The sequence below is a fragment of the Lacibacter sp. genome (assembly GCF_057361365.1).
In genome coordinates, this window is sequence record NZ_JBMQSG010000003.1 from 1 (window position 1) to 115343 (window position 115343).

At 39.8% G+C, this 115343-nt stretch carries 102 protein-coding genes and 1 tRNA gene (1 of these 103 running past the window's edge); 50 read left to right on the forward strand and 53 right to left on the reverse strand.

Going from position 1 to position 115343, the window contains the following annotated elements; all coding sequences use genetic code 11:
* Together ACO1QW_RS01175 and fusA are read right to left on the reverse strand one after the other, a co-directional pair.
* On the reverse strand, positions 1-1481 hold a 1481-nt coding region (locus ACO1QW_RS01175), incomplete at its 3' end, for a hypothetical protein (protein WP_486254923.1).
* A gap of 745 nt (positions 1482-2226) precedes the next feature.
* Positions 2227-4371: an elongation factor G gene (gene fusA / locus ACO1QW_RS01180; RefSeq protein ID WP_486254925.1), complete on the reverse strand. Its 2145-nt coding sequence runs from the start codon at positions 4369-4371 to the stop codon at positions 2227-2229.
* A 489-nt stretch (positions 4372-4860) separates the two neighbouring features.
* On the opposite strand from fusA, the gene ACO1QW_RS01185 reads away from it, so the two are divergent.
* Positions 4861-6213 carry a hypothetical protein gene (locus ACO1QW_RS01185; protein ID WP_486254927.1) on the forward strand — a complete coding sequence of 451 codons (1353 nt, stop codon included), beginning with the start codon at positions 4861-4863 and terminating at the stop codon, positions 6211-6213.
* Between the two features lie 157 nt (positions 6214-6370).
* Here ACO1QW_RS01185 and rpsG read toward each other — a convergent pair whose 3' ends face one another.
* Together rpsG and rpsL are read right to left on the reverse strand one after the other, a co-directional pair.
* A complete protein-coding gene (rpsG, locus tag ACO1QW_RS01190) occupies positions 6371-6838 on the reverse strand; it encodes a 30S ribosomal protein S7 (RefSeq protein ID WP_486254929.1) in 468 nt (155 codons plus the stop codon).
* A 36-nt stretch (positions 6839-6874) separates the two neighbouring features.
* Positions 6875-7255, reverse strand: a complete 381-nt coding sequence (gene rpsL, locus ACO1QW_RS01195) for a 30S ribosomal protein S12 (protein ID WP_129131820.1) — start codon at positions 7253-7255, stop codon at positions 6875-6877.
* A 276-nt stretch (positions 7256-7531) separates the two neighbouring features.
* Between rpsL and ACO1QW_RS01200 the strand changes: the two genes are divergently transcribed.
* Both ACO1QW_RS01200 and ACO1QW_RS01205 read left to right on the forward strand, forming a co-directional pair.
* On the forward strand, positions 7532-12352 hold the full coding sequence (locus tag ACO1QW_RS01200; RefSeq protein WP_486254931.1) for a PKD domain-containing protein: 4821 nt from the start codon (positions 7532-7534) through the stop codon (positions 12350-12352).
* 100 nt (positions 12353-12452) lie between these two features.
* The gene (locus ACO1QW_RS01205) at positions 12453-13775 is read left to right on the forward strand and encodes a sulfatase-like hydrolase/transferase (RefSeq protein ID WP_486254933.1); all 1323 of its coding nucleotides are present in this window, start codon (positions 12453-12455) and stop codon (positions 13773-13775) included.
* 183 nt (positions 13776-13958) lie between these two features.
* Here ACO1QW_RS01205 and ACO1QW_RS01210 read toward each other — a convergent pair whose 3' ends face one another.
* A complete protein-coding gene (locus ACO1QW_RS01210; RefSeq protein WP_486254934.1) occupies positions 13959-15023 on the reverse strand; it encodes a branched-chain amino acid aminotransferase in 1065 nt (354 codons plus the stop codon).
* A gap of 14 nt (positions 15024-15037) precedes the next feature.
* Between ACO1QW_RS01210 and ACO1QW_RS01215 the strand changes: the two genes are divergently transcribed.
* From ACO1QW_RS01215 to ACO1QW_RS01235, 5 genes are read left to right on the forward strand one after another with little or no spacing between them, the layout of a single operon-like run.
* Complete coding sequence (locus ACO1QW_RS01215; RefSeq protein ID WP_486254935.1) at positions 15038-15625, forward strand: hypothetical protein; 588 nt, start codon at positions 15038-15040, stop codon at positions 15623-15625.
* A 7-nt stretch (positions 15626-15632) separates the two neighbouring features.
* Entirely contained in the window at positions 15633-16211 is a 579-nt protein-coding gene (rdgB, locus tag ACO1QW_RS01220) for an RdgB/HAM1 family non-canonical purine NTP pyrophosphatase (RefSeq protein WP_486254936.1), read from the forward strand.
* A gap of 12 nt (positions 16212-16223) precedes the next feature.
* Complete coding sequence (locus tag ACO1QW_RS01225) at positions 16224-16757, forward strand: RNA polymerase sigma factor (RefSeq protein ID WP_486254938.1); 534 nt, start codon at positions 16224-16226, stop codon at positions 16755-16757.
* Between the two features lie 36 nt (positions 16758-16793).
* A complete protein-coding gene (locus ACO1QW_RS01230) occupies positions 16794-17780 on the forward strand; it encodes a hypothetical protein (protein ID WP_486254940.1) in 987 nt (328 codons plus the stop codon).
* Between the two features lie 15 nt (positions 17781-17795).
* Positions 17796-18224: an acyl-CoA thioesterase gene (locus ACO1QW_RS01235; protein ID WP_486254942.1), complete on the forward strand. Its 429-nt coding sequence runs from the start codon at positions 17796-17798 to the stop codon at positions 18222-18224.
* Between the two features lie 93 nt (positions 18225-18317).
* Here the strand turns inward: ACO1QW_RS01235 and ACO1QW_RS01240 are convergent, their stop codons facing one another.
* From ACO1QW_RS01240 to ACO1QW_RS01255, 4 genes are all read right to left on the reverse strand, one after another.
* The gene (locus tag ACO1QW_RS01240) at positions 18318-19145 is read right to left on the reverse strand and encodes a tetratricopeptide repeat protein (RefSeq protein ID WP_486254944.1); all 828 of its coding nucleotides are present in this window, start codon (positions 19143-19145) and stop codon (positions 18318-18320) included.
* Between the two features lie 48 nt (positions 19146-19193).
* Positions 19194-19925 (reverse strand): shikimate dehydrogenase family protein, encoded by a 732-nt coding sequence (locus ACO1QW_RS01245; RefSeq protein WP_486254945.1) that lies wholly within the window; start codon positions 19923-19925, stop codon positions 19194-19196.
* Positions 19925-20695, reverse strand: a complete 771-nt coding sequence (locus ACO1QW_RS01250; RefSeq protein WP_486254947.1) for a phosphosulfolactate synthase — start codon at positions 20693-20695, stop codon at positions 19925-19927. Before ACO1QW_RS01250 ends, ACO1QW_RS01245 begins: the two co-directional genes overlap by 1 nt.
* Positions 20696-20790: 95 nt before the next feature.
* Complete coding sequence (locus tag ACO1QW_RS01255; protein ID WP_486254948.1) at positions 20791-22212, reverse strand: tetratricopeptide repeat protein; 1422 nt, start codon at positions 22210-22212, stop codon at positions 20791-20793.
* A 153-nt stretch (positions 22213-22365) separates the two neighbouring features.
* Here ACO1QW_RS01255 and ACO1QW_RS01260 point away from each other — a divergent pair, with 153 nt between their 5' ends.
* Positions 22366-22716 (forward strand): hypothetical protein, encoded by a 351-nt coding sequence (locus ACO1QW_RS01260; RefSeq protein WP_486254950.1) that lies wholly within the window; start codon positions 22366-22368, stop codon positions 22714-22716.
* A 48-nt stretch (positions 22717-22764) separates the two neighbouring features.
* On the opposite strand, the gene ACO1QW_RS01265 is transcribed toward ACO1QW_RS01260, so the two are convergent.
* A complete protein-coding gene (locus ACO1QW_RS01265) occupies positions 22765-23430 on the reverse strand; it encodes a hypothetical protein (RefSeq protein ID WP_486254951.1) in 666 nt (221 codons plus the stop codon).
* 113 nt (positions 23431-23543) lie between these two features.
* The gene (yidC, locus tag ACO1QW_RS01270) at positions 23544-25394 is read right to left on the reverse strand and encodes a membrane protein insertase YidC (RefSeq protein WP_486254953.1); all 1851 of its coding nucleotides are present in this window, start codon (positions 25392-25394) and stop codon (positions 23544-23546) included.
* A 214-nt stretch (positions 25395-25608) separates the two neighbouring features.
* Between yidC and ACO1QW_RS01275 the strand changes: the two genes are divergently transcribed.
* Positions 25609-26805: a DUF4407 domain-containing protein gene (locus ACO1QW_RS01275; protein ID WP_486254955.1), complete on the forward strand. Its 1197-nt coding sequence runs from the start codon at positions 25609-25611 to the stop codon at positions 26803-26805.
* 90 nt (positions 26806-26895) lie between these two features.
* On the opposite strand, the gene pyrG is transcribed toward ACO1QW_RS01275, so the two are convergent.
* From pyrG to purL, 3 genes are all read right to left on the reverse strand, one after another.
* The gene (pyrG, locus tag ACO1QW_RS01280; protein ID WP_486254957.1) at positions 26896-28545 is read right to left on the reverse strand and encodes a CTP synthase; all 1650 of its coding nucleotides are present in this window, start codon (positions 28543-28545) and stop codon (positions 26896-26898) included.
* Positions 28546-28693: 148 nt separating this feature from the next.
* Positions 28694-29488 carry a pyrroline-5-carboxylate reductase gene (proC, locus tag ACO1QW_RS01285; protein ID WP_486254958.1) on the reverse strand — a complete coding sequence of 265 codons (795 nt, stop codon included), beginning with the start codon at positions 29486-29488 and terminating at the stop codon, positions 28694-28696.
* A gap of 113 nt (positions 29489-29601) precedes the next feature.
* Positions 29602-31836: a phosphoribosylformylglycinamidine synthase subunit PurL gene (purL, locus tag ACO1QW_RS01290; RefSeq protein WP_486254959.1), complete on the reverse strand. Its 2235-nt coding sequence runs from the start codon at positions 31834-31836 to the stop codon at positions 29602-29604.
* An 85-nt stretch (positions 31837-31921) separates the two neighbouring features.
* On the opposite strand from purL, the gene ACO1QW_RS01295 reads away from it, so the two are divergent.
* From ACO1QW_RS01295 to ACO1QW_RS01310, 4 genes are all read left to right on the forward strand, one after another.
* The gene (locus ACO1QW_RS01295) at positions 31922-33169 is read left to right on the forward strand and encodes a hypothetical protein (RefSeq protein ID WP_486254961.1); all 1248 of its coding nucleotides are present in this window, start codon (positions 31922-31924) and stop codon (positions 33167-33169) included.
* Between the two features lie 150 nt (positions 33170-33319).
* A complete protein-coding gene (locus ACO1QW_RS01300) occupies positions 33320-34333 on the forward strand; it encodes a glutamine synthetase beta-grasp domain-containing protein (RefSeq protein WP_486254963.1) in 1014 nt (337 codons plus the stop codon).
* Between the two features lie 156 nt (positions 34334-34489).
* A complete protein-coding gene (locus ACO1QW_RS01305) occupies positions 34490-36679 on the forward strand; it encodes a glutamine synthetase III family protein (RefSeq protein WP_486254964.1) in 2190 nt (729 codons plus the stop codon).
* Between the two features lie 115 nt (positions 36680-36794).
* Positions 36795-38471, forward strand: coding sequence for a tetratricopeptide repeat protein (locus ACO1QW_RS01310; RefSeq protein ID WP_486254966.1), 1677 nt, complete (start codon positions 36795-36797; stop codon positions 38469-38471).
* Positions 38472-38535: 64 nt separating this feature from the next.
* On the opposite strand, the gene accC is transcribed toward ACO1QW_RS01310, so the two are convergent.
* The 3 genes from accC to efp all read right to left on the reverse strand — a co-directional run bounded on the left by accC (position 38536) and on the right by efp (position 41221).
* Entirely contained in the window at positions 38536-39873 is a 1338-nt protein-coding gene (gene accC / locus ACO1QW_RS01315) for an acetyl-CoA carboxylase biotin carboxylase subunit (protein ID WP_486254968.1), read from the reverse strand.
* A gap of 106 nt (positions 39874-39979) precedes the next feature.
* A complete protein-coding gene (gene accB / locus ACO1QW_RS01320; protein ID WP_486254970.1) occupies positions 39980-40474 on the reverse strand; it encodes an acetyl-CoA carboxylase biotin carboxyl carrier protein in 495 nt (164 codons plus the stop codon).
* A gap of 180 nt (positions 40475-40654) precedes the next feature.
* Positions 40655-41221, reverse strand: coding sequence for an elongation factor P (gene efp, locus ACO1QW_RS01325; RefSeq protein WP_486254972.1), 567 nt, complete (start codon positions 41219-41221; stop codon positions 40655-40657).
* Between the two features lie 95 nt (positions 41222-41316).
* On the opposite strand from efp, the gene ACO1QW_RS01330 reads away from it, so the two are divergent.
* Complete coding sequence (locus ACO1QW_RS01330; RefSeq protein ID WP_486254974.1) at positions 41317-41820, forward strand: hypothetical protein; 504 nt, start codon at positions 41317-41319, stop codon at positions 41818-41820.
* 67 nt (positions 41821-41887) lie between these two features.
* Here ACO1QW_RS01330 and ACO1QW_RS01335 read toward each other — a convergent pair whose 3' ends face one another.
* The 3 genes from ACO1QW_RS01335 to ACO1QW_RS01345 form a co-directional block, all read right to left on the reverse strand.
* On the reverse strand, positions 41888-43867 hold the full coding sequence (locus tag ACO1QW_RS01335; protein WP_486254976.1) for a M56 family metallopeptidase: 1980 nt from the start codon (positions 43865-43867) through the stop codon (positions 41888-41890).
* A gap of 60 nt (positions 43868-43927) precedes the next feature.
* Complete coding sequence (locus tag ACO1QW_RS01340) at positions 43928-44287, reverse strand: BlaI/MecI/CopY family transcriptional regulator (RefSeq protein WP_486254977.1); 360 nt, start codon at positions 44285-44287, stop codon at positions 43928-43930.
* Between the two features lie 132 nt (positions 44288-44419).
* Positions 44420-44935 carry an SRPBCC family protein gene (locus tag ACO1QW_RS01345; protein WP_486254979.1) on the reverse strand — a complete coding sequence of 172 codons (516 nt, stop codon included), beginning with the start codon at positions 44933-44935 and terminating at the stop codon, positions 44420-44422.
* Positions 44936-45061: 126 nt separating this feature from the next.
* Here ACO1QW_RS01345 and mdh point away from each other — a divergent pair, with 126 nt between their 5' ends.
* Together mdh and ACO1QW_RS01355 are read left to right on the forward strand one after the other, a co-directional pair.
* On the forward strand, positions 45062-45991 hold the full coding sequence (gene mdh, locus ACO1QW_RS01350; protein WP_486254981.1) for a malate dehydrogenase: 930 nt from the start codon (positions 45062-45064) through the stop codon (positions 45989-45991).
* Positions 45992-46237: 246 nt separating this feature from the next.
* On the forward strand, positions 46238-46810 hold the full coding sequence (locus ACO1QW_RS01355) for a hypothetical protein (RefSeq protein ID WP_486254982.1): 573 nt from the start codon (positions 46238-46240) through the stop codon (positions 46808-46810).
* Here the strand turns inward: ACO1QW_RS01355 and ACO1QW_RS01360 are convergent, their stop codons facing one another.
* The 4 genes from ACO1QW_RS01360 to ACO1QW_RS01375 all read right to left on the reverse strand — a co-directional run bounded on the left by ACO1QW_RS01360 (position 46811) and on the right by ACO1QW_RS01375 (position 51485).
* The gene (locus ACO1QW_RS01360) at positions 46811-47809 is read right to left on the reverse strand and encodes a glycosyltransferase family 9 protein (protein ID WP_486254984.1); all 999 of its coding nucleotides are present in this window, start codon (positions 47807-47809) and stop codon (positions 46811-46813) included. It lies immediately after the preceding gene.
* A gap of 79 nt (positions 47810-47888) precedes the next feature.
* Positions 47889-49148 carry an MFS transporter gene (locus tag ACO1QW_RS01365; protein ID WP_486254985.1) on the reverse strand — a complete coding sequence of 420 codons (1260 nt, stop codon included), beginning with the start codon at positions 49146-49148 and terminating at the stop codon, positions 47889-47891.
* A 16-nt stretch (positions 49149-49164) separates the two neighbouring features.
* The gene (locus tag ACO1QW_RS01370) at positions 49165-50139 is read right to left on the reverse strand and encodes a DedA family protein (RefSeq protein ID WP_486254987.1); all 975 of its coding nucleotides are present in this window, start codon (positions 50137-50139) and stop codon (positions 49165-49167) included.
* A gap of 44 nt (positions 50140-50183) precedes the next feature.
* Positions 50184-51485 carry a dicarboxylate/amino acid:cation symporter gene (locus tag ACO1QW_RS01375; RefSeq protein WP_486254989.1) on the reverse strand — a complete coding sequence of 434 codons (1302 nt, stop codon included), beginning with the start codon at positions 51483-51485 and terminating at the stop codon, positions 50184-50186.
* Between the two features lie 150 nt (positions 51486-51635).
* On the opposite strand from ACO1QW_RS01375, the gene ACO1QW_RS01380 reads away from it, so the two are divergent.
* Positions 51636-53171, forward strand: coding sequence for an amino acid permease (locus ACO1QW_RS01380; RefSeq protein ID WP_486254991.1), 1536 nt, complete (start codon positions 51636-51638; stop codon positions 53169-53171).
* A gap of 237 nt (positions 53172-53408) precedes the next feature.
* Complete coding sequence (locus ACO1QW_RS01385; RefSeq protein ID WP_486254993.1) at positions 53409-54131, forward strand: YebC/PmpR family DNA-binding transcriptional regulator; 723 nt, start codon at positions 53409-53411, stop codon at positions 54129-54131.
* A 99-nt stretch (positions 54132-54230) separates the two neighbouring features.
* On the opposite strand, the gene ACO1QW_RS01390 is transcribed toward ACO1QW_RS01385, so the two are convergent.
* Together ACO1QW_RS01390 and ACO1QW_RS01395 are read right to left on the reverse strand one after the other, a co-directional pair.
* The gene (locus ACO1QW_RS01390; protein ID WP_486254995.1) at positions 54231-54740 is read right to left on the reverse strand and encodes a pyridoxamine 5'-phosphate oxidase family protein; all 510 of its coding nucleotides are present in this window, start codon (positions 54738-54740) and stop codon (positions 54231-54233) included.
* A gap of 96 nt (positions 54741-54836) precedes the next feature.
* The gene (locus ACO1QW_RS01395; RefSeq protein ID WP_486254997.1) at positions 54837-56273 is read right to left on the reverse strand and encodes a Gfo/Idh/MocA family protein; all 1437 of its coding nucleotides are present in this window, start codon (positions 56271-56273) and stop codon (positions 54837-54839) included.
* A gap of 198 nt (positions 56274-56471) precedes the next feature.
* Between ACO1QW_RS01395 and ACO1QW_RS01400 the strand changes: the two genes are divergently transcribed.
* A complete protein-coding gene (locus ACO1QW_RS01400; protein WP_486254999.1) occupies positions 56472-56876 on the forward strand; it encodes a thiol-disulfide oxidoreductase DCC family protein in 405 nt (134 codons plus the stop codon).
* A gap of 80 nt (positions 56877-56956) precedes the next feature.
* Here the strand turns inward: ACO1QW_RS01400 and ACO1QW_RS01405 are convergent, their stop codons facing one another.
* Together ACO1QW_RS01405 and ACO1QW_RS01410 are read right to left on the reverse strand one after the other, a co-directional pair.
* On the reverse strand, positions 56957-57601 hold the full coding sequence (locus tag ACO1QW_RS01405) for a DUF4242 domain-containing protein (RefSeq protein ID WP_486255001.1): 645 nt from the start codon (positions 57599-57601) through the stop codon (positions 56957-56959).
* Positions 57602-57662: 61 nt separating this feature from the next.
* Positions 57663-58226, reverse strand: coding sequence for a hypothetical protein (locus ACO1QW_RS01410; protein ID WP_486255003.1), 564 nt, complete (start codon positions 58224-58226; stop codon positions 57663-57665).
* Between the two features lie 318 nt (positions 58227-58544).
* Between ACO1QW_RS01410 and ACO1QW_RS01415 the strand changes: the two genes are divergently transcribed.
* Positions 58545-61595 carry a ligand-binding sensor domain-containing protein gene (locus ACO1QW_RS01415; RefSeq protein ID WP_486255005.1) on the forward strand — a complete coding sequence of 1017 codons (3051 nt, stop codon included), beginning with the start codon at positions 58545-58547 and terminating at the stop codon, positions 61593-61595.
* 8 nt (positions 61596-61603) lie between these two features.
* Positions 61604-62365: a LytR/AlgR family response regulator transcription factor gene (locus ACO1QW_RS01420; RefSeq protein WP_486255007.1), complete on the forward strand. Its 762-nt coding sequence runs from the start codon at positions 61604-61606 to the stop codon at positions 62363-62365.
* Between the two features lie 237 nt (positions 62366-62602).
* Here ACO1QW_RS01420 and ACO1QW_RS01425 read toward each other — a convergent pair whose 3' ends face one another.
* From ACO1QW_RS01425 to ACO1QW_RS01435, 3 genes are all read right to left on the reverse strand, one after another.
* Positions 62603-64675: a MopE-related protein gene (locus ACO1QW_RS01425; RefSeq protein WP_486255008.1), complete on the reverse strand. Its 2073-nt coding sequence runs from the start codon at positions 64673-64675 to the stop codon at positions 62603-62605.
* Positions 64676-64797: 122 nt separating this feature from the next.
* The gene (locus ACO1QW_RS01430; protein ID WP_486255009.1) at positions 64798-67116 is read right to left on the reverse strand and encodes a MopE-related protein; all 2319 of its coding nucleotides are present in this window, start codon (positions 67114-67116) and stop codon (positions 64798-64800) included.
* Positions 67117-67228: 112 nt separating this feature from the next.
* Positions 67229-67645: a hypothetical protein gene (locus ACO1QW_RS01435; RefSeq protein ID WP_486255010.1), complete on the reverse strand. Its 417-nt coding sequence runs from the start codon at positions 67643-67645 to the stop codon at positions 67229-67231.
* A gap of 249 nt (positions 67646-67894) precedes the next feature.
* Here ACO1QW_RS01435 and ACO1QW_RS01440 point away from each other — a divergent pair, with 249 nt between their 5' ends.
* Both ACO1QW_RS01440 and ACO1QW_RS01445 read left to right on the forward strand, forming a co-directional pair.
* Positions 67895-70999, forward strand: coding sequence for a sensor histidine kinase (locus ACO1QW_RS01440; RefSeq protein WP_486255012.1), 3105 nt, complete (start codon positions 67895-67897; stop codon positions 70997-70999).
* Positions 70990-71754 carry a LytR/AlgR family response regulator transcription factor gene (locus tag ACO1QW_RS01445; RefSeq protein WP_486255013.1) on the forward strand — a complete coding sequence of 255 codons (765 nt, stop codon included), beginning with the start codon at positions 70990-70992 and terminating at the stop codon, positions 71752-71754. The genes ACO1QW_RS01440 and ACO1QW_RS01445 overlap by 10 nt, the downstream gene beginning before the upstream one ends.
* Here the strand turns inward: ACO1QW_RS01445 and ACO1QW_RS01450 are convergent.
* From ACO1QW_RS01450 to ACO1QW_RS01460, 3 genes are all read right to left on the reverse strand, one after another.
* Entirely contained in the window at positions 71751-72551 is an 801-nt protein-coding gene (locus ACO1QW_RS01450) for a PhzF family phenazine biosynthesis protein (protein ID WP_486255015.1), read from the reverse strand. The two genes, ACO1QW_RS01445 and ACO1QW_RS01450, sit on opposite strands and share 4 nt — an antisense overlap.
* Positions 72552-72631: 80 nt before the next feature.
* Entirely contained in the window at positions 72632-73234 is a 603-nt protein-coding gene (locus ACO1QW_RS01455; protein ID WP_486255017.1) for a trimeric intracellular cation channel family protein, read from the reverse strand.
* Between the two features lie 106 nt (positions 73235-73340).
* A complete protein-coding gene (locus tag ACO1QW_RS01460; protein ID WP_486255019.1) occupies positions 73341-75719 on the reverse strand; it encodes an alpha-ketoacid dehydrogenase subunit alpha/beta in 2379 nt (792 codons plus the stop codon).
* Between the two features lie 217 nt (positions 75720-75936).
* On the opposite strand from ACO1QW_RS01460, the gene ACO1QW_RS01465 reads away from it, so the two are divergent.
* From ACO1QW_RS01465 to ACO1QW_RS01475, 3 genes are all read left to right on the forward strand, one after another.
* Positions 75937-76416: a DUF1573 domain-containing protein gene (locus ACO1QW_RS01465; protein WP_486255021.1), complete on the forward strand. Its 480-nt coding sequence runs from the start codon at positions 75937-75939 to the stop codon at positions 76414-76416.
* A gap of 18 nt (positions 76417-76434) precedes the next feature.
* Complete coding sequence (locus tag ACO1QW_RS01470; protein ID WP_486255023.1) at positions 76435-76815, forward strand: DUF1573 domain-containing protein; 381 nt, start codon at positions 76435-76437, stop codon at positions 76813-76815.
* A 97-nt stretch (positions 76816-76912) separates the two neighbouring features.
* Entirely contained in the window at positions 76913-78109 is a 1197-nt protein-coding gene (locus tag ACO1QW_RS01475) for a pyridoxal phosphate-dependent aminotransferase (RefSeq protein ID WP_486255024.1), read from the forward strand.
* Between the two features lie 51 nt (positions 78110-78160).
* Here ACO1QW_RS01475 and ACO1QW_RS01480 read toward each other — a convergent pair.
* The 3 genes from ACO1QW_RS01480 to ACO1QW_RS01490 all read right to left on the reverse strand — a co-directional run bounded on the left by ACO1QW_RS01480 (position 78161) and on the right by ACO1QW_RS01490 (position 82209).
* Positions 78161-78234: transfer RNA gene (locus ACO1QW_RS01480), tRNA-Met, on the reverse strand.
* Positions 78235-78506: 272 nt separating this feature from the next.
* The gene (locus ACO1QW_RS01485; RefSeq protein ID WP_486255026.1) at positions 78507-80036 is read right to left on the reverse strand and encodes a sulfatase family protein; all 1530 of its coding nucleotides are present in this window, start codon (positions 80034-80036) and stop codon (positions 78507-78509) included.
* A 64-nt stretch (positions 80037-80100) separates the two neighbouring features.
* Positions 80101-82209: a family 20 glycosylhydrolase gene (locus ACO1QW_RS01490; protein ID WP_486255028.1), complete on the reverse strand. Its 2109-nt coding sequence runs from the start codon at positions 82207-82209 to the stop codon at positions 80101-80103.
* Between the two features lie 314 nt (positions 82210-82523).
* On the opposite strand from ACO1QW_RS01490, the gene ACO1QW_RS01495 reads away from it, so the two are divergent.
* Entirely contained in the window at positions 82524-83237 is a 714-nt protein-coding gene (locus ACO1QW_RS01495; protein ID WP_486255029.1) for a hypothetical protein, read from the forward strand.
* Here the strand turns inward: ACO1QW_RS01495 and ACO1QW_RS01500 are convergent.
* Positions 83234-84022: an oxygenase MpaB family protein gene (locus ACO1QW_RS01500; protein WP_486255031.1), complete on the reverse strand. Its 789-nt coding sequence runs from the start codon at positions 84020-84022 to the stop codon at positions 83234-83236. The two genes, ACO1QW_RS01495 and ACO1QW_RS01500, sit on opposite strands and share 4 nt — an antisense overlap.
* Before the next feature lie 183 nt (positions 84023-84205).
* On the opposite strand from ACO1QW_RS01500, the gene ACO1QW_RS01505 reads away from it, so the two are divergent.
* Positions 84206-84499, forward strand: a complete 294-nt coding sequence (locus tag ACO1QW_RS01505) for a hypothetical protein (protein WP_486255032.1) — start codon at positions 84206-84208, stop codon at positions 84497-84499.
* An 18-nt stretch (positions 84500-84517) separates the two neighbouring features.
* On the forward strand, positions 84518-84787 hold the full coding sequence (locus ACO1QW_RS01510; protein WP_486255034.1) for a hypothetical protein: 270 nt from the start codon (positions 84518-84520) through the stop codon (positions 84785-84787).
* A 2-nt stretch (positions 84788-84789) separates the two neighbouring features.
* Here ACO1QW_RS01510 and ACO1QW_RS01515 read toward each other — a convergent pair whose 3' ends face one another.
* Positions 84790-85542, reverse strand: a complete 753-nt coding sequence (locus ACO1QW_RS01515; RefSeq protein WP_486255036.1) for a sulfite exporter TauE/SafE family protein — start codon at positions 85540-85542, stop codon at positions 84790-84792.
* Positions 85543-86028: 486 nt separating this feature from the next.
* Between ACO1QW_RS01515 and ACO1QW_RS01520 the strand changes: the two genes are divergently transcribed.
* The 11 genes from ACO1QW_RS01520 to ACO1QW_RS01570 all read left to right on the forward strand — a co-directional run bounded on the left by ACO1QW_RS01520 (position 86029) and on the right by ACO1QW_RS01570 (position 95567).
* A complete protein-coding gene (locus ACO1QW_RS01520; RefSeq protein ID WP_486255038.1) occupies positions 86029-86727 on the forward strand; it encodes a hypothetical protein in 699 nt (232 codons plus the stop codon).
* A gap of 6 nt (positions 86728-86733) precedes the next feature.
* Positions 86734-87576: an MlaE family ABC transporter permease gene (locus ACO1QW_RS01525; RefSeq protein WP_486255040.1), complete on the forward strand. Its 843-nt coding sequence runs from the start codon at positions 86734-86736 to the stop codon at positions 87574-87576.
* Entirely contained in the window at positions 87573-88355 is a 783-nt protein-coding gene (locus ACO1QW_RS01530; RefSeq protein ID WP_486255042.1) for an ABC transporter ATP-binding protein, read from the forward strand. The genes ACO1QW_RS01525 and ACO1QW_RS01530 overlap by 4 nt, the downstream gene beginning before the upstream one ends.
* A gap of 17 nt (positions 88356-88372) precedes the next feature.
* A complete protein-coding gene (locus ACO1QW_RS01535; RefSeq protein WP_486255043.1) occupies positions 88373-89098 on the forward strand; it encodes an MlaD family protein in 726 nt (241 codons plus the stop codon).
* A gap of 105 nt (positions 89099-89203) precedes the next feature.
* A complete protein-coding gene (locus ACO1QW_RS01540) occupies positions 89204-89653 on the forward strand; it encodes a hypothetical protein (RefSeq protein ID WP_486255045.1) in 450 nt (149 codons plus the stop codon).
* 187 nt (positions 89654-89840) lie between these two features.
* On the forward strand, positions 89841-90926 hold the full coding sequence (locus ACO1QW_RS01545; RefSeq protein ID WP_486255047.1) for a glycoside hydrolase family 130 protein: 1086 nt from the start codon (positions 89841-89843) through the stop codon (positions 90924-90926).
* A complete protein-coding gene (locus ACO1QW_RS01550) occupies positions 90874-93237 on the forward strand; it encodes a glycosyltransferase (protein WP_486255048.1) in 2364 nt (787 codons plus the stop codon). Before ACO1QW_RS01545 ends, ACO1QW_RS01550 begins: the two co-directional genes overlap by 53 nt.
* Positions 93238-93336: 99 nt before the next feature.
* Positions 93337-93621: a YtxH domain-containing protein gene (locus ACO1QW_RS01555; protein ID WP_486255050.1), complete on the forward strand. Its 285-nt coding sequence runs from the start codon at positions 93337-93339 to the stop codon at positions 93619-93621.
* Between the two features lie 31 nt (positions 93622-93652).
* Positions 93653-94060, forward strand: a complete 408-nt coding sequence (locus ACO1QW_RS01560; RefSeq protein ID WP_486255052.1) for a hypothetical protein — start codon at positions 93653-93655, stop codon at positions 94058-94060.
* Positions 94057-94461, forward strand: coding sequence for a hypothetical protein (locus ACO1QW_RS01565; RefSeq protein ID WP_486255054.1), 405 nt, complete (start codon positions 94057-94059; stop codon positions 94459-94461). Before ACO1QW_RS01560 ends, ACO1QW_RS01565 begins: the two co-directional genes overlap by 4 nt.
* 26 nt (positions 94462-94487) lie before the next feature.
* A complete protein-coding gene (locus tag ACO1QW_RS01570; RefSeq protein ID WP_486255056.1) occupies positions 94488-95567 on the forward strand; it encodes an AI-2E family transporter in 1080 nt (359 codons plus the stop codon).
* 16 nt (positions 95568-95583) lie between these two features.
* On the opposite strand, the gene ACO1QW_RS01575 is transcribed toward ACO1QW_RS01570, so the two are convergent.
* From ACO1QW_RS01575 to ACO1QW_RS01595, 5 genes are all read right to left on the reverse strand, one after another.
* A complete protein-coding gene (locus ACO1QW_RS01575) occupies positions 95584-95949 on the reverse strand; it encodes a cupin domain-containing protein (protein WP_486255058.1) in 366 nt (121 codons plus the stop codon).
* A 145-nt stretch (positions 95950-96094) separates the two neighbouring features.
* Positions 96095-96415 (reverse strand): hypothetical protein, encoded by a 321-nt coding sequence (locus ACO1QW_RS01580; protein ID WP_486255060.1) that lies wholly within the window; start codon positions 96413-96415, stop codon positions 96095-96097.
* A gap of 60 nt (positions 96416-96475) precedes the next feature.
* Positions 96476-97036 carry a helix-turn-helix domain-containing protein gene (locus ACO1QW_RS01585; RefSeq protein ID WP_486255062.1) on the reverse strand — a complete coding sequence of 187 codons (561 nt, stop codon included), beginning with the start codon at positions 97034-97036 and terminating at the stop codon, positions 96476-96478.
* Positions 97037-97556: 520 nt separating this feature from the next.
* Positions 97557-98144 carry a porin family protein gene (locus ACO1QW_RS01590; RefSeq protein ID WP_486255064.1) on the reverse strand — a complete coding sequence of 196 codons (588 nt, stop codon included), beginning with the start codon at positions 98142-98144 and terminating at the stop codon, positions 97557-97559.
* Positions 98145-98835: 691 nt separating this feature from the next.
* On the reverse strand, positions 98836-99006 hold the full coding sequence (locus ACO1QW_RS01595) for a hypothetical protein (protein WP_486255065.1): 171 nt from the start codon (positions 99004-99006) through the stop codon (positions 98836-98838).
* 352 nt (positions 99007-99358) lie between these two features.
* Here ACO1QW_RS01595 and ACO1QW_RS01600 point away from each other — a divergent pair, with 352 nt between their 5' ends.
* The 6 genes from ACO1QW_RS01600 to ACO1QW_RS01625 all read left to right on the forward strand — a co-directional run bounded on the left by ACO1QW_RS01600 (position 99359) and on the right by ACO1QW_RS01625 (position 105594).
* Positions 99359-100201, forward strand: coding sequence for an MlaE family ABC transporter permease (locus tag ACO1QW_RS01600; RefSeq protein WP_486255067.1), 843 nt, complete (start codon positions 99359-99361; stop codon positions 100199-100201).
* On the forward strand, positions 100198-100986 hold the full coding sequence (locus tag ACO1QW_RS01605; RefSeq protein WP_486255068.1) for an ABC transporter ATP-binding protein: 789 nt from the start codon (positions 100198-100200) through the stop codon (positions 100984-100986). Before ACO1QW_RS01600 ends, ACO1QW_RS01605 begins: the two co-directional genes overlap by 4 nt.
* A gap of 17 nt (positions 100987-101003) precedes the next feature.
* Complete coding sequence (locus tag ACO1QW_RS01610; RefSeq protein WP_486255070.1) at positions 101004-101750, forward strand: MlaD family protein; 747 nt, start codon at positions 101004-101006, stop codon at positions 101748-101750.
* Positions 101751-101796: 46 nt separating this feature from the next.
* The gene (locus ACO1QW_RS01615) at positions 101797-102243 is read left to right on the forward strand and encodes a hypothetical protein (protein ID WP_486255072.1); all 447 of its coding nucleotides are present in this window, start codon (positions 101797-101799) and stop codon (positions 102241-102243) included.
* 169 nt (positions 102244-102412) lie between these two features.
* On the forward strand, positions 102413-103870 hold the full coding sequence (locus ACO1QW_RS01620; RefSeq protein WP_486255074.1) for an OmpA family protein: 1458 nt from the start codon (positions 102413-102415) through the stop codon (positions 103868-103870).
* Positions 103871-104136: 266 nt separating this feature from the next.
* Positions 104137-105594, forward strand: coding sequence for a T9SS type A sorting domain-containing protein (locus tag ACO1QW_RS01625; RefSeq protein ID WP_486255076.1), 1458 nt, complete (start codon positions 104137-104139; stop codon positions 105592-105594).
* Between the two features lie 146 nt (positions 105595-105740).
* Here the strand turns inward: ACO1QW_RS01625 and ACO1QW_RS01630 are convergent, their stop codons facing one another.
* Positions 105741-106061 (reverse strand): hypothetical protein, encoded by a 321-nt coding sequence (locus ACO1QW_RS01630; RefSeq protein WP_486255077.1) that lies wholly within the window; start codon positions 106059-106061, stop codon positions 105741-105743.
* Positions 106062-106098: 37 nt separating this feature from the next.
* Positions 106099-106659: a helix-turn-helix domain-containing protein gene (locus ACO1QW_RS01635; RefSeq protein WP_486255079.1), complete on the reverse strand. Its 561-nt coding sequence runs from the start codon at positions 106657-106659 to the stop codon at positions 106099-106101.
* Between the two features lie 234 nt (positions 106660-106893).
* Between ACO1QW_RS01635 and ACO1QW_RS01640 the strand changes: the two genes are divergently transcribed.
* Entirely contained in the window at positions 106894-107079 is a 186-nt protein-coding gene (locus ACO1QW_RS01640; protein WP_486255081.1) for a Thivi_2564 family membrane protein, read from the forward strand.
* A 102-nt stretch (positions 107080-107181) separates the two neighbouring features.
* On the opposite strand, the gene ACO1QW_RS01645 is transcribed toward ACO1QW_RS01640, so the two are convergent.
* The 6 genes from ACO1QW_RS01645 to ACO1QW_RS01670 form a co-directional block, all read right to left on the reverse strand.
* Complete coding sequence (locus tag ACO1QW_RS01645; RefSeq protein WP_486255082.1) at positions 107182-109191, reverse strand: alpha-ketoacid dehydrogenase subunit alpha/beta; 2010 nt, start codon at positions 109189-109191, stop codon at positions 107182-107184.
* Between the two features lie 143 nt (positions 109192-109334).
* A complete protein-coding gene (locus ACO1QW_RS01650; RefSeq protein ID WP_486255084.1) occupies positions 109335-109946 on the reverse strand; it encodes a fumarylacetoacetate hydrolase family protein in 612 nt (203 codons plus the stop codon).
* Between the two features lie 122 nt (positions 109947-110068).
* Complete coding sequence (gene pth / locus ACO1QW_RS01655; protein ID WP_486255086.1) at positions 110069-110644, reverse strand: aminoacyl-tRNA hydrolase; 576 nt, start codon at positions 110642-110644, stop codon at positions 110069-110071.
* Between the two features lie 163 nt (positions 110645-110807).
* Positions 110808-111386: a 50S ribosomal protein L25 gene (locus ACO1QW_RS01660; protein ID WP_486255088.1), complete on the reverse strand. Its 579-nt coding sequence runs from the start codon at positions 111384-111386 to the stop codon at positions 110808-110810.
* Positions 111387-111420: 34 nt separating this feature from the next.
* The gene (locus ACO1QW_RS01665) at positions 111421-112371 is read right to left on the reverse strand and encodes a ribose-phosphate pyrophosphokinase (RefSeq protein WP_486255090.1); all 951 of its coding nucleotides are present in this window, start codon (positions 112369-112371) and stop codon (positions 111421-111423) included.
* Between the two features lie 193 nt (positions 112372-112564).
* The gene (locus ACO1QW_RS01670) at positions 112565-112780 is read right to left on the reverse strand and encodes a hypothetical protein (RefSeq protein ID WP_486255092.1); all 216 of its coding nucleotides are present in this window, start codon (positions 112778-112780) and stop codon (positions 112565-112567) included.
* A 57-nt stretch (positions 112781-112837) separates the two neighbouring features.
* Here ACO1QW_RS01670 and radC point away from each other — a divergent pair, with 57 nt between their 5' ends.
* A complete protein-coding gene (radC, locus tag ACO1QW_RS01675) occupies positions 112838-113527 on the forward strand; it encodes a RadC family protein (RefSeq protein ID WP_486255094.1) in 690 nt (229 codons plus the stop codon).
* 58 nt (positions 113528-113585) lie between these two features.
* On the opposite strand, the gene ACO1QW_RS01680 is transcribed toward radC, so the two are convergent.
* The gene (locus ACO1QW_RS01680) at positions 113586-114017 is read right to left on the reverse strand and encodes a single-stranded DNA-binding protein (protein WP_486255096.1); all 432 of its coding nucleotides are present in this window, start codon (positions 114015-114017) and stop codon (positions 113586-113588) included.
* Between the two features lie 213 nt (positions 114018-114230).
* On the opposite strand from ACO1QW_RS01680, the gene mnmA reads away from it, so the two are divergent.
* On the forward strand, positions 114231-115343 hold the 5' portion of the coding sequence (gene mnmA / locus ACO1QW_RS01685) for a tRNA 2-thiouridine(34) synthase MnmA (protein ID WP_486255098.1). 3 nt of this gene lie beyond the right edge of the window; the window shows 1113 of its 1116 coding nt (coding positions 1-1113); its start codon is at positions 114231-114233; the stop codon falls past the right edge of the window.

Below are 115343 nucleotides of genomic sequence, written 5' to 3' on the forward strand. Positions count from 1 at the left end.
CCGCAACTTGGTGTTGCGTTGCTTGTTGATGTTAAGCGTAATGTAACTGTTCCAATTCCGGTAACAGTTATGCTTCCATTCAATGCAGTGTTAGCTGCAATATTTGAATTTGCTGTTCCGGTTGATCCAACCTGTGCCCATGAATGTGTTCCGTTTGCAACAGCACCTGCAAGGGTAAAGGAAGTTGAGTTGTTTGCTCCCTGACACTTCGTTTGATCAGGACCGGCATCCGAAGTTGGATTTGCATTTACAATAAGTGTTGCGTTACAAGTGGCGGTTGATTGAACACCGCTCTTGGTGGTTACCAGTGTAAGAGTATATGTTCCCGGCGTATTGGATGTAACAGTAACACATTGTGTGTTGGTTGCACTAAGAGTTGCACCTGCAGGAGAAATGCTCCATGCATACACAGCCATTCCTGCTGGCCCGCAGTATTGTTGAGATGTACCACCCGCACAAATCGATTGCGATTGAGGTGTAATGTCGCAAGGAGGTGGAGGTATAAGAATGTCTGCACCTTTTAGTTGATTATCCCTGTCGCCTAATGAATATGTATGCTGTGCATCGTAAGGAGCATTTCCTGTATAAAGGTCACTTACTTTAAAATGATAAGGACCGCCATTGATATTTGAAGCTCCTTTTCCAGCACCATAAAAAAGTTGGTCAGATATATGACCACCAATTTTTACTAGAATTGAAAAACTACCCGGAGCAGTTGGACCTGTCCATGATAATTCGTAGTGTGCGTACACATCACCATTTTCATCACCATATCCAGTCATTACAAGATTAGCAGCGCTCACTGTTGCATTCGACTGAATCGTAATTCTTCGTCCATTGGAACCTGCAGGTGAAAAATTTGCATCCCAATCTTCAACTCTTGCTTTCACATTAGAGTTAGATGAAACACTTGGGCTGCCCGGCGATGGCACCGCATAGGAACCAGATGGCACTGCATTGGAATAAACCAAAGTTGCAGCATCCAATGCTCCACATATTTGCGCAACCGGATCATTCTGCCCTCCTGTTTCACTGCAATTATTTACAACCAGGTAACAGTTTGGATCAATTACATTCGAAGTAGAGATGGCTTTGCCATCCAAAGATCCGCCTGCATTATTCCAACCCGTAACAAAGTCATACGCATTGATGGAACCTTTTGTTGCAAGATGTTTGAATGTTAGTTTATACTTACCCGTGGGGTCTGTTGGAATATCGAGTAGAAAAAGTCGCTGCAACGTACTTTGTCCTTCATAAAAAGTAGAGTTACTCGATTGAACAATAGAGCCTATCCATACAACAGTTCCCTGCGTGGTATTTTTATTTGATGATTGCGACCAATGGACAGTTTGACTTTGCAGTACCGTTACAGGTAACAGAAGTAAGGAAAGTGTCAGAAGTTTAAATAAAGCTGCACAGCTTTTACTCCATAGTTGAGGAATAAAAAGATCAGCCTTGCATAGGTTTAAAGAACTACTCATAAAAATCAGTTTAATAGTTAGAGAAAATAATTAACTGATTTTTCCAGGAAGGATTTGGGCGTTGGAAGTATTCATAAATAGTACGATTAAAAAATTTTTCCTGTTTACTTAATCAACATATAAACAGAAATGAATTAACCAAACTGAAGGGATATCAGATATAGTAAGGACATGGAATTAAAGACAGGGATGCGTAACCACATTCGTACCCGATCTCGAAACGCATAAACAGTTATGGTTAACAGGAAGAATGGTGTAAATACACAATAACTCCCTACAACCGATCACAGTTTCATCCGGCTGATGTTGATTACATAAAATGAAGGGGAAATAACCTTTGCTATCGTTTTTTACTTTTCCATTGGAATAAGCTTTTTGCACCGCTATAAATAAACGGCAGATTGGTTCTCTGACATTGGAGAAATAACTGAAGGTGTTTAGAAGGGAGGGTTACTTACAAGGGACGATTAAGATTTGGTGTTTAGGAGGAATGCGGAGTAATGAATAAAAGTTCCAACGCACAACGAAACTAAAAAACTGTTTAACCAATTGCAAGTAAAACAAAAAATATTTCATCAATATTATGAAACATTAAATCAATTTATCATCAGTAACTAAGAAAGTCAAAATACAAAATGAAAAAACAAATTAATATGAAAGCAAATTTTGATCATTGAAAAAAATCTGCATAAAAAAAAATCCCCCGATCACTCGGGGGATTTCTATTTCACTCAACTTAATTTAATTAAGCACTCACTTTACCTTTCACTTTTGCAATCACTTCTTCTGCAACGTTGTTTGGTGCAGGAGCATAATGACTGAACTCCATAGTTGAAGTTGCACGACCAGAAGATAATGAACGTAACTGTGTAACATAACCGAACATTTCACTCAATGGAACTTTCGCTTTAATTACCTGCGCATTACCTTTTGTATCCATACCTTCCAGCATACCACGACGACGGTTCAAGTCACCCGTAACATCACCCATGTACTGATCAGGAGTTACAACTTCTACTTTCATGATTGGCTCAAGCAATGTTGGTTTTGCTTTGCGGCCTGCTTCACGGAAACCACTTCTTGCACACAATTCAAAACTCATTGCATCAGAATCCACATCATGGTAGCTACCATCAAATACACGCACTTTCATATCAACCATTGGATAGCTTGCAAGTACACCATTCGTCATTGCCATTTCAAAACCTTTTGTAATAGCAGGAACAAATTCTTTTGGAATTGATCCACCAAACAAATCGTTTACAAACTGGTATGATTTACCTGGGTTCTCTTTTAACCACTCTTCATCAGCAGGCCCGATCTCAAAAATGATATCGGCGAACTTACCACGACCACCCGATTGTTTTTTCAACACTTCACGGTGTTCAACTTTTTGTTTGAACGCTTCTTTATAAGCCACCATCGGTGCACCCTGGTTTACTTCCACTTTAAACTCACGCTTCATACGGTCAACGATGATCTCTAAGTGCAATTCACCCATACCGCTCAATACAGTCTGACCTGTTTCTTCGTCAGTTTTTACACGGAGCGTAGGATCTTCTTCAACCAACTTAGAAATTGCAAGACCCATTTTATCAACGTCAGCTTGTGCTTTTGGTTCAACCGCTAAAGAGATCACAGGCTCAGGAATGAACATGTTCTCCAAAGTGATCGGATGATTTTCATCGCACAAAGTATCACCGGTTTTAATTTCTTTAAAACCTACTGCTGCACCAATATCACCTGCTTCAATAAAATCAACAGGGTTTTGTTTGTTTGCAAACATTTTCATGATACGGCTGATACGTTCTTTCTTACCGCTTCTTACGTTCAACACATAAGAACCCGCATCAAGATGACCAGAGTAACAACGGAAGAACGCCAAACGACCTACGAAAGGATCAGTCATAATTTTAAATGCCAATGCAGCAAATGGTTCTTTTGCATCAGGCTTACGACTTAATTCTTCACCTGTATCAGGATCAGTTCCTTTGATCGCTTCAACGTCAACCGGTGAAGGCAGGTAACGACAAACAGCATCCAATGCAGTTTGTACACCTTTATTCTTAAATGAAGAACCGCACATCATTGGTACAATTGAAAGATCAATTGTTGCTTTGCGTACAGCTTCATGAATTTCGTCTTCAGTGATGCTATCAGGGTTGTCGAAGAATTTCTCCATCAACTGATCATCATATTCAGCAACAGCTTCTACCAGTTGTGCTCTCCATTCTTTTGCTTCTTCAAGCATATCAGCAGGGATGTCGATCTCATCGAAAGTCATTCCTTCTGTTTCCATATGCCAGATGATACCTTTCATTTTAATGAGATCCACCACACCTTTAAAATCATCTTCTGCACCAATTGGCAACTGAAGAGGAACTGCTTTAGAACCCAACATTTCACGTACCTGCTTAACAACGTTTAAGAAGTCAGCACCGCTACGATCCATTTTATTTACGAAACCAATACGTGGTACGTTGTAACGGTTTGCCTGGCGCCATACAGTTTCAGATTGTGGTTCTACACCATCAACCGCACTGAACAAAGCGATCAAACCATCCAATACACGCATTGAACGTTCTACCTCTACAGTAAAATCCACGTGACCGGGAGTATCAATAATGTTGAAAGAATATTTCTTAGTGTCTGGAGTTTGCTTACCCAATACAGTTGGGAAGTTCCACTGACAGCTTACAGCTGCAGAAGTAATAGTAATACCTCTTTCTTTTTCCTGCTCCATCCAATCGGTTGTAGCTGCACCATCGTGCACCTCACCAATACGGTGAATCATACCGGTATAGCGGAGGATACGCTCAGTAGTTGTGGTCTTTCCGGCATCAATGTGAGCCGCAATACCAAAGTTTCTCTGAAATTTTAAGTCTGCCATGACTGTTTTGTTTGAATGTTTATCGTTTAAAAAATCTTGATTTATTTTTTGAGTTCACCGTTTGTAATTCTAATCAACCACATCGGCGTCGCACTCTTGTACTCTATGAATTCTATGAAACTGTACTCTCCCGTTTGGAGATATGCTGCCCGGAGATAATCCCTTTCAGGAGTTGGGCTAATATGTAATATTTAGACTCTCATATAATGCCAATCAATTTCGAACCCCATATCCTCAGTTCAATTGCACCCTTTGGTTGGAAACTTTGGCGGCCGCAAAAGTAAGGATTTTTCCTAATTGAAAAGTATTAAAAATAGCTGCAATCGCAGGCTGCTAGCCTAAACAAACAAATAAAATTCATTGCGCCTTTACTCTTTTCGCCCTTTGCGTGAAACCCGCTATTACATGAATGGTCAAAATCATGCAAACGATTGACTATGCTTTTACCGCCCCCCAAGGGTTTACTTTGTGGCAAACAATTCTAAACCAATGACCAAAGTTCGAATTCTGCTCACAGTTTTAACTTTCGCCAGCATTGCAGAGGCGCAAAAACCAGGGGATACTGTTCGTCCCGCACGAACAGAAGTAATCAGCCCAATTCATAAGAATAGCTTTAATAATAATGGTGAATGCCCCGAACGTAAGCAAGGCGGAAATTCCCGTATGCTAAATGGCTACCTCGTTTTCGACGGGTCGTTAGACGGCAACCGCCAGGTTGATCCGCAAATTGCGGTTGGCGGTGGCTATGTGCTCCATGGCAGCAATAACGGGCTGGTTATCTACAATAAAAAAGGGGAATATCAGCAAGGCATCTCCCAGAAATGTTTCAATAATGGAATTGATCCTAAACTGTTTTTCGATGCGCATAACCAGGTTTTCGGTTTCGATCTCTGGGTGTATTGGGATTCGGCGAAAATAAAACCGGTGAACATTTCAGTATCTGAAACCAACGACCCACGTGCTGCATGGAACACCTACCCCGTTCCTGCACCAAAGGGAGTTGATGGTGGAGGTATTGGTTACAGCAAAAAATGGATCGGTTATTCATTTCCGGGTGGCGAGCAAAGAACCTTTGTATTAAAAACGGCCGATGCGAAATCGGGCAAGCCGGCAACGGTTTATCATTTCAATGGAAGTCTTGGTCATCCTGTTTATGGACAAGATAATACCGATGATATTTACTTCTTCGATATCGAGCGTGATAAGTTTGTGATCCGTCGGGTAACGGAAGCTGCCGATGGTACGCCGGTTTGTATTTTAGTAAGCAGCAAACCGCACAATCTTAAATACATTAATCAACCTCCGCAATCACCACAGTTCAATACACAACAGAAAGTTTCCTCAGGCGATCGTAATCCTAAAAATCTGGTTTTGCAAAGTGGAAGCATCTGGTTTTCGCAAGCGGTAAATTGCGAAGGTCGTGCAGCGGTGCAATGGCACCAGGTTGATGGCAGAAGTGGCAACATTCTGCAAACAGGTTTAATTAAAAGCGATACAACCAACTACATACAAACAACACTTGCAGTAAACAAGAATAGAGATGTGCTCATTGGTTTCCAGGAAGTAAATACAAACATGTTTATCAGTCCAAGATTTGCTTATCGCAAAGCAACAGATGCTTCAGGAACTATCCGTGAAATTGTAACTATCGGTGAAGGCAAAGGAGCGGCTGACGGCGTTGCCTGGGGCGATTACAGCGGTAGTGTTGTTGATGGCGATAACCAGCTTGATCTCTGGACCATTCAAAGCTGTGCAAATGAAAAAGGCAGAGGCGAAACAGTCATTGCTCAACTGCCGGCTAAAAAAATTGACAGGAAAGTAAAAAAGACCAGGACGAAATAAATATCGGGTTGATAAAAGAAAAGGCGAACCCAGGTTCGCCTTTTTTATAGATGGAAATTATTATACGCCTTTATAAACGCATGAACGATTCTTACTAAGAACCTCCAAACAAAAATCCCTCCATAAGGAGGGATTTCTGAATATGATATGTTGAAGATTAAGCTCTAAAGTGAGCGAAAGCTTTGTTAGCTTCAGCCATACGGTGTGTATCTTCTTTCTTTTTATAAGCACCACCTTCACCTTTGCTTGCACTTACAATTTCATTTGCTAATTTATCAGCCATGCTGCGACCGTTACGCTCACGGCTGTAACGAACCAACCATTTAATGCTGAGAGAAACTTTTCTGTCGGCACGAACTTCAGCAGGAATCTGGAAAGTAGCACCACCTATACGACGGCTGCGTACTTCAACAGCTGGAGTTACGTTAGCAACTGCCTTTTTCCAAACTTCATATCCATCTTCGCCAGTTGTTTTAGCAACTTTATCAATTGCATCGTAGAAGATAGTAAAAGCCGTGCTTTTCTTACCTTGCCACATTAAGTTATTTACAAAACGGGTCACCAACGTATCGTTAAATCTTGGATCTGGTGCCAGCGCAATTTTTTTAGGTTTTGTCTTCCTCATTGTACTATTATTTTAAGGCTCGGTAGAGCCAAAAGATTATTTTTTAGCTTTTTCCTTTTTTGTACCGTACTTAGAACGGCTCTTCTTGCGGTCTTTAACACCTGCAGTATCGAGCGAACCACGAACGATATGATAACGTACACCAGGCAAATCTTTCACACGACCGCCACGCACCAATACGATTGAGTGCTCTTGCAGGTTGTGACCTTCACCGGGGATATAAGCAATCACCTCTACTTTGTTCGTTAAACGAACTTTTGCTACTTTACGCAGAGCCGAGTTTGGCTTTTTAGGTGTGGTAGTGTACACACGTGTACATACACCTCTGCGGAACGGGCATGCATCCAGCGCACGGGATTTGCTTTTCGCCCTGATAATTTCTCTTCCTTTACGTACTAATTGTTGTATTGTAGGCATTCCTAACCTTTTATTTTTCGGACGGCAAAGGTAGGTGTAGTGAGTTAAAGTGCAAAAAAACTTTCACAGTTTTTCTACAAACATGTGTGGAAATAATTAAATCGGGTGCAAATGTATTATTCCTTATGGTTTCACGTTAAAGAAAAAAGCAGTGCGGTTAACGGAGAATTATCCGTCTTTTTATTATAAAATATTGAAAATGAAAGCTATTTTTGTTTTAGTGCTGCTTTAAACCAATATCTCGTTTTTCGTTCAGATACAGACTGAAAACATTTTATGAGAAAACTAATCGCTGACAATTCACCCTCCTCACGTAAAATCATGGGCAAGAGTATCCTCGCCTTCTTATTTTTTTTCCTTTGCATTGGTAATCTAAATGCGCAATTGAAAACCGCATTTAAAGCCACCCCCACCAGCGGATGTGCACCTTTACTGGTTAATTTTACCGATGAATCAACCGGCGGAGCAACCGGATGGCGTTGGGATCTGGGTAATGGTACTATCGCAAGTACTCAAAACCCATCCACCACTTATCTAACCCCGGGTATTTACACAGTAAAACTTGTTATTACCAACGCTGCAGGTAAAGACTCTCTTGTAAAAACCAATTACATAAATGTATTACAGCCGCCACAGGCTGCCTTTTCCACATCAACCAGTTCTGTAGGCTGTTTTCCACTCAGGGTTCAGTTTGTTGACAATTCGGTTGCTACATCAGGCGGTACAATTATTTCCTGGGAATGGGATTTTGGCGATGGTACAACGAGCACGGCCCAAAACCCTTATCATGTTTATTATAATGCCGGTAACTATAATGTTGCTCTAAAGGTCACCAATAGTAATGGCTGTTTTACCTTATTGGTTAAACCTTCTTTCATTCGGTCCACTACAGGTGTGAGGGCCGATTTCAGCGCAAGCGCCCCGGTTAACTGTAAACCACCCGAATCAATTACGTTTACTAACTTAACTACCGGCCCTGGTACTGTTACTTATAAATGGGATTTCGGCGATGGCGGTAACTCAATTGCAACCAACCCGGCGCACACGTACAACACTGCTGGTACCTATAATGTACGGTTAATTGCAGAAAGCGACCAGGGTTGTATCGATACCATTACAAAAAACAACCAGCTGAGCATTGGCAATTTCAATTCGAAATTCAGTTTCAGGGATAGTGTGTGTATTGGAGATACGGTGAAGTTTACAAATCAGTCGATACCAGTTCCCAATTCGGCTACCTGGTATTTTGGTGATGGCACATCATCAATTACCGCAAACCCGATCAAGATCTTCAATGCAACGGGAGCATATACCGTTAAGCTGGTAAATAATTATGGAGCTTGTGTAGATTCTGCCACTAAAACCATCAACGTTATCAGCAACCCTGTTCCCAATATTATTGTGAACGATTCTATCTCCTGTCGTGCGCCGTTTACAGTAAACTTTTCAAACACTACTCCGGGTGCAAAACAATGGTTATGGGATTTTGGCGACGGCACCATATCAACGCAACAAAATCCATCGCATACCTATAATGCAGAAGGAAACTATACTGTTAAATTAACTGTTCAACTTTCAGCTGGTTGCACGGGCACATTAACGAAAACTGATTTTATCAAAATTCAAAAACCAATTGTTTCAATACCCGGTATGCCCACCGGTGGTTGTTTTCCCTATACGTTTAGCCCTATCCCATCTGTTATTTCAGCTGATTCTGTTGTTTCATGGTTATGGAATTTTGGTGATGGCGGAACATCAACCCAACAATTCCCCAGTCATCTATATCCGGGTCAAGGAAGCTATACGGTAAGCTTGACCATTACAACAAAGCGAGGTTGTTCAGAAACTATTTCTTATGCTAATGGAGTTAAGACGGGCACAAAACCTTCGGCTAATTTTTCAGCTGCACCCCTTACAATTTGTGCAGGGCAGCCAATCAATTTTACTGATTTAAGTACTGGTACTCCTGATGCCTGGCGCTGGGAGTTTGGCGACAATAAAATCAGCACGGCTCAAAATCCTACTCATGCTTATGATACATCCGGAATGATAACGATGATGTTGATCGCTTTTAAAAACGGGTGTCCTGATACTGCTACCAAAACAAGTTATTTACAAATCCTTCCACCAGTTTCGAAATTTGGAATTGTGTATGATTGTAATACTACTTCAACTGTTGCATTCTCCGACAGTTCATTTGGAGCTGTTACACGTTTGTGGAGTTTTGGTGATGGAAATACTTCCTCTGCAGTAAATCCAACCTATGCATATGCTGCACCAGGAATTTATACAGTAACACTTAGTGTAACCAATGGAAGTTGTACGGATACGTCGCAGCGTGTGGTAAACTTTTTAAACTTTAATCCCACCATTGTTACAGATCAAAATGCAAAATGTAAATGCCAGGCATTTAGTTTTTCTGCCGGTAATGTAACGCCTGCAAACATTACTTCATGGTCATGGGATCTTGGCGATGGCAATACAAGCAATGCAGCTTCATTCAATCACTTCTATTCTGCTGTTGGCAGTTATACAGTAAAACTTGTAATTACTGATATCAACGGCTGTAAAGACAGTTCAACAAAAGTGCTTAATGTGTATGGAGCGGCGCCTTCCTTTACCGCACTTCCAAATCCGCAATGCGTTGGGCAATCAGTAACATTCACCAATACATCCACAACAGACGGAACACATCCCATTACAAATTACTTATGGCGTTTTGGTGATGGCAGTTCATTGAACGGTAACAACGCAACTGTACAACATAATTATAGCACAGCCTCAACTTATTTTCCTAAACTGATCGTTACCGATTCTTATGGTTGCGTTGATAGTACATTGGGCGGAACAGTGCTGGACATTTTCGAATCCAAGCTTGGTTTTTATGCCGTTGATAGCTTATCCTGTCCTAACGGAGGAGTGCAGTTTGTCAATACATCAACCGGTAGTAACTTAAGTTATACATGGGATTTTGGTGACGGCAATACTTCAACTGCGGCAAACCCTAATCATAGTTATGCTGCAACCGGAACATATACAGTAAAAATGATCGGGCGTGAAGCAATTGGTTGTGTTGATTCCGTAATCAGAACAAATTACATTAAGGTTGATGTGCCGGTAGCTGATTTTCTTGCAAGCGATACATTCACTATTTGTCCGCCTATGCAAGTACAGTTTACAAACAAATCAACATTCTATAAAACTGTTTTGTGGAATTTTGGCGATGGCAATACATCAACTGCATTAAATCCTTCTTACTCGTATGCGATACCGAACGATTATACTGTAACCTTAACTGTTACATCAGCAGGCGGATGTACATCAACCAAACAAATACTCATACGTGTTTTATCAAACACAATTGGTAATCTTAGCTACAATCCGATCACAGGTTGTTTCCCGATGGCGGTAAACTTTGCTGTTACAGCAAATAACAATGTAAAATACTTATGGGATTTTGGCGATGGCAATACGCTTTTCACAAACGATTCAACTGTAGGTTTCAATTACCAGTATCCCGGCTTCTATGTGCCAAAAGTGATACTCCAGGATACACAAGGTTGTTTAACACCATTGATTGGTAAGGACACGATTAAAATATTCGGATCGAAACCTGATTTTGGTGTCGATAAAAAAATACTTTGTGACAACGGCACTGTTCAGTTCCGTGACTCGTCTGTTACAGCAGATATTGTGAGCAGTTACTTATGGAATTTTGGTGATGGCAACACAAGTAATTTGCGAAACCCATCGCATTCATATGCAAGCGTAGGTGTGTATAATGTAACACTTACCATCAATACCGTGAATGGATGTAGCAATACTATTACGAAGCCACAGTGTATAAAAGTGGTGCCCACGCCACAACTAAATATATCGGGCACTACTGTTTATTGCAGTCCCGCAACTGTGAATTTAAATGGCAATCTGGTGAACCCCGATACCTCGTCTATACAATGGACATGGAAAGTGGATAACAGGATAGTTAACACAAAAAATCTTTCCAACTTTTCCATTCCGGCAGCAGGAACTTATACTGCTTGGCTTATTGCAACAAACAGCAGTGGTTGTACCGATAGCACATCAATAACAATCACTGTTAATCAAACACCAACTATTGATGCTGGTAAAGACACCACCATTTGCATCGGCAGCAGCTTTGTATTAAATCCATCTGGTGCCACAAGTTACTTATGGAGCCCCGGAACTGATTTGAATTGTACCAACTGTACCAACCCGGTTTCAACTCCGCAAAACAACATTCGCTATTACGTGCGTGGTACATCTGCAGGTTGCAGTAGTGTTGATTCTGTTTCCATTCGTGTGAAAAAACCATTCACCGTTACAGTAAGTGCCGATGACACATTGTGTGTTGGTCAAAATATTCGTCTGCAAGCCACCGGCGCCGAAATATATAGTTGGTCGCCTGCAACTGGCTTAAGCAATACTACAGTTAACAACCCGATAGCAGCACCGCTTACAACCACTACTTATACAGTTACAGGTATGGATAGCAGCAGTTGCTTTACAGATTCAAAAACGGTAACAGTTTACGTTTATAATTATCCAACCATTAATGCAGGAAATGACACGGTGATCATTGCGGGAACATCAGCACAATTGCAGGCAACCGGTTCAAGCGATATTATTTCCTACTTATGGACGCCGTCAAATACTTTAAGTTGTAACACTTGCACCAATCCTGTTGCCACACCAAAAAATAATACCACGTACAAAATTGAAGTAAGCAATATTGCGGGTTGTAAAACAACGGACGAAGTGACTGTGTTGGTTGGATGTTTAGCCGGACGTATTTATATTCCGAATGCATTTACACCAAATAATGATGGCAAGAATGATCGCTTCTTTGTAATTGGTGATGGTGTTGATAAAATCAGGCGCATTATTGTTTATGATCGTTGGGGCAGGCCTGTATATTTAAAAGAAAATATACAGGGCAACGATCCATCAGTTGGCTGGGATGGTACATCAAAAGGATATGAACAAGCTTCGGGTATGTACACTTATATTGCCGAAGTTGTTTGTGGCGATGGAGCGGTGTTTAAAATGCAGGGAACGATCTCACTCATCAGGTAAAAAATCATTCGTATACTTTTTGAAAAGCTGTGGACATTCACAGCTTTTTTTTATTGCAAAAGAAGGCCGAAAACTCTAACTTGTAAGAAAGCAAATTAACATGACCCGCAAATGCTTTTTCACCACAGCAGTAATTCTTTTATTTTCTGCTTCTTCTATTGCACAGCAAAAACCGAATATCATTTACATTATGACGGATGATATGGGTTATGCCGATCTGAGTTGTTACGGACGAAAAGATTATCAAACACCAAATCTTGATAAGCTTGCATCACAAGGAATGAAATTTACGCATGCATATGCCGCAGCACCCGTGTGCACCCCCACACGCACTGCATTCATGACGGGCCGCTACCCTGCACGTGCTTCTATTGGTTTACTTGAACCATGGACACCGGTAAAAAGAGACACCGAAATTGGTTTAAGCGCAGCAGATCATTCGGTTGCCGCATTGTTGAAACAAGCAGGTTATGAAACGGCACTCATTGGTAAATGGCATTTAGGTATTGGTTCGTCATTTCATCCGCTTGATAACGGATTCGATTATTTCTATGGCATCTATACAGGAGCCGCTGATTATATTTCACACAAAGGCGATGGAGGCCGTCACGATCTGTATGAAAACAGAGAGCCCGTTTATACCAAAGGATATACAACCGAATTACTTGGAGCAAAAACTGTTTCATTTTTAAAACAACAGCACAGCAAACCTTTCTTTTTAAGCTTACAGTTTACTGCACCGCATTGGCCCTGGCAGGGACCTTCTGATCCTGCGTTGCCCGACACTATGCCCATGAATTCAAAACTGATGTCGGCGATGGGAACACCTGAAGCATATAAAGCCATGATGAAAAGTTTAGACGACCAGGTTGGTCTTATCATGAAAACAATTGATGAAACAGGATTAGCTGCTAACACAATTGTGATCTTCACCAACGATAACGGTGGTGAAAAATTTTCGGATATGGGTCCATTATCAAAAATGAAAATGAATTTATGGGAAGGTGGAGTGCGTGTACCTGCTTTTGTACGTTGGCCCGGAAAAATAAAAGCGAATACTGAATCGAAACAGCAAGTGATAACAATGGACTGGACAGCAACTATTCTTGCTGCAGCTGGTGCCAAAGCCAATGTGAAATATCCACTGGATGGTATTGATCTTCTCCGGGTTCTTACAGCTAATCAACAAATAGTACCACGAACATTTTACTGGCGCATCTTTCAACGACGTAATCAACAAGCCATACTTGATCATCACTGGAAATACATTGTTGATGAAACAGGAGAATACCTGTTTGATCTATCGGTTGATGAAGGCGAACGAAACAATCTTATTACAACCAAAACTGCAAAGGCAGAAGAGTTAAAGAAGAAATACAAAAGCTGGGAGCAATTAGTCTTAACGCCTTTGCCATTGCAATGATTTATTTGAATGGTTGTTGAGGACACACTTTTTATCAATCTTCTTTTTAAACAATACCCGTTATTTATGAAGCTGTAAGATAATGCAAAGCCAAAAAATAATAACCAGGAAAACGTTGAACTGCAATATCGATACAAAAAAAGCGGCTCTTTTCAAAGCCGCTTTACTGTTTTCATTGCAGGTTTATATTTTGAATAACCATTCGTGTATATCTGCTGCCCTGCCTTCACGGATATCAGTTAAACGACGTTTCACTTCCGGAGAGATCGTCCATTTATCTGTATCAAACTCCATCACAGTTTCTTTATAACGTAATTCTTTGATCATGGAAATAGTTGCTGCGGTACCTGTACCAAACACTTCTTTCAATGTGCCTTTGTTGAATGCATCCACTACTTCGTGAATACTGATCGGCCGTTCTTCAATCGTTAAACCCATATCTTTTAAAATCGAAATCACACTGTCTCTTGTAACACCCGCAAGAATGGTGCCTTCATCAAGATTTGGTGTAATGGCAGTGTTGCCAATAATCACAAATCCATTCATCATACCAAATTCCTGTAGGTATTTATGTTCAACTGCATCGGTCCACAATACCTGGTCGTATCCTTTTTTCTTTGCTTCGTTTGTTGGATACATCGATGAACCATAGTTACCGGCTGCTTTTGCAAAACCAACACCACCGGGCACTGCACGAACAAAATGCTCTTCAACATAAATTTTCATTGGTACTGCATAGTAAGGTCCGGTTGGACAAAGTATGATCATGAACTTATACTTATCGCTTGGCTTCACTCCTATTACATCATCATTGGCAAACATAAACGGACGGATGTACAATGAATGATCTTTTTTCATCGGAATCCAATCCTTGTCCACTTCAATGAGCTTGCGCATGCCTTCAATAAAAATTTCTTCAGGCACCGCTGGCATTTGCATACGCTCTGCCGATTTATTGAAACGTTGAAAATTATCGTATGGTCGAAAGATATACGCTTCGCCATTTTCATGACGGTAAGCTTTGATACCTTCAAAGATGCTTTGGCCATAATGCATGGCTGCATTTGCAGGAGAAATGGTAATGGGTTGATAAGGTTTGATCTCTACATTCTTCCACTCACCATCTTCATAATCGGCCACCAACATGTGATCAGTAAAATGTTTTCCGAAAGGAACATTCCCAAGATCGAGACTGCTGAGCTTACTTGTTTCAGATTTTGTAACTAAAATATCCATAGCACCAATCATAACTCGTTATTTTTGTGCTACAAAGAAACGAAAAAAACAAACAAGGGTTTTACTACTCATCAACTATGTCGTTTGAAAATATTCAACTTACTGACGATCAAGTGGCCGAACTTTACGGTAAACAACTCGTAGTTGTTGAAAAAGACGACAATGACAGGAAACTTGCAGCGAAACCGGTTACACCCGAAATTTTGGCTGAGCCCGTTTCCTTAACTGCTCCTTTGCAAGGCATTACCGGCAAAAACAAAAAGCATTTCGTGTGGATGGTTGAGGAGCATTATTTCCCTTACCTCAATGATGCCGATTTCCAGTTTTTAGGTGATGTGTTGACGGCATGCAAAATGAATATGGAAGATATTGCCTTGGTGAACGTGTCTAATAACCGTAATCATTTTGATGAACTGGTGCAGCAATTGCAACCAAAGTTCATCGTAGCATCGGGTGTACAGGTTGATGCCTTGCCTATTCAGCCTGCTGATTACCGCGTGCAACAGCAGCAAGAGTACTTATTATGTTGTACCGAAACACTGGAAGCCATCCGCAACGATAAAAGCAAAAAATCAAAACTCTGGCTGGCATTAAAACAAATGCTGGGCCTGTAAACTGTTTATGCAACAACTTATTTTCGCCAGCGGCAACAGGCATAAAGCCGAAGAAATTGAAGCCGCCCTCCCAAGCGGTTTTAAAATTATCATTATGAAAGATGCGGGCGTAGAGGAAGACATTCCTGAACCATTTCATACGTTGGAGGAAAATTCAAAACACAAGGCTGAATTTTTATCGGCACGTTTAAACAAAGATTGTTTTGCAGAAGATACGGGGCTTGAAGTGGATGCATTGAATGGTGAACCGGGTGTACATTCAGCCCGTTATGCAGGTGAGGGAAAAGATTTCAGCGCTAATATTGATATGTTGCTCACAAATATGCAGGGGCAAAGCAATCGCAAAGCCCGGTTCCGCACGGTATTTTCGCTTATCCTTGATGGTAAGCTTCACCAGTTTGAAGGAATCTGTAACGGCACGATTTTAGAAAATAAAACCGGAACAGGGGGATTTGGTTATGACCCTGTATTTTTACCCGACGGAAGCAACAAAGCTTTCGGCGAAATGACGATGGAGGAAAAGAACAGTTACAGTCACCGTAAAAAGGGACTCGACCTGATGATCGATTTCCTCAAAAAAAGTTAAGGAGAAACCAAAATGCAAAGCAACCAAACCATTCCTGATAGCGACTTAATTAGTGGATGCATTGCCGGCGACCGTCGTATGCAGAAAGCATTGTACGACAAATATGCCAGTAAAATGTATGCCGTTTGCCTCCGCTACATGGGCAATGCCGATGATGCACAGGATATTTTACAGGAAGGATTTGTAAAAATCTTCAAGAACCTGGAACGTTTCAGAGGCGAAGGGTCGTTTGAAGGATGGGTACGACGCATTTTTGTAAATACCGCTATTGAACAGATCCGTAAAAAGAAAACAGACTTATCATTAACAGAGAAAGAAGAAACGATTGAATTGAAATCCGTTTCAGCGATTGAAAATATCAATGAAAAGGATTTGATGAAGATCATTAAAGAATTATCACCAGGCTACCGGAGTGTATTCAACCTCTACGTAGTGGAAGGATATAGTCATAAAGAAATCGGCGAAATGCTGGGCATCAGCGAAGGCACCAGCAAATCGCAACTGGCAAGAGCAAGAATGATCTTACAGGATAAAATTAAACGCTGAGCTAAATAAATCATGGACGACTCCAATCTTCAACAAATGCTTCTTAATACAGAAGTAACCCCGCCTGAAATGCTGTGGGAGAAGATTGCTGTGGATCTTGATGAAATGGAAACAGATAAACCGCTGCAGCAACATGTACTGCAACTTGAAGAAGAAGCTCCTTCATTTATCTGGGAACAATTAGAATCTGCACTCGACGATCTGTTGATTCAAAAAAAAATAAGCTCAGTTGAAGAAACTGTACCTGCAGCTGCTTGGGCGAATATTGAGCAGCATTTGAACATTGAACAGAACGATGCGTATATCGCTGCCGCTTTGCAATCAACAGAAGTGGCGCCACCTGCAACCGCATGGTCGTTTATAGAAGATTCATTGGAAGAGAAGGGAGCGAAAATAATTTCCATCAACAAAAATTCTCCAAAACGATTTTTACGTATGGCAGCAGCGGCTGCCGTTATTGGAGTGCTTGCATGGGGTGGTTATCGTTTGCTGAATACAAATGATGCGACTGAATCACCGGCAATTGCGGCTGCCGATCCCATAACAAAAACAACAGAGCCTGCGATTGTAGCAACACCGCCTGATACGAATATTACTGCAACTGAACCTGCTGCAGAAACAACATCGGACCGCAGCCAGATCAAACAACATATAAAGCAAAAATTAGCATCACCTGATGCGTTGGCGTATACTGAAACGCCTGACCATAGTTTGGAAAACAATGTTGCTTACCAGGGTATTCATCACAAGCAGGCGGTAGCAAAAAAAGAAACAGGTGGTTTTTCTGAAAGTCAATACTTCATGGTGCTGAATGATGATGGAGAGCTCGTTCGTGTATCAAAAAAGATCAGCAATCTGAAATGTGCGGTTGGTAATGCTGATGCAGCCACTGCTCTTCAATCGAAAGATTGTAATGAACAGATCAAAGTATGGCGTGAAAAAATGGCGATGGCTGCTGCTATCTCTGCTTCTGCCGGCGATATTGATCTGAATGCATTAATCAATAGTACCGATCAACAATAAACACTTATCCGTTTCATGTCACGCATTAAGATTACGCTGCCAACACAGTTTTCTTTCACTGCAACTATTCCCGTACGCATCACCGATCTGAATTATGGAAATCATGTAGGCAATGATGCCGTGCTGTCGATCATACACGAAGCAAGAATGCAGTTTCTTATTCATCATGGATGTACGGAACTCAGTTGCGGGGGTGTTGGTTTAATTATGAGTGATGTGGGTATTGAATTTAAGAAAGAGATTTTTTATGGCGATGTGTTATCTGTAAGTGTTGCAGCAACCAATTTTACTTCAATTGGCTTCGATCTTTTCTATCAAGTCATGAATAAGGACAATGTTGTAACGGCAATTGCTAAAACCGGTATGGTTTGTTACGATTACGATAAGAAGAAGATTGCACAGGTGCCTGCTGAGGTGAAAGCGAAGATGGCAAGTGCTGACTAGTGAATTGGCAATAGGCAATAAACAAAAGGCAAATGCAGAATTACTTCTCTGCATAAAACTCTTAATCGCCTTTCTTTCTCTGCGGTAAAAAAATTACTTCATCAATTTAATTTCATTCAACAGCAGTGCAGCATAATTGCTATTAAGCTGCACCAACTCATTATACTTCTGCACAGCATCCGCTTTTTTGTTTTGCTTTACATGGCATAGACCAATATAGTAAACAGTCGTTTCAAACCCGGGTTTTAAAATATTGGCTTTATTGAGATGACTCATCGCTTCTTCGAAGCGATTTAAAGAAAAAAGAGAGAAGCCTAGTTCGGAATGAGAAAGATAGTTCTGCTCTTCAAAGTTCGTTGCTTTTTGCAGGTACGGAACTGCATCATTAAATTTCCCCAGATCATTATAACACCAACCAATGCGATAATGTATTTTCTTTTCGGTGCTGTCTATCGAAAGTGCTTTCAGAAAATCGGCCAATGCTAAAGCCGTATTCTTCTTTGCATCTTTATACAAATCGCCTCTTGCGATGTACACTTTTTCATAATTTGCATTGAGCTTTATCACATGGTTGAAATCTCTGAGCGCTTCCTCTACTTTTCCTAATTTGTATTGCGCAAAGCCCGCTTCATAAATTCCACGAAAATCTGTTGGATCTAATTTTACTGCCTGCTGAAGAATAGGCAATGCTGTTTGGTATTGACCCAACTCATTGTAACACCAGCCCAATTCATAATGTGCAGCAGCTAAGGTTGGCTTTTGTTCAATTGCTTTTTTGAAAAGAGAAATAGCTTCTGTGCATTTCCCATCACGACGAAGTTTGCGGCCAGCCTCATAATTTTCTTCAGCCTTATCTGCCTGTGCAGAAGCAGCCATAAAGCCAACCAGGGAAATGATGAGTATAAAAAGTTTTCTGCACATTGGTTCAATATTCAATCACAATAATAACGGAAGCTGTTGAAACATCATTCAACTGTTCCATATCTTCCAGCTTTCTTCGGCTTGTATCACCAACATATCCCCACCATTCTTAATTGCTGCTCCCCTTTCTTCGGCTAATTGCAGAAAGGCTGTCTTTGCCGGGTTGTAAACAAGATCGTAACAGAGATATCGACTGTTGATGAATTGATACGGTAATGATGGTTTATCATGCACATTCGGTTGCATACCAAGAGGTGTGGTGTTGATAACTATCTGGTATTGCTGCATAACTGTTTCGTTGAGGTCGTCATAGCCTAGCATGTCCGCCGCTTTTTTGCGGGAAACATATTTGTATCCTATTCCCATTTGCTTTAACACCCAAACAACCGCTTTTGCGGCACCACCAGTGCCAAGCACCAATGCCTGCTGATGATGAGGTTTTACAAATGGTTCAAATGATTGACGAAAACCCAGCACATCAGTATTATAACCAGTCAGTTCACCATCTTTTATTTTGATACAATTGCAGGCACCAATTTCTTTTACTGCATCTGAATGATGATGCAGGAAAGGCAAAACTTCTTCTTTGTAAGGAATGGTTACGTTGATGCCTTCCAATCCTTTTACATCTTTCAATAATTGTGGAAACTGGTCGAGGGAAGGAATAGGATACAATTCATAATTACAATTGCTGATCCCTTCCGTTGCAAATTTTTCTGTGAAATATTTTTTTGAAAACGAATGACTCAACGGGTATCCTATCAAACCAAACTGACGCATTACGCTTTCTGTTTATCGAGGAACATATGGAATGTATCGCCACGTAAACCCAAACGCATCGTCTCTAAAGGAATAACTTCTGTTGGTGCAATATTCCCAAGGTTCACATTATGGCCCACCAATTCAATAAAGTAAAGTTGCTGTGCTTTTTGGGGTGCTTCCCAAATGATCTTTTCTTCCGGAATCTGGGTAAGAATTTCCTGCACTAAACCTTCACGTACTTCCCCACTACCACGGTAAATACCTACGTTACCTGCCTCACGTGCTTCGGCAATTACATAAGTTGAACCGGCTTCCAGTTCAGCACGCATCAATTCAATCCATTTATAAGGTGGGATTATATGAGCCGCATCTTTACTACCCACTTCGCTTAACACTGTTCCATGCTTGGTTAATTTTTCAATATAACCGCATTTCTCAGCGTGAGGAATTTCAATAGAACCATCACTTACTTCCATATATGTAACACCATATTCTTTGCAAACACTGATATAATCTTCAAACTGGTTGCGGATCAGGAATGCTTCAAACAACGTTCCTCCGAAATAAACAGGTATATTATAGGATGCGTATACATCAAGTTTAGCACGCAGGTTTGGAGTAACGAATGAAGTACCAAAACCCAGTTTTACAACATCAACATGCGGCTCGGCAATACTCATAAAGTTCTTAGCTTCTTCAACACTTAACCCCTTGTCCATCACCATTGTAATCCCATGGTTACGGGGTTTCATAATACGCTCAGGAATTTGTGTAAGATTAAAATTCATCGACATACTTTTTTTGATCGTCGGCAAAAATAGGGAAGCAGCAGCAACCTGCAATTACCGATTTACTGACAGTCGTCAACTGAAGCCTGTGGCGGTTAAATTGACCGGGAGCGCTTGTAACGGGCTATAATGTCTACAACCTGTGGGTGTTGCATCAGTTTTGGTTGAATTTCGATGAGTTTCTTGATGAGTTTTGGTGCCGTGGCCATAGCATATTCCAGCTGCGTGATTGCCTGCTTTGTTTTTCCCTGTGCAAAAAAGATGGCCGCACGGTAAAAGATAAAAACTGGTTTACTGCCGGTTGCTTCGTACGCAGCAAGGGCGTATTCATCGGCATTATCCAACAGATCGGCTTTGAGCATACATTCAAGAATTGCGCTCCAGCCTTTTACATTTTTGGGCCTTGATTTAATTACGTTGGCATAATGCTCAATAGCAGTTTTATACTCTCCTATTTCAACCAATGCCATGCCCATTGCAAGATTATATTCGGGTTGGGTGCGATGGATGCGTAATGCCTGCTGCAATTGCTTGATTCCGGCTTCATATTGCGCCTCATTTATGTAAGTGCACGCAATTTTATAATAAAGTTTGCTGTCTTCGGGATTCATATGCGAAGCCTTGCGGTAGTGGAACCTTGCTTGCGCATATTGTCCCATACGATCATAACAATAACCAATCGCTTCATGAATTACTTCTTCCGGTCTGCTGAGTTCTAAAACCTTCTCCAGCATCTCAATCGCATCTTTGTATTTCCGCAGGCGGATATATGCATCACCAATATTGCGGTAAGCATAATCGAATTTTTCATCAATGGCTATACAGTACATGTAAGCATCAATGGCCTTCTCATATAATTTCAAGCCTTGGTATGCAGCACCCAGATTAAACCAAGCCAGTTCACTGTAAGGATTATCGTTGATGATATTGAGGTGAAGCTTGATGGATTCTTCATTACGCCCGGTGAAATCTGTCCAGAAACAAATTTTATAGAGTGCCTCTTCATTTGTTGGTTCTTCTTCCAAAATCAGCTTCAGGCAATCAAATACTTTTTCGAATTCTTCGTAATCATCATACACATCCGCCAACTCAAACAACAATTCCAGCCGTTCTTCGCCAGAGAATAAAAGCAAACCTTCCTCCAGCAATTCCACAGCTTTCTCCTGCTGATCAAGCGCCAGGTAAGCATCCGTACGAAGAATAAACAAATTGATATCGTTATGGTCCAGAAGTTCGGCCTGCTCCAATACCTCAAGAGCAGCTTTGTACTGGCGTGTTGCCAGCAACAGGTCGGCTTTTTTCACCAGTAAAACGGAAGAGTATGGATAGATTTCGATGCCTAATTCGGCCGCCTGCAATGCCTGGGGGTAATCCTCCTTATCATCAAAATGGTCGATTAATTTTTCAAAGCTTTCTTCCTCAAGGAAGGAATGCGAACGCCCGTTCTTCAGGTTCTCAAAAACTCGCAGCAATTCCTTGATCTCTTCTTTGTCGTTTCTGGAGGGGTTTTGTTTCATGTAGTTGCGGGTGGGTTACTGTAATTTACCTTCTATTTCAGAAAATTTATGCCAGTCATGTAACATTTAGTTATCAACACACGTTAATATAATTGTAATTTTGTGATAAGTGGCTTGACAGTTCCCTTTAATAATCTTTAAATTTGTAAGCAAATGACAACCAAAACAACATATCGCCAAAACTTTCTGCGGAACAGTTTATTGATTATGACCTGTTTTGCTGCATTTTATTCTGCTTCTTCTGCCACCTTTTATAGCGGTGGTGGTAAGAAAAAAGATGCTAAGTCAACGCTTACCTCACTCAATCTGAAAAACAATCCGCTGAGCCTTCAAAACGGTTTCCGTTTTAAGAGCGGCTTTAATTTCTCAACTACCAATAACAGTCACCTTACAATGAGAGGCAACAGTATAACCTTTCAAAAGGGGAACAACTTGTATGTGCTGCCGGTAAAACAGAAAGTGGTTTTCAGCAAGTTTAAAACTCCACAAAAGGAAATAAAATAAATTAAAAACCCCGATTCATCATCGGGGTTTTCTTTTGGTATTTATTTTTTAATTCTTGCGAATATTCTTGATCTCGTTGTAAGTCATTTCACGGTAACCGGCTTTAGGTGTGTCGAACATTGCAGCTGGCACAGGATCAAAACTCACTTTATCCGCAATACAGGTTACTTTCATTTTACCTAACTCCGATTCATATTCCAAAGGGAAACCAGGCAAGTTTTTAAACTGGGCTCCATAATCTTTATTCTGGAATACCAGATCAGTTGTATAGTAAACCCTGAAAGTGCTTCCATCTTTCAACTTGGCGATGGCGAGTTTACAGTTGTAACCAAGGATCTTTTTTGTTTCAGGCAGGTACTCAAACTGGATGCCTGCATATTTCACGTTTCGATCTTCGTAATCATCTTTGGTCATACGGATCAGTATCTTCTGCTCGCCATATTCATTCATAACAACCGCATTGCCTTGCTTTGAATCATGCAACGTAATTGTTTTACCAAGAATGCTCGCTAACTCGGTACGTGTGTTTACTCCTTTAAAATAGAGTTTCTGTGTGGCACCATCTAACAAATCGGCTGCCTTGGTTTCGTTATTGCCTGTATTTACAACAATATTATAGGTTACAGTTCCCTCACCATACACTTGCTGGGCACGTAAAGCAATGAATGGAGCAATCAACATCGAAACTAAAGCCGCTCTAAGTAAATTCTTCATTTTTATGTAATTCGATACAGGTTAAAGATATAAAAATAGTGTACCAAGTTGCATTATGATCAAAACAAAAAACCCCGACACTTGCGGTCGGGGTTGTATAGTTTTTGTTAAGATTATTTTTTGCCACCAGCTTTCTTCTGCATCTCCTGCATTTTCTGGTTGCTCTGCTGCACTTGCTCCAATCGTTCCTGCCATTTCGATTTAGTGACAGGTTTCTTTTTATTCTCCTGCATTTTTGCATGGATCTTTTCATCGCTGATGATAAACTTCTGTATCACAAACTGCAATCCAAGTGTTACGATATTGGAAACCGTATAATACCAGGTTAATGCTGAAGGCAGACTGTTAAAGATGAACAACAACATGATAGGGAAGAAATATATCATGTATTTCATTACAGGGTTATCCTGTGTTGGGGTCATCTGCATGTTATAAGCAGAGATGAGGAAGCTGGTTAACGTAGCTGTAATGGTAAATAAACTTACATGATCGCCATAAAAAGGAATACTGAATGGAAGTGTGGCAATTGAATCGTAAGATGAAAGATCTTTCGCCCACAGAAAGCTTTCGCCACGTAAGCCAATATTTGCATTAAAGAAACTGTACAATGCAAAGAAGATCGGAATTTGTAAAACTGCAGGAATACATCCGCCCAAAGGATTTACACCAGCCTGGCGGAATAGCTTCATTTGCTCCATGCTCATCGCTTGCTGATCGCTGCCATGCTTCTTTTTCAATTCGTCAATCTCAGGACGTAATACTTTCATTTTTGCACCACTCAAATAACTTGAATAAGTAAGTGGAGAAATGATGAGACGAATGAAGAATGTAAGCAACAAAATTACAATACCCATGCTGCCGATATTCCTGTTGAAGAAATCGAACACGGGCATCACCACAAAACGGTTAATATATTTTACAAACGCAAAAATGCCATAGCCAAGCTGTACATGACTTTCAAGTTTATTACCAATAGCTTTTAACGTATGATAATCGTTAGGACCGTAATACAACTGCATGGGAACCGTTGCAGCTGATGCGCCAGCAAGATTGAAACGCAGGATTGACTTTACATCCATCACCTTTTGCAATGAATCATCTTTTTGTTCAGGCACCGCCCATGTTGATTCGCCATAAGCAAACGCTGAACCGGCGATAATGGAAGTGTTGAAGAACTGTTGCTTTACACCGATCCATTTTGTTTTATCGCCAAACTTTTTGGTATCACCTGCTCCCGCTGCTTCAAAATCGTAATCGCCTTCTTCGTTAAAACCAATATTGCTTTGTCCCTTCTCATACTTAAGATCTTTTTCCTGCTGCTTGGCTGTAATATCCCAGTTAAGATTAAGAATGCCCTGTGTAAGTAATTTATCAGCTCCTGCTAATTTTACATTCCAATCGATCAGGTAACTATTATTCTTAATGGTGTAAACGTGTTCAATTGATTTACCAGCCGAATCTGCAACACGAAACGTAATGGTTTGTCCATCGCCAGTTTTTGTAATACCTGTATTGGTAAAATTCAATTGAGACGTAAGGGCTGCTTTATTGTCAGCGGTATTCACAGAATAAATGAGTTGATGAGCATCGCCGCCCAACACCACCTGTTTACCATCGTAACGTTTGAATTTTTTTAATTCAACTGCTTTAGGATAGCCACCTTTGTTGGTAAAGCTTACCTTCATTAGTTCATTTTCAACAACAGTCATTTGCTCAGAGAGTGCCGGTTGAAATTCGCCTGCTGCCTGGGTAGACGTTAATGAATCTTGCGCAAGTGCTTGCTGCCTAACTACAGCAGTATCAACTAATTTTCTTTTTGCAGTTTCAATTTTGGCTAAGGAGTCAGCAGCTCTTTGCTTTTCGGCCTGGAGGGCACTTTGCTGGCGGTTGGTAAAAAAGATATAACCAAACAACAGCACCATCATTGCAGCAAAACCAATAATCGTATTCCGGTCAAAATTCATCTGAGTATTTATTTTGGAGCGGCAAAGGTAGGTATTTGGGGGCAAGTGCGAAGGAAGAAGTACGAGGTACGAACGCTTAGCTCCCGCTTACAACTCACTCTTCTCTTTCTTTACCATTTCTTTTACAATAACTAATTTTACCTGCCGTTCTATTTTAGCTTTAACCACGTTGCTGTTCCCGCTTTAACCAACCAAACTTTTAAATCATTTTATTATGAGTCAACAGGCTACGCCCATGTATGCCGGGGAAGCATATGTGCCCACCCAAACCGATGAATTGCTTTGGTGGTTAGCCACCGCAGAAAAAGAATTGATAAAAGATTGTGTGGTGGACCGTAACCGCTACCGGATAGTTGGTATGAGCGTGCTCGCCACCTGGATATTTGCCACACTCGCCTGGACATATTTCTTCTCCACCGTGATCGATAATGTATTTCTGTATGTGGGAAGTGGTGTGTTTATGGGCTTTGTCATATTAAGTATCGACCGGGCACTCATCAAAGGCATTAATCAATTCAACAAAAGAAAAATCACTCCGCTCCTGTTCCGTGGACTGCTGGCATTAACCATTGGCACGTTCATGGCGCAACCTGCTATTCTTTATATGTTCGATAAAGAAATAAAAATGCAGGTATCACTTGACAATGAAAAACGAAAACTCACCAAGCGAACAGAACTTGATCTCCTATACAAGAACCGTAAAGATGAATTGCTGAAAGAAAAAATTTCTTTGCAAAAAGACCTCAGCACAAAATATGCGGCTGTAAACACAGCACGTGAAAAATTTATTGCTGAAACCGACGGTAGCGGCGGAAGTGGCAAAGTGGGTATACAGGATATTGCCATTGCCAAGCGCAACGAATACCAGAAGCTTGATGAAGAATACAAAGCATTGCAAACTCAGCAGCAACAACGTATTGATGCCATTGATGAAGAGTTAAATGGCATGGAAACAACGATCAAAAAACAGGAAGCAGATTTTTTAAATTATCTCAACACCGGTTTTTTAACCCGTATTGAAGCAATGAATAATTTGCTGAAAGAAAATGATGCATTGCAGTTTCGCTATTATCTTATTCTCATCATCCTGATGTTGATCGAACTCATGCCGGTTATTGCAAAAACATTATTGCCAGTTGGCGTGTACGATGAAAAAGTAAAACAACGTGAAGCATTGGAAAAACAAATGGTAGAAGAAAGTGTAGATTATGAACGTGAAATGAAACGGTTGTACAATAAACTATCGATGCAGCAGGATACAGAAACGATGGAAGAATTTTTTCGCATGCAGAAAGATGAACAAAAGTCGAAACTAAGTCACTTTGGTAAAGACTGGAAACGCAACGATGAAAATGTACAGGGCTTCTGGGAAAAAATAAAACAACAAATGATTGGAAGGCCGGAGAACTAGCCTTTAGCAGATAGTCATTAGTGATAAGTAAAAAGGTGAAGAGTCTTACTCTTCACCTTTTATTTTTCGATTTCAATTTGCGATTTATTGTTAGATCATCTCACTTTCAAGCAGGGGGTTCTTTACCGACTGTTGCTTTTCTGAATAGTCTTTCGCAGCTTTAATAAAATGCACGAACAAAGGTGCGGGACTTTCAACTGTACTTTTTAGTTCAGGATGATATTGCACACCAATGAAGAATGGATGCTTTGGGTTTTCCATGATCTCTACCAATCCTGTTTCAGGATTTTTTCCGCTTGGTATCATGCCTGCCTGTTCAAATGCATCAAGATACTTATTGTTGAACTCGTAACGGTGACGGTGGCGTTCGTTAATATTCAAACTTCCGTAGATCTTTTCTGCCAATGAACCTGCTTTAATTTCGCATGGATAAGTGCCTAAGCGCATGGTGCCACCTTTGCTGGTGATCTTCTTTTGTTCTTCCATCATGTCAATAACCGGATCAGGTGTATCAGCATTCATTTCAAATGAATGGGCATCTTTTAAATTCAAAACATTTCTAGCAAATTCAACACAGGCCATTTGCATACCCAAACAGATACCAAAGAATGGCAACCCGTTTTCACGTGCATATTTAATAGCTGTTATCTTTCCTTCAATACCACGGTTACCAAAACCAGGAGCTACCAATAATCCATCCAGCCCGCTTAATTTTTCTGCTACATTCTGATCAGTAATAAACTCACTGTGCACATTCACTACATTCACTTTACATTCATTCATTGCACCTGCATGAATAAAGCTTTCGAGAATGGATTTATAAGCATCCTGCAGTTCAATATATTTACCAATCAAACCAATATTTACCTGGCCTTTCGGATATTTTAATTTATCAATAAACTTTTTCCAATTTTCTAAATCAGGTTCAGGAAAAATAGTTACGCTCAATTTCTTCAAACAAATAACATCCAGTTTTTCTTTCAACATAAACAACGGCACTTCATAAATAGTAGATGCATCGCTTGCTTCAATCACCGCTTCAGGTTTTACGTTGCAGAACAACGCAATTTTGCGACGAATTTCTGTACTTAAAGGCCTTTCGGTGCGACAAACAATGATATCGGGATGTACACCTTCCTGGCTCAGCATACGCACACTATGCTGGGTTGGTTTTGTTTTTAATTCTTTTGCTGCTTTCAAATATGGAATCAATGTGAGATGAAGAACCAGGCAATCTTCTTCCGGTAATTCCCATTGAATCTGGCGAACAGCTTCAACAAACGGAAGCGATTCAATATCACCCACGGTTCCACCTATTTCGGTAATGACAATATCATAACGACCATCTTTACCCAACAGCAACATGCGGCGTTTAATTTCATCGGTAATATGTGGTACAACCTGTACTGTTTTACCGAGATAAGCACCTTCTCTTTCTTTATTAATAACTGTTTGATAAATTCTTCCGGTAGTAACGTTATTCGCTTGTGTTGTATGAATGTTGAGGAAGCGTTCGTAGTGCCCCAGATCAAGATCTGTTTCGGCACCATCTTCCGTTACGAAACATTCACCATGTTCGTAAGGATTGAGCGTACCGGGATCAACGTTGATATAAGGGTCGAATTTCTGAATGGTTACTTTAAAACCACGGGCTTGTAACAATTTGGCCAACGATGCGGCAATAATTCCTTTACCCAATGAAGATGTAACGCCACCGGTTACAAAAATGTACTTGGCCATAAAAAAAGATTTTCAAGTTTACAGACCTGCCTTAATGTAAAATGGAAATAAATAACTAGTGGAGGTCATGCAAACCTACGATGATTTTTTTGATTGAAAAAAATCAGTTGCCAAGCTGTGGAAAATAAGAGGAAATACAGATTTGGATTTATTTCCCGATACTATCGTAACTCGTTTTTATGCCTTTTATAAGTGATGAGCTGAAGCCGCTGTGTTCCATTTCATTGAGGCCGGCAATGGTGCACCCACGTGGTGTAGTTACTTTATCGATCTCAGCCTCGGGATGCGATCCTTTCTGGATCAACAACTCCGCAGCACCATTTACTGTTTGAGCTGCAATAAGTGTGGCCGTTTTTGCATCGAAACCAATTTCAATACCACCCTGTATGCTGGCACGGATATAACGTAACGCATATGCGATGCCACATGCACCAAGAACAGTTGCTGCATCCATCAGTTTTTCATCGATCAATGCTACCCGACCGAGTTGTGAAAAAAGATCATGCACATAATCAAGTTGATCCTGAACTGTATTTATGGAACTAATGCAGGTCATGCTTTCCTGGATAGCAATAGCCGTGTTAGGCATTGCACGAATTACAGGCATATTTGTTCCTACCCACTCCTGCATGTCTTTAATACCAACACCTGTAATTACACTTACCAATACATGCCTTGCTGCATTCAACTCTTCTTTCATATCGAGCAACACATCTTTTATCTGGAAAGGTTTCACCGCCAGTACAACGAGATCAGCATAACGTGCAGCTTCTTTATTGTCGCTTGTTACCAATACGCCTTTGCTTTCAATATCGGTGAGTGTTTTAATATTACGCTTTGTAATAATGATATGGCTGGGCAAACAAAATCCGCTTTTGATCAACCCTTCAGCAATGGCAACGCCCAGGTTTCCGCCACCAATAATGGCAATCTTCTTATTCATAACTATGTTTTTTATAAATGAAATGCCACAGCGATTTTTCACTGTGGCATGCATTTGTTACGATGCTAAAATTAAATCTATTATTCGAACGCAACAATTTTCATTTCTAAAGATCACAATGCAGTTAACGCATGTTCGCTTTCATGACCTGCTAACAAATTTTCAATTGCAGTATCATATTTTTCCTTCCAGCTTAACACTGTTCCCCACTCCATGCCATCAACTTCAATACTTCCGTTGGTAACAACGCCTAACTCAGCAAATGGATGGGCACCCAATACTTTCTTAAATGCAGTCACTTGTTCTTCCTTCACCGTAACAACAACACGACTTTGTCCTTCGCCAAACCAATAGGCATCTTTACGGATATTACTGTCGGATGCTACTACATCAAAACCAAGATTATTATTGAACGATGCTTCGAGTAATGTTGTAAACAAACCACCTTCACTTACATCATGGGCAGATACAATTACTTTTTCTTTGATGAGGGAAGCAATTGTTTGCTGCAATGCAAATTCTTCTTCAAGATCGAAGTGTGGTGCAGGGCTAAATTCAACTGAATGCAATTTGTGCAGGTATTCACTTGAACCAAGATCATCAGTTGATTTTCCAACGATAAAGATCACATCACCCTCTGTTTTAAAATCAAGCGTCATCTTATCGTTGATGTTTTCCAGCAAACCTACCATACCAATGGTTGGTGTTGGATAAACTGCACCATCCGGGCTTTGATTATAAAAACTTACGTTACCGCCGGTAACAGGTGTATCAAACTTTTTGCAAGCTTCGCCCATGCCTTTAATAGCATGCACAAATTGATAATACACTTGCGGATCGTAAGGATTACCAAAGTTCAAACAGTTGGTAATACCTAATGGTAAACCACCACTGCAAACAATGTTACGTGCCGCTTCACTTACTGCTATCATTGCTCCTTTGTAAGGATCAGCAAAAACATATTTACTATTACAATCAGTTGTTACAGCTAAACCCTTTGTTGTTCCTTTAACGTGAACAACAGCTGCATCAGTTGGTGCATTGGTGCTGCTGTTACCAGTGCCAACCATGCTATCGTACTGATGATAAACTGTACGTTTGTTTGCAATATTTGGTATTTGAATAATCTGTTCAGCAACTGCTTTCAAATCATCGGGCACTTCAATGCTGTTGGCATCAAATGCTTTAATTTTTGAGAAATATGCAGGCTCAGCATAATCTCTTGTGTATTGTGGTGCACCGCCGCCTAATACTAATTCATAAGCTGGTAATTCAGCTTCAAGTTCTCCATTCATGTAGAACTTCAGCAAACCATCTGTTGTTACTTCGCCTATTTTTGAACAAGGAAGATCCCATTTTTCAAATACATCTAACACCGCCTGTTCTTTTCCTTTCTCCACAACCATTAACATGCGTTCCTGGCTTTCGCTCAGCAACAGTTCCCATGTCTTCATGTTTTGCTGGCGGGTAGGAACTTTATCTAAATCAATGCGCATTCCCACTTCGCCTTTTGCACTCATTTCAGCAGTTGAGCAAATGATGCCTGCTGCACCCATATCCTGCATACCCACCACAGCACCTGTTTGAATTACTTCCAAACAGGCTTCTAATAATTTCTTTTCCTGGAATGGATCGCCCACTTGAACTGCTGGTAATTCTTCAGCACTTTCAGCAGTAATATCGGCACTGGCAAAACTTGCTCCGCCAATACCATCTTTACCTGTTGCACTTCCTACAAAGAAAACGGGATTGCCTTCGCCAAGTGCTGTTGCAGAAACAGTTTCACCTGCTTTTACAATACCCACACTCATTGCGTTGACCAATGGATTAGTATGATAACATTCTTCAAAATATATTTCGCCACCAACAGTGGGTACACCAAAGCAGTTACCGTAATGACCGATACCATGTACGATACCACCTAACAAGTGTTGAGTCTTCGCTTCTTTCAGATTACCAAAGCGGAGTGAATTCAGTGCAGCAATTGGTCGAGCGCCCATGGTGAAAATATCACGATGAATACCACCCACACCTGTTGCAGCACCTTGAAATGGCTCAATAGCAGAAGGGTGATTATGACTTTCAATTTTAAATACAACACCAAGATTATCGCCAATATCCATCAAGCCAGCATTCTCTTCACCAGCTTTTACTAACATACGTCCGCCTTCACGGGGCAATGTTTTTAACCACTTGATCGAGTTCTTGTAACTACAGTGTTCACTCCACATACCACTAAAGGCACAGAGTTCATTGAAGTTGGGCGTGCGGCCAAGTTTCTGCTTAATTAATTCAAATTCTTCTTCGGTCAAGCGAAGCTGCTGTGCGGTTTTTGCTGTTATTTCCATGATGTGTAAGAAAGCGCAAAAGTACAAATGCAGGGGCAATGGTTTGACTGTATGAAAAGAAATATTTTAATTTGCCCCCAATCACATGACATATTTACTGTTTGCTCTATACCTTATTTTGTTCAGCTGGTTAATTACCAGGGTGAAATTTATTCAACATTCGGGGTTACCTAATTACTGGCTTATTGGATTATTTGTGCTGAAAGTTGCCGCAGGTGTTGCCTATGGTTGGTTTTATACTACCATTCCAAATTATGAACAATCGGCGGACACATGGAAGTTCTTTTTCGATTCAGAAAGCGATACTGCACTTTTATTTCATGACCCGGTGCGTTATTTCACAAGCATCATTGATAATCCTTACGACAGGGATTACCGTCATTTATTTTCCAGCGTAAATTCTTACTGGAATGATCTGAAGCATAATTATATGGTGAAGATTGTTTCTGTGTTTAATGTATTCACCGGCTCGAGATATTATGTGAATGTGATTTTTTATTCCTTCCTTACTTTCTTTGGACCCATCGCATTTATACGTGTGATGAATGATGTGTTTCCAAACCGCAAACTCTTGATCACCTGTGGTACTTTTCTGTTGCCTTCTTTTTTATTCTGGTCTTCAGGTATTCATAAAGACGGACTCATTTTTACTTATATATCATTGATCACCTTTGTTGTTTATTTCGGTTTGAAAAAGAATAAACTCGGCATTAAAGAATTATCACTTGTTGCGTTATTATTACTGTTGATCTTCCCGGTTCGTAATCATGTCGTACTTGCTTGTATTCCGGGTTTATTTGCCTGGTGGCTTGCAGAAAGATATTTCAAACGCAAGTGGATCGCTTTTTTACTGGTGACGATTATTGGCACCACTGCTTTCTTTTCAGCGAAATATGTTCATCCAAAACTCGATCTGCCTATTTCAATTGTTCTACGTAACAAAGATTTTAAAGGTTTGGGGGGCAATTCATTTTTACCACAACGAAAATTGGAGCCCACATTTACCAGCTTTTTACAGAATGCACCGCAGGCATTAAACCATACTTTGGTGAGGCCTTATGTTACAGAATTTTTATCGCCTCTCTATCTTGCCAGTGCACTGGAAATATTACTTATCTGGATACTTGTATCTATATGGTTTTTTCGTTATACAGATAATCCCTACCGGCATTCGGTGGTTCAATTCCTCTTTCTTGTGTCGATGGTATTATTGCTGCTAACGGGCTATATCGTTCCGCAGTTAGGCGCTATTGTTCGATACAGGGCTATATTCTTCCCTTTTTTACTCGTACCCATTATTGCAACCATCGCATGGAAAGCTAACAAATTATAATAAATTAGATGTGACACTTTTCCACACTAACAAACGTTTCAATTAGTAATTTCGCTGAAATTTTTTAGATTAAAAACATTTTCAGTTGTAAATTAGCACCGCAATTAGCAATATTTATTGTTTTTTCAAACTAAATCAAAGCGGTAAAACATGTCAGCGTCAAAACTTGAGTACATCTGGCTCGATGGTTACAAACCCACACAAAGCCTTCGCAGCAAAACGAAAATTGAAAAAGACTTCAGCGGTAAATTAGAAGATTGCCCAATGTGGAGTTTCGATGGTTCTTCTACAGAACAAGCCCTTGGCGGTTCTTCAGATTGTTTGTTGAAACCTGTATACATTATCACAGATCCTCAACGCAAAAACGGATATCTCGTTATGTGCGAAGTGTTGAATGCTGATGGCACTGCTCATGAATCAAACGGTCGTGCTCACATTGAAGATGATGACAATGACTTCTGGTTTGGTTTCGAACAGGAATATTTCCTTTACAATCCTGAAACAAACAGGCCACTTGGTTTCCCTGTCGGTGGCTACCCTGCTCCTCAAGGTCCTTACTACTGCTCAGTAGGTGCTAACAACGCTTACGGTCGTGATATCATTGAAGAACATTTAGATGTTTGCTTAGAAGCAGGTTTAAATGTTGAAGGTATCAATGCCGAAGTAGCAGCTGGCCAATGGGAATTCCAGATCTTCGCTAAAGGAGCTAAAGAAGCTGGCGATCAAATTTGGTTGGGTCGTTACCTCCTCGAAAGAATTGGTGAGAAATATGGTGTAGCAATCAACTGGCATTGTAAGCCTCTTGGTTCGTTAGATTGGAACGGTAGCGGTATGCATGCCAACTTCTCTAATACATTATTGCGCACTGCAGGAAGCAAAGACATCTTCGATAAAGTTTGTGAAGCTTTCCGTCCTGTAGTTAAAGAACATATTGAAGTTTACGGTGCCGATAACCACCTGCGTTTAACTGGTAAACACGAAACTGCAAGCATCCATGATTTCAGTTATGGTGTTTCTGATCGTGGTGCTTCTATCCGTATCCCGGTTGTAGTTCCTAAATGGGGTTGGAAAGGTTACTTAGAAGATCGTCGTCCAAATTCAGCGGCTGATCCTTATAAAGTAGCTGCTCGTATTATTAAAACAGTGAAATCTGTAAAAGCATAATCACTGATAGTATATTCTGAATTATCCCCCTTGTAAAAAAGGGGGATTTTTTTTCTCCATTACTTCCTTTAAAAAACTGAAATTCGCAACGCAAACAAATTGTATTATTTCAACCGATTGTCGCCATTGTACTGATCAACTAATCAAATACACTTTATGTCATTACGTTTACAGGCCATTAAAAATTTATCGAACCAGGAAAATATTGAAGTTGGTTCACCTGCAAAGATCACTGCCATTTTTTGCCAGAATGTGTTCACCATTAAAACTGCACGTGAATATTTAAGTGATGAAGCATACAAAAGTCTTATGTCTTCAATTAAAGGCAATAAAAAGATCGATCGTGTGAATGCCAACCAAATTGCAGCAGGTATTCGCCAGTGGGCCGAAAGCAAAGGTGTTACACACTATACACACTGGTTTCAACCATTAACAGGATCAACAGCCGAAAAACATGATTCGTTCTTTACATTGAAAGGCGATGGCACAGCCATTGAAGAATTTGACGGTGGCGCACTTATTCAACAAGAACCCGATGCATCATCATTCCCTAGTGGTGGTATACGTGCCACTTTTGAAGCACGTGGTTACACGGCTTGGGATCCTTCCTCTCCAGCTTTTATCATGGAGATTGGAAATGGTAAAACCTTGTGCATTCCTACACTTTTTGTTTCTTACACGGGTGAGCTACTTGATTATAAGGGGCCAGTTTTAAAAGCATTGGAAGCAGTAAGTAAAGCAGCAGTTGACGTTTGCTATTATTTCGATAAAAATATTACCAAGGTTACACCAACACTTGGATGGGAGCAGGAATATTTTGTTGTGGATGAAGCATTGTTCAATGCACGTCCAGATCTGTTGTTGAGTGGACGCACAGTATTTGGTCATTCATCAGCAAAAGGTCAGCAGTTAGAAGATCATTATTTCGGTTCTATTCCTGAACGTGTGTATGCGTTCATGCGTGATTTCGAAAATGAATCTTACAAACTTGGTATTCCGTTACGCACCCGTCATAACGAAGTAGCACCGGGGCAATTTGAGTGTGCTCCAATCTTCGAAGAGGTAGCTGTTGCTATTGATCATAATTCGTTACTGATGGATGTAATGGATCGTGTTGCACGCCGACATAAATTAAGAGTGTTGTTACACGAAAAACCATTTGCCGGTGTTAACGGAAGTGGTAAACATAATAACTGGAGTTTAAGTACCGATACAGGCGTAAACTTATTGGCGCCGGGTAAAACACCAAAAACAAATTTGATGTTTCTTACCTTCTTTATCAATGTTGTTCGTGCGGTTGATCAGTACGCTGATATATTGCGTGCTTGTGTAGCTGGTGCTGGTAACGATCATCGTTTAGGTGCAAACGAAGCACCACCTGCCATCATTTCCGTGTTTGTTGGTAAATATCTAACTGAAGTGTTAGATGCAGTAGAGAAAAGAGTAACCACAAAGTTTGATGAACAGGATGAAGCTATTTTGAAACTTGATCTGCATAAAAGTATACCGGAGTTGATGCTTGATAATACAGATCGTAACCGTACATCGCCTTTTGCTTTCACTGGAAATAAGTTCGAGTTCCGTGCAGTTGGATCAAGCGCAAACTGCTCAAATGCAATGACGGTGTTGAACAGCATTATGGCACAAACACTCACTGATTTTAAAGAAGAGGTTGATGCATTGATAGAGAAAGGTGAGAAAAAAGAAATTGCTATCATGCACGTGTTACAGCGCTATGTAAGCGAAAGCAAGAAAGTATTGTTTGAAGGTGATGGTTATAGTGAAGCATGGGAAAAAGAAGCAGCAAAACGTGGATTACCGAATGTGAAGACAACGCCATATGCATTAGATGCAATGGTGACTAAAAAAGCGAAAGAGCTATTTGAGAACACTGGTGTTTACACGCATGCAGAACTGGAAGCCCGTCATGAAATTGATTTAGAAAAATATATTAAGCAGGTGCAGATCGAAGGACGTGTAATGGGTGAATTATGTACCAGCCATGTCTTACCTGCAGCTATTAAGTACCAGAATGTGCTCATCAATAATATTAAAGGATTAAAAGAAATTGGTATCGGTAAAGATGCTTATGCTAATCAATTGCAGATATTAGAAAAAATATCATTGCACATCAACAAATGCAGCGATCTGGTGGAGCAAATGATTGAAGCACGCAAGAAAGCAAATGTGATTGAAGATACAAGAGCCAAAGCCATTGCTTATTGCGATGATGTAAAAGGCAAATTTTTTGATGAAATACGCTACCATGTCGATAAGCTGGAATTGCTAGTGGATGATGCAAGTTGGTATTTGCCCAAGTATAGAGAGTTATTGTTCTTACGTTAAGCAATCTACGGTGTCAATTATAAAAGGGCCTGCAAATTATTGCAGGCCCTTTTTTTGTTGCCCAGATAATAAGAATGCTTAGGATTTCTGGATTTTTTAGTTAGATTTAAACTGCATGAAAAATAAGAAGGTAGGTCAACCAAATCCAAAGAAAGGGCAAACAACAGCCCAACGCATTCCTTTCCCCTTTTTATGGCTTGCGCTCGTTTCTTTTTTTCTATATATACCATCGCTTAATCATGGATATACAGAATTGGATGACAGGATTTTTATAATTGACAATGCAGCCTATAACGAAGATGCTTCTAATTTGGTAACTTCTTTTCACAGAGGTGTCTTTAGCGATTCGTCAGATACCTATTACCGACCTCTGTTACTAAACTCATTTATTTTAAATTATAAGTTAAGCGAAACGGAAGCAAGAGGGTACCATGTTGTAAATATTCTTCTCCATGTAATAGCTGTGCTATTACTGTTTGTGCTAATGCGGGCGCTCATCAGGAAAGAGCTAATTGCTTTCATGCTTACATTGCTGTTTGCAGTTCATCCAGTATTAACCCAAGCAGTGTCATGGATACCGGGAAGGAACGATACCATGCTGGCAGTTTTTTGCTTTTCATTCATGCTAACTGCCCTTAATTATTTAGAAAAAAAGAAATTACAGTTTTTGTTTCTTCAGTTTGTTTTTCTGCTGGCTGCTTTCTTTACCAAGGAGACTGCAATGTTTATACCTCCTGCGTATTTTGTTTTGTTGTTAACCGCTACAACTTACCGGCTTCGTGAACGCACAGCGGTTCTGCTTTTTGGAACATGGTTTTTTGCCTTCATCGTTTGGTTTATTGCAAGATCTTCTGCAACTATTGAAAGTTCCTCAATCCAGGCCAATCAAATTTTTACAAACCTGTTTAACCGGGCACCTGTTTTGCTTCAGTATTTTGGGAAAACAATACTTCCCTTCAACCTGAGTGTATTTCCAATGATGAAGGAAACGAGTTATGTATTTGGGATAGTTGCATTATTAGTCATAGCCGTCTTGCTCTATTATTCGAAGGAACGTAATAACAAAGTCGTTATTGGAGGATTTGCATGGTTTGTGATTTTGCTGATGCCGGTGTTGCTGTTGCCTGGAGCTATAAATGAACAGGATTTTGAACAACGTTTATATTTGCCGATGTTGGGCATATTGCTTGTCTTATCACAAAGTGTTTTATTTAAAAATCTGAAAACCTCAAAAGTTTTCATTGCGGTTGGATTAGTTGCAATCATATTCACCGGCATCAATATTAATCAACAACAAAAGTTTAAAGATCCTGCAACATTTTGGACTGCAGCTATGCAAACAACTCCAAATTCAGCCTATGCAAACATGATGCTTGGAGCTAGAATCATTACAACAGATCGTGCTGAAGGGGAAGCGTTGCTGAACAAGGCCTATAAGCTGGACCCAAATCAAAAGTATATCAACTATCATATTGCCAAAATATACATCGACAAAGATTCAGTGTATCAAGCTGAAAACTATTTGCTTAAAGAAATCAGGATATCGGGGTACTATGAAGCCTATTTTCATCTTTCCCGAATTGCTTTTGAGAAAAAACAATTTGAGCAAAGCGTGAGGTATATGGAGACTTATTTAACGTATGATCCATTAAATCAACAAGCCGTCAACAATTATCTTTTGTTGCTCTTTCAACTTGGGGATTTATCAAAAGCTCGAGCTTTCATTAAGAAAAAGCAAATAGAAGGCGTTGTTATTCCCCGGGAGTTTATTAATAAAGCAAATGGATTATAATTTTCTGCTAGAGGAAGATATTCTGCCATAATAAAAAGTCCCACTTTACAGCGGGACTTTTTATTTATTTCATCTGGAATGTTTCCAAAAACTTAGTTGTAAAATTTCCTTTTCGGAAGTTCTCATCTTTCATGAGTTGCTGGTGAAAAGGAATCGTTGTCTTCACTCCTTCTATCACATACTCACTTAAAGCTCGACTCATTGTATTAATGGCTTCCTCACGTGTACGGGCAACCGCAATAATTTTTGCGATCATTGAATCGTAATATGGAGGAATTACATAGCCTGCATACACATGTGAATCGATACGGATTCCATGCCCGCCGGGCTGATGCAAGGTAGTGATCTTACCGGGTGATGGACGAAAATCATTATACGGATCTTCGGCATTAATGCGGCACTCAATAGCGTGCATCTGTGGTTCATAGTTTTCACCACTGATCTTTTCACCTTGTGCGATCAGTATCTGTTCTTTGATCAAATCGAAGTTGGTTACTTCTTCTGTTACGCAATGTTCTACCTGGATACGAGTATTCATTTCCATGAAATAGAAGTTGCGATGTTTATCAACAAGGAACTCAATGGTACCTACACTTTCATAACCAATGGCACCAGCAGCTTTACAAGCGGCTTCGCCCATAGCTTTTCGAAGTTCAGGAGTCATAAATGGTGAAGGAGATTCTTCCACCAACTTCTGATGACGACGTTGAATAGAACAATCACGTTCACTTAAATGACAAACCGTTCCGTAACGGTCACCTGCAACCTGTATTTCGATATGGCGTGGCTCTTCTACAAATTTTTCCATGTAGATGCCATCATTCTTGAACGAAGCGCCAGCTTCATTCTTTGCCATATCATAGTTACGCTCCAGTTCTTCTTCGGCCCACACAACACGCATCCCTTTACCACCACCACCGGCAGTAGCTTTTAATATAACAGGATAACCGATTTCTTTCGCTAAACCTTTTGCTTCATCAACACTTGACAACAAACCTTCACCACCCGGAACCACAGGAACACCTGCTTTGATCATGGTTTCTTTTGCCGTGATCTTATCCCCCATTGAACGGATCTGATCGGGAGTAGGGCCAATAAACTTGATTCCGTTTTGTCCGCATATCTCTGCAAACTTTGCATTCTCTGCTAAAAATCCATAACCTGGATGAATAGCATCTGCATTGGTAATCTCTGCCGCTGCAATAATATTTGGAACGTTGAGGTACGATTCCGCTCCGGCAGGTTTTCCAATACAAACAGCTTCATCAGCAAACTTTACGTGAATGCTTTCACGATCGGCCGTTGAATAAACAGCTACCGTTTTAATGCCCATTTCACGACAAGTGCGAATAATACGAAGAGCAATCTCACCACGATTGGCAATTAATATCTTTTTAAACATGAGTTTAATTTGAAGATTTGAGAATTAGCTAATGTGAAAATGATGTACAACAAGAAAATTGAAAATGAGTTTACATTTTCAAATTTCAAATTGATTAATTGTCAAATTAACTAGGATCTACCAGGAACAGAGGTTGATCGTATTCAACAGGTGATTGGTCTTCAACCAACACTTTCACGATCTTACCTTTTACTTCGCTTTCAATTTCATTGAAGAGTTTCATGGCTTCGATAATGCACACCACTTTTCCGGGAGTAACTTCTGTGCCCACTTCAGCAAACAATGGCTTATCAGGAGATGGTTTACGATAAAATGTCCCGATCATCGGGCTTTTGATTGTTACATATTTGCTGGTATCATCGGCAGCGGGAGCAGATGGCGCAGCGGCGGCCGGAGCAGCAGCAGGCAAAGCAGCCGATTGTGCAGGAGCGGGAGCATAGGCTTGTGGCGCTTGCTGAAACTGACCTGAAATAAGCGTTTGCTGAATAATTTCTTCCTTTTGTTTTATTGTAACCTTAAAGTCTTTTTCTTCGATGGTGAGTTCACTGAGGTTGGATTTGTTGACCAGTTTGATCAATTCCTGAATTTGCTTAAAATCCATGATCGTGAGGTTTAAAATGTTAAGTAATAACGGGCGGCTAAGATAAGGGAATTACATTCGAAATTTCCCAATTCAATTAAAAACAGGGGTAAAACCAGCATTTTTTGGCCAAAAATGGGCCAAAATCAAATAAAAACGGGCAGTTTTAAAAACTGCCCGTTTGCATATCATCTTCAAAAATTATTCTTTCACCCTTTCCACATAATCACCTGTTTTGGTGTTAATGCGGATCATTTCGCCTTCGTTTACAAACAAAGGAACCATTACAGTAGCACCAGTTTCAACAGTTGCCGGTTTCAGCGTACGGGTGGCCGTATCGCCTTTCATTCCGGGTTCGCTATAGGTAACCAATACAACAATTTTATCGGGCAGTTCCACACTCATCGGTAATTCAGTCTCCGTATTGATAAGGGCCGATACTTCAGCTCCATCTTTTAAAAACTGGGGAGCATCAATTACATTTTCCTGAACCACGATTTGTTCAAAGGTTTCGTTGTTCATAAAGTTATAGCCAGTATCATCTTTATACAAAAACTGGAAATCCTTACGTTCAACACGCACGGGATAAATGGTTTCACCACTGTTCCAGGTAACTTCAATTGAACGACTGTTATCCACCCCCTTCAGTTTCGCCCAAACTTTAGCGGCTGCACGGGCAGTTTTATTTTCACCAAACTCTACAATTCTGTATAAGCTGCCATCTTGCTTAATAATCATGCCACGGCTGATGTCGGAAGTAGTTGCCATAAAAACGTTTGAATAGTAATTTAAGGCTGCAAATATAAGGCAACTGCCTTAGCCAGCAAATTGAAGATAAAGCACAGTTCAACTATCTTGCAGGTATGAAAAAGCTCCTCTTTCTTGTACATATATTAATGACAACGGTGCTAACTGCATCAGCCAGCAGCAACGATAGCATACCCAAACATTTAAAAAACCTGAAACTGCCCGACTTCAAGCTTTTGTTGCCGGATAGCATCTCAAACTTTTATACCGAGCAATTAAGTTCAAAAAAAGTAACTGTGCTGATCAGTTTTAGTCCCGAGTGCGATCACTGCAAACTGCAGACAAAAGAAATCATTGAACATATTGACGAATTAAAAGATGTGCAGATCGTAATGGCTACAACATTGCCGTTTGGAACTATGAAAGCATTTTATGATGAATACAAGATCGCTTCTTACCAGAATATTATTATGGGACGGGATGTGTTGTACTTCTTCCCAAAGTATTTTCTGAATCATTCATTTCCACTGATCACCATTTACAACAAGAAACGTGAATTGGCACATTATTTCGATGGAGGTATGTCCACGGCCGAGTTGGTTCGATTAACCAATCAATAAAAAAGCGAATCAATTTTAATGATTCGCCTCTTTAGATAATAAGGTTGAATGATTGCCGGGTAACTCATCAGCATTTATCTTTCTTGTCAAATACAGTGAGGAATTTAAACGTTGTAACTTTGCTTTTTGTTTTGATGATAATCACGCCGTTTTTGCCTTTGTTACCATATAATTTTACTGCATTCTCATCTTTCAAAACAGAAATACTTTCAATGCTGTTGGGCTCAATTTTATTTACTTCTTCCACATCAACTTCTCTTCCATCCAAAATATATAGCACATTATCAGTTTTGATACCTTTGATCTTAACATTTGACGCTGAAGTTCCATAACCAACAACCGTTACCTCTTTTATTGATGAAGTCGGAGACGTGGTCTTAACGTTTGCTGTTGTGGGTTTACCTTCAACAATAACATCAGGTTTGGTTGCGTAGCCTGTTACAGTTACTTCCTTTACCAGTGATACTGCTGTAGTAACATTTACATTCGCTGGTGCACTGACAGCAGCCGGGCTACCAACAGTTGTGGCAACTGTTACTTTCGCAGGAACAGGTGGTGCAGGTGGTGGCGGAGGAGGAATTTCACCATACTTAGCCTCATATTTCTTTTCATTCGCTGTCCAGTCGGTAAGCTTTAATGCTTCAATTATATTTTTCTTTTTGTCTTTAACAATCACAACACATTCGCCCATGTTATCGGCAATGGTCAAATAAAAACCTTTTGAATTAAGCTTTACTTCTTCATGTGCAGGCGTTGTTGGTGCTATTACAATTTCAACAGGCATTCCTGGTGCTGTGCTGGTAACGCTATATTTTTTTTCAACTGCTGCACGTTGTTCTTTATTATTCAGATCGTAGGTTTCAACATTCCCATCTTTCAAACGGATCTGAATGGTATTTTTTCCATTGTCTTTTTGTACGTTCACAGATTCTACGTTGCTTGATTTAATAACAACAGGCGGTGCGGGTGGTGGCGGAACAAGCTGATCAAGCTTACCATATTTCTTTTCAAAGGCAGCTTTTTCATTTTCATTTTTCAGATTGTAGGTCTCAGTTGTGCCATTCTTTAACGTAATAGTGATTGTTTTCTCACCATTGTTTTTGTTGACGTTCACATTTTTAATATCGCTGGCTGGAACAGTATCATTTAATAAAACAGTTTTTTGTGAATGATCGTTGCGTTTTTCTTTTTCACGCACTTCCCTAAAGGCAAGCAACAGCACTGCCACAAGCGGCAGCACAAATAAGAAACGGATGATCTGCACACGTGCAGATTTGATTTGATTCATCATGATGATTCGGTTTTTAAGTGAAGAGAAATTAAAATTTGCGGCAATACTATAGTTGGTATTACCAACCACTTTCAGCAGCAAGTACTGGTATTGTTTTTTATCAACGCCATCCTGCAATACTTTTTCATCGGCAATAAATTCAAGATTTTGCCTGATGGCTTTGCGGATAAACCATGCGGCCGGATGAAACCACAACAGCATACATAATATTTCAGCAAAGAAAATATCGATACTATGTTTTTGTTTGATATGTACAAACTCGTGTCGAATGATCTCCTGCAACTCAGCTTCGGTATGCAATTGCCGATTGATATAAATACCATTACTAAATGAGAAAGGAACAATTTGTTCATTAACATCAAAGAGCTTTACCTCTCCTTCGTTGAGTAAGGTGGCATTTGTTTTTATACGGCGCAAACTGAACAGTTGTATGATAATACGCAGGCCCATAATAAGCATGCCTGTTATGAATACGGCAATTGAAACAGTCCATTGATTCCATTCAAAACCGGGGTTACTAAGTTGAAGATTGTAAACGGGCACTAATTGGACAAACTGCGCATCGTCCAGTTCATGTTTGAAAAGGAAATCGGTAATGTTCATGAAAGGAATAGCAAAGCATAGCAAGCTATAACCCACCAGGTACCAACGGTTCCAGTTATAAAAGGTGAGGCGACGTAATACAAATTGGTAAAACAGGTACACCACCGCAAGTGCGATAGATATCTTCAGCAAATATTCGATTAGTACTGGCATGATTAATTTGAAAATTTTTGGATTTGAAAATTTGAAAATTCAAATACACTTTCATTCATCTCATTTCTTTCCCTCAATCATCTCTACTATTTCTTTCAACTCTTTTGGCGATAACTTTTTCTGTTCCACAAAAAAGTTTACCAATTCTTTATATGAATTTTCGAAATACTCTTTCACAAATCCATTCATGAATTTCTTTTTATACTCTTCTTCTGTAATGGCTGGTTTATACAGATACGCATTGCCAACAAGTCGGCTTGTAAGAAATCCTTTTTTTTCAAGATTCTTAATGGTTGAAGCCAGGGTTGTATATGGCAGTTCAATATCAAGGTTATCGAGAAAGGCTTTCACGTTTCCTTCGCCATTACGCCAAACAGCCTGCATTGCTTCTTCTTCCTGTTGAGTGAGTTTTTCGAGCATCTCTACGAATTTTTCGTAAAGCTACGGTTTTTTCGTAGTCTTCCAAATTTATTTTCCTTCCTTTTGTTAATGCATTGGAAAAACAAAGGCCGGTCATTGACCAGCCCTTGTTCTTAATAAATTCTGCAATATTTATTTCTCACACATTTCTTTCAGGTTGCGGAGCCCATCTTCAAACTGCGTATTCAGTTGTTTGGTGATGGAAGGCCCCATTAATCTTGCAACCGGGAAAGGAAAACCACCGCTGTTGCGCCATACCACCTTTGTTCCTCCTTCCACTTCGGTAAAATCCCATGCATCAATCGCCTGCGATTTAAAAGGTTTCAGAAATACAAGATCGAAGTTAATAGCCTTGCTCGGCACTGTTGATCGAACCGTTAAGCTACCCTCACCTACTTTTTTGCCATTCCAATAATACTTATGCCCAACGTGCATGGGCTCACCGGTAATGGTCGTTTGCGCATCGGGATCAGTTTTTGCCCATGGATTCCAATCACGATAATGATGAAGGTCAGCGATTTTGTTATACACTTCTGCCGTGGGCCTGCTAATGATCGTTGATTTTTCAACAAGGTATTTTCCTGGTAGTACTGCTGCCACCAGCAAAACAAGGGCAATAATTCCGAGGATTACATACAGAATGATCATACAAATTGTTTTTGGTTTGTTTAAAGATAGTAATTCCTTCTTTTGACTTTTCGCCGATCCTCCAATACCTTTGCGGCTCCCGAACGAATCGGAAATTTCTCATTTTTAATCTAAATTAATTGTTCCATGAAAGTTACTGTTGTAGGTGCAGGTGCAGTGGGTGCAACTTGCGCTGATAATATTGCCCGTAAAGAATTGTGCGCTGAACTCGTGTTGCTTGATATCAAAGAAGGCGTTGCTGAAGGTAAGGCCCAGGATATGATGCAAACTGCTACTTTGCTTGGTTTCGATACGAAGATTGTTGGAAGCACGAACGATTACAGCAAAACCGCCAACAGTGATGTAGTGGTAATTACTTCGGGCCTGCCACGTAAACCCGGTATGACTCGTGAAGAATTAATTGGTGTAAATGCAGGAATTGTAAAATCTGTTTGCGAAAATATTTTAAAATATTCTCCCAATGCCATTATCATCATCATCAGTAATCCAATGGATACGATGACTTACCTGGCATTAACTTCAACAGGTTTACCAAAGAACCGCATTATTGGTATGGGCGGTACACTTGACAGCAGCCGCTTTAAATATCAACTGAGTCAACACTTAGGTTGCTCACCATCTGATTTAAATGCAGTGGTAGTTGGTGGACATGGCGATACTACCATGATTCCTTTGATACGCATGGCTACATGGAACAGCGTTCCTGTAACGAAGTTCTTAAGTGCAGAACAACAAGAGAAAATCGTGAAAGATACAATGGTAGGTGGTGCAACACTTACTGCATTAATCGGTACTTCTGCATGGTATGCACCAGGCGCTGCCGGTGCTGCTTTGGTTGAAAGTATTTTGCGTGATGAAAAGAAACTCTTCACTTGTTGCGTGGCCTTAGAAGGTGAATACGGACAAAAAGATATTTGCTTAGGTGTTCCTGTTACTATTGGCCGCAATGGCTGGGAAAAAATTATCGATTTTGAATTAAATGCTGATGAGCAAGCGCTGTTTAATAAAAGTGCAGAAGCAGTAAGAAATATGAATGATGTATTGAAGACATTATAAGAATAACATATTTCAAAAAATATAAAACTAAAGGTCCCGGAGTTCTGCAGGTTTACAGAATTCCGGGATTTTTTTATTGAATTGCTAGTTATCACATAATTATAAGGCCAATACTTTTGACTTCTGTTGAAAAGAGGTACATTTATATCAGCTAATGATCCTCTGAATACCTCTGTCTTTTCCAATTTCTTCTGTTACACCTCCGACCTTATCACTCTCTTACTATCGGAAACTAAATTATTGTGTATGAAGAATCTTTACTCATTTCTTTTTGTTTGCTGCATTTGCTTAACAGCATTAACAACAAAAGCCCAGCAACCTTCGCAGGCGCATAATCCAAAAATTGATTTGAATATCAGTCCTGCGCATAACCCCAATATCAACCCACAAACCAACCCGGGAATTAATCCTAAAATGAACAGTAACATTAACCCGTTTCTGAACAAGGAAATAAATCCGGCGGAAAATATCACCATCAATCCTAAAGTAAACGAGTTAATTAACCCGCTAAAAAATCAACTGCTCAGTCCTCTTTTTTATAAAAACCTTTACCCCTCAAATATCAACTGGAAAGGTTTATATATCTATGATGAGAAAGATAACCTGATTGGTTATGTTACACGACCAGCAAGGGATGTATTAATTTGTTTTGATGTAAAGGGTGTGTGGACTTGCTATTATGTACTTACATCACAGGGAACTTATAACCATTTCGATATGGATGGTATCTGGACAGGAGATTATATTTGTTCAGATTCAAATGCAGGGTTCAACATCTTTAATAAGGATGGCAACTGGACGGGCAAACACATTAAATAATCAGCGTAATTCTTTTGCCCAGGCCTGAGCTGTTGCAGCAATGGCTTCTACATCCTGCAACATCATACATTTAAAATGACCTTTAGGACATTTATCTCTGCCGATTTTTGAGCAAGGCCGGCAACTTAATTTATCAACTTCAAACTTCGTAGTGAGTACAGGTGCATTACCGTAATAAGGTGCAACACCCAGCAACGGCATGGTGTTTCCCCATACAGCAATAACAGGTTTTTTTAAAGCTGCAGCAATATGCATCAAACCGGTATCATGTGAAATCACCAGCTTTGATTTGCGAACGATATCGGCACTTTCATTAATTGAAAACTTACCGCTTGCATTATAAATCTTTACGGGATCAATAGCAGCAATAGCATCGCCTGCTTCTTTATCATCAGGACCTCCCAGTAATACAATGGGATGATGTAAAGAGGCACAAAGCTTCTGTAATTTTTCAACCGGCAACCGTTTGGTGAAATGAGCAGCACCAATAACAATAGCAACAAACCCAAGCGAATGTGCATGCGGTAAATCGCCTTGTTTTATTTCTTCATCTTTTGGAATAAAATAATCCATTCCCTTCCCATCATTCTTAACGCCGAATGATTTTACTGTTTCCATATTCCGATCAACAATATGCAGATCTGCAGGCATGAGGTTGATCTTAAAATTGGTGAGCAGAAATTTTTGAACATTCAGTTTATTAAAGGAGAATGATTTCGCTTTCAGTGTGCGTTTAATACGAAGTGTGCGCAGGTTATGATGAAGATCAATGATGTAATCATAGTTCTCCTGTTTTAATTCATGCATCAACAGATCCCAATCGTTATTGAGATAGTAGAATTTATCAACGTACGGATTTCCAGCAATGACTTTATGAAAATTGAATTTAGTTAGGTAATGCACTTCAGCATCAGGCACCTGTTGTTTTAAACAACGTACCACAGGAGTTGTAAACACAATATCGCCGATAGAGCTAAAACGAATGATGAGGAATTTCATTTAATTGGGTTCATGGTTAATGGATCAGAGTTCATAGACTATACTATGAACTATCAACAATAAACTATTAACTATTTTTTTACGGCAACATCTCTTCTCCTTCAATATAATTGAGATCCTTGTGAAATGTTTCCTGGGTAAAGTAAGCAGCTACTAACGTGATCGCCATTACAATTACACCAGTTGTAATTCCACTTTTTGTTAAACCCCATCCCCAGTTCTTTTGAAACAGGTTCAGGAACATGAGATTGATCAATGGCAATGCTCCACGAACCATATTGGGAATAGTTGTAGCGGCAGTTGCACGCAGGTTAGTGCCAAATTGCTCTGCTCCCATTGTTACAAAAATGGCCCAAAAACCTGTACTGAAACCAAGCCATGCACAAATTGCATACATGGCCATATCACTATTATTTAACGGGGAGAAGAATAACACTAAACCAATAATGGTGAAGCCATAAAAAAGATACAATGCTTTTTTCCTGCTTTTGAAATACTGGCTTACAAGACCGATCAATATATCGCCGGTAGCAATGGCGGCATACGCAAACATGATGGCCCTGCCGCTATCAATTTTTGAGGAACCGTAAAATTCGTTGGCAAAACGATTACTAAGATTTACCAACACGCCAATAACATACCAGGTAGGCAAACCAATTAAAATGGCCAGCAGATATTTCCTGAAACGTTCGCCATTATTAAAAAACATCAGCACATTACCACGACTTACATTAGTTTCTTTTAATTGTTTAAACATGCCACTTTCGGCAACGCTTACACGAAGCAGCAACAAACCAATTCCTAGTCCGCCGCCAATTTTATAACACAAGCGCCAATCCTGCGTATACTGAAAAGTGAAGTAAGCAAACACGGCCCCAAACAAACCGATGCCTGCAACCAATGAAGTGCCAACGCCACGTTTATTTTTAGGAAGTAGTTCACTTACCAATGTGATACCTGCACCAAGTTCGCCCGCCAAACCAAGCCCGGCCACGAATCGTGCATAAGCATAGTGATCCACTGTTTGCACAAAGCCTGTTACAAAATTTGCAATGGAATATAAAAGAATAGAACCGAAGAGTACGCTCAATCTTCCTTTTTTATCGCCCAAGGTTCCCCATAAAATTCCACCAATCAACAAACCGACCATTTGCCAGTTAATGATCTTTGTACTTGCAGCGATCATTGCAGCAGTGTCAGCCTTATCTATTCCTATCCCAACAAGACTGGGTTCACGCACAATAGTGAAAAGCAAAAGATCGTAAATATCAACGAAGTAGCCCAAAGCTGCTACAACTACAGCAAGGGAAAAAATGGAATGCTCTTTTTGGTTGGTCATAAGCAAGTATAGTATATCAATCGTTCATGGTCTTCGGCTTCTCTGCTTTTTTACCGAAGAGAAACTTCCAAAGTACCGGTGCGGTTGTTACAGCAATGATGATGATAACGATTAACTCCAGTTTATCTTTCAATTCAATACCAAATTGGTTCTTTACCCATATCTGTAAGAAATGCCCAGCGAAGATCATACTCACCACCCACGCTACACAACCTACAACATTATAAAAAACAAATTTCTTACGATCCATGCCTACTATACCGGCAACAATTGGTGCAAACGTTCGAATGAAAGGAAGAAACCTTGCAAACACAATGGCACCACCGCCATGTTTATCATAAAAATCATGTGCTTCGTGCAGGTAACGTTGCTTGAAAAGAAAATTATCTTTCCAGTTATACATAGCCGGACCAACTTTTCTTCCTGTCCAGTAACCAACAAGATTTCCTAATATACCTGCCGCCGATATAAGTGCACAAAGAACTAATAATTCAAACCATTCGTTCTGCACACCGCCAAGACCAATCACTTTTAAAAACTCACGTGCAAGATTGCTGCTGTAAATACCTGCAACAAATAATAAGCTATCGCCGGGTAAAAAGAAACCAAACAATAATCCCGTTTCTGCAAAAATGATAAACAGTAATAACCACAATCCACCATATTTAATATAAAACATGGGATTGAGAATATCCTTCCAGGTAAATTGTTTGTATAGCTCAACGGTTATACCATTGGTAAGATCGGCCACCGCATATTTCTTTGCATCATATTCCTTACCTGCAAACGTAACAGAGTCCGTTGCATTAAGGGTGAGAGTAACAGTGCCGTCCTTAGTAGTGGCATATTCAACACCATCAACAGTAAACTTATCGGCTGGGGCTTCATATTGGTTAAACACCCGAACATTCACTTGCTTCTGCGCAAAAAGATTTGCAACCGAAAATGTTGCAACAAAAAACATCAATACCTGAATCAAACTTTTCTTCATTTCTATTTATCCTTTTTTATTATTGCCCTGCTCGCTTTATTAAATCAGGCAGTATGTGAATGATTGTGATGATCATGGTCGTGATGTGCATGATCATGATGATTATGTCCATCGTGTAACTCTCCTTCCCATTTACTTACTACCGATGTTGCCAATGCATTACCAACAACATTGGTGGCGCTGCGGAACATATCGCAGAAGTGATCGATCGGCAGTATCAATGCCACACCTTCAGGCGGAATATTAAACATTGCACATGTAGCCAGCACCACAACCAATGATGCACGTGGCACACCTGCAATACCTTTACTGGTGAGCATCAATACAAGCAACATCACAAGCTGTGTATCAAGATCGAGATGTATTCCATATGCCTGCGCAATAGCCAAACTGGCAAATGTCATATACATCATACTGCCATCGAGGTTAAACGAATAGCCCAGCGGTAACACAAATGCCACAATTTTATCTTTGCAGCCAAAGCGTTCAAGTTCTTCTGTGAGTTTTGGAAATACGGCCTCACTACTTGTTGTACTGAAAGCGATGAGTAATGGCCCGCCGATGCGACGCAGCAATACCTTCATACGATGGGGGCCAAGAATTAAAAATCCTGCACCTATTAACAGTAGCCAAAGCACTGCAATACCAATAAGGAAATAAACAAAATAAACTAGGTAGAATTGGAAAATGCCTAAGCCTTTCGCTGCCACTACAGCTGCCAATGCCCCAAATACACCAACAGGCGCAAAATTCATGACATAGTTCACCATTTTTAAAATGATGTGCGATGCTACGTCTAATGCTTTGATCAGCGGCTTGGTAAAATCACCAATAGCCGATGCTGCCACGCCAAAGAAAATAGAGAAGATAACGATTTGCAATATTTCATTGCTTGCCATTGCTTCAAACAAACTCTTGGGAATGATATGCTCCACGAAATTCTGCAAAGAGAAAGTAGATGTTTTTGTCATCAGGTCCTTTACACCTTCTGTATCGGCTTGCGACAAATTAATATGTGTACCCGGCTTAAAGAGGTTTACCAACAATAACCCAAGTAATAAGGAAACAAGTGATGCCGAAACAAACCATAATAGTGCTTTGCCGCCTACACGGCCCACAGCCTTGAGATCGCCCAGTTTAGCAATACCTACCACCAGCGTGCAAAACACCAATGGTGCAATAATCATCTGCACCAGGCGAATAAAAATACTACTGAGCAGTTTAATGTTTTTTGAAAAAGTCCCGATTGTTTCAGCCGAAGATGTAATGTGAATTACATACCCAACCGCTATACCAAGAATCATTGCAGCAATGATATAAATCGTTAACCGGTTTCCCTTACCCATGCTTTTTAATTATGTGCCGCAATATACGGCTTTCGGGTTGCAAGGAAGTGCAGCTAAACCGTTAATAAATCTTTTGATGGTTATTTCGAATAAATCTCTATTTTTCCAGCTTATTATTGTTAGTATACTAAATCTATAACCAATCAAAGTATGAGTTTATTTGCAAAGAAACCACTTGATCAAATGCTCGCCCAGGCTGAAGAAGGTAAAGGCCTTAAACGTACCCTGGGAGCAGGTAACCTGGTGGCCTTAGGTATTGGTGCCATTATTGGTGCCGGTCTTTTTGTGCGTACGGCTGCTGCTGCGGGACAAGCTGCAGGACCCGGTGTTACACTTTCGTTTATTGTTGCAGCCGTTGGCTGTGCTTTCGCCGGCTTATGTTATGCTGAATTTGCAGCTATGATTCCTATTGCAGGTAGTGCTTATGCATATAGCTACACCACAATGGGCGAATTAATTGCATGGATCATTGGCTGGGCCCTTATCATGGAATATGCGTTGGGTGCTGCCACTGTATCAATTGCATGGAGTGAATATTTAAACAAGCTGTTTGGAGGAGCTATTCCTTACGAATGGAGTCACTCCCCTTTTGAAAGCTTTACCGATTCGTCAGGTGTGCATCATTCAGGAATTATGAATGCACCCGCTCTTGTCATTTTATTATTACTTACACTGTTATTAATAAAAGGAACACAGGAAAGTGCCATTGTAAATATGGTGATCGTGTTTATTAAAGTTGGTATTGTATTATTATTTATTGCACTTGGCTGGCAGTTCATTAATCCTGCTAACCATACGCCTTACCTTATTCCTGAAGGAACGCCTCCGGTTGTTGACCAGGCAGGTAAAGTAATTGCCGATTACAGTGGCTGGAACAAACATGGTTTCGGTGGGGTACTTGGTGGCGCCGCCATTGTTTTCTTTGCCTTTATTGGTTTTGATGCGGTAAGTACTGCTGCACAGGAAGCAAAAAATCCAAAGCGTGATATGCCTATTGGTATTCTTGGTTCACTTGTGGTTTGTACTATCCTTTATATTTTATTTGGACATGTATTAACCGGTGTAGCCAACTGGAAAGATTTTGTTGATCCTGAAAAAGGACGTGAAGCTTCTGTTGCTTACGCTATTTCACAATATATGACTGGTTATGGCTGGTTAGCAACTGCAGTAACTGTTGCCATTCTTGCCGGTTTCTCTTCTGTAATCCTGGTGATGTTGATGGGCCAGAGCCGTATCTTCTACACCATGAGTAATGATGGCTTAATTCCAAAAGCATTTGGTGAACTGCATCCGAAATTTAAAACGCCTTACAAAGCCAACTGGATATTATTTGTATTTGTTGGTTTGTTTGCTGCATTTGTTCCGGGTCATGTTGCCGGCGATCTTACATCGTTCGGTACATTGTTCGCTTTTGTACTGGTAAGTGCAGGCGTATGGATCTTGCGTGTGAAAGCACCGAACATTCAACGTCCGTTTAAAACACCAGTTTACCCTATTGTTTCTTCTTTGGGTGTACTTATTTGTACTGCTATGATCATTGGCCTGGATTCACAAACCTTGAAAGTGGCATTTGCATGGATGGCTGTAGGCTTAATAGTTTACTTCCTGTACAGTCGCCATCACAGCAAGTTGAGAAATCCTTCAGAGATATTACCGCACGCTACCGATTTTGAGCGTCGTGACTAATATTATCCAGATATTTTTTAGAAAACGTCCCGCAGGTTGCGGGACGTTTTTTGTTTACAGCCCATCTCCCTAAATTTGCGACCCGAAGCCTCACAGTCGTATGTCTTTAAAAGATGTTGAATAAGGAAGGAACAGTACAAGAGTGCGACGCCAATGCAGATGATAGATGCGATGAGGCCGGGACCAAAAAACCAATCCCGATGGCTATCGGGACTACACACTAAAAACTGATTTATAATGGGACGGATTTTTGAAGTTAGAAAGAGTACCATGTTTGCCCGTTGGGATCGCATGGCTAAACAGTTTACCCGTATTGGTAAAGAGATTATTATTGCCGTAAAAGCTGGTGGCCCCGATCCCGGAACAAATGCCGCCCTCCGCCGTTGTTTTCAGAATGCACGTAGTGTGGGTATGCCGAAAGACCGTGTGGAAGCCGCTATTAAAAGAGCGCAAGGAAAGGAACTGGTAAACTATGATGAAATTTTGTATGAAGGATATGCACCGCATGGCGTTGCGTTGCTGGTTGAAACAGCCACCGATAACCATGTTCGCACAGTGGCCAATGTAAAAAGTCATTTCAATAAAGGTGGTGGCACATTAGGCAACAGTGGCTCGGTGAGTTTCCAGTTTAAGAAAATGGGTGTGTTTAAATTAAAACCCGAAGGTTTGAATGCAGAAGAGATGGAACTGGAGTTGATTGATTTTGGTTTGGAAGAACTGGGTGAAGGTACTGGAGAAAATGGTGAGGATGTGTTGGTAGTGCGTTGCGCATTTTCTGATTTTGGTAATATGCAAAAAGCATTAGAAGATAAAGGAATTAATCCGCTGAGTGCTGAACTCGAGTGGATACCTTCTACTACCGTGCCCGTTACAGATGAACAAGCAGAGGATATCAGTAAATTAATTGAGCGTTTGGAACAGGATGATGATGTGCAGAAAGTGTTTCATAATATGGGATAATCGCAAGTACGAAGTAAGAGGTTGGAGATACGAAGTAAATGCCTCGATAAAATTAGGAGGGAACAGTTGAATTCAACTGTTCCCTGTTTTTTTACTTTTCTATTTACGAATATCGCCTTCAACAGAATTATTCATTTCCTCACCGGTAATAGCACCGGCCAGCATTTTAAACAGCGAAACTATTTTACCATCCTTTGTATCCCAGTAATGACCATCTGTTGGTTCAACCTTAATCAATGTAAGTTCAGGATCATCATATCCTTTATCGAACCATGTTTTTGCAATGGCCGACCATAGCTCCTTTGCCTTTGCATCATCTTTAATGATAGTTGCAGTGCCATACAGCGTAAGAAATTCGTAATTAGAATGATTGCTGTAAAACAATTGCACACGATTGTCGGCAGCTATTTCCTCATTTTTATCACTCCCTTTCCTGCTGAAGAACCAAATGTTACCATTTTCATCAACATCACGTGTTGACATTGGTCTTGTTGACAGTGGTAACTGGCTGAGATTGGTTGTGAAAAAGCAGAGGTCGGCTTTAATTGCCAGCTCTTTTATTTTCTCGTTGGCGTCTTGACGACTAAGATTTTTTACGGTGTCTTTCATAATAATTATTTGAACACTAAATAAGACAAACCACATGCCAACAGGGCAAAAGAAAAGAGCCGGAACAATTTCCGGCTCTTTGTTTAATTATTGCATTTACTTCTTTTCGATTTTTCGAACAGTAGTGGTGCCACCGCCTTCCATTGTTAACGAGTGGGGTTTGTTGGTTTTCCACGCTCCCCTTGTAAAATCAGGAATATCTACAGAACCTGAACGCTTATTAAGTGAACGTTCGCTCAATGGAATAATAGAACTCCATGAAGCCGCATCATACACATCCTGGTCAAGTGGCAACCCGTTGCGAAGACAATCAATAAGCCTCCAGTCCATGATAAAATCCATACCACCATGCCCGCCAACTTCTTTTGCAATTTCACCAATATGATTTACCAGTGCCGGTGTATATTTTTTGTAGAGATCTTCGAGTTCTTCTTTTTTGATCCAGCTATGACCAAATGCAATTCTTTCTGGACCTGGATATTTTTGAGCAATACCTTTTGTGCCACTCAATGTATGCAATCTTGAATAAGGACGAGCAGTTGATACATCGTGCTGCAACATGATGTTTCTTCCTTTACTTGTTTTAATAACTGTAGTGTTCATGTTTCCACGATAAGGCTTATCAACAAACTCATTAAAGAACGAATCTTTGGCAGCGAATTCTTTTGCAAGATTGTTCAATGTAAAATCATTGGTACTCATGCTCACGAGGTAATCCATTTTATCGCCACGGTTTATGTTCATACACTGAGCAATAGGACCAAGTCCGTGCGTAGGATACAGGTTGCCATGAAGTTTATAATTCTCTTTCAATCGCCACATATCTGTGTATGCATTTTTATTGAAGAGATAATCTTTGCTGAGATCATGAATATATGCACCTTCTCCTTGCACCAATTCTCCAAACAAACCATTACGTGCCATATTGAGCGTAAGCATTTCAAAGAAATCGTAACAACAGTTTTCAAGCATCATCATATGCTTTTTCGTATTCTCTGATGTTTCAACAAGCTCCCATAGCTGATCAACAGACAGGCCCGCATTTACTTCCGATGCAGCATGCTTTCCATTTTTCATTGCACGCAAAGAAATAGGTGCATGTAATTCCCATGGCGTGGTGTTGTATATAAGGTCAATATCATTACTGTCGCATAAAGCTTTCCATCCATCTACACCACTATATTCCTTTGCTTTTGGACGATTTGTTTTTTCCAATGTTTTTTGGGCCCTTGTAACTCTGTCGGGAAATTTATCACAAAGGGCTACCATCTCCATTCCTTCAATACGGCAAAGCCTGTCAACCGCTCCACTACCACGCATACCCAAACCAATTACCGCCACACGCACAACGGGAAGTTTTGGTGCACCATAGCCGCACATATTGAACCGTTGTTTCGACGCTTCCAAACTTTTTGATCTTTCCACTTCTTCATCAGTGCTGGCAAGCGAACCTGCAAATGCTGGCAGGCCAGTTGCAAGTATTCCTCCACCAATTGATATGCTGCGTAAAAACTTTCTGCGATCTGTACTCATGACAAACAAATATTTTTGCTGCAAGTTCCTTAATTAACACAGTTGGAAGTACAGCTTTTTCATTTTGTGCAACCGTTTGCCAAATGATTTTACGAGGTTTTGGCAGGTAAAAAAATGTCAGACCGCAGAAAGAGACAATAAACAGCAGCGTTCAACAGCAGAACATTATTGTAGGCGATCTGCTCTTAACTTTATAGTATGGAACAGCCCAACAGATTGGTTTTGTTTGATGGTGTATGCAACTTTTGCAACTTCTGGATACAGTTTGCGTTAAAGCACGACAAGAAAGGGAAGTTGATGTTCGGCTCATTGCAAGGTGATACGGCACAACAATTATTACCACTGTACAACATTGATCCTTCCGTTCTTATTTCCGTTATATTTATTGAAGATGGAGTGGCCTACCGTGAATCAACTGCAGCATTAAAAGTTTGCAGGCATCTAGATGCCGGCTGGAAATTATTCTACGCTCTAATCATCATACCCGCATTTATAAGAGATGGAATTTATAAATGGATTGGCAAGAACCGTTATAAATGGTTTGGCAAACAGGAAAGCTGCATGCTGCCAACCCCGGAGCAACGACAAAGATTTGTAAATTAACGAAAGAGGCTATATCAGCATAGTGATACAGCCTCTTTTTGTTTGATGATTTTTCAACGTAGCAACAGTCGGGTAAACATTTACTGCCCTTGCTTCACCATGAGAATAGAAGCAGGTAGTAACCCATGTGCTTCCTTATGTGTTTTTATTACATCAGAAGAATCTGCTGCTTCTGATAAACACATGACAACACCGTTTTTTTCATTCACCCAATAATTGATAAAGTTCACGCCATATTTCTTTTCAACTGCCAGATCTTTTTCATGAGCCGCAGCTACGTCTTTAGCGGTTACATTACCAGCACCTAATTCATGCAAATCAAGATACAATGCTTTGCTACCTTCCATTGCAGCTTCCGGTCCATCCGAAACTTTATAAATAACGGAAGGCAATAATCCATGCGCCTCTTTGTGCGTTTTTGTAATACTTTCTTCGTCGTGTGCTTTCGACAAACAATACACTTTACCCTTTGCTTCATCCACCCAATACCTGATAAATTCTACACCGTATTTATTTTGAGTGGCCAGGTCTTTCTGGTGGGCAGCAGCTACATCTGCAAATGTTACTTTACCAGGCTCCAGGTCATGCACATCTATATAATTGGAAGTTTGTTGTGCATTCAAAACCTGGGTGGATGTTTCCTTAGCGGTTTGTTTTGTTTCCCTTGTATTCTTACAGGAAATGATGAGAAAAATAAAGGCAACAAAAAGTAATTTCAGTTTCATGCAAAATGTATTTAGTTAATAAGCAAATAATGAAAGCTGCCCCTTCAGCTATCCAGTATGTTTAGTGCAAATGCACTAAAGGATTAAATGGTTTAAAAACACCATCGGGATTGCTAGTCCAAACCCATGCGTGCAGCAACCATAAATCGAAGCCGACATTGCCGTCCCAAACATCAGCACTGCCAGTAAATCCTTCAGGTCTTGGTTCTGAAAGTGGCACAGCGTATTCCACTGCCACCAATTGCTGATTGCCGGCCTCATCTTTATTATACACCAGTATCTCCGGCTTCCTGATATCAAACGTGCCATCAACCAACGACACTTTCATAAAGTGATGTCCCATATTTTCTACATTCACTGCTATATCAACATAACCGTCGGCAATGGCATTAGCTATATTTTTATATTTCGATGTGGCAGCACGGGCCTGTTGCAATTCCCATTTAGTTTGAAAACTCAGATCGGGATAGGAATTCATAATAAATGCATCAGAAGTGGTATTCCTGTTCATCTCATTGTCTGCAATGTTCCCGGTTTTATCCATCGCATTTTTTTGACAGGCAGAAAACAACACTAGTGTTGTTGCAACTATTGAATAAAATAGCAGGTTGGTAAACTGTTTCATAATAACCTCCTTGGTTTTGTTTTAAAATTTGAATTGTAAAGGATGCTTCCCTTTCAGGATTGTTGGTTAAAATTAGAATCAAGGGCAAGCGGTAACAAGCAACATCTTAGCAAAGGCGGCTCGCAGCTTTTATCCGGCGAATGTGTTTTATCTTTTTTTCTAAACGGGGTTTGTTAAATGGTACTTTTAATCATAACAGTGGCGGCTATTGGCCAATAAACGGCGATGGATGCGCAGAGTTAGCCAGGTAGCTTTCTTTTTTCATTTATCTCAACTAATTTTATTTACCCAACTAAATGTCTATATAATATTTACTTTATGCGTTGTGCCACTACTCTCTTTTTACTTCTGTTAACAACGCAATTGTTAAGTCAACCGCTGTTGTTTGAAAATTATACTTCTGAAAATGGCTTGTCGCAAAACAGCTGTTTTGCCATCTCACAAGACAGTAATGGTTTTATGTGGTTCGGTACACAAGATGGACTTAACCGCTATGATGGCAAGCAGTTCAAAATTTATTCTCAGCAAAATGAACAGGGGCAGAAACTTCCCTCCAATATCATTACATCGTTGTTTTATGATTCTGTAAAAAATTTACTTTGGGTGGGTACTGTACAAGGTGCGTGCATGTATAGCCCTGCAGGTGATTCGCTGCTGAAAGTATCTGATTTTTTTCCTTTGGCATCAAGACTCGACAATGTGCCTATCAAAAAAATTATTTCGTTTACAAAGGATGAATACTGGATTATAACATTCAATCATGGACTTATTTGTTTAAATACAAAACAAGGCAAACTCACAACTTTTTTTAATGAGGCAGAAAACAGTGCGAACGTTACGAGCATTATTCTTCACGATGGAAAAATTTATGTTTCGCTATTGTACAGTATTTACAAAATGGCTTTTACCAATGCCAGCTACCAACCGACAGCATTTCATAAAGACTACCCCTTTCCCCAGATACGTGAATTATTTTCTTATAATGATGCTTTGTGGGTTGGCACCATGGCGGAGGGCTGTTACTATATAAAACACCCGGTAGAAAAAAGAGAGAACATTGTTAGCGGCACAAATTTCACAAGTGGTATTGGTGGTTTTACAGTAGACCATGATAATAATCTTTGGATTGGCAGCAGGGGAAATGGTCTCTATCGTTACAATGCAAAAGAAAACATTGTTACAAAAGCAGTCAATATTCAATACGATGCTACTTCTCCCATTTCCAACTACGCCCTTTCCATATTTACCGACCGCCAGGGAATTGTTTGGTGTGGTTTTTTTGATGGCATCACCAAGTATGATCCTTTGCGTTTCCAGTTCCGGAATATTGATGAAAAATCATCATTGAATGGATCATTAGCCGACAAAATGATTGTTAGAATGTATAAGGCCCGTGATGGTTCTGCATTTATTGGAACACTCAATAAAGGCATTCTTCAATGGAACAGGAATACAAATGCGTTCACGAGGTTTCCTGAGTCGGAAGTATATGGCAATGCAAATAATGTTATTTACGACATGGCCGAAGATAGAACCGGCAATATATGGGCAGCTAGTTGTGGGGGGTTAATGCATGTTGATCGCAAAACAAAAAACATTACCTACTTTCCTGAAAAGCAATTGCCCGAGTTAAATAAAATGTATGCGCTTATAAAACTAAAAAAGGCGGACAGTTTATTAGTTGCTTCCGAAAATGGTTTGCGTTATTTTTCATTGAAAAACTTTCAATGGCATCCTTTGCCGGCTAATGCAAGGCTCACCACTTTTATTGGTGGCTTGTACGTGTATACTTCCCGTTTCGTGTATGAAGACAGCAGCAATGCATTGTGGATTTGTACAGTTGGATCAGGGCTTGTAAAATATCGATACCTCAGCAATGATTTTGAAACAATAGAACCGGTTAAAAAAATTTCACTCTTCATTCGGCATCTTTTAGCCGATGGTCCGTTGTTCTGGATTGCTACTGATAACGGGTTAGTCATTTATAACTGGCAGCAGAATAAAGTGATCAAACATGCCATATTAAATACCAATGGATCTTCCAATGTTTGTTATGCCATTCAGAAAGATAACAACGGATATTATTGGGTGAGTACCAATCTTGGCATTTATAAATTTAATGCAGCGTATGAATTAATTCAGAAGTATAATACGGGTAATGGCCTTTCGTTTCTTGAATACAATACAGCCTGCACATTAAAAGATTCTACCGGCAATCTCTATTTTGGTGGCGTTGGGGGCATTACACATTTTAACCCGGTAACATTAAAACAAAATCAATACAGTCCCACTCCTCTTATCACCGCCATTAAAATAAACGACCAGTTGTGGCTTACAGGGAAAAACCCCAACCTGAATGATGAGCTTAGTTTCACTCAGAAACAAAATTTTCTCAGCATACAGTTTGCTGTTAATAATTTTTCCAATGAAGCAAACAATGTATTCAGTTACCGGCTTAAAGGTTTAAATGATGAATGGAGTATTCCCGCCACGAGTACTACTGCCAGTTTCACCAGTTTACCGCCTGGCAATTATACATTTGAATTACGTTCAGCCAACAGCGATGGCATCTGGAGCAAGGAGATAAAAACACTCAGCATTTCCATTCTTCCGCCATGGTGGAAAACATGGTGGTTTGCTGGTTTAGTTTTCATGGCACTAGGTTCAGTCATTTTTCTACTTGTAACCCGCCGGATAAAAAACATACGCTCCGAAGCGGCTGTTGAACAACAGATGGCGGAGCTGGAAATAAAAGGATTGCATGCACAAATGAATCCTCACTTTATTTTCAATTCACTTAACAGTATTAAAGAAATGATACTGGAAGACCAGAAGCAAAATGCAAGTAGGTACCTGAGTAAATTTGCCCAGTTAATTCGCACAAGTCTTGAACATTCACGTCACACTTTCATTACAATAAAACAATGTGCAGAACATTTACGGCAATACCTCGAAATGGAAAAATTAAGATTCGATGACTTTTCTTACAACATAGAAATTGATGAAAATTTACGTGCCGAAGAAACACAAATTGCACCACTACTGATACAACCGCTGGTTGAAAATGCCATCTGGCACGGTTTAAGAAGCAAAGAAAATGATCGCAGGTTATCGATCCGATTCTTGAAAAAAGAGAACCAGGTGATTTGCGAAATTGAAGACAACGGTGTTGGTATTCATCATTCCATGAAAAATAAATCATCTATTATTTCGCCTCATCGCTCTTTTGGAATATCCAATATAAAAGAAAGACTTGCCTTGCTCAATGAAAAATATAAGATGAAGTGTTCATTAACCATTAACGATAAAACTGATTTGCCAGGTAATACGGGTAGTGGCACATTAGCTGTACTTAAATTCACCATATAAATTCAGGTATGATAAAAACAATTCTTGTTGATGATGAGCCAAGTGGTTTAAACACGCTGAGAAAGCTGTTACAGGAATACTGTCCCGAATTGAAAATTATAGCTGAATGCAACAACGCTGATTCGGCAAAAGAAAAAATTGAATTACTGGAACCGCAATTGGTATTTCTTGATATTTCATTACCTGGAAAAACCAGTTTTGATATGCTTACAGAATTAGAGCATATTTCTTTCGAAATTATTTTTGTTACTGCACACGACCAATATACTTTACAAGCTTTTCACTACAGTGCAATTGACTACCTGGTAAAACCAATCGATGAAGACCTGCTGACCGATGCAGTGAAAAGAGCAGTAAAAAGAATCGAAAACACAGCTGTAAGCAATAATATTAATACGCTGCTTCACAACATTACAAAACCGCAATCGAGCCAGGACGCAAAGCTTTGCATTCCCTCACTGAAAGGGTTCCAGGTAGTTGACGTGAAAAATATTTTGTATTGCGAAGCATCTGGAAGTTATACTAATTTCTATTTTACCGGCAGCAACAGTATTTGTTCAGCAAAACCTGTTTACGAATACGAAGAGTTACTTTCTGATGCGGGTTTTGCACGTATTCATAAATCCTTTCTTGTGAATCTTCGCCACGTAAAGGAATACCTGCGTGGTGAAGGTGGTTCTGTAGTTCTGTCCAACGGAAAAGAGCTGGAAGTGTCAAGGAGAAAGAAAGATGTTTTTATGTCACGCATGAAAGAGTTTTACAAATTCTGATCACGAATGACAATTTATATATAGACCAGCGAAACAGATTAGTGTAACAAAAAAGAAGGCCGTATCGTTAAATTGATACGGCCACTTTTTTAGATGCTGTTCAAAAGTAGCAACACTCAAATTTGTTCATCATATTTGAGCCCGTCGTAAACTGTTAAATGGTTTTACAATTATTAGCTTCTAGTTTGTTTACATGATCTTATTTGTTGATCATGTCATCATTGTCGAATTAAAAAATCAATGGTTTAGTTTTACCAGTCTTATCAATTTATTGTCTTTGCCCTGGAGTATTCTTACAAAATAAGTTCCCGGCAGATAGCGATCACCAAGCTTTACAGATGTATTGGCTTCCATACTTTTTGTTTCTACTACTCTGCCATACAAGTCAGTTACCTGCATCACTATTTTCTCAGCTGAGCCAGACTTAACTGCGATGTTAAAATTGTTCGAGCTTGGGTTGGGAAACGCTGATACATTAAAACTTGCGGTAACAAATGCCGAACTATTTTCGCTTTCAGTTCTTGTGGTAAATGTTGAGCTACCATTAAGAATTGTTACCCTGCCGATGCTGGTACCCATCTGTGCAATTCCTGCCTTGGTAATTTGTACATCAAAATATTCATCTCCTTCGTTATTAAGATTGTCCGTAAAAATTACAATTGAAATGGTAGCGCTTGTTTGTCCCGCTGGTATTGTTACAGTTCCATTGCCTACTCCTTTGTAATCTTTATTTCGTCCGGACGAAACTGCCGTACCATCAACAGTTTTATAATTTATTTTTATGGGAACTGTTGCGGCAGGCGACATACTTATTGCAAGAGTGGCGATGCCGGATACTTCATTTACGGTTGTGCTTCCAATAGATACAGTAGGCGTAACGGCACAAACATCGGCAGTAGCTGTATTACAATCGTCATCAATTCCATTGTTACAAATTTCAGCTGCGCCGGGGTGCACTGCTGCATTGTTGTCATTGCAATCGCCATCACAAGTAGTATAGCCATCACTATCAGCATCTGCACAATTTATCACCGGCAATTCCAGTTTAACCACTGCGGCGTAATAACCGGTGTTGTTGCTCGCATTATTCCCAACAAGTAACTTTCCATCAGCCAATAACCTCATTGTATTGCCAATGTCATAACTATTACTAAAGTCAAGTTGATATTTGCCGTCATTATCAAATGAGTTATCGGGGCTTCCATCAGCATTCAAACAAACGATTCCAAAATCATCGTTAGTACCGTTAAATGTATTTCCCGACACTATTATTTTCCCATCCTGTTTTATTACTACACAACCTGCATCATCCTGCGCAGTGTTGAAATCAACTATTTTTTTTCCATCGCCGTCAAAACTCAAATCCAAACTTCCATTGCTACCAAGTAGTCTTATAATTCCATAATCGCTTGTAAATCCACTATTCGCTATTCCTGCTACCACAATATTTCCATCAGCGTTTATAGCAATTGATTTTATTTCATCATTTGATGCCGATAAACTGATTGTATGCTTTCCATCATCGCTGAAAGTGTTGTCAAGATTTCCATCGCCATTAATTCTTGCAATTGCAAAGTCCCAATTGGTTAATTCATCAACACGGGCTTTACCGCCAATCAATATTTTTCCGTTTGCATCAAGTGCTACCGTCGACGCCATATCATTACTCCCTGCAAAATCGATGCTTCTGTAACCGGTGATGTTAAAGCTGGCATCAAGTGATCCAAATGCATTTAAACGCATAATGATGAAATCATCCGTGGTTGCATTGGTTGGGTCACTGCCATTATTAACATATCCTCCAATTACAATTCTATCATCGGTCTGAATCATAACAGAAAACGGCCTGTCATCACGTGAGAGATCAATTACTTCTACGCCATTGCTTCCAAACGTTAAGTCCACTTCACCGTCGGTATCTAAACGCATGATTACAAAATCGGCTGCATCAAATTGCCGGTCGGTTGATTTGTGCCCCACCAAAATTATTTTACCATCAGATTGTAATGCTACAGCGGTAGCGGCAACACCAGGTTTATTAATATCTGCCAAGCCGTTAATTCCAAAGCTATTATCTGCAGTGCCATCGGCATTCAAACGCATAGCAGCAAACCTGCCGCCGGATGAACCTGCGATTAGAATTTTCCCGTTGGCATCGAGCACCATGGCTTTATCATATCTTGATGGAGTAAACCCGTTTACAAAAAGCCCTGCTTTACCGGCAGTGCCAAATAAAGGATCAAGTGTTTGTGCATTCGCCACTATTGCTGAAAAAACAAACAATGGCAAAAGGATGGTTACTTTTTTCATAAAAAAGTTTTTAGACTGTTGTAGAAAATCAAGGCAGTAAGTATTTCTTCATTCCATAAACATTTTTTATCGATCAATAGAAAACCGTTGCCAATCCATAGCGACCAGCAGCGGTTTGATCATTATTGTTTAACAAGCTTGATTGTTTTTCTATTTGATCCCTGGCGCACTTCAAGAATGTAAATACCTTTTTGCAATTCATCGCCCAAACGAAGTATACGATCTGAAGAACGCAATGCTTTCACTACTTGTCCCATGCTGTTGAAGATGCGTACATCAACAGGTGTGCCATCACCTCCATCTACCGTGACAGTAAATGATGATGTGCTGGGATTCGGAAATGCTTTTGCCTGTAAGAATATTTCTGTTTGTTCACGCAAGCCATTTCGAACTGTTGCTGACACATTATTTCTTGCACTTGTAATTGGCGCTCCATCAAGTATGGTGACCATTCCCGATACATCGCTCAATAAGCAATTCGTAGGCTTACTAAGATTCACATAGAAGTATTCATTATTTTCTGTTTTGCCATCGTTATATACCGGAACTGTAATAGTAGTGCTAAGTGTGCCCGGTGGAATGGTGAGCATTGTACTACCAATAGATTTATAATCCTTCTCTTTTTTATTTGATACTGCAGTTCCATCTCCAGTGGCATAACCAACTTTTACCTGGAGTGTGGTGATGTGCGAAAGCTTAATTGTGAGCATAGCCTTGCCTTCCGATTCATATACAGTTACGTCACTAATGCTAAGTGTGGGCTTACCACTGCATCCTTCATCAATAACGCCATCGCAATCATTGTCGATGCCATCACAAAGTTCTACACTACCCGTTGCACTTGGATGAATACTTGCATTTGCATCATTACAATCGCCTCCCTGTGTGGCATAACCAGCACCCGGATTGCTGCAAAATTGCTGAGCCGTACCTGTTCCATAACCATCTCCATCGGCATCAGAATAATAAGCAGTGGTTGGTAAGCCTTCGTCGATTTGCCCATTGCAATCATTATCGAAACCATCACAAATTTCGGTCGCCCCAGGACGAACTGCCGCACTATTGTCATTGCAATCGCCTCCCGTTTTTACCCAATAAATGATTTTAGTTTGACATGTAACGAAGGGTGGGAAATCTACACATGCAGGATCTACCTTAACTACCCGTGGCGATGGGGTAATGCAGCTTTCTACCATTGAATTATCGCTTCCATACCCATCACCGTCAGCATCTAAATACCATTGAGTTGGGGTTGGGGAGATGTATCTTGCCAGCGCAAAATCACTGTTATCACCTGGGTATGCATTCCCGGCCATTAAAATTTTCCCATCTTGTTGAACGGCGACCGCAAAGCATCCTTCAAAGTCTCCGGGAAAGTCAATAGTTAGTTTTCCAGCCTGGCCGAAACAAGGATCTAATTGCCCATTCTCTAAAAGCCGCACTGCCGAAAAACTCGGACTATTAAGTCCAATTACAATTTTCCCATCCTGTTGCAAAGCAATGCTATTTGAAAATGGTAAAGAACCAGATGAAAATTTTCCATCACCACTAAAACTATTGTCTAATGAACCGTTGGAATTATATCGGGCAACGGCCAACCCATTACCTAGCGAATACCCTGTTAATATAAATTTGCCATCGGCCTGCACTACCATCGCAACGGGTTGATCGGTGCCACCAAAATCAACTGTATTAGTATTTGCAATGTTTGAAGCATTTGCGCTAAACTTTGCCCACACAAAATCATCATTACTTTGCCCACAAATAACAAACTCATCCAATGGAAGTACAACTAAATCATAAGCAGCAAAACCCTGCCATTCGAGAGAATTCAGTACGTCACCAGTTGTCGATAAAACTGTAAATTCAGTCCTCCCATAACGTCCTGCCGCCAGAAGTACAGCGCCATCAGTTCTTATACCCACACTTGCATCTTCGTACTTTACATTTGAAAATTTGTCGGATAAACTTGCTACGTAATATCCATCTAAACTAAAATCCAGGTCGAGGCTGCCGTTTGGAAGAAAACGAATAATAAATTTGACACCTTGATATTCATCTATTGATTGAATGTTTCTGTTTGCAATGCCGGCCGCTAATATCTTTCCATCCGACATTATTTCGAGGTCAGTAATTCTGAACTGATCAAAATTTTTATAAAGATCCCATTCCACTTTTCCTCCAACACCAAAATCGGTATCTAATGTTCCGTCTGTTTTGTAGCGGGCAAATTTTACCGGGCCTTCTCCAAAAGAACTCCCTGCAACTACTATTTTACCGTCTTGCTGAACGGCTAATCGATTTACCTCGTCATGCGTCCCAATTCCGAAGTTTGTCGTCACCAATCCACCATTCCAAAACGTTGGGTCTAATCCTGCTTGTGCGAAAGATGTTTGCCAGCAGGCAAATAAAACAATGCATGTGTAAAAAATCCTTTTCATGTTTTTCAGTTTAGTGATGATTATTTATGAGCTATAATTGAAGATTACTTTTTGTTTTGATGTAGGTGCATGTCACAAATTCACTTCCCTCAACTCTCTACATCTTGTCATTCTATGCATTCTTCATACGCAAACCATCCAACAACCACCAGCTTCCCTGCCGCACGAATGAACATTGCGCTGAAAATTTTTTCATAGAGTCGGCTGTTGGTGTTTGCCAGATTCCCTTTACTAATGCAGCAAATGAATCTGGCTTCTTCTTTCTTGCCGGCCAAACTTCAACAATTACGATTTCATTGATCACCGGATTGCTGATGGAATATTTTTCAGGATTGGAGATTGTTTCTTTTAACTGCTGATAACAAACGATGGTCGATTGCTTTTTTAATACCTCAATATTCCCACTGGCGCTTGCTTTTAATACCAAATAAAAAATGATTCTCGCCTGCTCTGCCATACTACCATGATCCCATATTTTATCTTTTTGTACAAGATGGCTCAGCCTTGCACCCGCAATCGAAATCTTCAAACTTGTCCAGGATATTTTCATCAGCCGCTGAAAGTAGAAATGATCCAAAGCAAATTCAACGCAACAATGTATACGGCGGCATTGCTTTTATATCCGGAATAATTGCAGGGAAAAGATTTTTAAAGTTTTACACCGTGAATGGCGGGTCTTCGACTTTGAACGGCAGCTATTTTTCAATAAAAGGCGGGCTTCAATAAAAAGGATAAATGGCCGTATAATTTCTTAAAACTTGGAATTAACTTTAAGCACATGATACAAAGGCTGACCATTTCCTTTCTTTCGGTCGTTGTTGTACTCAACAGTTTTTGCCAACCTTACGTGGAAAAAGATTTTACCCGGTACACCAAGCTTGATGGCTTATCCCATAACAGCATTACGGGTATTGTGCAGGATTCATTGGGCTACATCTGGATCAGTACAAAAAAAGGACTCAATCGTTTCGACGGACGATCCTTCAGCAATTTTTTTAAACGCTCAGAAAATTTACCCCTGCCCGAAAACGATATTCTTAACCTTAGCCGCCAGGCAAATGAAATCATCGGCTCCACATCAGTAGGTGCATTTTCCTACAATACTATTACCAGAAAGCTAAAGGCCTTTCATGTTCCGGCCGACTCTACTATTTATTTTTGGTCGAACCAGGTATGGCAAACATTAAAAGATAAGTCGGGCAATTATGTATTGTCGACAAAAACAGGTTTATACATTTTTAATGAAGAAGGAAAACTTATTACACGCTATGATCATTTTACACCGAAGGATGCAGGCAAAAAAGAATTATGGTTTGGAAGCTGGATTGCACAATTAAGCGATGGAAGAATATTCCAGGAAAATAACCTGGCCGGTTCTTTTTACAATCACAAAACAAAAAAAATAGAAGCACACAGCTTTCATCATCAATCTACTCTTAAGCGATTGCTCAATTCAAAAATTGACGAAGAACGAATCTCTTTTTATGGCAGCAACAATCAATTGATCACGCCTAATAGGCGAAAGGATTCACTTGAAATTTACAACCTTGTTACCGGTCATTATGCATCGTACCCAACACCAAAAGTTGTAATCTCCGATCTTGACTGGTACAGCAAACTATTTTTTCTAAATGACAGCGTTGCAGCGCTTACAAGCAAAGTGGGTGGATTTTACTTGCTCCAGCTTTCGAAGAAAACCAATCAGTGGTCTTGCAGTGCTCAGAAATTTTTCGCCGGAAAGTATTGTACATCCGTTTTTTCGGATAAGAATAACCGTTTGTGGGTGGGCACAAGTGATGGATTGTACAAACAAAACATAAGAAACAGCTTCTTCAATAACGAAGATTTATCGCTACAACTTCCATCAATTGTAAATACGGGCATTCAAAGTGTTTTTATTTCACAGGATAAAATTTATGCAGGCCTAAGAAACGAAGGCGGCTTGTTAATATTAAATGGGCAAACAAAAAAAATAGAACAGGTAATTGATCTTTCAAAACACGGACCTGGCAGTAACAGTCTGAATTATATTTTTCAATTTAATCCCGACACATTGTGGCTTGGCACTGCAAAAGGTATTCTTTGGTTCAATAAAAAAAATAATACTCACGGAAAGTTAAATATACCCGGCCAACCCGAATGGTTTTACAACACGAAGACAAGAAGTTTTTTACAAGATTCAGAAGGAGATTTGTGGTTATCGTTTGGAGTACTCAATAGTTTGTTGCTATTCAAAAGATCAGAAAATATATTTTACGATTTCACCAACAGCCAGCTGCTCAAGATCACATTCTGTTTTAGTATGGAAGAAGATAAAAACAGGAATGTATGGATTGCCGGCGACGGGCTTTGCCGCTGGAACCGAAATACAAATACAATCGATACACTCATCCCCTATCCATCGGTGATAAACACCGTGACAAATTACATGCGAATACTTGATTGTGATGAGGCAAATAACTTATGGCTCGCATCTTATGACAATGAAATCATTCAATACGATTGCAATGAAAATAAAATGTATTTAAGAGTTAGTGAAAACAGTATGATCGATGGACATTCCGTAACAAGTTCTGATATCATTAAAGATCATATTTGGCTGGGGATGGCAAATGGCATTTCGGCATTTAATATAAAAGATCATTCTATTAAACAATTCAATTACTCTGACGGATTGCCCTCTGCTGTTGTTACATCACCCCGGAACGGAAGTTTTTATGACTCGATAAAAAACCGCTTCTACTTTGGCGCAGGCCAGTATTTAATTTCATTTGTTCCTGATGCACGGGGTGCCGAAAAAAAAGGACCGTTCTTCTCCGTTGAAGTGATGGGTGAAACGCAGGCGCAAAATCAAAAAATTGTACTGCCGTATTCAAAAAATAATGTTGAACTAACTTTCAATGCCATCAACTTTACTGATCCCGAAGAAAACCGCTTTGCTTATCGTTTCCTTGGCGAGCAAAATGAAAACTGGAATGAGCTTAACACAAAAAATGTAGTTGTGCTAAGTAAATTACCTCCAGGTTCTCACCGTATTGCAGTGAAGATATTTTCAGTGAATAATCGATGGGCTCCGCAAATCCAAACCATACACCTGCAAATTAAACCACCATTCTGGAGATCGCCCTGGTTTCTCTTTCTTGCTGTGGCTGCATTTATTCTTTTGATTGTATTTATATATCGCCGAAGGATAAACCAAATAAACCGGCAGGCAAATATTGACAAACAACTGGCCCAAACTGAAATGAAAGCGCTTCACGCACAAATGAATCCGCATTTTATTTTTAATTGTCTCAACAGCATTCGTGAAATGATTTTGAATGATGAGAATGAACAGGCTTCTCTCTATCTCAGCAAGTTTGCAAAGCTTATACGTATAACGCTAAATCATTCATCGAAACAATTTGTAAGCTTGAAAGACACGGTTGACTACCTTGAACGATATATTGAAATGGAAAGCATCAGGAACAACCAGTTTACTTACAAACTAAATGTTGCCAATGATCTGAATGTGCACGACATTATGGTTCCTCCAATGCTTATTCAACCTTTTATTGAAAACGCTATCTGGCATGGCTCTGCGCAAAAGAAAAACATCACCATACAAATCAGTTTTAAACAACAGGGCGACCAGTTGATCTGCGTTGTTGAAGACGATGGCATTGGAATTGAAGAATCATTAAAACAGAAAAATGATATTACGCATGAGCCATCAGTAGGAATTGACAATATTAAACAACGGATCGAACTGCTGAATGAAAAATACAACCTGCATAGCACGATTGAGATCAGGGACAAACTAACTTTATCACCTGCAAACGGAACGGGAACAATTGTTACGCTTCATTTGCCCATAAAAACAAATGAAAACCTATGGACCTAAAAGCTGTATTAATCGATGATGAACCACGTGGCATCAGCTCCATGCAAAAGCTGTTGCAGATCAATTGCCCCGATGTAATTGTTACCGGCAGTTTTACTGATGCCAATGAAGCCATTGAGCACATCAGACAGCTTAACCCCGATCTTATTTTTCTCGACATCGCAATGCCAGTGAGAAGCGGTTTTGAATTACTGAAAGAATTAAAAGGTGTAAATTTTGAAGTTGTATTTGTTACAGCACACAACCAGTATATGGTTGAAGCTTTTCATTTCAGCGCTATCGATTACTTATTAAAACCCATAGAAGATAATTTATTGATTGATGCAGTTGAACGGGCAAAAAAAAGGATCGGCGAAAAATCAGGAAATAAAAACATTGAAACATTTCTACATAACCTCACACAAAAGCAATCGCCACAGAAAATGAGGCTTTGTATTCCATCATTAAAAGGTTTCCAGGTAATTGAACTTGACGACATCTTATATGCTGAATCATCGGGCAACTATACAAACCTGTATTTTGCAAATAACAAAATGGTGTGTACATCAAAACCTTTGCATGAATATGAAACACTGCTTGAAGATGCAGGCTTTGTGCGTATTCACAAATCAGTGTTGGTAAACCTGAAGCATATAAAGGAATATTTCCGTGGCGAAGGCGGATCTGTTCTTCTTTCCAATGGACATGAACTGGAAGTTGCCCGAAGAAAAAAAGATTTACTGATTGCGAGAATGAAAGAGTTTTACAAGTTTTAACCAGCTATATCAAACTCACCTTTCATGTAAAACACGCATTCACCTCCCATCATTACACGTTCTGCACTTATCTGTTCGCAAATAAGATCGCCGCCTCGTTTACTTAACTGTTTGGCCATCATTTTTTTCTTATCCAGTTTTTCACTCCAGAACGGAATCAATTGTGAATGTGCCGAACCGGTAACAGGATCTTCATCAATACCTGCTGATGGTGCAAAGAAGCGTGAAACAAAATCAACCCCATTTCCTTTGGCAGTAAGTATCAGCATTTCACCTGTTTTCTTTAAAGCGGTAAAATCAGGTTTCGCATTGATCACTTCTTCTTCTGTTGCCACTTCAATCATCAGGTCACGGTATTTATATGCACCAAGTATTTCCTTTACAGAAAGTATTTCAGCAATGCCTTCGGGATAATCTGTAATACGTTCCGGTTTCCATGATGGAAAATCCATTTCGTAGTAAGTGCCATTCCTCTCCACTTTCAACAATCCACTCTTTGAACTGAAAGTAACCGACGGTTTGGAATAGCCAAGCTGAGTATATAAAACAAATGCACTCGCAAGTGTTGCATGACCGCATAAATTAATTTCAAGCTCAGGTGTAAACCAGCGGATATCATAATCAGCCCCGTCTTTTTGGGATGGAACAAAGAAAACCGTTTCCGCAAGATTATTTTCCATTGCCAGTTGTTGCATCAATTCATCATCGATCCATTTTTCCAATGGTACAACTGCAGCAGGATTTCCTTTAAACAATGTTGAAGTAAAAGCATCAACCTGGTATAATGATAATTTCATGATTCAGTAAATTAATAACAGCAAGCTATTGAAGTAACAAAATAAAACAAGCAACTATTACATCAGCGGTCGAAAATAATTTAATACAGCCGGGGCAATGCTAACTTATAACGTACTACAAGTATGCGGAAGATCACAATAAACAAAATAGAGATGATGGTGGCAAAGGGACTAAACATGTCAATCTTTAATAATAAAAAATAGAGTATTCCACCAAGAATAGAAACCGACGCATAAATTTCTTTGCGGAATACCAATGGCACATTATTCAGCAATACATCTCTTATTACCCCTCCGAATGAACCGGTAATAGTACCCAACGCAATGCAAATACCCGGTGTGAATTGTAATTGCAATCCTTTTTGCAATCCAATAAGTGTAAATAAACCCAGACCAAATGCATCAAATAAAAACAAGGTACTGGTAAAACGTTTGAGATAGTTTCCAAAAAACATTGTTGCAATTGCGGCAACAATAATCACAATGGTTGTTGTGCCGCTGCGTAACCAGCTAACAGGTGTATCACCTATCAACACATCACGCAATGTTCCTCCGCCAATAGCTGTTACAAAGGAAAGAATGATAACACCAAACGGATCAAGCTTTTTCTCCATTGCAGAGAATGCACCTGATACAGCAAAAGCAAAAGTGCCGAGTATGTCGATGACGGAGAGGAAAGACATTGTTGTGAATTGTGAATGCTAAAATATTTTAAGAGTTTATTGAATGGCAACTACCCAAAAAGTGTAAGGTCCTATTCACCACTCACAATTCACCATTCACTAATACTCACTCCCTCATCATCTCCTGCAATACACTCATGATCTCCTCAACATTTGGTTTGCTGAAATAATCACCATCACTTCCGTAAGCAGGGCGATGGGATTTGCCGGTAATGGTGCGTGGAGCAACATCAAGATATTTATAACCGCCTTGTTCTTCCATCACCTTATTGAACATATACGCTGCTGCACCGCCTGGCACATCTTCATCAATAAAAGCAATACGGTTTGTTTTCTTAAGTGATTCAAGAATTACATGATTCACATCAAAAGGAAGCAGCGTTTGCACATCAATAATTTCGCAGCTGATATTGAAACGTTCAAGCTGTTGTGCGGCATCGTCAATGATGCGAAGAATAGAACCGTATGATACAATGGTAATATCAGTGCCCTGCCTGATCACTTCCGGCACACCCATTGGCACGGTAAAAGAAGTAAGGTTAGAAGGCATTTTTTCTTTTAACCGATAACCATTTAAACATTCGATCACTAACCCCGGTTCATTGCTTTGCAACAATGTATTGTACATACCAGCCGCCTGCACCATATTGCGTGGCACACATACGTACATACCACGAAGACTGTTAACGATCATCCCCATGGGCGAACCACTATGCCAGATACCTTCTAAACGATGACCTCTTGAGCGGACGATCAAGGGTGCACTTTGTCGGCCTGCCGTGCGGAATTGCAATGTTGCCACATCATCGGTGAGCGGTTGCAAACCATAAACTAAATAATCGAGGTATTGAATTTCTGCAATGGGACGAAGACCACGCATCGCTAAACCGATGCCCTGGCCCATAATAGTCAACTCACGAATCCCTGTATCGAAAATTCTGTTTTCACCGTGCTTTGCCTGCAAACCGGCGAAACCTTGGTTCACATCACCAATAAATCCTAGGTCTTCACCAAAGGCAACCACTTTTGGATTTGATGCAAACAACTGGTCGAAATAACGATTAAGTATTTCGTAACCATTTAAAATTGTTGCGTCTTCTTCATATTCTGCAATTACCTCTTTCACTTTCATGGCACTTGCTGCGCCTTCATGATAAAGATGTGTATTAAATAAAGCTTTATTTTCTTCCTGGAGCTTTTTATACAAATCGTCTGCATAAGAAGAAATGCCTGCAACAGATATACCTTTATACAAAGCACTCATTACATCCCTGCGGTTGGGCTCACGTTGTTTTTTTAATTCATCAATCAGCTGCTCCAACTCTTCTTTGTGTGGAGACGATGCAGCGGCTTGCTGTAAAGCTGCAACTACTTCTTCAACCTGAGCTTTAATAGGCAACTCAAATTGCTTCCACGCTTCATTCTTTTCGCTGCGTACAAATTCTTTTATTTCCCGTTCAATGCTGTTAAGATGATCTTCATCTGAAAGATTATTTTCAATGATCCACTCTTTCATTTTTTTAATACAATCCCACTCACGCTCCCACTGCAGGCGATCAGTTGTTTTGTAACGTTCATGACTACCCGAAGTAGAATGACCTTGCGGTTGCGTTACTTCTTCCACATGAAATAAAGCAGGCGTATGTGTGGCACGTATTTTTTCAATACCTGTTTCAAACACTTCGCACATACCGGCATAATCCCATGCTTTCACTTTATAAATTTCAATACCGGTTGTTCCTTCTTTTTTCTGAAATCCTTTCAGCGCTTCCGAAATAGAACCTTTGGTTGTCTGGTATTTTTTTGGAACGGAAATGCCATAACCATCATCCCAGATAAATACAGCTAAAGGAATTTGTTGCACCGCAGCGGCATTCATGGTTTCCCAGAAATGACCTTCACTTGTTGATGCATCGCCAATAGTAGCAAAGCACACTTCGTTTCCTTTGTTTGAAAGTTGTGTAAATGATTTCAATACATCTGAATGACGAAACAGTTTTGAAGCCAATGCCAAACCCACGGAACGTGGCATTTGTGCGGCCGTTGGAGCCATGCCCGACGTGAGATTTTTGCGGTTGACCAAATCAACCACATTTCCATGCGCATCAACAAACTCCGACGCAAAATGAGAATTCATTTGCCTGCCCGCACTATGTGGATCATTAGCTGTATCAGGATCGGCATAAAGCTGTGCAAAAAATTCTTTCACCGTTGCCACACCCGTTGCAAAAGCAAAGGTCTGGTCACGATAATAACCGCTGTAAAAATCTCCCGGCCTGAAAAACTTGGCCATTGCCAGCTGAGGAACTTCCTTACCGTCGCCAAAAATGCCAAACTTGGCCTTACCGGTAAGCACTTCTTTACGACCAAGCAGACTTGCTTCACGGCTAAGGCAAGCCATGCGGTAATCCTGTAACACTTCCTGCTGAAAATGCTCAAAAGAGAGCTGCTGGAGTTGCAAGGTTTCGTTAGTAGTTGATTCCATGCGGCAAAAATAAATGTTTTGCCCCCACGTTAACACTTGTAAGTGGATTTGGTGAAAACAACCGGTTTCCTGTGAAAAACCGTGAATGAGGTAAAACCCGGCTCAAACCATGAAAATCAAACCATCATACCATTAATAAAATTTTATGAAAGGCAACCATCTGGGGTTATGAACTGTCTTTAGTAATACTTACTTTTACAACTCAATCTTTCTATTTATGCAAAAACATTTTATTACCCTTAGTGCCGCTGTACTCTTAGGCTTTGCCGGCCTGGCTCAAAGTCACGACGGGCACAACCACGCCACAACCCCAACCACCACTACAACTCCGGCTCCAAAACCTGAAAGTATTAAGCTTTCTGAATCAACATTTGATTTTGGAAAAATTCCGCAGGGAAAACCGGTAACACACATTTTTACAGTTGAAAATATTGGTAAGGATTCGTTGAAGATCGATAATGTACAAGCATCATGCGGTTGCACCACTCCCGAATGGAGCCGCAATGCAGTTGCTGCCGGCGACAAAACAAGTATTAAAGTAGGATACAACGCAGCCGCTGAAGGCGTGTTTGATAAAACCATTACCATTTATTATAACAGCGGACAAGTAAAAGTGATGAACATCAAAGGCACCGTTTGGAAAACTCCTGACCAATCGGCACCAACCAACCAGGCATTAAATATCTTTAAACAATAAACGAAAAATACGCATACAATGAAACAGTTCATGATCGCCTTTGTAGCACTATTTGTTTTTACTGCGGTAAATGCGCAGTCGAAAAAACCAACCGATGTAGTAAAGTTTGCCAGTGAAACAGTTGATCTTGGTAAAGCAAAACTGAATAGCCCTGTAACCGCAACATTTACGTTTACTAATAACAGTAAAGAAGATGTGGTGATTGAAACAGTAACTCCCGGCTGCGGTTGCACAAAATCAGATTACACAAAAGAACCCATTAAACCAGGCAAAACAGGTACTATCACAGCTACCTACAATGCTGCTACTCCAGGCAAATTTTCGAAGCAGGTGCGTGTAAAATTGCTGGGGGTTGATGAAGAGCAGGTACTTACCATCTTGGGTAATGTTGAACAATAAATAAACCATCTCCATTAATACAGAGCCTCCGGAATTTTCGGGGGCTTTTTTATGTCCCATACTACTAAATGTAAGTACCCACCCTATCTTTGCCCGCATGTTAGCAATAAGTAAACGTGGCGAACAAATGCCAGCCTCGCCTATCAGGAAACTCGTTCCATTTGCAGAAGCCGCAAAGAAAAAAGGCATCAAAGTATTTCACTTAAATATTGGACAGCCCGATATTGAAACACCCCCCGCCATTCTTGATGCTGTTCGAAATACCGATATAAAAGTGCTTGAATACAGCCATAGCGCCGGTAATGAAAGCTACCGCCGCAAACTGGTGCAGTATTATCAAAAGGTAGGAATTGATGTGAATTACGACCAGATCATGATCACAACCGGAGGAAGTGAAGCCATTATGTTTGGTTTCCTTACCTGCTTAAACCCTGGCGACGAAGTGATTGTTCCCGAACCATTCTATGCAAATTATAATGGCTTTGCGTGTGCTGCAGGGGTAACCGTTGTGCCAATCACTTCCACTATTGAAACTGGTTTTGCATTACCTCCCATTGAAGATTTTGAAAAAGTGATTACGGCAAAAACAAAGGCCATCATTATCTGCAGTCCCAATAACCCCACCGGTTATTTATACAGCAAAGAAGAAATGCTTAAGCTGAAAGATATTTGCTTGAAGCATAACCTTTATTTATTCAGCGATGAGGCCTATCGTGAATTTTGTTACGATGGCACTTATGTAAGTGCCCTGCATATCGAAGGATTGGAACAGCATGTAGTATTGATGGATACCATCAGCAAACGCTATAGTGCATGCGGTGCAAGACTCGGCGCTTTAGTTACAAAGAATAAATCAGTTTACGATGCGGCCATGAAATTTGCACAGGCGAGGTTGAGCCCTCCCGGTTTAGCACAGATCATGGGCGAAGCAGCAATTGATTTGCCCGATAGTTATTTTGAAGCGCCAAAAGCTGAATACCTCTCCCGCAGAAATTTATTGGTGAGTCGGTTGAATAAAATGGCAGGTGTGATTTGCCCCAACCCCGGCGGTGCATTTTATGCCATTGCGAAGTTGCCTATTGATGATAGTGATAAATTTTGCCAATGGTTGCTCGAATCATTTTCGCACAATGGTCAAACCTTAATGCTCGCCCCGGCCACCGGTTTTTATGGCACACCCGGATTGGGGAAACAGGAAGTGAGACTGGCTTATGTGCTTAACCTGAAGGCACTCGACCAGGCAATGGATTGTTTGGAAGAGGCATTGAAAGTTTATCCGGGAAGAACGAACTAAAGTGATAATCCGCATAAAAAAAGTCCTCCAATGGAGGACTTTTTGTTTTTGTACCGGAGAGCAGACTTGAACTGCCGACCTTCGGGTTATGAATCCGATGCTCTAACCAGCTGAGCTACCCCGGCCTATTTGGGGCTGCAAAGATAAAGGTTTCCGTTTTTTGAGCCAACCAATTTTTAAAGCATTTTTTGATTTCGCTTTATGTTCTTATGAAGGTTGTATGCATTTTATGATGTACAGGCCTTTTGAGCGCTTTTAATACCGGGTAAGGTGCCTTAAGCATGGAAGTATCCTGCAGGTAATATATAGCTGATTTTTTAATTGGAAGAATTGTACCGCATCTATCATCCAAGGTATGTTCCTGATGGCCAAGCGTCTCGCTTGTGCCTCTGTCTCATCATTTCTTTTGCTCAAGTATCTCTTCAGCTTCTTTATCATCATATGCTTTGATCTGCTTCCTCAATTCTTTCTTTAGCGTTGCTGTAATTGTTGCATAAGCTTTGTCGCCATACACATTCTTCATTTCGCTTTTATCTTTTTCAAGATCGTACAGTTCCCAGCCTTCAACTCGTTTGTAAAAACGGATCAGTTTATATCGTCCTGTGCTGATGCCAAAATGCGGCGATACAGCATGCTCTCCATTTTCATAATAATGATAATACATCGTTTGCCGGCCTTTTTTCTGTTCACCTGTAAGAAGCGGCATAAAGGATATTCCCTGCATATCAGCAGGTGGCTTTACACCGGCTGCACTTAAAAGAGTTGGTGCAATATCAAGATTCATGACAAGATTATTATTTTCCGTTGCAGCCTTTACTACCCCGGGATAACGCATCAGCATCGGTGTCCTGAACGATTCTTCATACATAAATCGTTTATCAAACCAGCCATGTTCACCCATATAAAAACCCTGGTCTGAAACATAAATAACAATGGTGTTTCCTGTAAGTTGCTGTTGATCCAGGTAATCCAATGTGCGACCAACATTCCGATCGAGCGATGCAGCAGTAGCCAGATAATCTTTCATATACCGCTGGTATTTCCATTCAACAAATGCCTTACCCGAAAGATTTTTTGATTTAAAGTCGGCATAAATCGAATCATAATACTGCATAAATTGTTGGCGTTGATTCGCCGTCATACGATTGATGCTTCCTTCCTTTCCTTCTTCTTCCTTACTATCAAACATTTTCAGATCGTAACCCATCCGCATGGTTTTGTCAATGGTCATATCCTGCACCATGGCAGCAGAACGGTTTTGGTAATTGTCGTAAAAATTAACCGGAAACGGAAACGTTGTGTTATTAAATAGTCGCAGATCCTGCAGATCAGGCATCCACGTACGATGCGTGTTTTTATGACCGATCACAATACAAAAAGGTTTGGATGTATCCCTTTTGTCCAACCAGTTTTCTGCAGCATCTTCTACTACGGTGCTTACATATCCTTCAACACGTTTTCTCGTTCCATCCATCATTAAAAAATCAGGATTGTAATAACTGCCCTGCCCCGGCAATATCTGCCAAAAGGAAAAACCTTGCGGTTGTGTTTCCAGGTGCCATTTGCCGATCCATGCTGTTTGGTAACCAACTTTGCTTAACTCTTTAATAAAGGTGTTTTGCGATCCATCAAAACTTGAATGTTCATTATCCTTAAACCCGTTCTTATGACTGTATTTACCTGTAAGAATTACCGCACGGCTGGGGCCACAAATGGAATTGGTGACATAAGCCTTCTTAAAAAGAACGCCTTCTTTAGCAATACGATCAATATTGGGTGTTTGCATCAGCTTACTTCCATAAGAGCTGATGGTTTGATACGCATGATCATCAGAAACAATGATCACAATGTTTGGTCTTTTTTGTGCACTGACCGTTACAGAAAAAAACAAAACGGTGAACAACAAAAACTGTCTACTGCAATTCATGATCATAACTTATTTTATTTACAATCTTTTTTTTCAACTCACAAGTGTCTCGCTTCTGCATGATTTACTCTTTCGACAACAAGTTAATCTTCTCTGCCGTTAAAATGCAATTGAACACTTTCACATTGTCAATATACCCGTGAAAGGCATTCTTCTTATCACCAATAAATTGTAAAGGAAAAAACAAGGTTTGCACTTTGGCCATTTTTTTATCATTGGCAAATACATGCATTGCTCCTTCCAGTTTTTCCACAAGCCTGCCGTTTACATAAAGCGATGTCCCTTTGTTATCGCCGGTTATGGCGATATGCGTCCATTGCTCAGCAGGCACGGTATAATTAAAAAAGTAATGATAGTTCTCCCTTGAAAAACCCAACTTGCCTGTTTGTTGCTGGTTCAGTTTTACCACTGCATCAGGTGAAGAAAAAAGAACGGCATCATTTGCATTGTTCTTTTTTGGTTTAATGGAAAACGAGACGGTATAACCATAGCCGATGCCCTTTACACTTGTTTCAACAAAACTCTTTCCTCCTTTCAATGAAAGTATTTTATCGGAAGTGGAAACTTTTATACTATTTATAAATGTTGATTGCGTTTTAAGCTCATCAAAGCGATAATGCAACACAAGTGAATCTTTCGCTTTTATTTTTCCCATCATATTCAGGCCTGGCCCCTCGCCGATGGCTTTGCTGTGTTCAATAAACGATTCGTAATTCATTACAGTATCAGCTCCGCCCCACATCTTTTGCGATAGTGTTTGCATAGCCGGGAACACACGATGATGCACATCTTTTTCGGTGATACCATTTCCAACATGATCGTTCCAAACAGCAAATGCTCCCCCTTTTATCTTTGGATGATTTAATTCAAATGTTTGGTTACCGATCAGGCTCGGTGTCCATTTCCGGTAAAGATTTTTTGTATTGAGATAATCATAGTAGTAACCCGCAGCCGGCACAATGTACAACCAACCATCAGGGGTGCTGATACCATCGTAACCCAGCTTTATCATTTCTTTTGGATCGGCATAACCATTATACCAAAGATTCATTGTTACATTCTCCGACTTCACAGGAGTTGTGCCTTGTGCATGTGTAAGTGCGCCCCACATGCGAACCTTCTTCCCGAAACTTTCCACCAAACGAATATAATGATCAGTAAATGCCCTGAATTTTTCTGATTCTTTCTTTGCATATTCATCGGTACCAATATGCACTTCGGGTCCAATAAAAACAGGGTTTGGTCCCTGCAGGTATTCTTTAAAAACATTGTCGATCACTTCGTAAGCAAGTGGATGATCAAGGTCAAGATGATCCTTTCCATATTGAGTACTGCCGATACCGGGAACGGCTTTTGCAAATGCAAGTGAGTGTGCGGGCACATCTATTTCCGGAATTATGGTTACACCATATTGTGCGGCCATCTTTTGCAGATCAATAAAATCTTTTTTTGAATAGCTTCCGTCTTTTGCTGTAAGACCGGGGTAGGCTTTATTTTCTAAACGAAAAGCTGAATAGGTACTATCCCAGTTACCGCCGAAAAAATCTTTGAAACCGTTATCGTTCAGATGAATATGAAAATCATTCATCTTGTAATACGACATAAACTTTACATAATTGCGTAAGAACTCCATACTGAAAAACTTGCGACCGCAATCAAGAACAAATCCACGCACAGTATATTGAGGGAAATCTTTTGCAATACCTGCTGGAATTTTTTGATGCTGCTCATCCTGCTCCAGTATCTGCAACAAACTTCTTGTGGCCCAAAATGCACCCCGGGCTTCATTGGCATTGATGGTGATGAATTGATTGATCGAAAGCGTGTAACCTTCTTTACCCAGCAAAGTGTCGGCAGCGTTAAGTGTGAAGTAGATATCACCGGCACGTGCCTTTCCTTTTCGTATTACAAATTTCTTTTGGCCTGTAAGCATTTTGAGATCATTCAAAAACGTATTGGCGACTTGCATTAACACGGATGAGTATGTTGGATCAACAACCAGTGCTGCGTTTTCTTTTAACAGGAAATTTCCAGTGCCTCCTTTCCATTCACGAAAGGCAGGAATAATAAAAGGAGCATTGTTTACCTGTTGCTGTGAAAATGCAGAAACTGCGGTAATCATGCAAACCACTATCAACAATAAATATTTGCCTGCAAAAAATATTGATTTCATTTGCTTAAACAAGGAGGAAGTATACTCTTTCATAATTGATCAATGGCAGAAGATGATGCTTTACGATCAAACTTAATTCAATTTGCGAAGGCTTGCCGAGGCCAATCGTTTGCGCAAGAATAGTTGGGATGAAAATTTCTTACAGCTTTTTATGAAAGAAAGAAATCATTCAGACAGTCGTTCACTTGTTCAGTTTCATTGATATACGTAACTTCAACTTCGCAGCAAGTTTTGGATCAATTATATGAAATCTTGCACCATAACATTGTTCGTATACAAACCTTAACATCAAACCATTATTTTATCATCAACCCATGCTACCCATCAACCAAAACAAAGCGTTTTTAAAAATCGCTTCAATCTCTGCATTCATCAGCGCTATTACTACTTTTTTTCTTTGGCTATTGCCCAAATTCTATAACACGCCGGCGAACTTTACTGAAGCTGTGTCAATGCATCAAAACGCTTACTATATTTCACGTCTCTGGGTAAACTTTATTCATATCCCTTTTGCATTAACGGCCTATTTTGGTCTCACGCTAATACTCTATAAAAAACAGCCCGCAACTTCTTTGTTTGGTATGATGTGGCTGGGTGTTTGGGGAACAATAGAAATGATTGGTGTGGCAGCGCTCATCTTCACCGTGAACGGGAATTGGCGTAGCAGCTATGCTCTTGCCAATGATCAAACCAAAACCATCCTTGAAACAAATATCACTTCTTTTATGGGTGTTTGGGACAGCCTGTTTTTTGTTATACTCGTGGCGTTCCTTCTTGGCTCTTTATTTTTTGCAATAGCAACACAAAGAGGAAAAGGATTGGAAAAATTACTCAGCTATTTGCTATGGGCAGCAGTTCCGTTAACAGTGCTCATTATTTTATCAAACTATGCGAATCAAGCATGGGCAGGAAAAATTACCGGTCTTGTTTATCCTGCACTGCAACCCGTAAGCAGGGCTGTATTAGGATTGTTTATTTTAAAACACAGCAGGGATCAATATATACTGCAAAAAGAAAGTTCGGCTTAAGCGAAGCCAACTGTCTTCGTTGCTTCGTTATATACATTTAGTGCATTTATCTGTTCTTTATAGGCAGCAGGTAGTAACATGTTTTTCAACAACCAATCCATCTTCATCAGCCGGCTGATCTTATAGAGCGGTACAACCGGATCAAGCAAAGAATAATTATTGAAATGAAGTAATTCTTTTACTCTTTGCGGTACCACTAATTTTTGTGCTTCGATCAACACTTTGAAACGCATGCTGCCAATATGTTTTTTGTATTGATTGAAAAGATCGGCAGTATAATCACTCTTTTTCAGATCAGATAATAAATGCGCATGTCGAACCGGAACCCATTCATTATAGTTTGCAGGTAACTCTGTCAAACCCATTCTCACACCCACTCTATAAAATACATTGTACACTTCTTCTTTTTCTGCATCAGTAAGCTTCTCTTCGAGCAATTCATAGGCAGCAATGGAATAATGAATCAACATAAACAAAACATCACGATAAGCCCAACCAGGAATTTTATAACCACGACTTTGTTCAATTGCACTATGGATATGATGCATGGTATCAATGGCCTTATTGGCTTCATCTTCGGTTGAGAAAACTATCTTTCGAGCGTAAGAAACGGTAGAGAAAAGCCGGCCTAAAGGATCAGACGGAAGCTTGCCGGTAAAGTATAGCCAGTCAACTGCTTTATTCAATGCAAATTCGGCCGATGCACCGGCAAAAATAAACAGCACCGTATCGCTTTTGCCCCAGATCTTTCTTACAACAGAGTTATGCTCCACAAATAATTTCATAGCGTTATTATTAATTGATACATGATTTCAAAGTAGTTAGAAAACCGGTGCACTTACCGTTCTTAAAACAATAACTCCACTCCTCCAGCCTGGCAAAAAATATCCTAGAAACACTTGCCCGGTTCACAAATATACATTTACTTTGTATTTCAAAGTGCTTTTAAAACAACTAAATTTCGTGTAATGACCTACAAACTCAACATTGGAAACATCCTCAGTTACATCTTTGGTGTACTTGCATTTGCAATTGGCATCATCAATACTTTTTGGGGAAATGATGCGGGCTATGGTATTTTTATTCTCTTGCTTTCCCTTGCATTTTTTCTCCCGGTAAGCGAGTTAGCGAAAAAAATTGCAGGCTTTACTATTCCTAAACTTGGATTGATCAGAATTGTGATCGCTTTATTTATTATTTGGACATCGTTGGGCGTTGGTGAATTATTTGATAAGATCGATCTGATGCTTGCAAGTTTTTAATTTATTAAATCAAAGTAAATGATGCAGCAAAAACTGTCCATACAGAATATCATCAGCTGGGTATTGGGCCTGGCTGTCTTAACAATAGGAATACTAAACCTGGTTTTGGTGCATGCCGTGCCGGGAATTATTGGTTTGCTTTTATCCTTGTTGTTCTTTCCACCTGTGAATGATGTGTTGAAGAAAACCTTTGGCTTTACTATTCCATTTGCCGTAAAAGTGATACTGGCTCTTTTTATTTTCTGGTTCACCTTAGGCATCAGTGACCTCGGCGATATGATCGACTAGAATTATTTTTTCAACAGCATCAGTACTGAGCCAACTAAGGTTAACAGCAATACCATTTTACGGTAATGCAGGTCATGTATTTTATTTGTTAATCGTATGCCAAGGAAAAATCCAAGTGCCAATGCAGGTAATAATACAAGATCAGTTTGAAGTGTTTGAAGAGTAATATTTTTCCAGTAAAAAACCTGAAAAGGCAGTTTAAATAAATTCATCACTAAAAATATCCATGCCGCTGTACCAATAAAATCGTTCTTTGGTAAGCGCATGGCAAGAAAATAAAGATTAGCAAACGCACCTGCCAGATTACCGATCATTGTTGTGAAACCTGCTGCAAGACCTGTACCTGTTGCAAACAATGGATGCTGCGGTACCGAAGTTGATTTCCGAAATTCCATCCACAGTACAATGGCAATTGTAACAACAATGATTACAGCCATAATTTTACGAAACAGGATTTCATCCATATCCTTTCCTAAAAAAACACCCAGCAAAATACCAATGATCATCCACGGAATCAATTTCCAGAAATGCTTCCATTGTGCATGACGGTTGTAATACGACACGGCGCCAATATCAGCCACACATAATAATGGCAGCACAATACCGGTTGAAGATTTACCTCCAAAAACGAGCGCCATTATTGTAACGGCCAACATATCTACACCTTTTAACCCGCCTTTCGCTAGGCCAATGGCAAATGCTGCCAGCAAAATAAATACCCAGTACGTAAGAGAATACAACGAGAGAATGTCCATGCGCTGTAAAGAAAAGAAAAACGACGGAGAAATATATATTTCGTAAATGAGAGCGTGCTGATTGTACAAATATCCGGACCTGTTATAGATTTAGTGAATATACAAAGGGCTACTCCCCCAACGCCATTCATTCAAAATCTCATCTACCGGGTCATTATATCTGTTTTATTGTAAATGTGTGAATGATATAATCTTTGTTTAAGCGGCTATAATACTCAGTAGTTAAAAATGAGCGACCTTTAACAACTGCACGAGGTTGGCACAGTTTGTATCCTCGCTCTCCACAGTTTTCTCTCTTATACGTTACAATTTGTAAACAGTAAGTACATTTTTGTGGAATTGGTGCATTTCTTACATCGCCAGTTAATGCCAACATTGTTTCCGACTCTCAGTTCATCGTTATACCGGTGATAAGTACAATATCCAATTACATTCAGCGCAAAACGGGAACGCTATTACTTTTCCTGTCATCTATATTTAATAAATATGAAACTTATTTCAAGAGATAGAATTTCTACATTTTTCCAGGTGCTCCTTGTTATTTTTCTTTTTTGCTACTCTGCTGTAAAAGGCAATCCCGAATCAAATAACGATTCTTTTCAACAGTCAGCAGTAAATTATAAAGGAGATGATGCATTGCACAATCAAATGCTTGAGTTGTGGAAGCAACATGTTGTGTGGAACAGAAATGTTATGCTTTGTATTGTAGATAACCTACCGGGCACGTTGGAGGCAGTTGATCGATTACAACAGAATAAGATTGACATAGGAAATGCAATAAAACCTTTTTACGGAACTGCTTCAGGCGAAGAGCTAACCCGGTTACTGCAGGAACATGTACGCATTTCCGTGGAAGTGATGTTGTATGCAACAGAAAAAAAACGACCGCAGTTACACGAAGCGAATGCACGCTGGCATGCCAACGCCAATGATATTGCGACTTTTCTTGCAGCTATTAACAGTTACTGGGCGAGCGATAAAATGCAGTTAATGATTAAAGAGCAACTTCGGTTAACAACCACACAGGCAATTCTGCGCATCAATAAGGATTATGCTGCCGATATTATTGCCTATGACAAAGCGCAATCACATGCAGAAATGGCCGAAATTTTTGCTGCTGGTATTACCAGTCAGTTTCCTGAAAAAGTGAACCCCGTTGCCCAGGTGCGGATGATCAATCAATAAAAAAATATGGCTATAATTAAAACAGCCGACAGATTAAAAACCCTCGCAAGCAGGCAAACAATTATTGTTAGTGAAAAAGCAATTGCCAATACAAAAGAAGCACGCAGTTTCTTAACAGATTTAGCTGATGTTTCTTTATTCGCCGGAAGAATATTCAAAGAACTCTTCAGCAGGGGTTTTGAATTCAAAGAATTTATCAGGCAATGTTACCAGATTGGTTATAAATCATTACCGTTAATCTCTGTTACAGGAGCAATTATGGGTCTTGTGTTAACAATTCAATCCAGGCCGGTACTGGCCGATTTCGGGGCCGTGAATATGTTGCCCAGTATGGTTAGTTTATCTCTCATCAGGGAAATGGGTCCTGTTATAACTGCACTCATCTGTGCAGGAAAAATTGGATCTGGCATTGGTGCTGAGCTTGGTTCAATGAAAGTTACAGAACAGATCGATGCAATGGAAGTATCATCCATCAACCCGTTTAAATATTTAATCGTTACAAGAATACTGGCGGCAACAATTATGATTCCACTTCTTACCATTTATGCAGATGCCTGTGGTATTGCCGGCAGCTGGATAGGTGCAAATATTAAAGGTGACGTATCAATAGTTTTGTTTTTTTCCCAGGCATTTGCTGCTGTTGATATGGTGGATGTGGTGCCCGCTGTTATTAAAACTTTTTTCTTTGGTGCCGTAATTGGTTTTGTTGGTTGCTATAAAGGATATAACGCCGGAAGCGGTACACAAAGTGTGGGCGTTGCAGCAACATCAGCCGTTGTTATGGCTTCCTTACTGGTGTTTATTGTTGATATGATTGCTGTACAAATAACTGATCTCATTATCTCATGAACAACGTAACAGCTCTGAATGAAACAGATAAAACAGCAAAAAAAACGGCTGAAAACCCGGTTATCGAAATTCACCAGTTAAAAAAATCTTTCGGTGGCCAGGAAATTTTAAAAGACATCACCCTTCAACTTGGCTCAGGTGAAAACCTCGTGGTATTGGGGAAATCGGGTTCCGGCAAATCAGTATTGATCAAATGCCTTGTTGCATTGCTGAAACCTGATAGTGGCAGCATTAATATACTGAATGAAGATGTTACAAGTTTAAGCCGAAAAGAATTAAATCAACTGCGTCAAAAGATCGGGTTTCTATTTCAGAGCGGAGCATTGTACGATTCAATGACGGTGAAACAGAATATTGAATTCCCTTTACGCCGAATAAAAAAGGGATTAACTGAAAAACAAATTGCTGATAAAGTTCACGAGGTATTAGAGAATGTTGACCTTGTAGATGCGTTGAATAAAATGCCCTCGTCGCTTTCAGGTGGCATGCGTAAACGTATCAGCCTGGCCAGAACGATAGTAGTTGATCCGCTGATTATGTTGTATGATGAACCAACAACAGGACTGGATCCGATTACTTCAGACGAAATCAGTGCACTCATTGTAGATGTGCAGAAAAAATATAAAACATCTTCCATCATTATTACGCATGACATTAAGTGTGCTTTGCATACGGCCAACCGGATGATCATGTTAAAGGATGGTTCCGTTTATCATGAAGGGAAGCCGGAAGAGTTTAAACAATCAACCGACGAATTCATTCAATCATTTTTCTTTTAACCAGAAAAAAAATACTTATGGATACAACATCACAATCATATAAAATAAAACTTGGGCTGTTTATACTTTGCGGCATGGTACTGTTTGCTGCAGTTCTGTTTATTATCGGAAGAAAGAATAATCTATTTACACCGGTATTTTCAATTTCTGCGGCTTTCAACAATGTGAGTGGATTACAGGCCGGAAACAATATTCGTTTTTCGGGCATTACCATTGGCACTGTTGATGACATCAGCATTATTAACGATTCAACTGTGAAAGTTGTGATGGTTATAAAGAACAGTGTGAGAAAATTTATTAAAGTAGACAGTAAAGCGGTTATTGCTTCAGACGGTATTATTGGTGATAAGCTCGTCATTATTTCACAAGGCAGCAGTGAATCGCCCATTATCAAAGAGGGGCAGTTACTGGAATCAGAAGAACCTGTTGAAACAGGCGAAATTATGGCCAGTTTGCAAATAACAGCTGCCAATGCAGAAGTGATAACTGAACAGCTTGCAGAAGTAATGATAAAAGTGAATAGCGGTAATGGCACGCTGGGAAGATTAATCGAGGATCCAACTATTGCAAATAACCTGAGCCAGACCATGCAGAATATGAAGACAAGCAGCCGGGGCCTGAGTGAAAACATGGAAGCTGCGAAAGAAAATTTTCTGCTGAAAGGCTATTTCAACAGGAAGAAAAAAGCGGCGGCAAAAAAAGCTGCTGAACGGAAAGCAACCGAGGAGAAAAAGAAAGGCTAAGCATATACTTATAATCTATCTGCAGTTAAATATTATTTTCGACCCAATCCATTTACATATATAATCGAATCATTTAATCAGTTCATTCATCATTAAAAAACAAACATGAAAAAAACCTTTTCGCTACTTTCTGCAATCGTGTACATTACCTGTATTTCATTTACTAGTTGTAATAACAGTACGGATGATAAGACATCCGAGAATGTTATAATTAAAGATACCGTTGTTATTGAAGAGAGCAACAAAGACGTAACCGTACAGGTAGCCACTCCTGAAGAATGGAGAGCGTTTAAAGCCGATGCCGAAGCAAAAATTGAAGCTAATGAAAAGCGCATTGCAGAATTGAAGGCTAAGATGAACAATTCCGGGAAGTTGCTGAATAAAATGCGGGCCGAACGTATTGAAGCACTTGAGCAGCGCAACAGAGATCTGCGGTTGAAAATAAGTACCTACGAAACAAACAAAACCGATTGGCAAAAATTTAAGGAAGAATTCAACCATGATGTGGAGGAATTAGGTAAAGCCATCGGTGAAATTTTTACTGACAATAAGTAAATCAAGAAGATTAAACTGGAAATCGAGGCGGGATTGAAAGCCTGCCTTCTTTTTGTTCAAACAGGAATGGGATATGTGAATACTGTAATGTTTCCGGGCAAGCATATAACAAGTCTCGTTTAATGAACGTGAACTTTACAAGAAGGAGTAAAGGTTGTTTCTGATCAACTGGCAACCACAAAAAACTATGCTGGCAATAAAAAAAGAAGGAATTATTTTAGCAAAAACAACACATGGATTTGAATGCGACGGTGTCCTAAACCCAGCCGTTATCCGTAACAATAATGGTATTCATATTTTTTACAGAGCAGTAGCCAAAGGAAATTATTCAAGCATTGGTTATTGCAAACTCAGCAGTCCTTTACAAATAGATGAACGTTTTGACACTCCTGTATTATTTCCCCAGTTTGATTACGAGGTGCATGGTGTTGAAGATCCCCGCATTGTTAAGATAGATGACTTATTTTATCTCACTTATACAGCATACGACGGCATTAATGCTTTAGGTGCACTTGCTACCTCAACGGATCTCGTTCATTGGGAAAAAAAGGGCATTATTACTGCACAGATAACCTACAGTGCTTTCCATCACCTGGCAGAATCAAAAGGAAAGATCAATAAAAAATATTTGCGTTTTAATGAAGATTTCCGCTTTCCCGATAAGCAGGATCAAAAAATGGTTGTGTGGGATAAGAATGTCATTTTTTTTCCACGCCGTATTAATGGCATGTTGCATTTTCTTCACCGTATCCGTCCCGATATACAATTAACAGCTGTTAAAGAGATCAGTGATTTAACTGCTGAGTTCTGGCAGAATTATTTTTTACATCTCGATGAAAATATTCTACTGGAACCAAAATATAAACATGAAGTAAGTTATATAGGCGGAGGATGCCCGCCCATTGAAACAGCAGAAGGTTGGTTGATGATTTATCATGGCGTGCATGATACTGTGAAAGGTTATGTGTATTGTGCCTGTGCTGCGTTGCTTGATATCAACAATCCCTTCATTGAAATTGCCCGTTTACCCTATGCCCTCTTTAAACCCGATGAAGAATGGGAATTAAAAGGCGAAGTAAACAATGTTTGTTTTCCAACCGGAACAGTGCAAGAGAACGACACACTTTACATTTACTATGGTGCAGCCGATGAGCAGATTGCCTGCGCAAGCCTGAGTATATCTGCATTGCTTGATGAGTTACTACTTAACCGAAACAAAAATGAAACAACAAACGAGGCAGCTCCAGTACATTCCAACCCCACTCTTATTTAACCAATTAACAGCATGGGGTGAAGATCTTCAACTAGCCGACAGCAAAGACAAGCTTCCCGAGATTTTAGTGATCAGTTCTTACCCTCCAAGGGAATGTGGTATTGCAACTTACTCGCAAGATCTTATCAAGGCTCTGGTAAACAAATTTGATCATTCGTTTGAGTTCAGTATTTGTGCACTTGAGTCGAACACAGAAAAACACACCTATACCGACCCCATAAAATATGTTTTAAATACCGATGATGAAGACGCATTTATCAGGCTGGCCGAAAGCATTGAAGCTGACAGTTCAGTAAAAATGATACTACTGCAGCATGAGTTTGGATTTTTTCAAAAATATGAAGCTGCCTTTCTCCGGTTTTTACAACTGGTACATAAGCCCTTTGCAGTAGTTTTTCATACAGTGCTTCCTTCTCCCGGCAAAGAACTTCTTCAGCATGTACAGCAGATCACTGCACTTGCTTCAACAGTGATTGTGATGACGAAATCATCTAAAAAAATTCTTCTTACTGAATATCATCTATCGCTAAAAAAAATAATTGTTATTCCACACGGTACGCATCTGGTGCCACATGAAGACAAAGCAACCCTAAAGAAAAAACAACAGCTGACCGGGCGAACAATTCTTTCAACGTTTGGATTAATTAGCAAAGGAAAAAATATAGAAACCACCCTCCGTGCATTGCCAGATATTGTAAAAGAACATCCGGAAGTTCTGTTCCTAATTATCGGGAAAACACATCCTACCATTGTGCAACAGGAAGGCGAACAATACAGGCAGTTGCTGGAAACAATGGTAACGGATTTAAAACTGGAGAACCATGTAAGATTTATCAATGCATTTCTTCCTCTTCCGTTGTTACTCGAATACTTGCAGCTCACCGATATTTATCTCTTTACATCAAAAGATCCCAACCAGGCCGTAAGTGGAACATTCTCTTATGCCATCAGTTGCGGATGCCCTGTTGTGTCAACACCCATTCCGCATGCAAAAGAAGTATTAAAGAATGATGCCGGCATTATCATTGAATTTGAACAACCCGATCAATTATCAAAAGCGGTGAATAGTTTATTGAGCAATGAAATGTTACGCAATACCATTGGTTCAAACGGATTACATCGCATGGCTTCTACTGCCTGGGAAAACGCAGCCATTGCACATGCTGTTCTGTTTAAAAAATTAGTCGATGATCATGTGCCGCTTCGTTATAACGTGCCACCTGTTATTCTCGATCATCTCAAAAAACTCACCACTGATTTCGGGATGATTCAGTTTTCAAAAATAAACCAGCCCGACCTGGAGTCAGGTTACACCATTGATGATAATGCAAGAGCGTTGATTGCCATTTGTCAGCATTTTGAATTAACGAGAGATAAAGCCGATGTCCATTACATCAATCTTTACCTGCACTTCATTAACTTTTGTCAGCAACCAGATGGAAGTTTTCTGAACTATGTAAACAGTGATAAAAAATTTACAGCGGGCAATTATGAAACAAATCTTGATGATGCAAACGGAAGAACAATCTGGGCTTTGGGTTATTTAATTTCATTGCGTCCTTTATTACCAACACAAATCACCAGCACCGCAAACCAACTTATACAGAAAGCAATGCCTTATTTGCAAGGCATCCATTCAAGCCGTGCCATGGGTTTTATTATTAAAGGTTTGTATTACCGTAACTTAAAAATAAAACTTGCCGAGAACAGTGTGCTTATAACTGAAATGGCAAACAGGCTATTGCAAATGTACAGGCACGAGCAGGAGGAAGACTGGCGCTGGTATGAAAGTTATCTTACTTATGCGAATAGTATTTTACCGGAAGCAATGCTTTGTGCATGGATCACAACCGGCATTACAGCATACAAAGAAACTGCTGTGATCTCGTTTGACTTTTTATTAAGTAAACTATTCAGCGAACAAAAAATCAGGGTAATTTCTAACCAGACATGGTTACATAAAACAAACGAAACAGCTGTGATTAAAAACGGAGGCGAACAACCCATTGATGTGGCTTACAGTATCCTCGCATTGAGCAGATTTTCTGACGTGTTTAAGAAACAGGCTTACTTCAGCAAAATGGATATTGCATTTAACTGGTTTCTTGGAGCCAACCATCTTCAGCAGATCATTTACAACCCTTGCACCGGTGGGTGTTATGATGGATTGGAAGAACATACTGTGAACCTGAACCAGGGGGCAGAATCAACGGTTAGTTACCTCATGGCAAGTTTAACAATTGAAAAGCTGCATCGTAACAGGCAACGCATGAATCTGCAAAAAAAACAAGTTGCTCACTTTAACCTTTAAGCTCTGAAATATGTGAATGATACAACCTATGCATTCAATGGTATAACACATACCACTCTAAACAAAACGACCTTTAATATTCATATAAACTTAAAAAACATGAACACAGGAAAAGTTGTAACGGCAGTATTAGCCAGTGTTGCAGTAGGTGCGGCGCTTGGAATTCTTTTTGCACCGGAAAAAGGATCAGTAACAAGAAGATCTATCAGCCGCAGAAGCAAGCAATTTACAGACGATATTACTGATAAAGCCAATGAGTTTATCGACAACATGGCAGAAAGATTTGAATTGGCAAAGGATGAAGCATCTCAGTTAGCCGAAACCGGAAGAAATAAGGCAGAACAGGTATTATCATCTGTTGCGCATCCAAAACAACATAATTAATAGCTGAGTTGATTAATAATAAACAGGCGACATGCCTTCAATTGTGCTTAACGGCATTTTACCAACGATGAAATTTCATACAATGGAACAAACAGATGGCAGATTAAATCTATTGCTTACACATGCTGAGCAATATGGTAAAACAAATTTTGAACTTGCTAAACTCAAAACTGTTCAGAAGCTCATTCCTGTAGCAACTGCTTTTACAGGACACATGTTTGTATTGTCTGCATTTTACCTGTTTATATTGCTATTCAACATTGGTATTGCTATGTGGCTCGGCAGTTTACTGGGCAAGCCATACCTTGGTTTTATTCTTGTAGCTTCCTTTTATCTCCTTGCAGCCATTGTTATACACTTTCTATCGGCAAAACTTTTACGCAAGCCGGTAAGCCGTTTTATTATTCAGCAAATCCTTAACGACAACACTAACCTATGAGTCTCCTACTAAAAGAAGAAGATCTTGCACAAGCAGTTTTAAATGCAGAGCGGAAAAAACAGGAACAGGGAACCTTATTGGTTGCGGAATTTCATGAGGTGTTGCAAAGTATGCGTCCCTCTGCTATGTTAAAAAATATTCTCACCGAAATTACTTCTTCGGCCGAATTGAAAGATAACATGGTAAACTCATCAGCGGGAGTAGCTGCAGGGATTTTAGCAAAACGACTTGTTGCGGGTAAAAATGCAGGAATCGTTCGCCAGGTTATTGGTAATGGTATTCAGTTTGGCGTAACTAATATTATTGCCAGAAACCCCGAGACAATCAAAACCATCGGTACTACCCTCTTCTTATTTGCAAAACAGTTACTTAAGAAAAGAACAAACACCGGCATCATCTGATTCCGTAAATGAATATGAATGCGTTTTTGAAATTCCCATTTTATGCAAAGATTACTTTATCATTAATTGGGCTGTATGTTTTTATTACCATTCTTTCCATTGCCGGCAGCTTGCTTATTCCATTATTATTTGCCGGCATCATTGCAGTGTTACTCAGCCCGGCAGTTCAGTTTCTTGCTTCAAGGAAGATCAACCGCACTTTGTCAATCATACTTGTTCTGTTTATAGTATCGCTGCTTTTTATTTCTTTAATGATTCTGCTAACTACACAGGCAACAAATCTCAAAGATTCATTTCCCCAGTTACTTCTTAAATTCAACGAATTCTACGACCAGGCAATAGGATGGATATCTACTGTATTTAATACTGATGTAGCCACCATCAACAGCTGGATCTTACAATCAAAAGAAGATCTGTTAAACAGCAGCAACACAGCTATCAGTGTTACACTCAGCAGTGTGGGCAACGGAGTGGCAATGTTTTTTCTGATACCCGTGTATACCTTTATGATTCTTTATTACCAGCACCATTTACTACAGTTTATCCGCCAGATGGCGGGCCGGTCAAACAAAGAACAAACAACAGAAATTCTTACAGAAACAAAAAAAATTATTCAACACTACCTCGTAGGACTATTTTTTGAATTTCTTATTATCGCTGCACTTAATACAGTTGGTTTATTAATTCTGGGAATCAAATATGCCTTTTTACTAGGCATAGCCGGGGCATTGCTGAACATTATTCCATACATAGGAGGATTAATTGCTTTGGTGATTTTTATGATAATTGCGCTTGTAACAAAATCGCCAGTGCATGTTTTGTATGTGGCTCTTTTGTACAGTGGCATCCAGTTTATCGATAATAATTTTATTGTTCCCAAGATTATTGGAGCCAAAGTAAAACTCAATGCATTGATATCGCTGATCGCTGTTATTGGCGGAGCCGCTCTATGGGGCATTTCAGGAATGTTTCTTTCAATTCCGGTTGTGGCTATTCTGAAACTGGTATCTGATAAAGTAGATGTATTAAACCCACTAGGTTTTTTACTGGGAGAAAGCAGGCCACTCAAAGCACATTTTTTTGGCAACGCACCTGTAAAGAAATGACGTAGGAGAAATAATCTTACTCGTAACCACTCTTTATTGTTGTGAGAATCATTTTAAATCTGCCATTGGGCCGAATAAAATTTGGCAAATGCGCAGGTATGATAATTCCTTCACCGGATTGAAGTAAATTAGATACGCCATTTATCACAATCTCGGCTTTCCCTTCTATGATTTGTGCAAAGGTGTCAAAAGGAGATGTTTTTTCGGTTAGGCCTTCTCCGCTATCAAATGACATAACACTGATGTTGCCTGTAGACTTTCTCAGAATTGTTTTACTAACAACGGCATTGGGCATGTATTCAATTATTTCTACAATGATATGTGCTGTTGATTTTTCAAGCTCGGTTGCTTCCTGTTGATTGTTAGGCCCGTTGATATCCATGATTTATGTTTTAACTGATTGCGTCACCTGAGAATTTAACTGACGATTAATTTGCACAAAGGTTCATATTAAGTCACCCTACATTGTTACAGGTGCACGAGGAAAGGTTATATGATTCGTATTTATAATTAGCCTGCAGCCACTATTATGATTTAGCCACTTCGCTCATTTGATGAACACGGCTATGTATGCACATTTCCTTCTCGTACTCTGTAATTGTGTGCAGCACCTTCAGTTTTTCGTTGATCAGCAGTATTAACGATTTATCGAATCCTTTTTTGCCGGCCTCCTGTAAAGCCAGTTCATACTGAATAATGGCCGCTTCAAAACTTCCTGTATTTTCTTCTTTAAGAGCAGCTTTAAATAATGAAACTGCATTCCCATTATTTTTTACCAAAAACTTCCTGATAATCAGGAATAATATTGCTGCCGGGATAACCAGTAAAATGCTGTAATAAGTACTCATAATTTCATATTTATTCTTTTCAACAGAAGGCTCGCTCCCTTATCCAGGCTCGGATATCATTTATAAATCCTCAAGCATATTCCTTCGTTTATCCTTCAGTTGTTTGAAGTGAGAGGGTGTGAGACCTGTAACTTTTTTAAACTGTGCCGAAAGGTGAGCCACACTGCTGTAATGAAGCAGGTAAGCAATTTCGGTGAGGTTAAGTTCATTATACACCAGCAGTTCTTTTACACGTTCAATTTTATGGGCAATAATAAATTTTTCAATTGTTGTTCCCTGAACTTCGGAAAAAAGGTTGGCCATGTAAGTATAATCGTGGTCAATTTTCTCACTTAAATAAACTGAAAAATTCACCACCAACGGTTCATCTGAATAATGAACCATTTCAACAATTACATTTTTAATCCGTTCAATAAGAACGCTTTTTTTATCGTCCATTAACTCCAGCCCGGATTTCCATAAATTCTCTTTTAACTGATCGTGTAGTGTGGCGGTAAAGGGCGTACTGATTTCCACTTCACCCAAATCCACTATAGAATAAGCAATGCCCAGTTTAATGAGCTCTTCTTTTACAACCATTTTGCAACGGATGCAAACCATATTTTTTATGTAGATCTTCATTGTGCCCATTTGTATTTTTTACCTCCGGCAAAACATCACCCAGGGCATTTGTAAACAGTGGGCAGGTAATTCTTAAAGGTAACTCTAATTTTCACCATAACACGGAATGGTTTTGTGTACAAGTAAACTAATTGCAGCAAATGTGTGAATGATTAAGATTACTATGAATAACCTGTAATGTTGCGAAACTTTAATAGTACCATCTTTAAACGTATCATTTAACGATGATCAAGGCCGTTGTTAACCGCAAACACTTAATCAATGCAGCTCAGTTGTAGCGTCGCTCACCCTAATTTTAACGTCGGGAAGTATCGATCTATGCAATATTGTCCGTCGAGACAACTATTCCTGATTTAAAAGGATATTTGGCCGCATACAAACAATTCAGCTTCTCCTCCTGCCCCACTGAACAATTGATATGATTAAATGAAATGGATAAACAGATACTGTGTATTCATGCGAATGCCCCAAAAAAAACACCGTCAGTTGTAGACGGTGTTTTTTTATGCGATCGAAACGCTTATTTATGTTTAAACTGGTAAAACACGCCAACCTGGAATCCCCTGTTTTTTGACTTTAACGTGCTGTTGTCATCATCATTAATATTGGATAAACCAAGATTGTATCTTGCATCAACTCCAAAACCTGAAGGCACATGAATGTAACCAATTCCTAATGCCAGGCCGGCATCAAGGGTATTGAGATCAGATTTAACATCCGTTTTTGTTGTACCGTTATCTGCCTTAGCAGTTAGCAACAGCCCTATTTGCGGACCGGCTTCGAACCGGAAGCCATTATCAAACATATACTGTAATAAAATGGGAACGTTTAGATAGTTGAGATTGAGTTTTGTCTCTACTCCGCCTGTTTTGTATTTGGCACCCTGCGCCGAAAAAAGTAATTCGGGTTGCACCGCAAAGTTTTTTGTAACATGAATATGCCCGAGTAACCCGGCATGCAAACCCGGTTTCATGTCATATTTAAAATCATCGTTGTTTTTGATGTTGTAAAGATTTAAGCCTGCCTTAATACCAATGTTTACATGTTGCGACTGTACAGATGTTGCAAATACAATTGCAATTAATGCTAAACTTACCTGAATTTTCATATACTATTTTGTTATTTACAAAGTGAAGAAATTAGTTACGCAAATTCGGACTTGGAGTAAACCCTAGATATGTAATCATTTTGCAGGAAACTAATTGATTGGCGAAGATGAGCTTATCCTTGTGACTAATGTTACATGTTTATTTGAAATGTTTATACAGTTCTCTGAAACAAAATACTTTCACTTGCAGTGTTTCAATTCAAGATTTGATGCCTACATGAATGGCAAAACACAAAAACCGAATGCAGATGAGATAAGTGGCATGAATCTTTTTTTAGGAAAAGCAAAATGGGGCACCTGTCATTTTCTTCCGTTGCCTAACAGGACGGGCCACTGTTATTTACAAAAAACAGAAAGTGAAGTGTTAGGTACTCCTGGCTCATGCATCCACCGTAATACCTGATGCTGACAAGGGTCGCTATAATGAGTACCAGATGCCACAATTGTTCCGTGCATTTAAAACTTAAACGGTTCGAAACATTGCTCTCACTGCGCCTTACATGCGTAACGGAGTTTACAAAACACTTGAGAAGTAGTTTACTTTTATAATAAAGGTGGTGGCGCCGGAATGGGTTTCCAGGTTGAGAACCAAACGCCGCCGGCTGAGCCTTTAAAACTTAACAGCAAAGAAAAAAGTCTGCTGATCGCATTTATGCAATCGTTTACTGACATAAAGAAGTAGCGATGTTTGTCACTTTGTTTCCTCATCAATCTGCACGTCAGATTCTTCATCTTTCGACTTGTGAAAATCTTCATTTACCTGGTGCTCAAATTCATCTTCATCTTTCATATTTCTTCGAACGAGGAAAGCTACCAGTGCAATCAACAAAATTCCAACTCCAATAATAACAGGCCAGTTCATAAAAAATAGTTTGTTTAAAGTTGAGAACTTTTCCGCAGGTTATTATGAATTCAATATTAAGTTTTAAGTCGGCAACGTTTTTTTCTACTATCCCGCCTATTATAACAGCCTTTAGCTTGGCATAATTTCTGTCAATCTATGGCTGTAGACGTTGTTACGCTGTAAGTAATATCGCACATTGAGATTGGTGAACAGGATGTATATTTTCAAATTACATTCTCTACATCAATTCCTGCTCATCATCCTGTAGAAAAATTACCCCATTAGCTTCGTACCAAAAACCATACCCTCGTATGGGTGAAATACCTATGCGGAATTTGCATGAATTATATCGATTAATCAATAAATAAAAATGGCTTCATTTAAAGCTGCAGATAAATTAAAAACGATCGCCAGCAGGCAAAGCACGCTTGTGAGTGAAAAGGCCATTGCCAGCACAAAAGAGGCAGGCAACTTCCTAACAGACATCGCTGATTTTTTTCTATTTATAGCATTAACCGTTAAAGAAATATTTACCGGCGGCTTTGAATTCAGGGAATTTCTGCGTCAATGCTACATTGTTGGTTATAAATCATTACCGCTTATTTCCATTACTGGAGCTATTGTTGGTTTGGTTCTTACGATTCAATCAAGACCGGTATTGGTCGATTTTGGTGCAGTTACATTGCTGCCAAGTATGGTAAGTCTGTCCCTCATCAGGGAAATGGGACCTGTTATTACTGCACTTATCTGTGCGGGGAAAATTTCATCGGGGATGGGAGCAGAATTAGGTTCCATGAAAGTAACAGAACAAATTGATGCCATGGAAGTTTCATCTATAAACCCTGTGAAATACCTGGTAGTTACAAGAGTATTGGCTGCAATGATCATGATCCCTTTACTTACCATTTATGCTGATGCATGTGGCATTGCCGGAAGTTGGGTTGGTGCAAATATTAAAGGTGATGTATCAATTGTTTTATTCTTTTCCCAGGCTTTTGCTCCAGTTGAAATGATTGATGTACTTCCTGCAGTAATTAAAACTTTTTTCTTTGGTGCAGTAATTGGCTTAGTAGGTTGTTATAAAGGATACAATGCCAGTAGTGGTACGCAAAGCGTTGGCAATGCAGCTACATCAGCAGTGGTTCTCGCTTCCTTATTGGTATTTATTGTTGACATGATTGCTGTACAAATAACAGATCTTCTTATCTCATGAATAATAATATAACAGCACTGGAAGAAACGCAAACCTTCACAACAACAAAAGTGGAGCATCCGGTTATTACTGTGAGCCACTTGAAAAAATCATTTGGCCACCAGGAGATTTTGAAAGATGTATCGTTGCAATTAGGTCTTGGTGAAAATCTTGTGGTGCTGGGTAAGTCAGGCTCCGGTAAATCTGTATTAATAAAATGCCTGGTTGGACTATTGCGACCTGATAGTGGAAGTATTAATATTCTTGACCAGGATGTAACCAGTTTGCAACGAAAAGATTTAAATCAATTAAGACAAAAAATTGGCTTCCTGTTCCAGGGAAGTGCTTTATACGATTCAATGACAGTTAAACAAAACATTGAATTCCCATTACGACGGATAAAAAAAGGATTGACAGAAAAAGAAATTGCAGCAAAGGTGCATGAAGTGCTGGAGAATGTTGCGTTGGTAGATGCATTGCATAAAATGCCCGCAGATCTTTCGGGTGGGATGCGCAAACGTATTAGTCTTGCACGCACCATTGCTGTTGATCCACAAATTATGTTGTATGATGAACCAACAACAGGACTTGATCCGATTACTTCAGATGAGATCAGTGAACTGATTATGGATGTGCAGAAAAAATATAAAACATCATCCATCATTATTACACACGACATTAAGTGCGCTCTCTATACAGCAAACCGTATGGTGATGATAAAAGATGGCACTGTTTTTAAGGAAGGTAAACCAGAAGAGTTTGTTCAATCAACCGATGAATTTATTCGCTCGTTTTCTTTCCAGTAGAAGAAAAATAAATTACTATGGATACAACATCGCAATCTTATAAAATAAAACTGGGTTTATTTATCCTGGGCGGCATCGCTTTGCTGGCCGTGGTATTATTTATCATCGGTAAAAAAAACAATCTCTTCACACCAGTCTTTACACTTTCTGCTGCGTTTAATAATGTAAGTGGTTTGCAGGCAGGTAATAATATCCGTTTTTCAGGTATTACAATTGGCACGGTTGATGATATTACCATCGTTAATGATTCCACAGTGAGAGTGAAGATGTCGATCAGGCAAAATGTAAAAAAATTTATTAAAGCAGATAGTAAAGCAGTTATCGCATCGGATGGATTTATTGGAGACAAGCTGGTTATCATTTCACAAGGCAGCGGCGATGCCCCGGTTGTAAAAGAGCACCAGGTACTGGAATCGGAAGAACCGGTTGAAACAGGGGAAATAATTGCCAGTTTGCAGGTAAGTGCTGCTAATGCGGAAGTTATTACCGATCAACTAGCAGAAGTTGTAACGAAAGTAAACAATGGTAACGGCACATTGGGAAGGTTGATACAAGATCCTACGCTTGCAAACAACCTGAGTGCAACAATGCAAAACATGAAGACAAGCAGTAAAGGTTTGTCGGAAAATATGGAAGCAGCTAAACAAAGTATTTTATTGAGAGGCTATTTCAACAGGAAGAAAAAAGCAGCAGAGAAAAAAGCTGAAGCTGATAAAAAAGCTGCTGAAAAGAAAGCAAAAGAAGAGAAAAATAAAGATCAGTAATTTATTTATACATAAACGCTAGTTTATTCACCAAAAAACAAACACAATGAAAAAAATCGCTTATTTATTTTCGACGATTATGCTAACCGGAAGTATAACGATGCTCAGTTGTAACAATTCTACTGATAATACAACTGACAATGATGACAAAAAAGACACCGTTGTTATTGAAGACAAAGATAAAACCGTAAACGAACGAGTAGCAACCGCTGAGGAGTGGGCAGCGTTCAAAACGGAAACCGAGCAAAAAATTGATGCTAATGAAAAGCGTATAGCGGAGTTGCGAGATAAAAGAAAAAAATCTGGCAAAGTAATGGACAAAGTTTACGAAGAACGTATTGAAGCTCTCCAGGAACGTAATAGAAATCTTCGTTTAAAAATTACTAATTACGAAACAAATAAAACCGATTGGGATAAGTTTAAAGAAGAAGTAAATCACGACTTAGATGAATTGGGTAAAGCTATCGGTGATATTTTTAAAGATAATGAATGATTTTGATGGTCAATTGGAAGTGGATTAGGCGGGATGAATGTCCCGCTTTTTTTATGCATTGTATTCAAGGTATTTTATTTGATGTGTGAATCTTATAACGTATCTCCATAGTTATATAATGCTTAAAATAAAATACAATTCCAACTTTGTATTACTAATCTTAAACAACATGAAAAAACAACTAATGCTTTGTGCGTTTTTAATTATTGCGCACATAGCCTCTGCACAAACAATTGATAAGAAATGGAATCTCGGTTTACACTTCGGCGCAAGCCAATACAGAGGTGATCTTGGTAGTGATTTTTATAAAACCGATATGGCTTTTTATGGCTTTGGTGGCTTATCACTCTCCAGGTATTTAGGATCACATATCGATCTTAATCTCACAGCAACAAAAGGAAAAGTTGGATTCAATCGCCCAGCAGGACGTTTTTTAAGCGATGTAAGTACAGCAACAATTAACCTGCGCCTGCATTTATTGAAATCAACTGCAGCAGTTCGCCCTTACATATTTGGTGGCTGGGGCGGAATTCTTTTCGACAAAGGTTTAGAAGTTACTCCACGCAATCTTGATTTTGCAAATCCTTCTACTGGAGCCGGTATTAATTTCAGGTTAGGACCTGTAGTAAATTTAAATATTCAGGAAACATTTTTGTTTTCTAACAGGGATCACCGTGATAGAGTTACAGCAGGAGGCAATAATGATAAATATCTTTTTCATTCTGCAGGACTCACGTTCAATTTCGGTAAGAAAAAAGATGAAGACAATGATGGCGTAGCCGACAGGTTAGATAAATGTCCTAACACTCCTGCAATGGTAACTGTTGATAAAGATGGTTGCCCTGTTGATACAGATGCTGATGGTGTGGCTAATTATCTTGACAAATGTCCTGACATTGCTGGAACAGTTGCATTAGAAGGTTGCCCCGATAAAGATGCTGATGGTATAACCGATGCAAGCGATCGTTGCCCCGATGTTGCAGGACCAGCGGCATTGAAAGGTTGTCCTGATACGGATGGCGACGGTGTTGTGGATATAGATGATAAATGTCCTGATACAAAAGCGGGTTATAAAGTAAATGAAACAGGTTGTGCATTGGATAACGACAAGGATGGTATTGTTAATGAAGAAGATCGTTGTCCCGATGAAGCAGGTATAGCAAGTTTGAAAGGCTGTGCCGATACCGATGGTGATGGTGTTGCAAATATAGACGACCGTTGTCCAGCAGTTAAAGGTACACTTGCAAATAAAGGTTGCCCTGAAATTGCGCCTGAAGTTTTACAACAGATTACAAATATTGCCAGCAAGATATTTTTTGAAACAAACAGTGATGTGTTGAAAGTTGCATCTACACATGAGCTTGATGAATTGGCAACCATCCTTCGCAATCACGAAAATTCAATTCTTACCATTGAAGGGCATACAGATAGCAGAGGCACTGATGAATACAATATGACCCTCTCGCAAAAAAGAGCGAATGCAGTTAGAGCTTATTTAATTCAAAAAGGCATTGCGGAAAGTCGGTTAAAAGCAATAGGGTACGGTGAAACAACTCCTATAGCCGATAACAATACTAAGACAGGGATGGCTAAAAACCGAAGAGTTGAATTAAAGACATCGTACTAACTTTTTTTACAAAGTACATTGGTTTTAGAGGTATACACGGGGGCTGTTTTTACAGCTCCTATTTTTTTGTGTATTGCTTAAAAAATAGGTGTGAATTTTATAAATTTTACATTGCTAACTATAACAAAAAAGAGCGCCCAGTTTAGCAACTTTGTATCAGAGAATTCAATACCTACCTAACCTATACTTCCTCCGTTAGATGTATAAGCTGAAGACCTCCCTTTCCATTGTGAAATTTTTATTCTTCAACTTAAATCATTTAACACATGAAAACACGCTTACTCTATTTCGTTTTTGCATTTACAGTTTCTATTTTCAGTAAAAGCAGCCTCGCACAATGTTCGGTTTCCGACATTTATATTCAAAACACAAAGCTCGTTGGTGGAACAGGCACCAGTTGTACAGTGAAGTTTGATATTACGTTTAATATCGAAGACAATAACGGTAATAAATATATATTCATTCACGCCTGGACACAGGAAGCCTATCCAAATTATTTCAAATGCGAAAATGGCAAAACCACTATTAGCGGATCTGTTGCAGCACCTAAAAGCACAGACCTTACAGGTTCATTTATTAATATTGGATTAAATAATGACGGCGCCACACCCACTTTAATTACTTCTTACCCACCCGATGCTTCGGTAGCTATGGCATCGATCGATAGTGCCAGCAAAGAAGTACTAGCTGATGGTTCTGCCAACATTACCTTGTATGGCGTTGTTACTACATTACCAGTAAGCTGTACTACGCCTGTAGTAATTGTTGCCGATCTTTGGTCGAGCCAATCAGCTAATGCTCAACGTGTACATTGTGTTAATTGCGGCATTCGCTCTTCAACCGGTTATTTATCCGCATTTGGTTTTGTTGCATGTGGTGCCAATGCTTACACGGGAGTTTTCACCAACAATACAACATCAACTATCAATGGATATTACCAGGTATACGCTGATGTTAATAATGATGGTTACTTTATTCCTGCAACTGATACATTGCTACAAACAAATACAACTTTCAGCATTGCAGGAAGTGGAACCTACTCTGTTAACGGACCTATCCCTGCAGAAAATACTTCACAAAATGTTTTTGTTCTTGTAACACAAACAACAGGTGCCGCTGCTGATGCATCGAGAGTTTTCTTGTTCCCTGCAGCCGTATGCGGACCATTACCAGTGAGCTTCATTTCATTTGATGTAAACCGCACCAGCAGAACAGATGTATCACTGAAGTGGGAAACTGCAACTGAACAAAATAACAGGGGCTTTATATTACAACGTAAAACTGCAAATAGCGGATGGGAACAGGTTGCATTTGTTCCTTCGCAGGCAGCAGATGGTAACAGTAGTGCAAGAACCAGTTATTCATTTACCGATCAGAATAGTAACAAGGGAATGACTCAATACCGCATTCAACAAGTAGATTTTGATGGAAAAACCAATATAAGCAACATCAGGGTTGTGCGTGGCGATGGTCAACAGGATAAGATGATCATCTATCCTAATCCAAGTTCAACCGGACGTGTTATGATCGTATTCAGTGAAAACAAATCTGTAAGAGATATTGTTCTCGTTGACATGCAGGGTAAACTTGTAAAGCAATGGAAAGGAGTAATGGATAACAACCTGGAAGTTGCCAACCTGAAAGCAGGAGTTTACTTACTGAATGTTACCAACAGGGAAAGTGGTGAAAAGACGAGCACTAAAATTGTGGTTTCAAATTATTGAGAACAGGTACTGATGATTCTGTTTCCAATTGAAAGGGTTCCAACCGGAACCCTTTTTTATTTGCTGTAACGATGCCGACCGACACAGAAAAACCCTGCAGTAAAATTGCAGGGTTTTATATTTAAAGCTTGTAAGAAAGTTTGCTCTTATACTTTTTCGGGGGCAGACATTTTATACACATGTGTATGCATGCACATTTCCTTTTCATATTCATTGATCGTGTGCAGTACCTTCAGTTTTTCATTGATCAGTAACTGCAGTGATCGGTTGAAGCCATTTTTTTCTGCTTCATGCAAAGCCAGTTCATATTGTTTAATTGCAGCTTCAAACCTGCCCGTATTTTCTTCTTTCAAAGCAGTTTTAAATAACGATACAACCCTGTGCTTATTATTTTCGACAAGGTATCGTATGATGAGAAAGATTACTGAGGCAGGAACAAGCAGTAAAAGACTATAGTAACTTGTCATAAAAAAAAATTTACAATAATTTGGGCGTTGGTAATTTTTACACTTCTTCCAATAACATTCTGCGTTTCACTTTCAGCTGTTTAAAGCATGATGGCGTGAAGCCGGTAACTTTTTTAAACTGCGCAGAAAGATGTGCTACACTGCTATAATGCATGAGATAAGCAATTTCGGTAAGGTTTAATTCATTGTACAACAGCAATTCCTTTACCCGTTCTATTTTATGGGCAATAATAAATTTCTCAATTGTGGTGCCCTGCACTTCGGAGAAGAGATTTGCCATGTAAGTATAATCGTGATTCAATCGTTCACTCAAATACACCGAAAAATTAACTACCAATGGCTGATCGGCATGGTGAACCAATTCAACAATTACATTTTTGATACGCTGTATCAATACATTTCTTTTATCGTCAATCAACTCAAGTCCAAACTTCATGAGTCCATCCGCCAGCTGAGCCCGAAGTTGACCGGTGACTGGCTCAACAATTCCTACTTCTCCCAATTCTACCGATGTATAGTCAATTCCCAACCTGGTTAACTCTTCTTTCACTACCATTATACAACGGATGCAAACCATATTTTTAATGTACAGCTTCATATCTCCTCAATTAATAAGTTTTCACAATTCATTAATGCATATACCAAGCCACTTGCACCTGACTGATTTTTAGCCGTAAAAAAAATCGGCTTAGTTTTTGAGAAAGCGGGCTATTTGCTTATTCTGCTGCGAGTATTCCACAAATGTGTGAATTATGTAACGTTTACCGGTACAAGTTGTAACGTAGATAAAGGTGAATTGAAGCAACTTTAAGTACTTATAAAAACATACACTATGTCGTTAGTAACTATTGTAATTGTATTGATCGTTGTCGGAGTCCTTTTGTGGTTGATAAATGCTTATATACCAATGGACCGTAAGATCAAAAACATCTTGAATATTGTTGTGGTAATTGGCGTTGTTATTTGGCTGCTAAGGGCCTTTGGCGTGTTAGGGGCTGCAGGCAACGTTAATGTTTAACGGGCAACTAAATAATTGCCGTTATTTTTAAGTTATAACCTATTTATTTGTAGGTGAGTTAGTAATTGATAGCTACTGCTTAACGGCAGTAGCTATTTTATGTTAAGCATTAAACAATTTCCATAACTCGTCTCTCACTTTTGATGCATTGGGCAACATCGCTTCTTCTAATCCCATGTTCATGGGGACGGCAGGTAAGTTTAATGCACCTAAAACTTCAACCGGCACATCGAGCCACTGAAAACAATTATAGGTGATGCGATACGCTAGTGCCTCTGCAAAGGAATTATTTTGTTGTTCCTCGGTAAGCACTAAACACTTCCCATGTCTTTTTACTGTAGAAAAAATCAACTCTTCATCCAGCGGAAATAATGTACGCAGATCTATAATTTCAACAGCTCCGTCAAAGTGTTTTGCAGCCGCCATAGCCCAGTACACACCCATGCCATAGGTAATAATACAACATGTCTCGCCTTCATCAATTAAGTCATCATCGGCTTGCATTACTACCCTGCCCTTTCCGAGTGGGATGACATAATCAGCTGACGGTTCTATTGTTTTTGCCTCTTCAGTGCCTGGCACTTTACTCCAGTATAAACCTTTGTGCTCTAACATCACAACAGGATTGGGATCAAGAAATGCTGCTTTCATTAACCCTTTCATATCTGCTGCGGTAGAGGGATAAACTATTTTAATTCCTTTTATACTAAGCAATGTCGTTTCAATACTTCCACTGTGATAAGGACCGCCGCCGCCATAAGCACCAATAGGCACACGTATTAATGTCTGCACCGGAAATTTTCCGCAACTGAGGTACGATGATTTAGAAATTTCTGTGACAAGCTGATTCAGTCCGGGGTAGATGTAATCAGCAAACTGCACTTCAACAATTGGCTTGGCACCGACTGCACTCATTCCCACTGTTGATCCAATAATGTAGGCTTCCTGTATAGCTGTATTAAACACACGATGATCACCAAACTTTTCGGCCAGTGTTGCAGCTTCACGAAACACGCCACCTAATCTTCTTCCTACATCTTGCCCGTATAATAAAGCTTCCGGATATTCTTCCATCAGTTCACGTATAGCGAACAAGGCCGCATCCACCATCATGATCTTTTCTTTACCAACAGGCAAACGTTCTCCTTTTTCTTCTGTAATGGTAGTTGGAACAAATACATGATCTGATACTGTTGACGGATCGGGCTCTGCAGCAGCAACTGCTTTTTCAAAATCCTCTGCAACTGTTTGTTTTGCTTTATCAAATAGTTGTTGCAATCCATCTTCTGTTATTCCAGCTTGCAAGCAAAGTTGTTTCAGCTTTGGAAACGGATCATCTTTATAATGCTGATCAAGATCTTCTTTGCTCCTGTAAAATTCTTTGCGCACACCACTTGTGTGATGATTGAGCAAAGGCACATATGCCTGCACTAAATATGGTTGCTGATGTGTGCGCACATGATCAACAACATGCTGCATGGTTTCATATGCTTCATTAAAATCGCTTCCATCGCAACGGATGCGATGCATACCAGGAAAACCACCTGCATATTCATAGGCATCCATCACTCTTGCTTCATCTGCACTTACACTAATACCCCAGTTATTATCCTGCACTAAATAAACGATGGGTAATTTTTTGAGCACTGCAAATTGAAATGCTTCACTTACTTCTCCTTCGGTAATACTTGCATCGCCTAGTGAACAAACAACCACGGGCAATTGCCCATCGTTTGTTCTTGTAAACGATGCTGACTTTATTTTTTGTAAATATTGTAAGCCCTGTGCCGCACCGGTAGTAGGAATAACCTGCATGCCTGTTGCACTACTCTGATGTATAATGTTTGGCTTATCGCCATCTCTGTAATTTGGATGTGAATAGTATTCTCTTCCACCAGTAAACTCATCATCAGCTTTTGCAAGCAATTGTAGCATTAATTGATAAGGTTCGAAGCCAAGACCAAGCAACATGCTTTCATCCCGGTAATAAGGGCTCACCCAATCGGCTGATGTTAATTGAAATGCAGTTGCTAACTGAATAGCTTCGTGCCCACGTGAAGTCGAGTGAACATATTTACAAATGGAGCGGTTATTCTCATAGGTCTCAGCCATGTGTTGAGCATAACACATGAGCTTGTAAGCCTTCCGTAAAGTTTCCAGATTTATCATGCCAAGCAATAAAGCTGCAAAGTAAAGGAACTGGAACAAAAAAGCCATTCCCTGTGAGGAATGGCTCAATTATCATTTAGGTTTGTTTACTTAACTTCTACTTCAAGCAAACTGTCATCTTCAATAAAACCTTCCAATATATCGCCAACTACACATTCACCAACACCAACAGGAGTTCCTGTAAAAATCAAATCGCCAATGTTGAGTGAAAAGAATTGCGAAACATAAGAAACAATCTGGTCGAAAGTAAAAATCATCTGGCTGCTGTTTGCCTGCTGCACCATTTCCTTGTTTTTGTATAAACAGAAATTGATGTTGCCGAGATTCATGCCCGGTTTAATATCGATGAACTTGCCCACCGCTGCAGAGTTATCCCATGCCTTTGAAATTTCCCAGGGCAAACCTTTTTCTTTCAGTTGTTGCTGAAGATCACGGGCTGTAAAATCAATACCAACAGTGAACGCATTGTAATATTTGGAAGCATGACGGTCCTGTATGTATTTCCCGTTTTTGGAAACACGCAGTACTAGCTCAGCCTCGTAATGAAGTTCGTTGGTGAATTCGGGGTAATAGAAAGGCATGTGCGGTTGGAGAAATGCACTTTTCGGCTTGAGAAAGATCACTGGCTCATCCGGCACGTCATTGCCAAGTTCTTTGGCATGTTCAACGTAATTGCGTCCTACGCAAAAGATTTTCATCGGTTCGATGGTTTTGGTTCAGAATCAGGTTTATGAAAGGTCTTTAAAAGGACAAGGGATTTTAACGATACAGGACAGTATCAATAGAAATGTTAACGAAGATAGTATTTGAAAATTGAAAATTAAAGCGTTATCTCAATTTTGTTTGCATGATTCATGGTGCGTTCAATGCCGGTTAAAACGAAGCTTTCAATCACTTCAATCGTTGCATCAATCTTCTTTTTTACAACAGGTAATTCAGCTTCGCTCCACCTGCCCAAAACGAAATCGACCTGTCCGCCCTTGGGATAATTATTTCCAATTCCAAATCTTAAACGTGGGTAAACGTTTGTCTGCAAAATTTCCTGGATGCTTTTTAAACCGTTATGCCCGGCATCACTGCCACCGGGTCTTAACCTGATCTTACTTAACGGCAATGCCAGTTCATCAACAATTACTAATACATGTTCAAGAGCAATCTTTTCTTTATCCATCCAATATTTAACTGCCTTACCACTCAGGTTCATGTAAGTGGATGGCTCAATACATATCAATGTTTTTCCTTTCAGTTTAATTTCAGCTATTGCTGCAAGCCTGTCAACTTTAAATGTTGCATTGTGTTTTGCAGCTAATGCTTCCACCACATCAAAACCTATGTTATGACGGGTATGTGCATACTCGGCGCCAATATTTCCCAAACCAACGATTAAAAATTTCATGTGCTCATTGTTATTGTATTTTTAGCCACATAGTATGCCCATATTCACTTTAGTTGATTTGACTACTTATGGCATTTCATCTCAACAAATATCAATAAAGTTCATTCACTAAAATAAAAATCCCCCTCGTAAAAGGGGGATCCTATTTTGAACAACGTGGCTCTTATTTTTTAGGAGCTGCTGCTTCTTCTTGTTTCAACTGGCGTGTTAATACGATAGAAGCGATAGGAATACGTGGAGAGTTCAATACTTCCATGTTATCGGCTTTTACATCTTCAACACGAATGTTACCATTCAATTCAAGTGGGGTAAGGTCCACTTCAATTGCTTCCTTCAAATGCTTAGGAAGAGCTTTGATCTTAAGTGATTTGATTTTGGTAATTAACTTACCGCCATCTTTTACACCTTTTGCTGCACCTGTAAATTTCAAAGGAATAGTAGCAACAACTGTTTTGTCTTCTACCAATTCTAACAGATCAACGTGCGCTAATGCATCACTCACTTTGTCGAACTGCAGATCTTTCAAAATTGTTCTGTAGCTCTTGCCATCAATCTTTACTTCAGCAACCTGGAAATCGGGAGTGTAAACCAAAGATTTAAATGCTTTGGCAGGAGCGTAGAAATTAATTTCTTCTGAGCCTCCGTAAATTACACCAGGCACCATTTCCTGAGAGCGAAGTTGACGGGCGGCTTTCTTCCCGTTTTCGGTCCTCAAGTGACCCTCGATAGTAATTGTCTTCATTGTTTATCTAATTTAAAAATTTACTTTTCTTGGTTTATTTATCCCTGCGTTGTGCATGCATAAACAAACTGGTGATGCTCTTGTTTTCAAAAGCATTACGAAGTGCAACTGCAAACAAATCGGCAACACTTAATACCTTGATTTTTTTGCTTTCCTGTTTTAACGGAATGGTATCACACACTACCAATTCTTCCAGCACACTGTTTTCAATATTCTCGTATGCTTTACCGCTCAACACAGGATGTGTAATTAGTGCTCTTACACTTCTTGCACCCTTTTCTTTTAAAAGAGCTGCCGACTTTACTAGTGTACCGCCGGTATCGCAAATATCATCGATCAATACAATATCCCTGTCTGTTACATCTCCTATCACCACCATGCTTGCTATCTCGTTTGCACGCTTGCGATGTTTATCGCAAATCACCATTTCCACTTCAAAATAGCTGGCAATTTCCCTGATACGATTGGCACTACCTACGTCGGGGGCCGCAAAGGTAAGGTTTTCCAGCTTCAAACTCTCAATGTAAGGGATGAAAATTGACGATGATTCAAGGTGATCAACAGGTATATCAAAATAACCCTGAATCTGTGCGGCATGAAGATCCATTGTAATAACACGATCTGCACCGGCTGCCTCCAACATGTTGGCAATCAATTTTGAACCGATAGCTACCCTCGGTTTGTCTTTACGATCCTGGCGTGCATAACCGTAATAAGGAATAACCGGAATAACCTTGTAAGCCGATGCTCGTTTTGCGGCATCGATCATAAGCAATAACTCCAACAGGTTTTCAGCTGGTGAAAATGTGCCTTGCACAAGAAAAACAATGTCGCCCCGAATGCTTTCCTGGAACATGGGTTGAATTTCTCCATCGCTGAATTTTTGAGTAATACACTGACCTAGCGGAATACCGAATTTGGCTGCAATTTTCTCGGCAAGGTACTTCGATGCTGTGCCGGAAAATATCTTGGCAGAAGGGTTCATTGAACTATAGTTTGTAAAGGGGTGAAATGTGCGGCGAAGATAAGTGCTTCACTGAAACTTTGAATTAAACAATTCGCACCCATTTTCAACAAATAAAAAAGTCCCGCTTGCGGCGGAACTCGTGGGCGGTTGTCCAACTTTTGAAAATTTTAAAAGCTCCGCCCGGTTTCTTTATAGAGTAAATACTGCGCTGCTAATTAATTTGAACCAATGTCACAAGCTTCGGCTCCTCCTGTGTCGTAGCCTTCGCCTCAATTGCCGGTTGCAAGTTGCTATTTGTTTTTACTACATGCACACCCATTGATGCCACAAAAATGGATGAAAAGAGCAGGTTACCTAAAATGAGAAAAAGGAAAAAGCGTGAACGCAACGGCGTTCGTAACGATGATGATTCAGGGTTCAGGTGCATACATTGTTGGTTTATTCGGATGATTGGATAAGCGAATTTAAGATGGTATATTGGAACATGCAAGACACCAAAACAACAATTAAACAGTGGGCCATCGACGACAGACCCCGTGAAAAGCTCTTATTAAAGGGTGCAGAAGCACTTAGTAATTCCGAATTATTGGCCATTTTAATCGGCTCCGGTACTTCTAAAAAATCTGCAGTTGATGTGGCTAAAGAATTGTTAGCCAGATCAAAAGACGATATTAACGAACTTGCAAAACTCACTCTCAAGGAATTGATGAAGACCAACGGTATTGGTGAAGCGAGGGCTGTTACCATTGCCGCTGCAATGGAACTTGGCCGAAGGAGAAAAGCCGTAGAATCACTGAAAAAAAGCGTAAAAACGAGTGCCGATATTGCGGCATTTTTCCAGGCCCAGCTTCAGGATAAGCTGCACGAAGTGTTTGCTGTGGCCTACCTCAACCGTGCTAACAAGATCAATCATTTGGAAGTGATCAGCGAAGGTGGCATCACCGGAACCGTAGCCGATCCTCGTATAATTTTGAAGAAAGCTTTGGAGCATAATGCCGTGAATATTGTGCTTTGCCACAACCACCCCAGCGGCAGCTTAAAGCCCAGTCGTGCAGATGAAATGTTGACGAAAAAGATCAAGGAAGCTGCAGTATTATTAGATATGAATGTGATCGACCACATCATTGTAAGTGAAGATGGTTATTACAGCTTTGCCGATGAAGGCATATTATGATCTAAAAAAGAAAGCCTGCCTTGAAACAAGACAGGCTTTTATAAATAAACCTCTGAGATTAAAATGGAAGATCATCCGAATCGCCACCAATAGGTGCTTCATTCATTGGTTGTGAAGGAGCGTTGTATCCTCCGCCCTGTGGTTGAAAACCACCTCCGCCACCGCCTTCTGAAGAACGGCTTCCTAATAGTTGGATGCTTGATACACGAACCGATAATGCTGCACCACTTTTACCATCCTGTGTTTGGTAAGTGCGCACTTCCGGAGCGCCTTCAACATATACCTGAGTTCCTTTTTTCAAATAAGGGGCAATACCTGTGCGATCGCTCCAATAAGCACAATCGACCCAAATGGTTTTTTCACGCTGAGCGCCGGTACTGTCTTTAAATTTTTCTGTGTGAGCAACGGTGAAATTCATAACATTCTTTCCATTCACTGTGTTGGTAACACAATCCCTTCCCAGATTTCCAATTACCTGTAACTTGATCATAGCTTATTTTTTTAGACTTATTTTTTGTAGGAAGAGCAAAGTAGGGATTTTTTAAGCATAACTGAAAACATGTGTTCACATTTTCCCCAGAACTTTGCGCCGCCAATTATATGCGTTGTGCTGCAGTTCCCTCGCCAGCCATTTAAACCGGGCTTTTCCCGTAATTTTGCATCTTGCTTTTTTCGAAGCAGTGAATTAGAAATTTATTTTATCATGAGCCGTAAAGGAAAAGTTTTAGTAGCAATGAGTGGCGGTATCGATAGTACCGTTACGGCTCTCATGTTGCATCATGAGGGTTACGAAGTGGTTGGCATTACCATGAAAACATGGGATTATGCCAGCAGTGGAACAGGCACAAAGGGCAAGAAGGAAACGGGCTGTTGCAATCTTGATAGTTTTAATGATGCACGTGCAGCAGCAGTGCAGCATGGCTTCCCACATTATATTCTTGATATACGTGAAGAGTTTGGCGATTTTGTAATTGAGAATTTTGTAGATGAATATTTGAATGGTCGCACGCCTAACCCCTGCGTGCTTTGCAATACTCATATTAAGTGGCGGGCACTTCTAAAAAGGGCCGATGCTATGAACTGTGATTTTATTGCCACCGGTCATTATGCAAAAGTTCATCAACATGATAATGGTCGCTACTTCATCAGTAAAGGTGTGGATGAAACAAAAGACCAGAGTTATGTATTGTGGGGATTGCAGCAAGATCTTTTGCAACGCACTTTGCTTCCGTTAGGCGGTTACCGCAAAACAGAGATCAGGCAAATGGCTTTGGATTATGGCTATCCCGAACTGGCAAAAAAAGCGGAGAGTTATGAAATTTGTTTTGTTCCAGATAACGATTACCGTGGCTTCTTAAAACGTCGTGTGGAAGGATTGGAAGAAAGAGTAAACGGCGGAAACTTTGTTGACAAGACTGGAAAAATTCTTGGTCAGCATAAAGGTTATCCTTTTTATACTATTGGTCAACGTAAAGGGCTCGATATTACATTTGGCAAACCCGTGTTTGTAACAGAAATACTTCCTGAAACCAATACCGTTGTACTGGGCGATGAAGAAGATCTCAACAAACAGGAAATGCAGGTAGGCAAGATCAACATGCTGAAATACGACAGCATTACGCCGGGGATGGAAGCAATTACCAAGATCCGTTACAAGGACAAAGGAACACTCTCCAACCTTTATCCCAATGCCGACGGCACAGTAAATGTGCGGTTTTATGAAGAAGCCAAAGGCATAGCTCCCGGACAAAGTGCTGTGTTTTATGAAGGCGATGAAGTAATTGGTGGTGGTATAATTATGCGGAAACCCATTGTT

Bases quoted from the DNA above. Each gene is read 5' to 3' on its own strand.
- ACO1QW_RS01645 (WP_486255082.1), bottom strand. From the start codon at position 109,191: ATGGCTGAGACCTATGAGAATAACCGCTCCATTTGTAAATATGTTCAC.
- ACO1QW_RS01375 (WP_486254989.1), bottom strand. From the start codon at position 51,485: ATGGGTAAGGGAAACCGGTTAACGATTTATATCATTGCTGCAATGATT.
- ACO1QW_RS01380 (WP_486254991.1), top strand. From the start codon at position 51,636: ATGAGTTTATTTGCAAAGAAACCACTTGATCAAATGCTCGCCCAGGCT.
- ACO1QW_RS01460 (WP_486255019.1), bottom strand. From the start codon at position 75,719: ATGGAATCAACTACTAACGAAACCTTGCAACTCCAGCAGCTCTCTTTT.
- ACO1QW_RS01650 (WP_486255084.1), bottom strand. From the start codon at position 109,946: ATGAAAATCTTTTGCGTAGGACGCAATTACGTTGAACATGCCAAAGAA.
- ACO1QW_RS01260 (WP_486254950.1), top strand. From the start codon at position 22,366: ATGACAACCAAAACAACATATCGCCAAAACTTTCTGCGGAACAGTTTA.
- ACO1QW_RS01490 (WP_486255028.1), bottom strand. From the start codon at position 82,209: ATGAAATCAATATTTTTTGCAGGCAAATATTTATTGTTGATAGTGGTT.
- ACO1QW_RS01365 (WP_486254985.1), bottom strand. From the start codon at position 49,148: ATGACCAACCAAAAAGAGCATTCCATTTTTTCCCTTGCTGTAGTTGTA.
- ACO1QW_RS01495 (WP_486255029.1), top strand. From the start codon at position 82,524: ATGCTACCCATCAACCAAAACAAAGCGTTTTTAAAAATCGCTTCAATC.
- ACO1QW_RS01545 (WP_486255047.1), top strand. From the start codon at position 89,841: ATGCTGGCAATAAAAAAAGAAGGAATTATTTTAGCAAAAACAACACAT.
- ACO1QW_RS01580 (WP_486255060.1), bottom strand. From the start codon at position 96,415: ATGAGTACTTATTACAGCATTTTACTGGTTATCCCGGCAGCAATATTA.
- ACO1QW_RS01400 (WP_486254999.1), top strand. From the start codon at position 56,472: ATGGAACAGCCCAACAGATTGGTTTTGTTTGATGGTGTATGCAACTTT.
- ACO1QW_RS01410 (WP_486255003.1), bottom strand. From the start codon at position 58,226: ATGAAACAGTTTACCAACCTGCTATTTTATTCAATAGTTGCAACAACA.
- ACO1QW_RS01405 (WP_486255001.1), bottom strand. From the start codon at position 57,601: ATGAAACTGAAATTACTTTTTGTTGCCTTTATTTTTCTCATCATTTCC.
- ACO1QW_RS01440 (WP_486255012.1), top strand. From the start codon at position 67,895: ATGATACAAAGGCTGACCATTTCCTTTCTTTCGGTCGTTGTTGTACTC.
- ACO1QW_RS01420 (WP_486255007.1), top strand. From the start codon at position 61,604: ATGATAAAAACAATTCTTGTTGATGATGAGCCAAGTGGTTTAAACACG.
- ACO1QW_RS01635 (WP_486255079.1), bottom strand. From the start codon at position 106,659: ATGAAGCTGTACATTAAAAATATGGTTTGCATCCGTTGTATAATGGTA.
- ACO1QW_RS01250 (WP_486254947.1), bottom strand. From the start codon at position 20,695: ATGAATTTTAATCTTACACAAATTCCTGAGCGTATTATGAAACCCCGT.
- ACO1QW_RS01415 (WP_486255005.1), top strand. From the start codon at position 58,545: ATGCGTTGTGCCACTACTCTCTTTTTACTTCTGTTAACAACGCAATTG.
- ACO1QW_RS01565 (WP_486255054.1), top strand. From the start codon at position 94,057: ATGAGTCTCCTACTAAAAGAAGAAGATCTTGCACAAGCAGTTTTAAAT.
- purL (WP_486254959.1), bottom strand. From the start codon at position 31,836: ATGGAAATAACAGCAAAAACCGCACAGCAGCTTCGCTTGACCGAAGAA.
- ACO1QW_RS01520 (WP_486255038.1), top strand. From the start codon at position 86,029: ATGAAACTTATTTCAAGAGATAGAATTTCTACATTTTTCCAGGTGCTC.
- ACO1QW_RS01345 (WP_486254979.1), bottom strand. From the start codon at position 44,935: ATGATCATTCTGTATGTAATCCTCGGAATTATTGCCCTTGTTTTGCTG.
- ACO1QW_RS01445 (WP_486255013.1), top strand. From the start codon at position 70,990: ATGGACCTAAAAGCTGTATTAATCGATGATGAACCACGTGGCATCAGC.
- ACO1QW_RS01625 (WP_486255076.1), top strand. From the start codon at position 104,137: ATGAAAACACGCTTACTCTATTTCGTTTTTGCATTTACAGTTTCTATT.
- rpsG (WP_486254929.1), bottom strand. From the start codon at position 6,838: ATGAGGAAGACAAAACCTAAAAAAATTGCGCTGGCACCAGATCCAAGA.
- ACO1QW_RS01390 (WP_486254995.1), bottom strand. From the start codon at position 54,740: ATGAAAGACACCGTAAAAAATCTTAGTCGTCAAGACGCCAACGAGAAA.
- ACO1QW_RS01295 (WP_486254961.1), top strand. From the start codon at position 31,922: ATGACATATTTACTGTTTGCTCTATACCTTATTTTGTTCAGCTGGTTA.
- ACO1QW_RS01535 (WP_486255043.1), top strand. From the start codon at position 88,373: ATGGATACAACATCACAATCATATAAAATAAAACTTGGGCTGTTTATA.
- ACO1QW_RS01255 (WP_486254948.1), bottom strand. From the start codon at position 22,212: ATGAAACAAAACCCCTCCAGAAACGACAAAGAAGAGATCAAGGAATTG.
- proC (WP_486254958.1), bottom strand. From the start codon at position 29,488: ATGAATAAGAAGATTGCCATTATTGGTGGCGGAAACCTGGGCGTTGCC.
- ACO1QW_RS01275 (WP_486254955.1), top strand. From the start codon at position 25,609: ATGAGTCAACAGGCTACGCCCATGTATGCCGGGGAAGCATATGTGCCC.
- efp (WP_486254972.1), bottom strand. From the start codon at position 41,221: ATGGCAACTACTTCCGACATCAGCCGTGGCATGATTATTAAGCAAGAT.
- ACO1QW_RS01530 (WP_486255042.1), top strand. From the start codon at position 87,573: ATGAACAACGTAACAGCTCTGAATGAAACAGATAAAACAGCAAAAAAA.
- ACO1QW_RS01305 (WP_486254964.1), top strand. From the start codon at position 34,490: ATGTCATTACGTTTACAGGCCATTAAAAATTTATCGAACCAGGAAAAT.
- accB (WP_486254970.1), bottom strand. From the start codon at position 40,474: ATGGATTTTAAGCAAATTCAGGAATTGATCAAACTGGTCAACAAATCC.
- ACO1QW_RS01370 (WP_486254987.1), bottom strand. From the start codon at position 50,139: ATGAAGAAAAGTTTGATTCAGGTATTGATGTTTTTTGTTGCAACATTT.
- radC (WP_486255094.1), top strand. From the start codon at position 112,838: ATGCAAGACACCAAAACAACAATTAAACAGTGGGCCATCGACGACAGA.
- accC (WP_486254968.1), bottom strand. From the start codon at position 39,873: ATGTTTAAAAAGATATTAATTGCCAATCGTGGTGAGATTGCTCTTCGT.
- ACO1QW_RS01205 (WP_486254933.1), top strand. From the start codon at position 12,453: ATGACCCGCAAATGCTTTTTCACCACAGCAGTAATTCTTTTATTTTCT.
- ACO1QW_RS01630 (WP_486255077.1), bottom strand. From the start codon at position 106,061: ATGACAAGTTACTATAGTCTTTTACTGCTTGTTCCTGCCTCAGTAATC.
- ACO1QW_RS01335 (WP_486254976.1), bottom strand. From the start codon at position 43,867: ATGCCAGTACTAATCGAATATTTGCTGAAGATATCTATCGCACTTGCG.
- mdh (WP_486254981.1), top strand. From the start codon at position 45,062: ATGAAAGTTACTGTTGTAGGTGCAGGTGCAGTGGGTGCAACTTGCGCT.
- ACO1QW_RS01185 (WP_486254927.1), top strand. From the start codon at position 4,861: ATGACCAAAGTTCGAATTCTGCTCACAGTTTTAACTTTCGCCAGCATT.
- ACO1QW_RS01600 (WP_486255067.1), top strand. From the start codon at position 99,359: ATGGCTTCATTTAAAGCTGCAGATAAATTAAAAACGATCGCCAGCAGG.
- ACO1QW_RS01560 (WP_486255052.1), top strand. From the start codon at position 93,653: ATGCCTTCAATTGTGCTTAACGGCATTTTACCAACGATGAAATTTCAT.
- ACO1QW_RS01225 (WP_486254938.1), top strand. From the start codon at position 16,224: ATGCAAAGCAACCAAACCATTCCTGATAGCGACTTAATTAGTGGATGC.
- ACO1QW_RS01485 (WP_486255026.1), bottom strand. From the start codon at position 80,036: ATGAATTGCAGTAGACAGTTTTTGTTGTTCACCGTTTTGTTTTTTTCT.
- ACO1QW_RS01430 (WP_486255009.1), bottom strand. From the start codon at position 67,116: ATGAAAAGGATTTTTTACACATGCATTGTTTTATTTGCCTGCTGGCAA.
- ACO1QW_RS01455 (WP_486255017.1), bottom strand. From the start codon at position 73,234: ATGTCTTTCCTCTCCGTCATCGACATACTCGGCACTTTTGCTTTTGCT.
- ACO1QW_RS01555 (WP_486255050.1), top strand. From the start codon at position 93,337: ATGAACACAGGAAAAGTTGTAACGGCAGTATTAGCCAGTGTTGCAGTA.
- ACO1QW_RS01360 (WP_486254984.1), bottom strand. From the start codon at position 47,809: ATGAAATTCCTCATCATTCGTTTTAGCTCTATCGGCGATATTGTGTTT.
- ACO1QW_RS01595 (WP_486255065.1), bottom strand. From the start codon at position 99,006: ATGAACTGGCCTGTTATTATTGGAGTTGGAATTTTGTTGATTGCACTG.
- ACO1QW_RS01265 (WP_486254951.1), bottom strand. From the start codon at position 23,430: ATGAAGAATTTACTTAGAGCGGCTTTAGTTTCGATGTTGATTGCTCCA.
- ACO1QW_RS01245 (WP_486254945.1), bottom strand. From the start codon at position 19,925: ATGCGTCAGTTTGGTTTGATAGGATACCCGTTGAGTCATTCGTTTTCA.
- ACO1QW_RS01385 (WP_486254993.1), top strand. From the start codon at position 53,409: ATGGGACGGATTTTTGAAGTTAGAAAGAGTACCATGTTTGCCCGTTGG.
- ACO1QW_RS01550 (WP_486255048.1), top strand. From the start codon at position 90,874: ATGAAACAACAAACGAGGCAGCTCCAGTACATTCCAACCCCACTCTTA.
- ACO1QW_RS01525 (WP_486255040.1), top strand. From the start codon at position 86,734: ATGGCTATAATTAAAACAGCCGACAGATTAAAAACCCTCGCAAGCAGG.
- ACO1QW_RS01590 (WP_486255064.1), bottom strand. From the start codon at position 98,144: ATGAAAATTCAGGTAAGTTTAGCATTAATTGCAATTGTATTTGCAACA.
- ACO1QW_RS01585 (WP_486255062.1), bottom strand. From the start codon at position 97,036: ATGAAGATCTACATAAAAAATATGGTTTGCATCCGTTGCAAAATGGTT.
- ACO1QW_RS01465 (WP_486255021.1), top strand. From the start codon at position 75,937: ATGCAAAAACATTTTATTACCCTTAGTGCCGCTGTACTCTTAGGCTTT.
- ACO1QW_RS01450 (WP_486255015.1), bottom strand. From the start codon at position 72,551: ATGAAATTATCATTATACCAGGTTGATGCTTTTACTTCAACATTGTTT.
- ACO1QW_RS01475 (WP_486255024.1), top strand. From the start codon at position 76,913: ATGTTAGCAATAAGTAAACGTGGCGAACAAATGCCAGCCTCGCCTATC.
- ACO1QW_RS01640 (WP_486255081.1), top strand. From the start codon at position 106,894: ATGTCGTTAGTAACTATTGTAATTGTATTGATCGTTGTCGGAGTCCTT.
- ACO1QW_RS01610 (WP_486255070.1), top strand. From the start codon at position 101,004: ATGGATACAACATCGCAATCTTATAAAATAAAACTGGGTTTATTTATC.
- ACO1QW_RS01425 (WP_486255008.1), bottom strand. From the start codon at position 64,675: ATGAAAAAAGTAACCATCCTTTTGCCATTGTTTGTTTTTTCAGCAATA.
- ACO1QW_RS01210 (WP_486254934.1), bottom strand. From the start codon at position 15,023: ATGATTGGTGCTATGGATATTTTAGTTACAAAATCTGAAACAAGTAAG.
- fusA (WP_486254925.1), bottom strand. From the start codon at position 4,371: ATGGCAGACTTAAAATTTCAGAGAAACTTTGGTATTGCGGCTCACATT.
- ACO1QW_RS01615 (WP_486255072.1), top strand. From the start codon at position 101,797: ATGAAAAAAATCGCTTATTTATTTTCGACGATTATGCTAACCGGAAGT.
- yidC (WP_486254953.1), bottom strand. From the start codon at position 25,394: ATGAATTTTGACCGGAATACGATTATTGGTTTTGCTGCAATGATGGTG.
- ACO1QW_RS01200 (WP_486254931.1), top strand. From the start codon at position 7,532: ATGAGAAAACTAATCGCTGACAATTCACCCTCCTCACGTAAAATCATG.
- ACO1QW_RS01235 (WP_486254942.1), top strand. From the start codon at position 17,796: ATGTCACGCATTAAGATTACGCTGCCAACACAGTTTTCTTTCACTGCA.
- ACO1QW_RS01620 (WP_486255074.1), top strand. From the start codon at position 102,413: ATGAAAAAACAACTAATGCTTTGTGCGTTTTTAATTATTGCGCACATA.
- ACO1QW_RS01330 (WP_486254974.1), top strand. From the start codon at position 41,317: ATGAAAAAGCTCCTCTTTCTTGTACATATATTAATGACAACGGTGCTA.
- ACO1QW_RS01230 (WP_486254940.1), top strand. From the start codon at position 16,794: ATGCTTCTTAATACAGAAGTAACCCCGCCTGAAATGCTGTGGGAGAAG.
- ACO1QW_RS01510 (WP_486255034.1), top strand. From the start codon at position 84,518: ATGATGCAGCAAAAACTGTCCATACAGAATATCATCAGCTGGGTATTG.
- ACO1QW_RS01670 (WP_486255092.1), bottom strand. From the start codon at position 112,780: ATGCACCTGAACCCTGAATCATCATCGTTACGAACGCCGTTGCGTTCA.
- ACO1QW_RS01470 (WP_486255023.1), top strand. From the start codon at position 76,435: ATGAAACAGTTCATGATCGCCTTTGTAGCACTATTTGTTTTTACTGCG.
- rpsL (WP_129131820.1), bottom strand. From the start codon at position 7,255: ATGCCTACAATACAACAATTAGTACGTAAAGGAAGAGAAATTATCAGG.
- ACO1QW_RS01300 (WP_486254963.1), top strand. From the start codon at position 33,320: ATGTCAGCGTCAAAACTTGAGTACATCTGGCTCGATGGTTACAAACCC.
- ACO1QW_RS01355 (WP_486254982.1), top strand. From the start codon at position 46,238: ATGAAGAATCTTTACTCATTTCTTTTTGTTTGCTGCATTTGCTTAACA.
- ACO1QW_RS01240 (WP_486254944.1), bottom strand. From the start codon at position 19,145: ATGTGCAGAAAACTTTTTATACTCATCATTTCCCTGGTTGGCTTTATG.
- ACO1QW_RS01515 (WP_486255036.1), bottom strand. From the start codon at position 85,542: ATGGACATTCTCTCGTTGTATTCTCTTACGTACTGGGTATTTATTTTG.
- ACO1QW_RS01340 (WP_486254977.1), bottom strand. From the start codon at position 44,287: ATGCTCGAAAAACTCACTCAACAGGAAGAAGAAGCAATGCAGGCTGTT.
- ACO1QW_RS01660 (WP_486255088.1), bottom strand. From the start codon at position 111,386: ATGAAGACAATTACTATCGAGGGTCACTTGAGGACCGAAAACGGGAAG.
- rdgB (WP_486254936.1), top strand. From the start codon at position 15,633: ATGCAACAACTTATTTTCGCCAGCGGCAACAGGCATAAAGCCGAAGAA.
- ACO1QW_RS01310 (WP_486254966.1), top strand. From the start codon at position 36,795: ATGAAAAATAAGAAGGTAGGTCAACCAAATCCAAAGAAAGGGCAAACA.
- ACO1QW_RS01680 (WP_486255096.1), bottom strand. From the start codon at position 114,017: ATGATCAAGTTACAGGTAATTGGAAATCTGGGAAGGGATTGTGTTACC.
- ACO1QW_RS01500 (WP_486255031.1), bottom strand. From the start codon at position 84,022: ATGAAATTATTTGTGGAGCATAACTCTGTTGTAAGAAAGATCTGGGGC.
- ACO1QW_RS01505 (WP_486255032.1), top strand. From the start codon at position 84,206: ATGACCTACAAACTCAACATTGGAAACATCCTCAGTTACATCTTTGGT.
- ACO1QW_RS01605 (WP_486255068.1), top strand. From the start codon at position 100,198: ATGAATAATAATATAACAGCACTGGAAGAAACGCAAACCTTCACAACA.
- ACO1QW_RS01575 (WP_486255058.1), bottom strand. From the start codon at position 95,949: ATGGATATCAACGGGCCTAACAATCAACAGGAAGCAACCGAGCTTGAA.
- ACO1QW_RS01540 (WP_486255045.1), top strand. From the start codon at position 89,204: ATGAAAAAAACCTTTTCGCTACTTTCTGCAATCGTGTACATTACCTGT.
- ACO1QW_RS01665 (WP_486255090.1), bottom strand. From the start codon at position 112,371: ATGAACCCTTCTGCCAAGATATTTTCCGGCACAGCATCGAAGTACCTT.
- pyrG (WP_486254957.1), bottom strand. From the start codon at position 28,545: ATGGCCAAGTACATTTTTGTAACCGGTGGCGTTACATCTTCATTGGGT.
- ACO1QW_RS01395 (WP_486254997.1), bottom strand. From the start codon at position 56,273: ATGAGTACAGATCGCAGAAAGTTTTTACGCAGCATATCAATTGGTGGA.
- pth (WP_486255086.1), bottom strand. From the start codon at position 110,644: ATGAAATTTTTAATCGTTGGTTTGGGAAATATTGGCGCCGAGTATGCA.